At 37.9% G+C, this 115,343-nt stretch carries 113 protein-coding genes, 11 tRNA genes, 7 rRNA genes and 2 other annotated features (1 of these 133 running past the window's edge); of the genes, 129 read left to right on the forward strand and 2 right to left on the reverse strand.

Translation table 11 applies throughout. From position 1 onward, the window contains the following. Nucleotides 1-137: 137 nt before the first annotated feature. Nucleotides 138-253: ribosomal RNA gene (gene rrf, locus LPC09_RS00180) — 5S ribosomal RNA — on the forward strand. A 461-nt stretch (nt 254-714) separates the two neighbouring features. Here rrf (LPC09_RS00180) and LPC09_RS00185 read toward each other — a convergent pair. After that, nucleotides 715-933 (reverse strand): sigma factor G inhibitor Gin, encoded by a 219-nt coding sequence (locus LPC09_RS00185; RefSeq protein WP_373995079.1) that lies wholly within the window; start codon nt 931-933, stop codon nt 715-717. A 210-nt stretch (nt 934-1,143) separates the two neighbouring features. On the opposite strand from LPC09_RS00185, the gene LPC09_RS00190 reads away from it, so the two are divergent. The 10 genes from LPC09_RS00190 to rsmI all read left to right on the forward strand — a co-directional run bounded on the left by LPC09_RS00190 (nt 1,144) and on the right by rsmI (nt 8,389). Then, nucleotides 1,144-2,577 carry an aminotransferase class I/II-fold pyridoxal phosphate-dependent enzyme gene (locus tag LPC09_RS00190; protein ID WP_231308768.1) on the forward strand — a complete coding sequence of 478 codons (1,434 nt, stop codon included), beginning with the start codon at nt 1,144-1,146 and terminating at the stop codon, nt 2,575-2,577. Between the two features lie 5 nt (nt 2,578-2,582). After that, nucleotides 2,583-3,212 carry a dTMP kinase gene (gene tmk / locus LPC09_RS00195; protein WP_231308769.1) on the forward strand — a complete coding sequence of 210 codons (630 nt, stop codon included), beginning with the start codon at nt 2,583-2,585 and terminating at the stop codon, nt 3,210-3,212. An 82-nt stretch (nt 3,213-3,294) separates the two neighbouring features. Beyond that, nucleotides 3,295-3,624: a cyclic-di-AMP receptor gene (locus tag LPC09_RS00200; protein WP_098795120.1), complete on the forward strand. Its 330-nt coding sequence runs from the start codon at nt 3,295-3,297 to the stop codon at nt 3,622-3,624. A 50-nt stretch (nt 3,625-3,674) separates the two neighbouring features. After that, on the forward strand, nt 3,675-4,115 hold the full coding sequence (locus tag LPC09_RS00205) for a YaaR family protein (protein ID WP_098795119.1): 441 nt from the start codon (nt 3,675-3,677) through the stop codon (nt 4,113-4,115). Between the two features lie 15 nt (nt 4,116-4,130). After that, nucleotides 4,131-5,123: a DNA polymerase III subunit delta' gene (gene holB, locus LPC09_RS00210; RefSeq protein ID WP_231308770.1), complete on the forward strand. Its 993-nt coding sequence runs from the start codon at nt 4,131-4,133 to the stop codon at nt 5,121-5,123. A 2-nt stretch (nt 5,124-5,125) separates the two neighbouring features. Continuing rightward, entirely contained in the window at nt 5,126-5,953 is an 828-nt protein-coding gene (locus LPC09_RS00215) for a competence/sporulation regulator complex protein RicT (protein ID WP_098795117.1), read from the forward strand. Nucleotides 5,954-5,966: 13 nt separating this feature from the next. Then, nucleotides 5,967-6,341: a DNA replication initiation control protein YabA gene (gene yabA, locus LPC09_RS00220; protein ID WP_098795116.1), complete on the forward strand. Its 375-nt coding sequence runs from the start codon at nt 5,967-5,969 to the stop codon at nt 6,339-6,341. 147 nt (nt 6,342-6,488) lie between these two features. Further along, nucleotides 6,489-7,238, forward strand: coding sequence for a tRNA1(Val) (adenine(37)-N6)-methyltransferase (locus tag LPC09_RS00225; protein ID WP_098795115.1), 750 nt, complete (start codon nt 6,489-6,491; stop codon nt 7,236-7,238). Between the two features lie 18 nt (nt 7,239-7,256). After that, nucleotides 7,257-7,505: a GIY-YIG nuclease family protein gene (locus tag LPC09_RS00230; protein WP_098795114.1), complete on the forward strand. Its 249-nt coding sequence runs from the start codon at nt 7,257-7,259 to the stop codon at nt 7,503-7,505. Nucleotides 7,506-7,510: 5 nt separating this feature from the next. Next, nucleotides 7,511-8,389 carry a 16S rRNA (cytidine(1402)-2'-O)-methyltransferase gene (rsmI, locus tag LPC09_RS00235; RefSeq protein WP_098795113.1) on the forward strand — a complete coding sequence of 293 codons (879 nt, stop codon included), beginning with the start codon at nt 7,511-7,513 and terminating at the stop codon, nt 8,387-8,389. Nucleotides 8,390-8,495: 106 nt separating this feature from the next. Here rsmI and LPC09_RS00240 read toward each other — a convergent pair whose 3' ends face one another. After that, nucleotides 8,496-8,783 (reverse strand): transition state genes transcriptional regulator AbrB, encoded by a 288-nt coding sequence (locus tag LPC09_RS00240; protein ID WP_098795112.1) that lies wholly within the window; start codon nt 8,781-8,783, stop codon nt 8,496-8,498. A gap of 584 nt (nt 8,784-9,367) precedes the next feature. Here LPC09_RS00240 and metG point away from each other — a divergent pair. The 118 genes from metG to map form a co-directional block, all read left to right on the forward strand. After that, a complete protein-coding gene (metG, locus tag LPC09_RS00245) occupies nt 9,368-11,353 on the forward strand; it encodes a methionine--tRNA ligase (protein WP_098795111.1) in 1,986 nt (661 codons plus the stop codon). Between the two features lie 226 nt (nt 11,354-11,579). Beyond that, nucleotides 11,580-12,350 carry a TatD family hydrolase gene (locus tag LPC09_RS00250; RefSeq protein WP_098795110.1) on the forward strand — a complete coding sequence of 257 codons (771 nt, stop codon included), beginning with the start codon at nt 11,580-11,582 and terminating at the stop codon, nt 12,348-12,350. A 265-nt stretch (nt 12,351-12,615) separates the two neighbouring features. Then, a complete protein-coding gene (locus LPC09_RS00255; RefSeq protein ID WP_231308771.1) occupies nt 12,616-13,779 on the forward strand; it encodes a resuscitation-promoting factor in 1,164 nt (387 codons plus the stop codon). A 194-nt stretch (nt 13,780-13,973) separates the two neighbouring features. Next, a complete protein-coding gene (gene rnmV, locus LPC09_RS00260; RefSeq protein WP_098795108.1) occupies nt 13,974-14,531 on the forward strand; it encodes a ribonuclease M5 in 558 nt (185 codons plus the stop codon). Next, nucleotides 14,531-15,409: a 16S rRNA (adenine(1518)-N(6)/adenine(1519)-N(6))-dimethyltransferase RsmA gene (gene rsmA / locus LPC09_RS00265; protein WP_098795107.1), complete on the forward strand. Its 879-nt coding sequence runs from the start codon at nt 14,531-14,533 to the stop codon at nt 15,407-15,409. The genes rnmV and rsmA overlap by 1 nt, the downstream gene beginning before the upstream one ends. 222 nt (nt 15,410-15,631) lie before the next feature. After that, the gene (gene yabG / locus LPC09_RS00270; RefSeq protein WP_098795106.1) at nt 15,632-16,513 is read left to right on the forward strand and encodes a sporulation peptidase YabG; all 882 of its coding nucleotides are present in this window, start codon (nt 15,632-15,634) and stop codon (nt 16,511-16,513) included. 428 nt (nt 16,514-16,941) lie between these two features. After that, nucleotides 16,942-17,211: a biofilm formation stimulator Veg gene (veg, locus tag LPC09_RS00275; RefSeq protein WP_026562427.1), complete on the forward strand. Its 270-nt coding sequence runs from the start codon at nt 16,942-16,944 to the stop codon at nt 17,209-17,211. Nucleotides 17,212-17,365: 154 nt separating this feature from the next. After that, nucleotides 17,366-17,557, forward strand: a complete 192-nt coding sequence (locus LPC09_RS00280) for a small, acid-soluble spore protein, alpha/beta type (protein WP_098795105.1) — start codon at nt 17,366-17,368, stop codon at nt 17,555-17,557. A 248-nt stretch (nt 17,558-17,805) separates the two neighbouring features. Next, on the forward strand, nt 17,806-18,675 hold the full coding sequence (gene ispE / locus LPC09_RS00285; protein WP_098795104.1) for a 4-(cytidine 5'-diphospho)-2-C-methyl-D-erythritol kinase: 870 nt from the start codon (nt 17,806-17,808) through the stop codon (nt 18,673-18,675). Nucleotides 18,676-18,734: 59 nt separating this feature from the next. Next, nucleotides 18,735-19,595, forward strand: a complete 861-nt coding sequence (gene purR, locus LPC09_RS00290; RefSeq protein ID WP_231308772.1) for a pur operon repressor — start codon at nt 18,735-18,737, stop codon at nt 19,593-19,595. Continuing rightward, nucleotides 19,582-19,956, forward strand: coding sequence for a RidA family protein (locus tag LPC09_RS00295; RefSeq protein WP_098795102.1), 375 nt, complete (start codon nt 19,582-19,584; stop codon nt 19,954-19,956). The genes purR and LPC09_RS00295 overlap by 14 nt, the downstream gene beginning before the upstream one ends. 300 nt (nt 19,957-20,256) lie before the next feature. Further along, complete coding sequence (gene spoVG / locus LPC09_RS00300) at nt 20,257-20,547, forward strand: septation regulator SpoVG (RefSeq protein ID WP_026562422.1); 291 nt, start codon at nt 20,257-20,259, stop codon at nt 20,545-20,547. 298 nt (nt 20,548-20,845) lie between these two features. Continuing rightward, nucleotides 20,846-22,222 (forward strand): bifunctional UDP-N-acetylglucosamine diphosphorylase/glucosamine-1-phosphate N-acetyltransferase GlmU, encoded by a 1,377-nt coding sequence (gene glmU / locus LPC09_RS00305; protein WP_231308773.1) that lies wholly within the window; start codon nt 20,846-20,848, stop codon nt 22,220-22,222. A gap of 19 nt (nt 22,223-22,241) precedes the next feature. Continuing rightward, nucleotides 22,242-23,195 carry a ribose-phosphate diphosphokinase gene (locus LPC09_RS00310; RefSeq protein WP_231308774.1) on the forward strand — a complete coding sequence of 318 codons (954 nt, stop codon included), beginning with the start codon at nt 22,242-22,244 and terminating at the stop codon, nt 23,193-23,195. 211 nt (nt 23,196-23,406) lie between these two features. Continuing rightward, the gene (locus LPC09_RS00315) at nt 23,407-24,033 is read left to right on the forward strand and encodes a 50S ribosomal protein L25/general stress protein Ctc (protein ID WP_231308775.1); all 627 of its coding nucleotides are present in this window, start codon (nt 23,407-23,409) and stop codon (nt 24,031-24,033) included. 206 nt (nt 24,034-24,239) lie between these two features. Further along, nucleotides 24,240-24,797 (forward strand): aminoacyl-tRNA hydrolase, encoded by a 558-nt coding sequence (gene pth / locus LPC09_RS00320; RefSeq protein ID WP_231308776.1) that lies wholly within the window; start codon nt 24,240-24,242, stop codon nt 24,795-24,797. A gap of 101 nt (nt 24,798-24,898) precedes the next feature. Further along, nucleotides 24,899-25,129 (forward strand): anti-sigma-F factor Fin, encoded by a 231-nt coding sequence (locus LPC09_RS00325; RefSeq protein ID WP_098795097.1) that lies wholly within the window; start codon nt 24,899-24,901, stop codon nt 25,127-25,129. 149 nt (nt 25,130-25,278) lie between these two features. Further along, nucleotides 25,279-28,806: a transcription-repair coupling factor gene (gene mfd, locus LPC09_RS00330; RefSeq protein WP_231308777.1), complete on the forward strand. Its 3,528-nt coding sequence runs from the start codon at nt 25,279-25,281 to the stop codon at nt 28,804-28,806. A 238-nt stretch (nt 28,807-29,044) separates the two neighbouring features. After that, on the forward strand, nt 29,045-29,581 hold the full coding sequence (gene spoVT / locus LPC09_RS00335; protein WP_098795095.1) for a stage V sporulation protein T: 537 nt from the start codon (nt 29,045-29,047) through the stop codon (nt 29,579-29,581). Between the two features lie 96 nt (nt 29,582-29,677). Next, the gene (locus tag LPC09_RS00340; RefSeq protein ID WP_231308778.1) at nt 29,678-31,249 is read left to right on the forward strand and encodes a putative polysaccharide biosynthesis protein; all 1,572 of its coding nucleotides are present in this window, start codon (nt 29,678-29,680) and stop codon (nt 31,247-31,249) included. Between the two features lie 12 nt (nt 31,250-31,261). Continuing rightward, entirely contained in the window at nt 31,262-32,740 is a 1,479-nt protein-coding gene (gene mazG / locus LPC09_RS00345; protein ID WP_231308779.1) for a bifunctional methyltransferase/pyrophosphohydrolase YabN, read from the forward strand. Next, nucleotides 32,737-33,012: an RNA-binding S4 domain-containing protein gene (locus LPC09_RS00350; RefSeq protein WP_098795092.1), complete on the forward strand. Its 276-nt coding sequence runs from the start codon at nt 32,737-32,739 to the stop codon at nt 33,010-33,012. The genes mazG and LPC09_RS00350 overlap by 4 nt, the downstream gene beginning before the upstream one ends. A gap of 170 nt (nt 33,013-33,182) precedes the next feature. Next, the gene (gene yabP / locus LPC09_RS00355) at nt 33,183-33,494 is read left to right on the forward strand and encodes a sporulation protein YabP (protein ID WP_098795091.1); all 312 of its coding nucleotides are present in this window, start codon (nt 33,183-33,185) and stop codon (nt 33,492-33,494) included. After that, entirely contained in the window at nt 33,491-34,126 is a 636-nt protein-coding gene (yabQ, locus tag LPC09_RS00360) for a spore cortex biosynthesis protein YabQ (protein WP_098795090.1), read from the forward strand. Before yabP ends, yabQ begins: the two co-directional genes overlap by 4 nt. A gap of 11 nt (nt 34,127-34,137) precedes the next feature. Further along, the gene (locus tag LPC09_RS00365; protein WP_098795089.1) at nt 34,138-34,506 is read left to right on the forward strand and encodes an FtsB family cell division protein; all 369 of its coding nucleotides are present in this window, start codon (nt 34,138-34,140) and stop codon (nt 34,504-34,506) included. 87 nt (nt 34,507-34,593) lie between these two features. Continuing rightward, entirely contained in the window at nt 34,594-35,052 is a 459-nt protein-coding gene (locus tag LPC09_RS00370) for a S1 domain-containing RNA-binding protein (protein ID WP_098795088.1), read from the forward strand. Nucleotides 35,053-35,471: 419 nt separating this feature from the next. Further along, nucleotides 35,472-35,548: transfer RNA gene (locus LPC09_RS00375), tRNA-Met, on the forward strand. A gap of 20 nt (nt 35,549-35,568) precedes the next feature. Continuing rightward, nucleotides 35,569-35,640, forward strand: a tRNA-Glu gene (locus tag LPC09_RS00380). Between the two features lie 429 nt (nt 35,641-36,069). Next, nucleotides 36,070-38,544 (forward strand): stage II sporulation protein E, encoded by a 2,475-nt coding sequence (gene spoIIE / locus LPC09_RS00385; RefSeq protein WP_231308780.1) that lies wholly within the window; start codon nt 36,070-36,072, stop codon nt 38,542-38,544. A 75-nt stretch (nt 38,545-38,619) separates the two neighbouring features. Then, nucleotides 38,620-39,393 (forward strand): vWA domain-containing protein, encoded by a 774-nt coding sequence (locus LPC09_RS00390; RefSeq protein WP_255301517.1) that lies wholly within the window; start codon nt 38,620-38,622, stop codon nt 39,391-39,393. After that, nucleotides 39,377-40,417, forward strand: coding sequence for a protein kinase domain-containing protein (locus tag LPC09_RS00395; protein ID WP_098795085.1), 1,041 nt, complete (start codon nt 39,377-39,379; stop codon nt 40,415-40,417). Before LPC09_RS00390 ends, LPC09_RS00395 begins: the two co-directional genes overlap by 17 nt. 127 nt (nt 40,418-40,544) lie before the next feature. Next, complete coding sequence (gene tilS, locus LPC09_RS00400) at nt 40,545-41,933, forward strand: tRNA lysidine(34) synthetase TilS (protein ID WP_442920008.1); 1,389 nt, start codon at nt 40,545-40,547, stop codon at nt 41,931-41,933. A 21-nt stretch (nt 41,934-41,954) separates the two neighbouring features. Further along, nucleotides 41,955-42,494: a hypoxanthine phosphoribosyltransferase gene (gene hpt / locus LPC09_RS00405; RefSeq protein ID WP_098795083.1), complete on the forward strand. Its 540-nt coding sequence runs from the start codon at nt 41,955-41,957 to the stop codon at nt 42,492-42,494. Between the two features lie 84 nt (nt 42,495-42,578). Next, nucleotides 42,579-44,510: an ATP-dependent zinc metalloprotease FtsH gene (gene ftsH, locus LPC09_RS00410; protein WP_231308782.1), complete on the forward strand. Its 1,932-nt coding sequence runs from the start codon at nt 42,579-42,581 to the stop codon at nt 44,508-44,510. A gap of 203 nt (nt 44,511-44,713) precedes the next feature. Then, nucleotides 44,714-45,484, forward strand: coding sequence for a type III pantothenate kinase (locus LPC09_RS00415; protein WP_231308783.1), 771 nt, complete (start codon nt 44,714-44,716; stop codon nt 45,482-45,484). 51 nt (nt 45,485-45,535) lie between these two features. After that, entirely contained in the window at nt 45,536-46,417 is an 882-nt protein-coding gene (hslO, locus tag LPC09_RS00420; RefSeq protein ID WP_231308784.1) for an Hsp33 family molecular chaperone HslO, read from the forward strand. Between the two features lie 28 nt (nt 46,418-46,445). Continuing rightward, nucleotides 46,446-47,351: a peptidyl-prolyl cis-trans isomerase gene (locus LPC09_RS00425; RefSeq protein WP_231308785.1), complete on the forward strand. Its 906-nt coding sequence runs from the start codon at nt 46,446-46,448 to the stop codon at nt 47,349-47,351. A 95-nt stretch (nt 47,352-47,446) separates the two neighbouring features. Beyond that, the gene (cysK, locus tag LPC09_RS00430) at nt 47,447-48,373 is read left to right on the forward strand and encodes a cysteine synthase A (RefSeq protein WP_098795078.1); all 927 of its coding nucleotides are present in this window, start codon (nt 47,447-47,449) and stop codon (nt 48,371-48,373) included. A 187-nt stretch (nt 48,374-48,560) separates the two neighbouring features. Next, a complete protein-coding gene (locus tag LPC09_RS00435) occupies nt 48,561-49,976 on the forward strand; it encodes an anthranilate synthase component I family protein (RefSeq protein ID WP_231308786.1) in 1,416 nt (471 codons plus the stop codon). Between the two features lie 10 nt (nt 49,977-49,986). Next, entirely contained in the window at nt 49,987-50,571 is a 585-nt protein-coding gene (pabA, locus tag LPC09_RS00440; RefSeq protein ID WP_098795076.1) for an aminodeoxychorismate/anthranilate synthase component II, read from the forward strand. A gap of 5 nt (nt 50,572-50,576) precedes the next feature. Beyond that, nucleotides 50,577-51,437 (forward strand): aminodeoxychorismate lyase, encoded by an 861-nt coding sequence (gene pabC / locus LPC09_RS00445; protein ID WP_098795075.1) that lies wholly within the window; start codon nt 50,577-50,579, stop codon nt 51,435-51,437. Nucleotides 51,438-51,450: 13 nt separating this feature from the next. Next, entirely contained in the window at nt 51,451-52,302 is an 852-nt protein-coding gene (gene folP, locus LPC09_RS00450) for a dihydropteroate synthase (protein WP_098795074.1), read from the forward strand. After that, the gene (gene folB, locus LPC09_RS00455) at nt 52,295-52,657 is read left to right on the forward strand and encodes a dihydroneopterin aldolase (protein WP_231309709.1); all 363 of its coding nucleotides are present in this window, start codon (nt 52,295-52,297) and stop codon (nt 52,655-52,657) included. The genes folP and folB overlap by 8 nt, the downstream gene beginning before the upstream one ends. After that, on the forward strand, nt 52,654-53,181 hold the full coding sequence (gene folK, locus LPC09_RS00460; RefSeq protein WP_231308787.1) for a 2-amino-4-hydroxy-6-hydroxymethyldihydropteridine diphosphokinase: 528 nt from the start codon (nt 52,654-52,656) through the stop codon (nt 53,179-53,181). Before folB ends, folK begins: the two co-directional genes overlap by 4 nt. Next, on the forward strand, nt 53,133-53,336 hold the full coding sequence (locus LPC09_RS00465; protein ID WP_098795071.1) for a helix-turn-helix domain-containing protein: 204 nt from the start codon (nt 53,133-53,135) through the stop codon (nt 53,334-53,336). Before folK ends, LPC09_RS00465 begins: the two co-directional genes overlap by 49 nt. A gap of 26 nt (nt 53,337-53,362) precedes the next feature. Further along, nucleotides 53,363-54,364: a tRNA dihydrouridine synthase DusB gene (gene dusB, locus LPC09_RS00470; RefSeq protein ID WP_231308788.1), complete on the forward strand. Its 1,002-nt coding sequence runs from the start codon at nt 53,363-53,365 to the stop codon at nt 54,362-54,364. A 96-nt stretch (nt 54,365-54,460) separates the two neighbouring features. Beyond that, nucleotides 54,461-55,960, forward strand: a complete 1,500-nt coding sequence (gene lysS / locus LPC09_RS00475) for a lysine--tRNA ligase (RefSeq protein ID WP_231308789.1) — start codon at nt 54,461-54,463, stop codon at nt 55,958-55,960. A 288-nt stretch (nt 55,961-56,248) separates the two neighbouring features. Next, a 16S ribosomal RNA gene (locus LPC09_RS00480) occupies nt 56,249-57,798 on the forward strand. A gap of 178 nt (nt 57,799-57,976) precedes the next feature. After that, nucleotides 57,977-60,907, forward strand: a 23S ribosomal RNA gene (locus LPC09_RS00485). A 262-nt stretch (nt 60,908-61,169) separates the two neighbouring features. Then, nucleotides 61,170-61,285 (forward strand): 5S ribosomal RNA (gene rrf / locus LPC09_RS00490). 5 nt (nt 61,286-61,290) lie between these two features. Next, nucleotides 61,291-61,366 (forward strand) — tRNA-Val (locus LPC09_RS00495). Between the two features lie 36 nt (nt 61,367-61,402). Next, nucleotides 61,403-61,478, forward strand: a tRNA-Thr gene (locus LPC09_RS00500). A 35-nt stretch (nt 61,479-61,513) separates the two neighbouring features. Further along, nucleotides 61,514-61,589 (forward strand) — tRNA-Lys (locus tag LPC09_RS00505). A 13-nt stretch (nt 61,590-61,602) separates the two neighbouring features. Beyond that, a tRNA-Leu gene (locus LPC09_RS00510) sits at nt 61,603-61,688 on the forward strand. Nucleotides 61,689-61,723: 35 nt separating this feature from the next. After that, nucleotides 61,724-61,798 (forward strand) — tRNA-Gly (locus LPC09_RS00515). 9 nt (nt 61,799-61,807) lie between these two features. Then, nucleotides 61,808-61,896 (forward strand) — tRNA-Leu (locus tag LPC09_RS00520). Between the two features lie 29 nt (nt 61,897-61,925). Next, a tRNA-Arg gene (locus LPC09_RS00525) sits at nt 61,926-62,002 on the forward strand. 4 nt (nt 62,003-62,006) lie between these two features. Next, nucleotides 62,007-62,083: transfer RNA gene (locus LPC09_RS00530), tRNA-Pro, on the forward strand. A 13-nt stretch (nt 62,084-62,096) separates the two neighbouring features. Continuing rightward, nucleotides 62,097-62,172, forward strand: a tRNA-Ala gene (locus tag LPC09_RS00535). Nucleotides 62,173-62,342: 170 nt separating this feature from the next. After that, a 16S ribosomal RNA gene (locus tag LPC09_RS00540) occupies nt 62,343-63,892 on the forward strand. 236 nt (nt 63,893-64,128) lie between these two features. Continuing rightward, a 23S ribosomal RNA gene (locus LPC09_RS00545) occupies nt 64,129-67,059 on the forward strand. Nucleotides 67,060-67,142: 83 nt separating this feature from the next. Then, nucleotides 67,143-67,258, forward strand: a 5S ribosomal RNA gene (gene rrf, locus LPC09_RS00550). Together the 16S, 23S and 5S rRNA genes with 9 tRNA genes alongside form the textbook arrangement of a ribosomal RNA operon. An 802-nt stretch (nt 67,259-68,060) precedes the next feature. Then, nucleotides 68,061-68,759 (forward strand): MgtC/SapB family protein, encoded by a 699-nt coding sequence (locus LPC09_RS00555; RefSeq protein ID WP_231308790.1) that lies wholly within the window; start codon nt 68,061-68,063, stop codon nt 68,757-68,759. A 126-nt stretch (nt 68,760-68,885) separates the two neighbouring features. After that, complete coding sequence (locus tag LPC09_RS00560) at nt 68,886-69,347, forward strand: CtsR family transcriptional regulator (RefSeq protein ID WP_121664157.1); 462 nt, start codon at nt 68,886-68,888, stop codon at nt 69,345-69,347. A gap of 15 nt (nt 69,348-69,362) precedes the next feature. Further along, complete coding sequence (locus LPC09_RS00565) at nt 69,363-69,914, forward strand: protein-arginine kinase activator protein McsA (protein ID WP_231308791.1); 552 nt, start codon at nt 69,363-69,365, stop codon at nt 69,912-69,914. Then, nucleotides 69,915-71,012 (forward strand): protein-arginine kinase McsB, encoded by a 1,098-nt coding sequence (locus LPC09_RS00570; protein ID WP_231308792.1) that lies wholly within the window; start codon nt 69,915-69,917, stop codon nt 71,010-71,012. Next, on the forward strand, nt 71,009-73,456 hold the full coding sequence (gene clpC, locus LPC09_RS00575) for an ATP-dependent protease ATP-binding subunit ClpC (protein ID WP_098798351.1): 2,448 nt from the start codon (nt 71,009-71,011) through the stop codon (nt 73,454-73,456). The genes LPC09_RS00570 and clpC overlap by 4 nt, the downstream gene beginning before the upstream one ends. Nucleotides 73,457-73,689: 233 nt before the next feature. Then, on the forward strand, nt 73,690-75,066 hold the full coding sequence (radA, locus tag LPC09_RS00580) for a DNA repair protein RadA (protein ID WP_231308793.1): 1,377 nt from the start codon (nt 73,690-73,692) through the stop codon (nt 75,064-75,066). Then, complete coding sequence (gene disA / locus LPC09_RS00585) at nt 75,067-76,146, forward strand: DNA integrity scanning diadenylate cyclase DisA (protein ID WP_098798349.1); 1,080 nt, start codon at nt 75,067-75,069, stop codon at nt 76,144-76,146. Nucleotides 76,147-76,344: 198 nt separating this feature from the next. Then, the gene (locus LPC09_RS00590; protein ID WP_098798348.1) at nt 76,345-77,442 is read left to right on the forward strand and encodes a PIN/TRAM domain-containing protein; all 1,098 of its coding nucleotides are present in this window, start codon (nt 76,345-76,347) and stop codon (nt 77,440-77,442) included. A 109-nt stretch (nt 77,443-77,551) separates the two neighbouring features. Further along, nucleotides 77,552-78,235: a 2-C-methyl-D-erythritol 4-phosphate cytidylyltransferase gene (ispD, locus tag LPC09_RS00595; protein WP_231308794.1), complete on the forward strand. Its 684-nt coding sequence runs from the start codon at nt 77,552-77,554 to the stop codon at nt 78,233-78,235. Between the two features lie 41 nt (nt 78,236-78,276). Beyond that, a complete protein-coding gene (ispF, locus tag LPC09_RS00600) occupies nt 78,277-78,756 on the forward strand; it encodes a 2-C-methyl-D-erythritol 2,4-cyclodiphosphate synthase (protein WP_231308795.1) in 480 nt (159 codons plus the stop codon). 166 nt (nt 78,757-78,922) lie between these two features. Next, nucleotides 78,923-80,380: a glutamate--tRNA ligase gene (gene gltX, locus LPC09_RS00605; protein ID WP_231308796.1), complete on the forward strand. Its 1,458-nt coding sequence runs from the start codon at nt 78,923-78,925 to the stop codon at nt 80,378-80,380. 187 nt (nt 80,381-80,567) lie between these two features. Beyond that, nucleotides 80,568-80,804, forward strand: a binding site (T-box leader). 69 nt (nt 80,805-80,873) lie between these two features. Beyond that, nucleotides 80,874-81,569, forward strand: coding sequence for a serine O-acetyltransferase (gene cysE, locus LPC09_RS00610; RefSeq protein ID WP_231308797.1), 696 nt, complete (start codon nt 80,874-80,876; stop codon nt 81,567-81,569). Then, complete coding sequence (cysS, locus tag LPC09_RS00615) at nt 81,520-82,917, forward strand: cysteine--tRNA ligase (RefSeq protein WP_231308798.1); 1,398 nt, start codon at nt 81,520-81,522, stop codon at nt 82,915-82,917. Before cysE ends, cysS begins: the two co-directional genes overlap by 50 nt. Nucleotides 82,918-83,054: 137 nt before the next feature. After that, nucleotides 83,055-83,456 (forward strand): Mini-ribonuclease 3, encoded by a 402-nt coding sequence (locus LPC09_RS00620; protein ID WP_231309710.1) that lies wholly within the window; start codon nt 83,055-83,057, stop codon nt 83,454-83,456. Beyond that, a complete protein-coding gene (gene rlmB / locus LPC09_RS00625) occupies nt 83,453-84,196 on the forward strand; it encodes a 23S rRNA (guanosine(2251)-2'-O)-methyltransferase RlmB (RefSeq protein WP_121664170.1) in 744 nt (247 codons plus the stop codon). The genes LPC09_RS00620 and rlmB overlap by 4 nt, the downstream gene beginning before the upstream one ends. Before the next feature lie 6 nt (nt 84,197-84,202). After that, a complete protein-coding gene (locus tag LPC09_RS00630) occupies nt 84,203-84,712 on the forward strand; it encodes an NYN domain-containing protein (protein ID WP_231308799.1) in 510 nt (169 codons plus the stop codon). A gap of 185 nt (nt 84,713-84,897) precedes the next feature. Next, nucleotides 84,898-85,554 carry an RNA polymerase sporulation sigma factor SigH gene (gene sigH, locus LPC09_RS00635; RefSeq protein WP_231308800.1) on the forward strand — a complete coding sequence of 219 codons (657 nt, stop codon included), beginning with the start codon at nt 84,898-84,900 and terminating at the stop codon, nt 85,552-85,554. Nucleotides 85,555-85,643: 89 nt separating this feature from the next. Beyond that, entirely contained in the window at nt 85,644-85,793 is a 150-nt protein-coding gene (gene rpmG / locus LPC09_RS00640; protein WP_098798338.1) for a 50S ribosomal protein L33, read from the forward strand. A gap of 57 nt (nt 85,794-85,850) precedes the next feature. After that, nucleotides 85,851-86,033 carry a preprotein translocase subunit SecE gene (secE, locus tag LPC09_RS00645; RefSeq protein WP_231308801.1) on the forward strand — a complete coding sequence of 61 codons (183 nt, stop codon included), beginning with the start codon at nt 85,851-85,853 and terminating at the stop codon, nt 86,031-86,033. 158 nt (nt 86,034-86,191) lie between these two features. Further along, complete coding sequence (gene nusG / locus LPC09_RS00650) at nt 86,192-86,725, forward strand: transcription termination/antitermination protein NusG (protein WP_231308802.1); 534 nt, start codon at nt 86,192-86,194, stop codon at nt 86,723-86,725. Nucleotides 86,726-86,955: 230 nt separating this feature from the next. Beyond that, entirely contained in the window at nt 86,956-87,381 is a 426-nt protein-coding gene (gene rplK, locus LPC09_RS00655; protein ID WP_141549707.1) for a 50S ribosomal protein L11, read from the forward strand. 109 nt (nt 87,382-87,490) lie between these two features. Beyond that, nucleotides 87,491-88,189 carry a 50S ribosomal protein L1 gene (rplA, locus tag LPC09_RS00660; RefSeq protein ID WP_231308803.1) on the forward strand — a complete coding sequence of 233 codons (699 nt, stop codon included), beginning with the start codon at nt 87,491-87,493 and terminating at the stop codon, nt 88,187-88,189. A 49-nt stretch (nt 88,190-88,238) separates the two neighbouring features. Continuing rightward, nucleotides 88,239-88,380, forward strand: a sequence feature (ribosomal protein L10 leader region). A 46-nt stretch (nt 88,381-88,426) separates the two neighbouring features. Next, nucleotides 88,427-88,927 carry a 50S ribosomal protein L10 gene (gene rplJ / locus LPC09_RS00665; RefSeq protein WP_212138670.1) on the forward strand — a complete coding sequence of 167 codons (501 nt, stop codon included), beginning with the start codon at nt 88,427-88,429 and terminating at the stop codon, nt 88,925-88,927. Nucleotides 88,928-88,994: 67 nt separating this feature from the next. Beyond that, nucleotides 88,995-89,354, forward strand: a complete 360-nt coding sequence (gene rplL, locus LPC09_RS00670) for a 50S ribosomal protein L7/L12 (RefSeq protein WP_121664177.1) — start codon at nt 88,995-88,997, stop codon at nt 89,352-89,354. Between the two features lie 186 nt (nt 89,355-89,540). Beyond that, the gene (locus LPC09_RS00675; protein WP_231308804.1) at nt 89,541-90,143 is read left to right on the forward strand and encodes a class I SAM-dependent methyltransferase; all 603 of its coding nucleotides are present in this window, start codon (nt 89,541-89,543) and stop codon (nt 90,141-90,143) included. Between the two features lie 356 nt (nt 90,144-90,499). Continuing rightward, nucleotides 90,500-94,078: a DNA-directed RNA polymerase subunit beta gene (rpoB, locus tag LPC09_RS00680; RefSeq protein ID WP_231308805.1), complete on the forward strand. Its 3,579-nt coding sequence runs from the start codon at nt 90,500-90,502 to the stop codon at nt 94,076-94,078. Between the two features lie 191 nt (nt 94,079-94,269). Further along, nucleotides 94,270-97,869, forward strand: a complete 3,600-nt coding sequence (gene rpoC / locus LPC09_RS00685) for a DNA-directed RNA polymerase subunit beta' (protein WP_098798330.1) — start codon at nt 94,270-94,272, stop codon at nt 97,867-97,869. A 194-nt stretch (nt 97,870-98,063) separates the two neighbouring features. Then, nucleotides 98,064-98,312, forward strand: a complete 249-nt coding sequence (locus tag LPC09_RS00690) for a 50S ribosomal protein L7ae-like protein (protein WP_098798329.1) — start codon at nt 98,064-98,066, stop codon at nt 98,310-98,312. 102 nt (nt 98,313-98,414) lie between these two features. Continuing rightward, a complete protein-coding gene (gene rpsL, locus LPC09_RS00695; protein WP_066330432.1) occupies nt 98,415-98,837 on the forward strand; it encodes a 30S ribosomal protein S12 in 423 nt (140 codons plus the stop codon). A 49-nt stretch (nt 98,838-98,886) separates the two neighbouring features. Further along, nucleotides 98,887-99,357 carry a 30S ribosomal protein S7 gene (gene rpsG, locus LPC09_RS00700; RefSeq protein WP_098798328.1) on the forward strand — a complete coding sequence of 157 codons (471 nt, stop codon included), beginning with the start codon at nt 98,887-98,889 and terminating at the stop codon, nt 99,355-99,357. 52 nt (nt 99,358-99,409) lie between these two features. After that, a complete protein-coding gene (gene fusA, locus LPC09_RS00705; RefSeq protein WP_098798327.1) occupies nt 99,410-101,488 on the forward strand; it encodes an elongation factor G in 2,079 nt (692 codons plus the stop codon). A 115-nt stretch (nt 101,489-101,603) separates the two neighbouring features. Beyond that, entirely contained in the window at nt 101,604-102,794 is a 1,191-nt protein-coding gene (gene tuf, locus LPC09_RS00710) for an elongation factor Tu (protein WP_098798326.1), read from the forward strand. A gap of 1,266 nt (nt 102,795-104,060) precedes the next feature. Further along, nucleotides 104,061-104,369: a 30S ribosomal protein S10 gene (rpsJ, locus tag LPC09_RS00715; protein ID WP_026561219.1), complete on the forward strand. Its 309-nt coding sequence runs from the start codon at nt 104,061-104,063 to the stop codon at nt 104,367-104,369. A 43-nt stretch (nt 104,370-104,412) separates the two neighbouring features. Further along, nucleotides 104,413-105,042, forward strand: coding sequence for a 50S ribosomal protein L3 (gene rplC / locus LPC09_RS00720; RefSeq protein ID WP_098798325.1), 630 nt, complete (start codon nt 104,413-104,415; stop codon nt 105,040-105,042). A 27-nt stretch (nt 105,043-105,069) separates the two neighbouring features. Beyond that, complete coding sequence (gene rplD / locus LPC09_RS00725; RefSeq protein WP_098798324.1) at nt 105,070-105,693, forward strand: 50S ribosomal protein L4; 624 nt, start codon at nt 105,070-105,072, stop codon at nt 105,691-105,693. Next, a complete protein-coding gene (gene rplW, locus LPC09_RS00730) occupies nt 105,693-105,980 on the forward strand; it encodes a 50S ribosomal protein L23 (RefSeq protein ID WP_098798323.1) in 288 nt (95 codons plus the stop codon). Before rplD ends, rplW begins: the two co-directional genes overlap by 1 nt. 27 nt (nt 105,981-106,007) lie before the next feature. After that, nucleotides 106,008-106,838, forward strand: a complete 831-nt coding sequence (gene rplB / locus LPC09_RS00735) for a 50S ribosomal protein L2 (RefSeq protein WP_098798322.1) — start codon at nt 106,008-106,010, stop codon at nt 106,836-106,838. Nucleotides 106,839-106,895: 57 nt separating this feature from the next. Continuing rightward, nucleotides 106,896-107,174: a 30S ribosomal protein S19 gene (gene rpsS, locus LPC09_RS00740; protein WP_098798321.1), complete on the forward strand. Its 279-nt coding sequence runs from the start codon at nt 106,896-106,898 to the stop codon at nt 107,172-107,174. 17 nt (nt 107,175-107,191) lie between these two features. Next, complete coding sequence (rplV, locus tag LPC09_RS00745) at nt 107,192-107,536, forward strand: 50S ribosomal protein L22 (RefSeq protein WP_098798320.1); 345 nt, start codon at nt 107,192-107,194, stop codon at nt 107,534-107,536. Nucleotides 107,537-107,539: 3 nt separating this feature from the next. Then, nucleotides 107,540-108,196, forward strand: coding sequence for a 30S ribosomal protein S3 (gene rpsC / locus LPC09_RS00750; protein ID WP_098798319.1), 657 nt, complete (start codon nt 107,540-107,542; stop codon nt 108,194-108,196). A gap of 1 nt (nt 108,197) precedes the next feature. Next, complete coding sequence (gene rplP, locus LPC09_RS00755) at nt 108,198-108,632, forward strand: 50S ribosomal protein L16 (RefSeq protein WP_098798318.1); 435 nt, start codon at nt 108,198-108,200, stop codon at nt 108,630-108,632. Then, nucleotides 108,622-108,825 (forward strand): 50S ribosomal protein L29, encoded by a 204-nt coding sequence (rpmC, locus tag LPC09_RS00760; RefSeq protein WP_098798317.1) that lies wholly within the window; start codon nt 108,622-108,624, stop codon nt 108,823-108,825. The genes rplP and rpmC overlap by 11 nt, the downstream gene beginning before the upstream one ends. Before the next feature lie 20 nt (nt 108,826-108,845). Beyond that, the gene (gene rpsQ, locus LPC09_RS00765) at nt 108,846-109,109 is read left to right on the forward strand and encodes a 30S ribosomal protein S17 (protein WP_098798316.1); all 264 of its coding nucleotides are present in this window, start codon (nt 108,846-108,848) and stop codon (nt 109,107-109,109) included. A 39-nt stretch (nt 109,110-109,148) separates the two neighbouring features. After that, a complete protein-coding gene (gene rplN / locus LPC09_RS00770; RefSeq protein ID WP_026561230.1) occupies nt 109,149-109,517 on the forward strand; it encodes a 50S ribosomal protein L14 in 369 nt (122 codons plus the stop codon). Between the two features lie 36 nt (nt 109,518-109,553). Further along, a complete protein-coding gene (gene rplX / locus LPC09_RS00775; RefSeq protein ID WP_098798315.1) occupies nt 109,554-109,865 on the forward strand; it encodes a 50S ribosomal protein L24 in 312 nt (103 codons plus the stop codon). A gap of 24 nt (nt 109,866-109,889) precedes the next feature. Continuing rightward, the gene (rplE, locus tag LPC09_RS00780; protein ID WP_098798314.1) at nt 109,890-110,429 is read left to right on the forward strand and encodes a 50S ribosomal protein L5; all 540 of its coding nucleotides are present in this window, start codon (nt 109,890-109,892) and stop codon (nt 110,427-110,429) included. Between the two features lie 24 nt (nt 110,430-110,453). After that, a complete protein-coding gene (rpsN, locus tag LPC09_RS00785) occupies nt 110,454-110,639 on the forward strand; it encodes a 30S ribosomal protein S14 (protein ID WP_010285078.1) in 186 nt (61 codons plus the stop codon). Between the two features lie 31 nt (nt 110,640-110,670). Further along, complete coding sequence (gene rpsH, locus LPC09_RS00790) at nt 110,671-111,069, forward strand: 30S ribosomal protein S8 (RefSeq protein WP_098798313.1); 399 nt, start codon at nt 110,671-110,673, stop codon at nt 111,067-111,069. 29 nt (nt 111,070-111,098) lie between these two features. After that, nucleotides 111,099-111,638: a 50S ribosomal protein L6 gene (rplF, locus tag LPC09_RS00795; RefSeq protein ID WP_098798312.1), complete on the forward strand. Its 540-nt coding sequence runs from the start codon at nt 111,099-111,101 to the stop codon at nt 111,636-111,638. Between the two features lie 33 nt (nt 111,639-111,671). After that, entirely contained in the window at nt 111,672-112,034 is a 363-nt protein-coding gene (rplR, locus tag LPC09_RS00800; protein ID WP_121664187.1) for a 50S ribosomal protein L18, read from the forward strand. 23 nt (nt 112,035-112,057) lie between these two features. Next, nucleotides 112,058-112,558: a 30S ribosomal protein S5 gene (gene rpsE / locus LPC09_RS00805; protein ID WP_098798310.1), complete on the forward strand. Its 501-nt coding sequence runs from the start codon at nt 112,058-112,060 to the stop codon at nt 112,556-112,558. Between the two features lie 12 nt (nt 112,559-112,570). Then, entirely contained in the window at nt 112,571-112,753 is a 183-nt protein-coding gene (gene rpmD / locus LPC09_RS00810; RefSeq protein WP_026561237.1) for a 50S ribosomal protein L30, read from the forward strand. 31 nt (nt 112,754-112,784) lie between these two features. Further along, on the forward strand, nt 112,785-113,225 hold the full coding sequence (gene rplO / locus LPC09_RS00815) for a 50S ribosomal protein L15 (RefSeq protein WP_026561238.1): 441 nt from the start codon (nt 112,785-112,787) through the stop codon (nt 113,223-113,225). Beyond that, on the forward strand, nt 113,225-114,517 hold the full coding sequence (gene secY, locus LPC09_RS00820; RefSeq protein ID WP_098798309.1) for a preprotein translocase subunit SecY: 1,293 nt from the start codon (nt 113,225-113,227) through the stop codon (nt 114,515-114,517). The genes rplO and secY overlap by 1 nt, the downstream gene beginning before the upstream one ends. A gap of 58 nt (nt 114,518-114,575) precedes the next feature. Beyond that, nucleotides 114,576-115,229, forward strand: coding sequence for an adenylate kinase (locus tag LPC09_RS00825; RefSeq protein WP_098798308.1), 654 nt, complete (start codon nt 114,576-114,578; stop codon nt 115,227-115,229). After that, nucleotides 115,226-115,343, forward strand: the beginning of a protein-coding gene (gene map, locus LPC09_RS00830) for a type I methionyl aminopeptidase (RefSeq protein ID WP_098798307.1). Its footprint extends 629 nt past the window's final position; only the first 118 of its 747 coding nucleotides appear in the window; it begins with the start codon at nt 115,226-115,228; its stop codon lies off the right edge, out of view. The genes LPC09_RS00825 and map overlap by 4 nt, the downstream gene beginning before the upstream one ends.

Consider the following 115,343-nt stretch of genomic DNA (forward strand, 5'->3'; position numbering starts at 1 on the left):
ACTTCTTCGAGAGAGTGAAATTACCGTAGGATTTGGCTTCTGGAGCTGGACAAAGTAAGAGCATAAACTCAGTAGAGTGAAGTTGAATTGTGAATCGTTATCTAGTTTTGAAGGAACATCCTTCAAACTAAATATTATTTGGTGATGATGGCGAAGAGGTCACACCCGTTCCCATGCCGAACACGGAAGTTAAGCTCTTCAGCGCCGATGGTAGTTGGGGGTTTCCCCCTGTGAGAGTAGGACGTCGCCAAGTAAGATGAGAAAAGATCAGTAGAGATACTGGTCTTTTTTTGTGAAGTTATAAAATGAAATGTTGAGGGTTGTAGAAATCTGTAGAATCGAAGATAAAACCTTAATAATCGTAGATAAAGTACCCAGAATCGAAGATAAAACCTTAATAATCGAAGATAAAGTATTCAGAATCGAAGATAAACATATAAACCACATCTAAATTGTCTATGGAAGTGAACCTGTAGCTTTATCCTTAAGCAGAAAACCTGTGTTTACACAGTAATCACAAGCTAAATGAAGCTAAAAATTTCAAAATAACAAAGAAAACTCTGTAAAAACAAAAAAAGAGCATATCACAAAGAATATGCCCTTCATCTATTTACCTTGCTTATCAACTTTATTTCTAACCGACATTATTCTGCAAAATCCGGGAAGTGACAGGCACCACCTCTCACATCTCCAACAGGCACCACCTCTCCACCTCTAAGAATAAAGCGGCGGGTTTTTCACTCTTCTTAATTTTTCTAAGTAGTATTGGTATTTAGGGTCAGATGTTTGTGTGTTTGTTATGTTTTTTTCACATTCTACACATATGAAACTCGTATAGAGATGAATTCCTGTTTCCTTTTCCTTGTCACATATAATGCAAGTTTCCCCATTTAAATGTTGTAAACTAGTAGAATTCATATTCTCCACCTCCATACCTTTTATTTTGACCAAAAGTTTATTATTGTATACACAATTATGAATTTAATTATTTTTGTTATCCGTATAATATGTATTGGGCCCTTATCTGTGATTGTTAATCATTGATTTTTTAAAAAGTATAGCTGTATATATTTTCTTCGGTCGATAAGGAAGTTAAGTATTGTTATAATTAGTTTATAGATAATAAAGGACGATGATTATAATATGAAAATGCCTCTTTATTCGGCTTTGCAGAAGCATGCTGAGAGGAATTCTTTATCATTGCATGTGCCGGGACATAAAAACGGGACAGTCATGTTAAAACAAATGGAGCACGTTTATAAAGATATTTTACGTTATGATGTAACAGAGTTAACGGGTTTAGATGATTTACATGATGCTAAAGGAGTCATAGCTGAGGCACAACAGTTAACTGCAGAGTTATATGGAGTTGAAAGATCTTATTTTTTAGTTAATGGATCAACCGTTGGGAATCTGGCTATGATCATGGGATCTTGTCTAGAAGGTGAAGAAGTTCTAGTCCAACGCAATTCACATAAATCAATTATACATGGCATTCAGCTTGCTGGAGCTACCCCTATTTTTTTATCACCAAAAGTGGATGAAGATTATCAGGTTCCTAGTTATGTTGAATGCGACAGAGTAAAAAAAGCAATTTCCCTCTATCCGAATGCGAAGGCCTTAATCATAACGAATCCTAACTATTATGGATTAACAGTTCATTTAAAAGAAGTTATTGAATTTGCACATAAACATCATATCCCTGTACTAGTGGATGAGGCACATGGCGCCCACTTTATAGCTGGAAATGGATTTCCAGCGTCAGCGATAGAGGCTGGTGCTGATGTTGTTATTCATTCTGCTCATAAAACTTTACCCGCAATGACAATGGGATCGTATTTACACTTTAATAGCAAGCTTATAGATAGGGAAAAGGTAGAATTTTATTTATCAATGCTGCAGAGTAGTAGTCCGTCATATCCTATCATGGCATCATTGGATATGGCTCGGGGTTATCTAGAAAATATCATAAAAGAGGAAACACAATTTGATATTATAAAAACTGTAGAACTAATAAAAAAGCAGATAAAGGCATTGAATTATTTGGAAGTGATTGAAACGAATGATAAACTTATACATTCGGATCCTTTGAAAGTCACAATTCGCTCTACAAATGGATTATCAGGTTACGAGCTACAGGATTTTCTAGAACTTCATGGTCTATATGCAGAGTTAGCTAATCCTAATCATGTCCTATTTATTTTGCCATTTGCAAGTGAATGTTCGTTAGGTGAAAAGTTAGGATCAATCAAACCTCCACCTAACCCTAACACTTCAAAGTCGAACATGAATGAAAAAACTTGGAGAGAGCTTGATGAAATTGGCATACATAGATTAGAAAGATCTTATTCATATTTTAAAAAATGTGAAAAGCAAACAGTTTCGTTAGAGGAAGCAGTTGGACATTTTTCTGCCGAATCAATCACACCATATCCACCAGGTATTCCTTTTATTATGATAGGACAAACCATTACAGCTGATTTGGTGGATCGCTTAAGAGAACTACTCCAATCAGGTGTAAACATTCAAGGAGACAATAATATTAAACAAGGCAAAATAAGTATCTATAAGAGGTGACTTTTTTGAAAGGTAAATTTATTACATTTGAAGGCCCAGAGGGAGCAGGAAAAACTTCTGTTCTTGAGGAATTGATGAAAGACATAAAGGATATGGATATAGAACCTGTTTTTACAAGGGAGCCTGGGGGCATTCATATCGCTGAGAAAATAAGAGAAGTTATTTTACATAAAGATCATACTGAAATGGATCCTCGAACAGAAGCACTGCTTTATGCAGCAGCAAGAAGGCAGCATTTAGTTGAAAAGGTCATTCCTGCTCTAGATTCCGGTAAAGTTGTTTTTTGTGATAGATTTATCGACAGTTCATTGGCATATCAAGGGCATGCAAGGGGACTCGGAATTGATGAAGTTTTTTCAATAAATGAATTTGCGATCAATGGAGTAATGCCTGATCTTACTTTTTACTTTAAAATTGACCCTGAGGTAGGGCTTCAAAGAATAGATAAAAGTTCAGAAAGAGAAAAGAACCGTTTGGATTTAGAAAGTTTATCGTTTCATCAAAAAGTTCAAGAAGGATACCAAAAAGTTTTAGAGAGGTTTCCAGATCGAATGATCGTTATTGATGCAGAAAAATCTATCGAAGAAGTAGTAAATGATGTAAAAACAGCATTAAAAAGGGTGATTTCTTTTTAAGCATAAGCTATCATGAAATTACCATTAAACAAGCAATGATTCACATAGATGGACATGTTACAATAAAGGGAGGCTTCTATATATGAAGTTAATTATTGTTGTTGTACAGGACCAAGATAGTAATAAACTCTTAAATGCACTTACTGAGCATAATTTCCGTGTTACAAAACTATCAAGTTCAGGTGGGTTTCTTAAATCCGGTAATACAACATTTATGATTGGTACTGAGGATATTAGAGTTGATAAAGCATTGCAAATTGTTAAGGATAATTGTAAGTCGAGAGAACAGCTTGTGGCACCAGTTTCACCAATGGGAGGAAATGCAGATTCATTTATTCCATACCCGGTTGAAGTAGAGGTTGGGGGAGCAACTGTTTTTGTTCTACCTGTTGAACAATTTCATCAATTTTAACATTGATTTAGATAATGTCTATATGGCCTTATAAGCCATGGAGGTATATGATGAAGATAAGTCAAGATATAAGATCTACCTTGGATAAAAGAGGAGTGGAGCAAAAAGTTGCTCAAACATCTTCAAAAGGATTCCAAGACTTGATTGTCAAGCAAGGTAATAAGCTGCAAAATGATCAGTTAACGAAATTGCTGGCAAATATAGATGATGCAGGTCGAAGGTTAGGAAAGTCAAGAAACTTCAGTGATTTATCAAAATATAAGCTTTTAGTTAAAAAGTTTATTCATGAAGCTGTTGAATATGGAATGAACATGAAGCAGTCAAGAAGCTGGGATTATAATGGAAACAGCCGTTCTTTAAAAATTATTGAACAGGTAGATGAGCTATTAATTAATCTTACAGATGAAATGATGAATAAAGAAAGTTCATCAATTGATATTCTTGCAAAAATAGGCGAGGTTAAAGGCTTACTTGTTAACCTCTATACGTAGAGAGTGATGAGTAGTATGAACAAAAACTGGCAAGAACTAGTCACATATCAACCACGTGTGATGAAGTTATTAGCAAATAGTATTCAAAAACAACGGTTAGCACATGCCTATTTGTTTGAAGGAAAGAAAGGGACTGGAAAGAAAGATGCGGGAATTCTTTTAGCAAAAAGTTTCTTTTGTGAAAATCTTCAAACCTATGAACCATGTGATAACTGTAAAAACTGTAGAAGAATAGATTCAGGAAATCACCCTGATGTTCATATTGTAGAACCAGATGGATTATCCATAAAAAAGGGGCAAATTCAATCTTTGCAAGAAGAGTTTTCAAAGTCTGGAGTAGAGTCCAATAAAAAGCTTTATATGATTATTCATGCTGATAAAATGACTGTTAATGCAGCTAACAGCTTATTAAAGTTTTTAGAAGAGCCTAACCCAAACACAATTGCCATTCTAATAACTGAACAGTATCATAAAATATTAAATACAATTCTTTCAAGGTGTCAGCTGTTATCCTTTCATCCATTGCAGCCAATTGCAATCCAAGAAACCCTTGAGAAGTCAGGTGTAGCTAAGCATATTGCTGCATTAGTGTCGCAACTAACAAATGATCTTAATGCTGCATTGGACTTAACAAAAGATGATTGGTTTGCGCAGGCTCGATTGAAAGTGATAAAATTGTATGAGGTCCTTATCACTCGAAAAGGACAGGCACCAATATATATACACACGGAGTGGATGAACCACTTTCATGATAAAGATAAGCAAGATACAGGGTTAGACTTGCTATTATATTTATATAAAGATGTCTTATCTATACAAATAGGTAATGAAGAAAACATTATTTATCATGACATCGTTCAGCAAATAAAACAGCATGCCCTTCAAATGACCCAAAGAAGTGTAACAGAGAAGATTACTTCTATATTAGAAGCTAAAAAAAGGCTTCATGCCAATGTGAATCCACAATTACTTATGGAGCAATTGGTTTTAACATTGCAGGAGGGATAAGTTTGTATAATGTTGTAGGTGTTCGCTTTAAAAAGGCGGGCAAAATATATTATTTTGACCCTAATGGTCTTCATATAGATGACGATGATTTTGTCATTGTTGAGACAATTCGAGGAATTGAATATGGTAAAGTTGTTCTAAATAATAAAAAGGTAGAAGAAAATGATGTTGTTTTGCCATTAAAAAAGGTGATTCGCCTTGCTGATGAGAAGGATCGTTTAATGGTTCAGGAAAATCAAGAAGCAGCATCAGAAGCTTATCATGTGTGTCAGAAAAAAGTTTCAGAACATGGACTAGATATGAAGCTAGTTGATGTTGAATATACATTTGACCGCAATAAGGTCATCTTTTACTTTACTGCAGATGGTCGTGTTGACTTTAGAGAATTAGTAAAAGATTTAGCAGCTATTTTCAAAACTAGAATTGAGCTTCGACAAATTGGTGTACGTGACGAAGCAAAAATGCTTGGTGGCATAGGACCTTGCGGACGTATGCTGTGTTGTTCTACTTTTCTAGGGGACTTTGAACCAGTCTCTATTAAAATGGCAAAGGATCAAAATTTATCTTTAAATCCGACGAAAATATCTGGTCTATGTGGTCGTCTTATGTGCTGTTTAAAGTATGAAAACGATGAATATGAATCGGCAAAAGAACAGCTTCCGGATTTAGGAGAAATGATTGAAACACCTAATGGACAAGGCAAGGTCGTTGGTTTGAATATATTAGAGAAAATATTACAGGTAAACCTAGTGGAACAAGAACGCGTGGTTGAATACACTTGGGATGAATTGCAGAAAGAAGGCGTAGTTCCAATGCAATCCACAGATTAATGAGGTGGAACAAGTGGATAAGAAGGAGATATTTGAATCTGTCAGCAGTATGGAAGAGCAAATCGGGTCTCTATATACTCAATTAGGTGAATTAAAGCAGCATCTGGCTGAACTTATTGAGGAAAATCATCATTTACAAATAGAAAATGAGAACTTGCGCCGACGCTTAGATTCAACAATAACAAATACAAAAAGTACGGTAAAAACAAAAAAGACAAAATCAAAAGAAAAACAACAAAAGAAGCAGAATTCAGTTGATATAGGTGAAGGGTATGATAATTTAGCAAGACTGTATCAAGAGGGCTTTCATATTTGTAATTTACATTATGGAAGCATTCGCAAAGATGGTGATTGTTTATTTTGCTTATCATTCTTAAATAAGAAATAATAAACTGACTCATATTGATTATGTGTCAGTCTTTTTTTTACTATTAGAAAGTATAGTAAAGTGAACTTTATCATCATAAGGGCTTGGAGTTAAGCCAACTTTATATAAAGCACAGAATAGAGAGCTTAAAAAGGAGCATTGAGAAAGATGGTTAAGTTAATAGGTGACGAAAGATTGGATTATTTATTAGCTGAAAATTTAAGAATTATCCAAAGTCCAACAGTTTTTTCCTTTTCATTAGATGCTGTATTACTTTCTAGGTTTGCATATATGCCTATTCAAAAAGGAAAGATCATTGATTTATGTACGGGGAATGGGATTGTCCCTCTTATTCTTAGTACAAGAACAAAAGGTAATATTGTAGGTGTTGAGATTCAAGAAAGACTGTATGAAATGGCTATAAGAAGTGTTGAATATAATAAGTTAGAAAACAAAATTAAGTTAATCCATGGTGATTTAAAAGACATGCCAAATGAACTTGGATATGGAAAGTTTGATGTTGTGACATGTAATCCTCCCTATTTTAAAACTCCTGCTAAAGATAAACAAAATCTTAATGAACATCTCGCAATTGCAAGACATGAAATTTTATGCACATTAGAAGATGTGATAAGAGTTTGTAGTCAACTTGTGAAACAAGGCGGAAAAGTTGCAATCGTTCATAGGCCAGGGAGAATGGTTGATATAACAGAATTAATGAGAAAATATGGGATAGAGCCGAAAAGAATACAATTTGTTTATCCAAAACAAGGGAAAGAAGCAAATACACTCTTAATCGAAGGAATAAAAGGTGGACAAGCAGATTTGAAGTTGATGTCCCCGATCTTTGTGTATGATGAGAATCATGAGTATACGCCGGTTATAAAGAAAATATTATATGGATCCGAGAACGGTTAACACTAAGGAGAAGGGTAAATGGCCAACCATTATTTTTATGTGTTAGAGTGCAGTGATGGAAGCTATTATGCTGGATATACAGTTGATTTAGCAAAACGAATTCAAAAACATAATGATGGAAAAGGTGCTAAGTATACGAGAGGAAGAACTCCTGTGAAACTTTTATATTCTGAGGAGTATGACTCTAAAGGTGATGCACTAAGGATGGAGATTCGTTTTAAAAAGTTAACAAAGGAAAAAAAGAAACGATACATAGAGAGCAGGTAATAAATATGATAAAAACTCAAAAAAGCTTTCAACATGAAGAAAGTGAAATCGGAAACTTGTATTTAGTACCGACTCCGATTGGAAATCTTGAGGATATGACACTTCGCGCAATTAAGGTGTTAAAAGAAGTTGATTTAATTGCAGCTGAAGATACGAGACAATCAAAAAAGTTATGTAATCATTTTGAGATCTCTACACCTATCTTTAGCTATCATGAACATAATAAACAAACTAGTGGACTTCGTGTTATTGAGTATTTACAGCAAAGTAAAGATATAGCATTAATTAGTGATGCGGGAATGCCAACTATTTCAGATCCTGGAAGTGAATTAGTGAAACAGGTCCTGGATATAGGAGGAAAGGTGATCCCATTACCGGGTGCGAATGCAGCATTAACAGCTCTTATTGGATCAGGTATTACACCCCAACCATTTTTCTTTTTTGGATTTTTAGATCGACAAAAAAAGGAAAAGCGGAATCAACTAGAGTCACTGCGTATTCGGAAAGAAACAATTATTTTATACGAGTCTCCGCATCGCCTTAAAGAAACATTACAACTTATGCATGAAAGTCTAGGAAATCGTACAATTTGTTTATCAAGAGAATTAACTAAGAAATTTGAAGAATTTATTCGTGGAAGCATAGAGGATGTATTGAAGTGGACAGAGGAAACAGAAATTCGCGGAGAATTTTGTATCATTATTGAAGGCTCTAATGAAGATATACTAGTTGACGAAGACATTTGGTGGGATTCACTGTCAATGAAAGAACATGTTGAACATTATATAAATGAGGGTTTATCATCAAAAGATGCGATTAAAAAGGTTGCAACTGAAAGAAAGATTCAAAAGAGAGACGTTTATCAAGCATTTCATGTAGAATAAAAAAAGGGATCATCATCGATCCCTTTTTTTACTATCAGGATTAAAAACTAAGTGTAATAACCAAGTTACTTATCTGATTATATATATCGTAATTTAAAAATTAGAATTATTTATTAATTAATTGGTTTTTAATTTCCGATAAAATTTGTTCAGCACCTTCACGGCTTAAAACTAATTTTCCATTTGCTAACGCTAAGTTATCATCAGAAACTTCACCAGTAATTTGGCAAGTCATATTAGGTTTGTATTTTTTTAAGATGATTTTATCATCATCAACATAAATTTCTAATGCATCTTTTTCTGCAATTCCTAGTGTGCGGCGAAGCTCGATTGGAATAACTACACGCCCTAATTCGTCAACTTTACGTACAATTCCTGTAGATTTCATTTTAATGATCTCCTCTCAATCTATATATGCTCTATATTTTTGATAAACTTCGTCAATATTCGACAAAAAATGATTTGAATTAAGCATATCAGTGTTTCCAATAAACGTCAATCATTTTTACTATATTTCCATGTAAAAATATAGGGGAATTCTTTTGGGAAACTGATATAACAAGGTTTACTTAGTTACTTACCCGAATGATATGTAAGTAAAACCTAGAAATGGAAGATAATTGATATACATTTTATGACAAAATTTACATTTCCATTAGGTAAGTTTCGACAAAAGCCTAGGTGCTTTCGACAAAATTCAATACGATCATGTCGAATGGCTGAAATAGAAAAACTTTAGGTATATAATCTTGATATTAAGGGCTAAGATGGTATCATAAAGAGTATGAAAAAGTTTGAGGTGGATAGGTTAGTAATGTCAACCTACCTAAGTACATAAAAAGCCTAATGAAATCACAGGACTTGATCAAATGAATATGATGTTGAATAAACCATACTAAATCGCTCTCGTCCTTAGGGGCGAGGGCGTTTTTGCTAGAACACCACATAATAGTTAGTTAGTTTTGAGGAGGTTACATAATGGAAAATAATCAAAAAACATTTTATATTACCACTCCTATTTATTATCCGAGTGGAAAACTTCACATTGGACATGCTTATACAACAGTAGCAGGAGATGCAATGGCCCGTTATAAGCGTATGCGAGGCTTTGATGTTATGTATTTAACAGGAACGGACGAGCATGGTCAAAAGATTCAACGTAAAGCAGAAGAAAGTAATATTACACCTCAAGAATATGTAGATGAGATTGTATCAGGAATTAAAGAACTTTGGAAGAAAATGGACATTTCTTACGACGATTTTATTCGTACTACTGAAGAACGTCATAAAGTGGTTGTTGAAAAAGTATTTTCTAAACTCGTTGAACAAGGTGATATCTATTTGGATGAGTATGAGGGCTGGTACTCTGTTCCGGATGAAACGTTTTATACAGAACTGCAGTTAGTGGACCCAATTAAGGAAAATGGAAAAATTGTTGGTGGTAAAAGTCCGGATAGTGGCCATCCAGTCGAATTAGTTAAAGAGGAATCTTACTTCTTTAGAATGAGCAAGTATGCCGACCGCTTGTTAGCTTACTATGAAGAAAACCCTGAATTCATTCAACCAGAATCAAGGAAGAATGAAATGATTAATAACTTCATTAAACCTGGTCTAGAAGATTTAGCTGTTTCTCGTACAACATTTGATTGGGGGGTAAAGGTGCCTGGCGACCCAAAGCATGTTATATACGTTTGGATAGATGCACTTTCTAATTACATTACAGCTCTTGGTTATGGTACAGAGAATGATGAGAAATATAAAAAATATTGGCCAGCTAACGTTCATATAGTAGGAAAAGAAATTGTACGTTTCCATACAATTTATTGGCCAATTATGTTAATGGCGTTAGATTTACCTCTTCCTAAAAAAGTATTTGCTCATGGTTGGTTGCTAATGAAAGACGGTAAAATGTCAAAATCAAAAGGTAATGTTGTTGATCCTGTTACCTTAATTGATAAGTATGGCTTGGATGCACTTCGTTATTATCTTCTAAGAGAAGTACCTTTTGGATCTGATGGTGTCTTTACTCCGGAAGGATTTATAGATCGTGTTAATTATGATTTAGCGAATGATTTAGGAAACTTACTAAATCGAACAGTAGCAATGATTGATAAATACTTTGAAGGTAAAGTTCCAACATATAATGGTTATCAAACAGAATATGATGAACCTCTAGTAAAAGCATCACAAGATATGCTTAAAAAGTATGAAGATTCAATGGAAAGAATGGAGTTCTCTATTGCCCTTTCTTCTTTATGGCAATTTGTTAGCCGAACAAATAAATATATTGATGAAACGCAACCATGGGTATTGGCCAAAAATGAAGAAGATCGTGAAAAATTAGCTTCTGTCATGGTTCACCTTGCAGAATCATTACGAGTCATTGCTGTGCTATTAAAGCCATTCTTAACTGAAACACCAGTGAAGATTTTTAGTCAGCTTGGTATAGAGGATCAGGATCTTCAAAATTGGGATAGCCTTACTTCATTTGGACAAATAAATGGAACAACAGTGAATAAACAAGCACCGATTTTCCCTCGACTTGAAGTAGAGGAAGAAGTTTCCTATATTAAGGAACAAATGAAAGGTTCTGCACCAGTGGAAGAGAAGAAAGAAGAAATAGTAGCTCCTGAAACGATGGAAGAAATTACAATTGATGACTTTATGAAGGTTGATCTTCGTGTAGCAGAGGTCCTTCATGCTGAACCTGTGAAAAAAGCCGATCGTTTATTAAAAATTCAATTAGATTTGGGCTATGAAAAAAGACAAGTAGTATCTGGAATTGCAAAACACTATAAGCCAGAAGATTTAATTGGTAAAAAGGTGATTTGTGTTGTGAATCTAAAGCCAGTAAAACTGCGTGGTGAGCTTTCTCAAGGTATGATTCTGGCAGGTTCACAAGGTGATATGCTCTCAGTAGCTACAGTTGATGCTGACCTTCCTAATGGTTCAAGGGTAAAATAAAAAGTCAACATTAAAAAGACTTAATAATAAGTAATAGCTGAAATATCCTGTGGATAGCACAAAGGGAGGTATACAGCCCAAATCCTGTTTCCTCCCTAAGGATTTTTCATTCTCGAAAAAAAATGATATTTGTCTAAAAAGCAAAAAAAATGGGTGTTCCACGTGTAACAATTTGTTGAACACCTTTTTGTTTTGTCGAATAGAATGAGGAAGGGAGTTAGTCATAGTGCTTTTTGATACACATGCACATTTAAATGCTGTGCAATTTGAGGAAGATTTAGAAGAGGTTATCGAACGTGCAACAAGTGAGGGTGTTTCACATATCGTTGTTGTAGGTTTTGATCATGAAACGATTAAAAGAGCAATGGAGTTAATAGAACAGTATGATATGATTTATGCTGCAATAGGCTGGCATCCTGTAGATGCAATAGATATGACGGAAGAAGACCTAAATTGGATTAGGGAATTGTCACAACATCCAAAAGTAGTTGCTATTGGAGAAATGGGATTAGACTATTATTGGGATAAATCACCAAAAGAGATACAAAAAGTTGTGTTCCGGAAGCAAATTCAGTTAGCAAAAGAAGTGAATCTGCCAATTATTATTCATAACCGTGATGCAACTGAGGATGTTGTGAAGATATTGCATGAGGAGAACGCTAGTGAAGTTGGAGGGATTATGCACTGTTTCACAGGTAGTTTAGAGGTTGCAAAACAGTGTATGGAGATGAATTTCTATATTTCATTTGGTGGACCAGTAACATTTAAGAATGCAAAGAAACCGAAGGAAGTAGTGAAAGAAATTCCAATGGACCGGTTATTAATCGAAACAGATTGCCCTTATTTAACTCCCCATCCATATAGAGGAAAACGCAATGAACCGAGTTATGTGAGATATGTGGCTGAACAGATTTCTGAGTTAAGAGGAGTAAGTTTTGAAGAAATTGCAGAAAAAACGTCCGACAATGCAATGAAAGTATTCGGCATAACTCGATAACGAACGTTGTCGAGTTATGGAAGAGCTTGTCCACTTAAAGGATAAATCAATAAGTTCTACATGTCTATTTTTCCTCATAGTATATCTTTGTCGATAACTCTTGCTTCACTTTTTCCATAATTTTAAGCATAATTATGAATACGTTGAAAAAATGAGACAACGTCTGAAGGGTTGACAAGAAGAAAGATACTCTATATAATCCACGAGGGAGAAGGAGGCGGTTTTCATTTTAAGCAAAAATGTAAAAAAGCTGTTTTCCGAGAAAGTGTTAAAAAACAAATTTGTCCTATCCGCTACTAGTTTACTAGTATTGGGAACCGGTACTGCATTTGGTACATACGAGATGACGAAAGAAACAGTCTTACTTACCGTAAACGGTAAAGAGGAGAGAGTTCGTACTCATGCAGAAACTGTAAATGATTTGCTAGAAGAAAGAGATATAGATACAAGGAAAGAAGATGACATATTACCTTCAGTCGATCAAAAGATTAAAGATAATATGGAAATCACCTATAAAGCAGCAAAGCCAATTAAAGTTGCAATGGGTGATGAACGAAGGACAATTTGGACAACAGCGGATACAGTAAAAGAACTGATACAGCAAGAAAACCTGGATGTCACAGAGCATGATCAAATTAAACCAGCTTTAGATACAGTAATAGAAAGCGATTTGTCATTAACAATTGATAAAGCATTTCAGATTACACTAAATGTTGGCGGAGAAAAACAACAAGTATGGACGACTTCGACTACTGTCGCTGACTTTTTAAAAAATCAAAACGTTACATTAAATGAATTAGATAAAGTTGAACCGGCTCTGACAGATGAAGTAACTGAAAAGAGAGATATTACGGTTACACGGGTAGAAAAAGTCACCGATGTAGTGGAAGAACCAATAGCCTTTGATGTTGTAACTAAAAAAGATAACAACATAGAAAAAGGAAGTCAGAAAGTGCTTGAGTCCGGTAAAGAAGGAAAGCAAGAGAAACACTTTGAAGTTACTTTGGAAAATGGAAAAGAAATATCCAGGAAACTACTTAAAACAGAGAAAATCCAAGAAAGCGAAGATCGTGTGGTTGCTTTAGGTACAAAGGTAGTGCAACAAACAAGCACTGTATCTCGTGGAAATGATTCTGTTGCAAGGGAATTTTATGTAACTTCAACAGCATATACAGCAAGCTGTAATGGTTGTTCAGGTACAACAGCTACAGGTATTAATTTACGTGCCAATCCTAACGCTAAGGTTATTGCAGTTGATCCTAATGTGATTCCATTGGGAACTAAGGTTTACGTCGAAGGCTATGGATATGCAGTTGCTGGAGATACAGGTTCCGCTATTAAAGGGAATAAAATTGATGTATTCTTCCCTTCAAAATCAGCTGCCTATCGATGGGGTTCGAAGAGAGTAAAAATTAAAATTTTAGAATAGATCATAACAGAGGATGTTTAGTCCTCTGTTTTTTATTTATTTTCCATTACTAAACGGTAAACCTTTTGTTCAAACTCTGAGCATTGTATACTGTTTATATTCTCTTTAGGTAAGAATAGATAATAAGAATGAAGTTCTTCACTACATAAGACGTAATAAAAGTGAAAAAAGTTTCAAGTTTTTTGGAGGAAATAATGAAAATAAAAGAAATTATTGTTGTTGAAGGAAAAGATGATACAACAGCTATTAAGCGGGCAGTTGATGCCGATACAATAGAAACGAATGGCTCATCTATTGGAGATGCTGTCATTGAGCAAATAAAGCTCGCACAACAAACAAGAGGCGTTATTTTATTTACAGATCCAGATTTTCCGGGGGAAAAAATTAGAAAAACGATAGCGGAGCTTGTACCAGGGTGTAAACATGCGTTTTTACCTAAGAGTCAAGCGAGACCAAAGCGAGGAAAGGGCATTGGAGTAGAACACGCTTCCATCGATGCCATTCAACAGGCACTTGAATCTGTGAAGGAAGAGATGACAGAGTTTGTGAGTGAGATTGAGTTTGAGGATTTATTAGATGCAGGCTTAATAGGCGGGAATCAAGCAAAAGATCGAAGAGAAAGACTAGGGATACTATTAAAAATTGGATATACAAATGGAAAGCAACTTCATAAAAGGCTGCAGATGTTTCAAATCAGTAGAGTGGAATTCATTCATGCAGTAAAGAAGATTCTACAGGAGGAAACTAAATAATGATAAAAGATATCGCAACTCCAGTAAGAACAAAAGCCATCTTAGAAAAGTATGGATTTTCTTTTAAAAAAAGCTTAGGTCAAAATTTCTTAATTGAACCAAATGTACTTTCAAGAATTGTAGATCATGCTAATGTTACAGACAAAACAGGGGTTATAGAGATAGGTCCGGGAATTGGTGCATTAACTGAGCAGCTTGCAAGAAGAGCTAAGAAGGTTGTAGCCTTTGAGATAGACAGGCGCCTTCTTCCAATCCTAAATGAAACATTAAGCCCTTATGAAAATATAACAGTTATTCATCAGGATGTATTGGAAGCTGATTTGAAAAAAGCAATTGAAGAAAATTTCAGCGATTGTGAAGAGATTATGGTTGTGGCAAATCTCCCTTACTATGTAACAACTCCAATCATTATGAAATTGCTAGAAGATAAGCTACCTCTTAAGGGAATTGTCGTTATGCTTCAAAAGGAAGTAGCAGACAGAATATCAGCTGCTCCATCAACAAAAGAATATGGATCGCTTTCGATTGCTGTTCAATACTATACAGAGGCTAAAACAGTTATGACAGTGCCTAAGACAGTGTTTGTTCCGCAACCTAATGTAGATTCAGCTATTATCCGGTTATTAGTAAGGGACAAGCCTACTGTAGAAGTGGAAGATGAAGATTTCTTTTTCAAAATTGTAAGAGCGAGTTTTGCACAACGAAGAAAAACTCTTTTAAATAACCTTGTTCATTTTATTCCAAATGGCAAGGAATTAAAAGCAAAGATCGAAGAAACTTTGGAGCACGTTGAGGTTGATGGAAAAAGAAGAGGAGAGTCTCTTTCTATTGAAGAATTCGCCAAATTAAGTGATGCATTAGCAAAGGTTGTAAAATAAATGAAAAGCAGAAGATCCAGGCAACATAAGTCTTGATCTTCTGCTTTTTTCTTTGCTTATATCCCCATGATATAAATCACCAAAAGCAAAAAACTACATAGGCTAGAAAAGGATACATTTTATACATGGTAAAAGATTACTTAAGGTGTATAAGAGATCTTGATGCCTGATTAACGAGTAAGTAAAAGTGTTCAGGTGAATCATTCATTGGAGTGATATAACATGCAAGTAAAAATTGGAGATGTTGTAGTAAGAAAATCTTATAACTTTGATTTGTTATTTAGAGTGATTGATGTCATTTCATCTGCTTCAGGAGAGCAGATTGCAATTTTACATGGTGATGAAGTGAGATTAATAGCTGATGCTGACTGTAGTGATTTAGTTCTTGTAGATGAGACAGAGAGAAATTCCCGAAAGCAGAGAGAAAAAGAACGAATTGATCAATCTTATCATTTATTTAGGCAGGATTATCAGCTTCTGAGGGAAAAGCAGGAATACTATGCAACATCCAGCTATAGCCATAATGAAGAGTTTTTCCATATGCCGGGAAGAGTCCTCCATGTTGATGGAGATCCACTTTACTTACAAAAGTGCTTGGCTTTATACGAGAAGATTGGTGTACCGGTTAATGGTGTTCACCTTAATGAAAAAGAGATGCCGGAAAAAATCACAGATCTCCTATTAAAATACCGACCTGATATATTGGTTGTAACCGGACATGATGCATACTCAAAACATAAGGGAAACATTGACGATATTAATGCCTATAGACATTCTAAGCATTTTGTTCAAACTGTTCGTAATGCAAGAAATAAGGTACCACACCTTGATCAGCTTGTAATCTTTGCCGGGGCATGTCAGTCTCACTTTGAATCTTTGATACGTGCAGGAGCTAATTTTGCAAGCTCTCCTTCAAGAGTAAACATTCATGCACTAGATCCTGTTTATATTGTAGCAAAAATAAGCTTTACGCCTTTTGTTGAAAGAATAAATGTATGGGAAGTTCTTCGTAACACATTAACAAGGGAAAAAGGTCTTGGTGGTGTGGAAACAAGAGGAGTTTTAAGAACAGGAATGCCGTATAGAAAGCCAACAACACAATAAACTTGCGCCGCTTACGTATCATATGTAAGTGGCTTTTTCTATTTCTGTAAAAAATCCTGTTATTTGGCTTCAATGCGGTTTTTAGGGAGATTGAAAGGATGAATACTTAAGAAGTTTTTTGATAAAATTCTATAAGATTTTTAATGGAGGTCATTATTTGATATTCAGTATTTTTCAAGATTTTTATATAAAAATAACCCGTACACAGAGAGAAATGAGATAAAATATGAACGTTTGAAAAGTAATTTATAAAAAACATTCATTTTCATACATAAAAGAGGGAATGTTTGTTCAAACTAACAATAACAAAGTGAGAATTTTGTTGAAAACATTTTATTGACAGTAGTGAAAAATTACTGTTATAATTTTAATTTTATTTGACTTACATAGGCGGAAGGTTGTATAATCATATTAGTGAGGTGGATGCAATGGGAAAAACTCTAACGGATATTAAAAAGTCCTTGGATGGTAATCTTGGCAGACGACTAACTCTTAAAGCTAATGGTGGTCGTAGAAAAACGATAGAACGCTGTGGTGTGCTAGCAGAAACCTATCCATCTGTCTTTGTTATTGAGCTTGATCAAGATGAAAATTCATTTGAACGAGTATCTTACAGCTATGCCGATGTATTAACCGAAACAGTGCAATTAACATTTTTTGAAGATACAACAGGTTCGTTTGCAGTTAGTGGACAGTAGACATCAATGTTTACTGTTTTTTCTTTTGTCTAAAAGTGATCTTATTAACGTCTTCATTACATATATCTTTTGTTTTATGAAAATAATAAATAATGCCGCAGTACTATCTCTTTCTTTTACATTCCAAGCTTATCCTTTGAAAGGTGTGGTCGACATGGGCAGACGTCGTCGTGGAATGATGTCGGAAGACTTTAAATATGAGTTAGCAAAAGACTTAGGTTTTTACGATACAGTAAAAGAAGAAGGCTGGGGAGCTATTCGTTCACGTGATGCTGGTAATATGGTAAAACGTGCTATTGAATTAGCACAACAACAGCTTGCCCAACAAAATAATGTAAATCAGTAATGATAGCGGCGGGGCTGGCTAAAATTACTCACTTATTCAGTTTGATAAGTGAGGTTTTGGTCAGCCCTTTCTTTCTATATGTAAAATTCACTATAAATTCAAGCATTTTTGAATTAGTGACATAATCGTGGTCAATGATAGTGAAAACTGTTTCAATTCAACTGGAATTGTCGAAAAAGGCAATACAATACCTGCTTTTGTGGTACAATGTTGATACAATTTTTAGATCGTTTAAGTAGGTGATGACAATGCGTGTATTAGAAAAAGCACCAGCGAAAATAAATTTGTCACTTGATGTACTAAAGAAACGTGACGATGGCTTCCATGAAGTTAAAATGATTATGACAACAATAGATTTAGCTGATCGGGTTGAACTGATTGACCTACCATACAATGAAATTCGAATTGTATCACATAATCGTTTTGTGCCAGATGATCAAAGGAACTTAGCCTATCAAGCTGCACGACTTTTGAAGGAGCGTTATCAAGTTAATAGAGGAGTTTCTATATCTATAACAAAAACAATTCCTGTTGCAGCAGGGTTAGCTGGTGGAAGCAGTGATGCTGCAGCAACTTTACGTGGCTTAAATAAGCTTTGGAATCTTGGGCTGACTCTTGATGAATTGGCTACACTTGGTGCGGAAATTGGTTCTGATGTATCATTCTGTGTATACGGAGGAACTGCGTTAGCAACAGGTAGAGGAGAAATTATTCATCATATAGATCCACCTCCACATTGCTGGGTGGTGTTAGCGAAACCAACGATAGGGGTTTCAACAGCTGATGTTTATAAGAATTTAAATCTTCAACAACTAAAGCATCCTAATGTTGAGGGAATGATTGAGGCGTTACATAAGAATGACTATAATCAAATTTGTACACTTATGGGAAATGTATTAGAAACTGTTACTTTACGAATGCATCCAGAGGTGGCCAACATAAAAGATCAAATGAAAAGGTTTGGCGCAGATGCAGTATTAATGAGTGGAAGCGGACCAACAGTCTTTGGCTTGGTTCAATATGAATCACGTTTGCCACGAGTTTACAATGGATTAAGGGGTTTTTGTGATCAGGTTTTTGCTGTAAGAATGCTTGGTGAACGAAACATCCTTGATTAAATACGGATATTAAGTTATATTTACAATAATAATATTCGGATTTTGGAGGTTGCCAGTTCATGAAATTTCGTCGTAGTGGTCGACTTGTTGATATGACAAACTACTTGCTTCATCATCCACATTCTTTAGTGCCGTTAACCCATTTTTCTGAAAAGTATCAATCTGCTAAATCCTCTATAAGTGAAGACTTAACCATTATTAAAGAAACTTTTGAGCAGCAGGGAATAGGAACGTTGTTAACAGTTCCTGGTGCAGCAGGTGGAGTCAAATTCATACCAAAGGTTGCGATAAGTGAAGCAAAGCAATTTATTGAAGAACTTTGTGAATTTATTGCAAAACCTGAGAGGCTGCTTCCGGGTGGATACTTATACTTAACTGATTTATTAGGCACTCCTTCAATTGTTAATAAAATAGGCCGGCTTTTTGCAACGGTTTTTAGTAACAGGAAGATCGATGTTGTTATGACTGTTGCAACAAAAGGGATTCCGTTGGCTTATGCAGTAGCAGCACAACTGGATGTACCGGTGGTTATTGTAAGAAAAGACAGTAAGGTAACAGAAGGATCAACTGTAAGTATTAATTATGTTTCAGGCTCATCTAAGCGTATTCAAACTATGCTGCTAGCTAAACGAAGCTTAAAAGAGGGATCTAATGTATTAATTATAGATGACTTCATGAAAGCTGGAGGCACCATAAATGGGATGGTAAGCCTTCTTGAGGAATTTAAGGCAAAGGTAGCAGGGATCGGTGTTTTAGTCGAGACTGAGGGCGTTGAAGAGCGGTTGGTGGATCAATATGTTTCACTGGTAAAATTAGCTGATGTCGACGTTCGTGAACGAAATATCCAAGTAACAGATGGAAGCTACTTCCAAATTGTTAATGAAGAAAAGATTGGAGAGGATTTCAATGAGAACAGTTAGTACAAGCAAAGCACCAGCAGCAATTGGACCATATTCACAAGGAATTATTGTTAATAACGTATTCTACAGCTCAGGTCAAATACCGTTAACAGCTGAAGGAGAAATGGTGACAGGCGATGTTGTTGAACAAACACATCAAGTGTTTCAAAATCTAAAGGCTGTACTTGAAGAAGCAGGAGCTTCTTTAGAAACTGTTATTAAAGCAACAGTCTTTCTTCAGGATATGAATTCATTTGTCCCGTTTAATGAAGTTTACGGTCAATACTTCTCAGAACATAAACCAGCCCGTTCATGTGTCGAAGTAGCAAGACTACCTAAAGATTCTTTAGTTGAAATAGAAGTTATTGCGTTAATTAAATAATGTCTTTTGCCAATCACATACTGTGGTTGGTTTTTTTGTTTTAACAATAGTGAATAGGTTCTATCAACAAAGATGATTGGAGAGGAAATAACAGGGTCAACTACTAAGATGTCGATTAAAATTTCTTTATAAAATTGGTATTTTAATTTCTGTTAAGGAGTAAATTGTTGATTTTCACTATTTTTTGTCAATAAATTTGACCAAAAATAAAAAAAATTTCAAAATAAGGAAGGAATAATAAAAAAAACGTTGAATTAAGTAACTAAAGTTTTTCATATGGGGGAAAAGGTGGTGAACAGAATGGAAGTTACAGACGTAAGATTACGCCGCGTAAATACCGAAGGACGTATGAGAGCAATTGCTTCTATTACGTTAGATCATGAGTTTGTTGTACATGATATTCGCGTAATTGATGGCAATAATGGTCTCTTTGTTGCGATGCCAAGTAAGCGCACTCCTGATGGTGAATTCAGAGATATTGCACACCCTATTAATTCTAGTACACGCGGAAAAATTCAAGATGCTGTATTAGCAGAATATCATCGTTTAGGTGAGCTAGAAGTAGAATTTGAAGAAGCAGGTGCTTCATAAAATAAAGATAAGAACTTTGCCTAATTGGGCAAAGTTCTTTTTATTTTGTCATTATAATAAGTAAAGAACAACCAACCTCTCCATTATCCACTTACCATTTATTTTTCTGACTTTTTAAAAATAATGAACTTTCCTGTCACAAACGTGCGAAAAGGAAAACTTATGCTAAAATTAGAAATATCGTGTACTTTTTTTTGTTGTCTTGAAATAGGACTTATTTTAAGATATATTTTTTATGGATAAAAAGGTGTACTATTATAAACATTCTATAGATTACTTCTAATTGGGGGCCTAAATAATGGATAATCGGTATGCAGTAATTCTAGCTGCAGGTCAAGGCACAAGAATGAAATCTTCTTTATATAAAGTATTACATCCTGTTTGCGGAAAGCCTATGGTTCAGCATGTTTTAGATCAAGTGTCACAACTAACTTTATCTAAAACTGTAACGGTTGTTGGTCACGGAGCAGAAAAGGTACAATCTCAGTTAGGTGACAAAACGGAATATGCTTTACAAAGTGAACAATTAGGAACGGCTCACGCTGTTATGCAAGCTGCTCCATTTTTGGAAAATGAAGAAGGAACAACCATTGTTATTTGTGGTGATACGCCCTTAATAACATCAGAAACAATGTCTGCTCTTCTGTCACATCATCAAGAGTCAGAGGCAAAGGCAACAATTTTGACAGCAAAAGCGGAAGACCCAGCTGGATATGGGCGAATAGTTCGCAACAATAAGGGAACGGTAGAAAAGATAGTTGAGCATAAAGATGCAAGTGAAGCAGAAAGAGAAATAAAAGAAATAAATACCGGTACATATTGCTTTGATAATAAGGAATTATTTGAGGCCTTAAGTCATGTATCAAACGATAATGTTCAAGGAGAATACTATCTTCCAGATGTAATTGAGATTCTACAAAAAGAAGGAAAAATTGTTTCCGCTTATCAAACTTCTTCCTTTGATGAAACATTAGGTGTTAATGACCGAATTGCATTATCACAAGCAGAAAAACTAATGAAGCAACGTATTAATAAAGAACATATGAAAAACGGAGTAACATTGATAGACCCTGATTCAACCTATATTTCTGCTGAGGCATCTATTGGTAAAGATACAGTGATTTATCCAGGAACGATGATTATTGGAGACACGGTCATTGGCGAAGATTGTATCATCGGACCAAATACAGAAATAAAAGACTGCCACATTAACAATGCAACAACAATTAAGCATTCAGTTGCTCATGATAGTGAAATAGGTGCCTCCGTTTCAATTGGTCCTTTCGCTCATATACGTCCACTTTCGACAATATCTGACGAAGTGAAAATTGGTAATTTTGTTGAAGTGAAAAAATCTAAAATGGGCAAAGGCAGCAAAGCATCACATTTAAGCTATATTGGTGATGCTGAGGTAGGTGCAGACGTAAATCTTGGATGTGGTTCAATAACTGTTAACTACGATGGTAAAAATAAATATCTAACGAAAATAGAAGACGGTGCATTCATTGGCTGTAACTCAAACCTAATTGCCCCTGTTACGATTGGAAAAGGTGCATATGTTGCTGCTGGTTCAACAGTAACAAATGATGTACCGGAAAAAGCATTGTCAGTTGCACGGTCAAGACAAGTAAATAAAGAGAATTATGTCGACCGATTAAATAATAAAAATTCCTAATGGAGGTTTTCACTTTACCATGTCAAATCGCTATGGAGATTCTAATTTAAAAATATTTGCACTCAATTCCAACCCGGCCCTCGCAAAAGAAATAGCGGATATTGTTGGTGTTGATTTAGGTAAAAGCTCTGTTACCCGTTTTAGTGACGGAGAAATTCAAATAAATATTGAAGAAAGTATTCGTGGTTGTGACGTATATGTTATTCAATCAACAAGTGATCCTGTAAATGAGCACTTAATGGAATTGTTAATTATGATCGATGCCTTAAAGCGTGCATCAGCAAAAACAATTAACATTGTTATCCCTTACTACGGTTATGCGAGACAAGATCGTAAGGCAAGAGCAAGGGAGCCAATTACAGCTAAGCTTGTAGCGAATCTTTTAGAGACTGCCGGTTCTACTCGTGTTATTACACTGGATCTTCATGCACCACAGATTCAAGGATTCTTTGATATTCCGATTGACCATCTAATGGGGGTACCAATTTTAGGTGAGTATTTCTTAGGAAAGAATTTAGAGGATATTGTCATTGTTTCCCCTGATCATGGCGGTGTGACAAGAACTCGTAAATTAGCTGATAAACTAAAAGCTCCAATTGCGATTATTGACAAAAGACGTCCAAGACCAAATGTGGCAGAAGTTATGAACATTGTAGGTAATATTGAAGGTAAAACAGCAATTTTAATTGACGATATTATCGATACAGCTGGCACTATTACATTAGCTGCTAATGCACTAGAAGAAAACGGTGCAAGAGAAGTTTATGCTTGCTGTACCCACCCTGTTTTATCTGGACCTGCCATTGAGCGTATTGCAAACTCAAAAATAAAAGAATTAGTTGTAACAAACTCAATTCTACTGCCTGAAGAAAAAAGAATTGATAAACTTGTTGAACTTTCAGTAGCACCTTTAATTGGAGAAGCCATTATTCGTGTTCATGAAAAGCAATCAGTAAGTTTACTTTTTGATTAATTGAACTAAAACCTATTCAAGTCATTATGATTTGGGTAGGTTTTTTTATTGCTGTAAATTATAGATAGAATGGATCAACTATAGGTACCGCTTTGACATCCAGCTCCAGTGCTTTTGTATTTATCGACAAGTTTTTGCAAAAAATGTTTATACCTTTCACATTATGGGCAAACAATATATAAGAACGAATTTCGTTAGGAAGGTGTAAACTATGACAACACTACAAGCAATTAAAAGAACTGAATTCACTAACTCTGCAAAAAGAAAGGTACGTGAATCAGGACAAATTCCAGCAATCATTTATGGTAAAAAAGTTGAAAGCAAGCCAGTAGCTTTAGATAGCATTGAACTTATTAAAACATTACGAGAAGAAGGAAAAAATACAGTTATTCATTTAGATGTAGATGGCTCATCACATGCTGTTATGCTATATGATATGCAAACAGATCCTTTAAAGAATGAGATTGTTCATGCTGATTTTCATATAGTGGACATGCAGGCAGACGTAGAGGTAGAAGTACCTCTTCATTTAACTGGTGAAGCTCAAGGAGTAAAGGATGGCGGTGTTCTTCAACAATCCTTACATGAAGTAACAATTAGCGCAAAACCAGGACAAATTCCACAAACAATTGATGTTGATATTGCTAATTTAGCTGTAAATGATGCCCTTTATATAAAGGACTTAACATCAAGCGGTCAATATCAATTTGTTCAGGATGAGGAACAGGTTGTTGCATCAATCTTACCTCCTCAGCAGGAAGAGGAAATTGATAGTGGTGAAGAACAAGAACCTGGAACTCCTACAAATGAAGAAGGCCGAGAGCATAACGAGGAATAAAAACAAGTTTAGCTTAGGTGCAAATAAAGTCTAAAAGTGTCAGTTTTTCATCCTTTATATCGACTTAAAGGAAAATGGAAAGCTGGCACTTTACTTTTGTTCAGAGAATGAATATGCTAAGTAAGATGAATAGTTATAATGTTAGTAAAAACTTATGAACACTAGAAATTGAAATAGATGATTTGATGTGGGTTAGGAGGGTATATATGAAACTCATCGTCGGACTAGGTAATCCGGGTAGGCAGTATGAAAATACAAGACACAATGTAGGATTTAAAGTAATTGACCAACTTTCTGAGGATTTATCGATCCCTCTTGATCGCCAAAAGTATAATGGTATTTATGGAATAGGACATATTTCAGGAGAGAAAGTCATATTATTAAAACCACTCACCTACATGAATTTATCTGGAGAATGTATACGGCCCTTAATGGATTTTTACGATATGGATGTTGAAGATTTAGTTGTGATATATGACGATCTAGATTTACCTGTTGGTAAAATTCGACTGCGAGCCAAAGGAAGTGCTGGTGGTCACAATGGAATAAAATCGATGATCCAACACTTGGGAACCCAAGAATTCAACAGAGTTCGAGTTGGTATTGATCGACCAACAAATGGAATGAAGATTTCAGATTATGTACTTGGTCAATTTACGGAGGCTGATTTGCAAGGCATTAATGAGGCAATCAGTTATTCTGCAAAAGCATGTGAAAGCTGGATTCAACAATCATTTGTTCAAGTGATGAATGAGTATAATTAGTTGAACGTTAACGTGATGGGTGTTTTTAGCCTTTATCATGTATAACCTCCTGAACGAAGGTCCATACTATCAATAAAAACATACCTTTCAGGAGGCTAAACATGGCTTTGCATTATTATTGTAGACACTGTGGTGTGAAGGTTGGAAGCCTTGATAATCAATCACTTTCTAGTCAGCAGCTAGGATTTGATTCTTTAACAAATGACGAACGTCAAGAAATGATTACCTACGAACAAAATGGAGATATGCATGTTAAAACAATTTGCGAGGACTGCCAGGATGCACTACATAGAAACCCTGATCTTCACCAGGTGGATAATTTGATTCAGTAAGGGCTTTGGGTGATACCCAAGGCATTTTTCTGTTTTGATGTGGTGAGTCCTCATTTCAACATGTCATGGCAAAGTACATTACCATTTATGATTAAAATCAAACATACTACAGTTAAACTTAATTGATCAATTGAGAGGGGGGCTCTAGCTTGAATAGTTTGCAGCAATATTTTTATCATAATGATGATTTTAAAACCGTTGTATCTGGTATTGAAGAGGGATTAAAAGAACAGCTTGTTGCGGGCCTATCCGGTTCGGCAAGAACTGTTTTTACAGCATCACTGTATCATGAACTAAATAAGTCGATCTTGATTGTGACACATAACCTTTTCCAAGCTCAAAAAGTCTATGAGGATTTGTTAAACCTAATTAAAGAGGATGTGTACCTATATCCTGTTAATGATTTAATAGCATCAGAGGTAGCTATTGCAAGCCCTGAATTAAAATCACAAAGAATAGAAGTTCTTAACCGACTGTCAGAGGGTAAACAATCTATTGTAGTTGTACCAGTAGCTGGTGTTAGGCGATTGATTCCTCCAAAACAGCTATGGAAGCAAAAGCAATTCAATTTATCATTAGGACAAGATATTGACCTTGACCACTATATTCAAGATTTTATTTCATTAGGATATGAAAGAGTAGACATGGTCAGCTCTCCTGGAGAATTTAGTGTTCGTGGTGGAATTATTGATATTTATCCTTTAACTGAAGAAAATGCAGTTCGAATCGAACTATTTGATACTGAAATTGACTCTATTCGTTCTTTCAATATAGATGACCAAAGATCAGTAGAAATGTTAAAAACGATAACAATTGGGCCTGCTGTTGAAATACTAATAGATGCAGAAGCAAGAAATCGAAGTATAGAAGGTATTGAAGCAGGCTTAGCAAAGAATTTAAAAAAGCTAAAAAATGAGCAACAGAAGGAAATGCTACTTGAGCATATTCAATATGATTTGGAGCGTTTACGAAATAACCAATTTAGTCATGATCTATTTAAGTATTCTTCTCTCCTATATGAGCAGCCTACTAGTTTACTAGATTATTTTCCTACTGATTCAATCGTAATTTTAGATGAGATCAGTAGAATTCACGAAACATATGATCAATTAGAACGGGAAGAGGCAGAGTGGTTTACCGGTTTACTTGAAGAAGGAAAAATTCTACAGGAAATAAAGGTTTCACATTCGTATATGGATGTTATGACAAAAAGTAAACATCCTTCTATCTATCTTTCTCTTTTCTTAAGACATGTACCACATACAAGTCCACAAAATATATTAAATATATCTTGTAAACAAATGCAAAATTTCCATGGTCAGATGCATGTTTTAAAGAATGAACTTGAACGCTTTCAAAAATCTCAATATTCTGTTGTGTTTTTAGGCGTAAATGAGGAAAGAACAAAGAAGCTTGAGGATGTATTAGAGGACTATGAAATTCAGGCAAAAATATTGGGGCAAAACGATCCCTTAATTGCTGGTCAAATTTCAGTTGTTCAAGGAGATTTACAAACAGGATTTGAACTACCAATGCAAAAGCTCGCTGTCATTACGGAGGAAGAGCTTTTTAAGAAACGTGTAAAAAAACAGGTTAGAAGGCAAAAGCTTTCGAATGCAGAGCGAATAAAGAGCTATTCAGAACTAGAAGTTGGCGATTATGTTGTCCATGTTAATCATGGGATTGGTAAATATCTTGGTATTGAAACACTTGAAATAAACGGGATTCACAAAGATTATTTAAATATAAGATATCAGGGCAGTGACCAGCTCTATGTACCGGTTGAACAGATTGATCAAGTGCAAAAATATGTTGGCTCTGAAGGCAAGGAGCCTAAGATTTACAAGCTTGGAGGAAATGACTGGCGCAGGGTTAAGAAGAAGGTTGAGTCTTCGGTCCAAGATATTGCAGATGATTTAATTAAATTATATGCTGAACGTGAAGCAAGTGAGGGATATGCATTCTCACCAGATGGTGAAATGCAGAAAGAATTTGAATTAGCCTTTCCATATCAAGAAACAGAAGATCAAATGCGCTCCATTCAAGAAATTAAGAAGGATATGGAACGTCTTCGTCCAATGGACCGCCTTTTATGTGGAGATGTTGGATATGGAAAAACAGAGGTTGCGATACGTGCAGCTTTTAAAGCTATTGCAGATGGTAAACAAGTTGCATTGTTAGTTCCAACGACTATTTTAGCTCAACAACACTATGAAACCGTTAGAGAACGTTTTCAGGACTATCCTATTAGTGTTGGTCTCTTAAGTCGCTTTAGATCTAGAAAAGAGATTACAGAAACAACAAAAGGATTGGGCAATGGAACTGTTGATATGGTCATTGGGACACATCGCCTTCTATCAAAAGATATAAAATATAAGGACTTAGGATTGCTAATCATTGATGAAGAACAACGTTTTGGTGTTACACATAAGGAAAAGATAAAACAATTAAAGGCGAATGTGGATGTGCTTACGTTAACAGCAACTCCAATTCCAAGAACCTTACATATGTCTATGCTAGGAGTAAGGGATTTATCTGTTATTGAAACGCCACCAGAAAATCGTTTTCCGGTTCAAACATATGTTGTTGAATATAATGGCGCGCTTGTTCGAGAGTCAATTGAAAGAGAAATGTCTCGTGGAGGTCAAGTTTTCTTTCTATATAACCGGGTAGAGGATATTGAAAGAAAAGCAGAGGAAATTTCTATGCTAGTACCAGATGCAAGGGTCACATATGCACACGGGAAAATGACTGAAAATGAGTTAGAATCTGTCATGTTAAGCTTCCTCGAGGGAGAATATGATGTGTTAGTAAGCACAACTATTATTGAAACAGGTGTAGATATTCCTAACGTTAACACGCTTATTGTTAATGATGCAGATAAGATGGGACTATCACAGCTTTATCAGCTGAGAGGACGAGTAGGTCGATCTAACCGAGTAGCTTATGCGTATTTTACGTATCGCAAAGATAAGGTGCTTACAGAAGTTGCTGAAAAAAGGTTACAAGCTATTAAAGAATTTACCGAATTAGGTTCAGGCTTTAAGATTGCAATGAGGGATCTTTCTATCAGGGGAGCAGGGAATCTTTTAGGGGCTCAACAGCATGGCTTCATTGATTCTGTTGGTTTTGATTTATATTCACAAATGCTGAAAGAAGCTATTGAAGAAAGACAAACTGATAAACCAAAACAAAAAGCAATAGATGTTGAAATTGATCTTCAAGTGGATGCATATTTACCTGAATCATATATTACAGATGGTCGTCAAAAAATCGATATGTATAAACGCTTTAGATCAATTACTGAATTACAAGAGCTAGAAGAGTTGCAAGAAGAAATGATTGATCGATTTGGAGAATATCCAGTTGAGGTTGATTATCTTTTCCAAATTGCAAAATTGAAGGTTTTTGCTATTCAAGAACGAGTTGAGTTAATAAAGCAAGATAAAGAAGTCATCACAATTCTCATAGAAGAAGAAGCCAGCAATTTAATTGATGGTCAAAAGCTATTTGACTTAAGTAATAAATATCAACGAATTGTTGGTTTAGGAATGGAAGGCAGTAAATTAAAGCTAACAGTTAATACAAAAGGATTAGCTGTTGAGAAATGGCTTGGCATTACGACCGAACTTTTAAATGGATTATCTCAAGTGAAAAAAGAAGAAATTCTCCAATAAAATAGGTTTAATAAATGCTTCTAAAGGATATTATTAGTAGTTGCTTATCACTTTTATCTTAAAAAATCCGGTAAAGGATGTATATTACTCGAATGGTGAAGGATACTATTTTTAACAAACGATGATTGTTACATAGAAAAAAGCTCCTGTTTAAAAAGGTTTTAATTATTATTTATTTTGTATGCAGGATCAACAATCGTCAATTTCCTATCATCCGATGAAAGTGAGGCAACGTAAGATGAAAGCAACTGGTATAGTTCGTCGCATTGATGATTTAGGTCGCGTAGTAATTCCAAAGGAAATTCGTAGAACATTACGAATTCGTGAAGGAGATCCATTAGAAATATTTGTGGATCGTGATGGTGAGGTAATTTTAAAGAAATATTCACCAATCAGTGAACTTAGCGACTTTTCTAAGGAATATGCAGATGCTATTTATGATAGTTTAGGTCATCCAGTTTTAATCTGTGATAGAGACACATTCATTGCTGTATCCGGTGGTTCAAAAAAGGAATACCTTAATAAGAACATCGGTGAAGTTATCGAGCAGGTTATGGAGGAAAGAAACTCTGTTTTAAAAGCAGATGCTGGAGAAATTCAGGTTGTAGAAGGTTTAAATGAAGATATTAAATCATATACGATTGGACCCATTGTGGCCAATGGTGATCCAATTGGAGCAGTCATTATTCTTTCCAAAGAGCAATCAATTGGTGAGGTTGAGCATAAGGCTGTAGAAACAGCAGCAGGATTTTTAGCTCGCCAAATGGAACAATAAGCTAGAAAAGGGGTGGCATATTGCCACCCCTTTTGCTTTTTAAGAAGGCTATTCAAATATGCTATAATCGGATAGAGGATTTGGAGAGGAGACGGAATGAATAGTCAGAAAAACCATATAAACAAAGCCATGCAAGGTGCAATGATTTTGACTTTAGCGGGCTTGCTTACAAAAATCTTCAGTGCAGCTTACCGAGTCCCTTATCAAAATATCGTCGGGGATATTGGTTTTTATATTTATCAGCAAGTGTATCCCTTTTATGGAATGAGTGTTATTTTAGCAACTTCCGGTTTTCCGGTAATGATTTCAAAGGTAATGAGTGATTATGGATATGGTCATTCTATAAAGGTCCGCTCAAAAATAATGACAATAACTCTCTTGTACCTTATTGCCTTTGGCATGACGTTATCCATTTTCTTATACATATTATCAGCGCCTCTATCCATTTTTATGGGAGACATACATTTAGAACCATTGATTCAATTAGCTGCTGTTTCTTTTTTAATTGTTCCTTTTGTTTCATTGTTACGAGGACAGTTTCAAGCTGATCAAAACATGAATCCAACAGCTACTTCTCAAGTGGTTGAACAAGGTATTAGAGTAACCTTTATCTTATTAAGCTCATACTTTTTAATTAGAGAAGGCTTTGATTTATATATTGTAGGTCAAGGTGCTATCCTTTCTTCCATTATTGGCAGCCTAGCTGGTTTGTTAATACTAATTTATATTTGGGTGAAAAAGGGTTACCGATTTAGTTGGAACCTTACTGCTCCTGTTTCAACCTGGAAAGTCGTAAAAACATTACTTACATACAGCTTAACAATTGGAATAAGTAGTTTATTGCTTATCCTCATTCAGTTAATAGATGCTTTAAATTTGTATTCTCTCTTAGTAAATGGAGGTATGGAGGAAGAAGCTGCGAAGACATTAAAGGGAGTATATGACAGAGGACAGCCTTTAATACAATTAGGAACCGTAGTAGCTACTTCGTTTGCTTTATCTTTAGTACCGGTAATTGCCAATGCTAAGGTTAATAATGATGAAGGATTTATCCGTGAAAAATTAAGGCTATCATTAAAGCTATGCTTTGTTATTGGCGCAGGTGCCTCTGTAGGATTAATCGTCTTAATGAAGTCTATTAATACAATGTTGTTCAGAAATCCATCAGGTACTGAAGTTTTAATGATTCTAAGCGGTTCTGTTTTGTTTACATCCATATGTTTAACTTTATTTGCGATCTTACAAGGATTAGGACATACATTTGTTCCAGCCATAGCTGTTCTTGTTGGAGCTGGAATAAAATTTATTGGTAATGAGCTATTAATACAAATTTTCGGAATTACCGGAGCAGCAATATCTACATTGATAGCTTATATGTTCATATCAATTATTATGATGTTTTATTTAATAAGTAAGGGGTATTCCTTTAGGGGTAATAAAAGCTTATATAAAATAGGTCTATCCTTAATTGTTATGCTTGGAGTATTGTTTCTAACTCTAGAAGTGAATAGTTATATCAATATTCATAGTCGGACTTATTCAACTATAACTGCTTTAATAGGAGTAGTAATTGGTGCCTTTTTTTATGGGATAGCAATTATTAAATTCAATGTCTTTACGAAAGAGGAAATGCAAAGTATCCCGGTTATAAATAAAATTATAAAATAGAGAGGTACATAAATGGCGAAAAAAATTACAATAGTCGGCTTAGGAGCTGGCGATCTTAATCAGTTACCATTTGGTGTATATCAGCTACTAACAAATTCAGAGCACCTTTTTTTGCGAACAAAGGAGCACCCTGTTATTCATGAATTGGATAGCTCGATTAATTATGAGTCTTTTGATTCTATTTATGAAGAAAATGAGGACTTTGACAGAGTGTACCTCAATATTGTTAAGACCCTTTTGGAGCAGGCAGCGAATACAGATATCGTTTATGCAGTACCTGGACATCCTCTTGTTGCAGAAAAAACGGTACAGCTTTTGCTAACAGAAGGTAGAGAAAAAGGGTATATTGTAACGGTTGAAGGTGGACAAAGCTTTCTTGATGCAACCTTTCAAGCTCTGGAAATAGATCCGATTGAAGGATTTCAGTTAGTTGATGCAATGACTTTAAGTAGTGAGCAGTTACAACTACAAGGTCATATTATTATTACACAAGTATATGATCAACTAATAGCCTCAGAAGTAAAGCTAACATTGATGGAACAGTTGCCTGATGATTATAAAGTGATGATCGTTACTGCAGCGGGAAGCAGTCAGCAAGAACTGAAAGAAGTGGAGTTATACGAGTTGGATCGGGAAACGAATGTTCATAATCTAACCAGTGTATATGTTCCACCAATAAAAGAGGAAAAAATGGTTTATCACCAATTTCCAAGGTTCAGAAAGATCATTGCCCAGTTAAGAGGACCAAATGGGTGTCCTTGGGATAAGGAGCAAACACATCAATCTTTAAAGAAATATTTAATTGAAGAGTGTTATGAGTTAATTGAAGCAATTGATAAAGAAGATATTGACCATATTGTCGAAGAGCTTGGTGATGTGCTTTTACAGGTTGTTCTTCATGCTCAAATTGGTGAAGATGAAGGTATGTTTAGTATTGATGACGTTATTTCCGGGATTTCAGAAAAAATGGTCAGAAGGCATCCTCATGTATTTGGAGAAACAGCAGTAAATAGTACAGATGAGGTTTTGGCAAACTGGGATGAAATAAAAAAGAACGAAAAAGGGTCATCAGAAACACAATCGATTTTAGATTCCGTAGCGGGATCATTACCTGCTTTATCTAAGGCATATCATCTGCAGAAAAAGGCTGCAAAAGTTGGCTTTGATTGGCCTTCTATTGACGGCACTTGGGAAAAAGTTAAAGAGGAAATAAAGGAATTTGAAGAAGAAATCTCATTAAAAAGAGATCAGCAACTTATAATGAAGGAATTTGGAGATCTATTATTTGCTTTTATTAACGTAGGAAGACACTATAAAATAGAGCCAGAAGAAGCCCTATCCTCTACAAATGTTAAGTTTACTGATCGTTTTAACTATATTGAGAAACAAGCGAAGCAAAATGGTAAGGAACTAGAGAAGATGACATTAGAAGAAATGGACGAACTCTGGAATGAAGCAAAGACTTTAGATAAAAAGAGGGATGAACAATGAGACTGGATAAATTTCTTAAGGTTTCAAGATTAATAAAAAGAAGAACATTAGCAAAAGAAATTGCTGATCAAGGTCGAATTGCAATTAATGGTACTCCGGGTAAAGCGAGTTCTAATGTTAAAATTGGGGATGAACTTGTTATTCGTTTTGGTCAAAAACTAGTTACAGTTGTTATTGAAGATTTAAAGGAAACGACAAGAAAAGAAGAAGCAACAAATCTTTATCGCGTAGTAAAGGAAGAGAAAATTAATCAAGAATCGTTCGATATGTAACATATTTTAAAGGTTAACTATACTATCGGTGTTAATTCCTAACCAGGTTTATGGTCTTGTTGTTGCTAAGATTTATACACCATTCGCATTTCATATGGCTTGTTCTAAACCGAATTCTAATGACATACACATGTAAAAGAAAATCCTTTATTAGAATTCGGAGGTAGAATATGAGTCAATACTATGAAAATAATGCGTCTGTCCATAAAGGAACAATTCAAGAGCATGATGTAATCATGCGAGGGAGAAAATTATTAGAAATCACAGGAGTAAAACAGGTAGAAAGCTTTGATAATGAGGAATTTTTATTAGACACAGTCATGGGTGCACTAGCAATCCGCGGACAAAACCTTCAAATGAAAAATTTAGATGTTGATAAAGGGATTGTTTCCATTAAAGGAAGCAGAATCTTTGATCTGATTTATCTAGATGAGCAGCATGCGGAGAAAGCTAAAGGACTCTTTAGCAAGTTATTTAAATGAGTTTATCAACACAGTTTTATACAATGATAGCAATGGCAGGAATGGGAAGTTGGATTGGGGCAGCTCTCGATACATATGGTCGCTTTTTAAAGCGGCCATTAAGAGCCAGATGGGTTGTCTTCATAAATGACTTTATGTTTTGGGTCGTTCAAGGACTTATCCTATTTTATCTTTTGTTACTTGTAAATGAAGGTGAACTTAGGATTTATATATTCCTGGCTGTCCTTTGTGGATATGCAGCTTATCAGAGTCTTTTCAAGAAAATATATTTAAGCCTTTTAGAGCGCATAATACAGACAAGCATAAGATTATATAGAATTTTAGTTAATATTGGACGAGCGATGATTGTTAGACCAATAAAGGGACTCATTCAACTAATTATCGTCATTTTATTAGGAACTTTAAATGTTCTTTGGAGTATTATAAAATGGGTCTTTCAATTCCTATATTCATTGGTTAAAATCTTATTAGCACCTCTGAAATGGATTTTTATCCTTTTGTGGAAACTTGTTCCTAGAGGGATAAGGAATTTCCTAATAAGAAATATTGCCAAAATGGCAGGAAATTTCAAAAAAGTCAAGAATACAACTAATAAGATGAAAACCTGGTGGCAACAATTTAGGAAGAAGTAAGGAGGACTAGTATGAGTCTCGAGAGATCGAAGAAAATTACAGAGCTACAATCACAATATGCAATGGAGCAAGAGAGACAACAGCAAATTTCAAACAGACGAAAAAGAGGCTTATTCAGACGATTATTCGTGTTAGGACTATTAGCTATTATCACTTCCTCCATCATTATAACCACCTTATATAAGCAATCAGTTGCAATTGATGAAAAGCTTGAGCAACAGAATAAGCTTGAAGAAGAACTCACAAGTTTACAAAAGGAAGAAAAAATATTAAGAGAAGAAATAGTGAAGCTTAATGATGATGAGTATATTGCTAAGATTGCAAGAAGAGACTATTTCTTGTCAGACGACAATGAGATCATCTTTAATATAAAAGATTAGCCTTGTTGACACTAGTTTTTTTATTTATGTATAATATAATAAAGGTTTGAATGATTTTTTATCTGTTTAAGGAGGAGCATTATTTTTATGTCGATTGAAGTTGGCAGCAAGTTACAGGGAAAGGTAACGGGCATTACGAATTTTGGAGCGTTTGTGGAGTTACCGGGTGGTTCAACAGGACTTGTTCACATCAGTGAAGTAGCCGATAATTATGTGAAAGATATTAACGATCACTTAAAAGTCGGAGATGAAGTAACAGTTAAGGTAATCAATGTAGAAAATGACGGAAAGATTGGCTTATCAATTAAAAAGGCAATCGATCGTCCAGATCGTCCAGAACGCCCAGAGCGTCCACAACGTCAGGAACGTCCAAGAAATTCAGATCGCCCAAGATCAAGAGGAAATGATTTCCGCAACAACAGTAATAATAAAGAAAATTTTGAACAAAAAATGAATCGTTTCTTAAAAGATAGTGAAGATCGTTTAGCTTCATTAAAACGCAATACAGAATCAAAACGTGGTGGTCGTGGAGCTAGAAGAGGATAGCTTGCTGCTTTCATATACATTTTTAAAAAGAGAGAAAACATTGATGATGTTTTCTCTTTTTTCATGTATTGAAGAAGAATGCTAAATTTATTTTTGATATTGACGTATGTGAAATTGAATTGTATTATATTATTTGTGCCTAATAGAGGTCCAATATGGCGGTGTAGCTCAGCTGGCTAGAGCGAGCCGTAAACATCCTGAATCATCTTCCTTTGTAGGCTTGCGAGGAATGTGTCTGACAAGAGACATGACGAGCACGGTTTCCCCCAAGGAGCGTTTGATAACTATGGCGGTGTAGCTCAGCTGGCTAGAGCGAGCCGTAAACATCCTGAATCATCTTCCTTTGTAGGCTTGCGAGGAATGTGTCTGACAAGAGACATGACGAGCACGGTTTTCCCCAAGGAGCGTTTGATAACTATGGCGGTGTAGCTCAGCTGGCTAGAGCGTACGGTTCATACCCGTGAGGTCGTGGGTTCGATTCCCTCCGCCGCTACCATATAAAAACATGATACTTGAGGCCCATTGGTCAAGCGGTTAAGACACCGCCCTTTCACGGCGGTAACACGGGTTCGAATCCCGTATGGGTCATACTTTAAAAACTAGTTGCAGAGATGTAACTAGTTTTTTGTATTTTAAACTAGTTTAGATTATAAACTGAAGGAATTTATATCAATTTAGTTAGTGAACGACAAAACTAACTGGGAACAGGAGCGAAATGTCATTCATAACATATTAGGACTCAAATCACCTCTTTCCCCCCTCAAATAACTCCAAAAAAAGATCTTTACTCTTAAACATGCTCCCCACAATATTCTTTAGACTATTCTTGACCCGATACAACACAATTCACAACAATTTGACGAATAGCATAAGCAAAATACTCTAGAAGAATTAGATATTTGTCGCATACTTCAAAAACAGTCGAACGGTTTTTGGAATAGTTCACCTTCTTTTGACAAATTCCTGAATAGACCTTCGATATAATAGCACCAATATGAATAAGTGGGGGAATGAAAAATGGAAAAAGTAGAAAGAAGGTTAATGGAGCCGATATCTGATTTGGGAATGGACAAAACCCAACAAGTGTTCAATCGAATCTTTCACCGATTTTCATCTAAGCTGCAGCTTTTCCTCTTACATAAAGGAATCATTTATGCCTTGATCGGATTTTTATTGGGACGAGCTATCATTTTGTCGGAGGTATTACCTTTTGCTCTTCCATTCTTCGGCGCTATTTTTCTTATGAAGCGGGATAAAGTAGCATTAGCGGGGCTTTCATTGATTGCTGGGGGTTTAACAGTTTCTTTTGAGGTTGCATTAGTCATCGCAGTATCTATCATTGGTTTTCTTGTTCTGAATCGTTTAACATCCTATCTTTTTAAGGATCAGTTAAGGGTATTACCATTTGTTATCTTTAGTACGGTGGCTCTGACAAGAATTGCCTACTCTTTTGCAATTAAATCATCGCTAACTTTATATGATTATATGATGGCAGGAGTCGAATCAGGCTTATCATTTATATTAACGTTAATTTTTCTTCAGAGTATTCCATTGATATCGGCACGAAAGTATAAGCAATCACTAAAAATTGAAGAAATTATTTGCATTATGATACTTTTAGCCTCGGTGATGACAGGAATGGTAGGAGTTTCTTTCCAAAACCTGCAAGCTGAGCACATTTTCTCGAGATATATTGTTCTCTTGTTTGCATTTATTGGGGGATCTAGCATTGGTTGTACCGTTGGTGTGGTAACGGGGTTAATCTTAAGCTTGGCCAATGTAGGAAACCTTTATCATATGAGTCTTCTCGCCTTTTCCGGATTGTTAGGTGGATTATTACGTGAAGGAAATAAGCTAGGAACTTCAATTGGACTTTTAGTTGGATCAATTCTTATTTCTTTATACGGACAAGGTTCTGCTGACTTAATGACAACATTAATTGAGTCAATGATAGCGATTCTATTATTTTTAATTACTCCAAAAGTAGTAACCGCTCGATTGGCTAAGCATATTCCTGGCACAAATGAACATGCGCATGAGCAACAACAATATGTAAGGAAAATTCGTGATGTAACAGCGCATCGTGTTGAACAATTTTCTCAAGTTTTTAATGCTTTATCAGAGAGTTTTACTACGTTTTATGATAAAGATGAATATGAAGACACAGAACAACGAGAAACTGATTTGTTTTTAAGTAGGATTACAGAAAGTACTTGTCAGCATTGCTTTAAAAAAGAAAAATGCTGGGTGGAAAACTTTGATAAAACATATGAGTTGATGCAAAACATTATGCATGAAAATAAGCAAAATACGTACCAGAATAATATGAAATTAAAGAAAGAGTTTGATCGACATTGTTCTAAGGCAAGTAGAGTAGAAGAAGCAATTGAGCAGGAAATCAACTATTTTCAAGCAAATCAAAAGCTGAAGAAAGAGGTTCAGGAAAGTCGCAGATTAGTTGCTGAACAGCTATTAGGTGTATCGAATGTTATGGGAGATCTGTCAAAGGAAATTAAAAGAGAAAGAGAAAATCATTTTGTTCAGGAAGAACAGATCTTAGATGCATTGCAAAACTTTGGCATTGAAATTGTAAACGTTGATATTTATAGCGTGGAACAAGGAAATGTTGATATAGAGATGAGTATTCCTTTCTGTAATGGACATGGAGAGTGTGAAAAAATTATAGCTCCAATGTTGTCTGATATCTTGGAGGAATCCATTATCGTTAAAAAAGAGGAATGTGCAAATTACCCTAATTGTTATTGTCATGTTTCATTTGGATCAGCTAAAAGATACCGAATTGAAACGGGTGTTGCTCATGCAGCAAAGGGAGGCGGATTAGTATCCGGAGATAGTTATTCCATGATTGATCTTGGAGTTGGTAAGTTTGCTGTTGCAATAAGTGATGGAATGGGAAATGGGGTTAGAGCTCATTTTGAAAGTAATGAAACGATTAAGCTACTTCAGAAAATATTACAATCTGGTATTGAAGAAAAAGTGGCAATTAAAACAATTAACTCTATTTTAAGTTTAAGAACAACAGATGAAATTTTCTCAACGTTAGATTTAGCAATTATCGATTTACAGGATGGTAGCAGTAAATTCTTGAAAATTGGTTCTACACCAAGCTTTATCAAACGTGGAGAAAAGATTATAAAAATCCAGGCTAGTAATCTACCTATGGGCATTATAGAGGATTTTGATGTTGATGTTGTTGGCGAGAAGCTTAAAGCGGGAGATTTATTGATTATGATGAGTGATGGAATTTTTGAAGGTCCTAAACATGTTGAAAATTATGATCTATGGATGAAGCGTAAAATTAGTGAAATGAAAACAACGGATCCTCAGGAAATAGCTGATTTGATTATGGAAGAGGTGATTAGAACAAGATCAGGAAAAATAGAAGATGATATGACAGTTGTTGTTTCATCTATTGAGCATAATACACCTAAATGGGCAAGCATCCCTGTTTCCTCAAAGAAAATAGGATAATAATAGAGTATAAAATAAGCCCCTTCTGGCGAGTATGGTAATAGTCTATTTTTCTGTTAAGCAAAGGGAAAAATTTTGGAGAATGAAAATCATCTCTCTAGGAGGGTAAACATGGAGAAAGGTCATTTAAAACAAATTTTATTAATCACTGATGGTTGCTCAAATCATGGGGAAGATCCAATTGCAATGGCAGCATTAGCTAATGAACAAGGAATCACAGTTAATGTAATTGGTGTATTAGAGGAAAATGTAATCGACCAAGAATCACTCCAAGAAGTTGAAGGGATTGCGATGTCTGGTGGAGGAGTACATCAAATTGTCTATGCACATCAGCTTTCACAAACTGTTCAACATGTAACAAGAAAGGCAATGACTCAAACACTTCAAGGTGTTGTGAATAAAGAACTTCAACAAATTTTAGGTAAGAGTACCTCAATGGAAGAGCTGCCACCTGAAAAGCGTGGTGAAGTTATGGAGGTAGTGGATGAACTTGGTGAGACGGCTAGTTTAGAAATTCTCATTTTAGTTGATACAAGTGCTAGTATGAAACCGAAGTTACCAACTGTAAAGGAAGCATTATTAGATCTGTCAATAAGTCTAAATTCTAGAATAGGTGATAATCGTTATGCTGTGCTGGTATTTCCTGGGAAAAAGGATGAGGTTGAAAAAGTGCTTGATTGGACACCAAAATTAGAATCTTTATCATCTATTTTTCCGAAATTATCTACAGGTGGTATTACGCCGACTGGTCCAGCAATAAGAGAAGCCATTCAGCATTTTAAGAAAAAACGCTCCCTAAAAAGTTTATTAAGAAACGAAGAAGATTACTACGATGAATCAGGCATGTAATCTTTCACCAGGAACAACGATTGTTGGAAAATGGAATGGGGAGAGTTACACCATTATAAAAGCGCTTGGACAAGGTGCAACAGGCAGTGTTTACTTAGGTGATAGTAGACAAGGTAAAGTAGCAATTAAGCTTAGTGAAAATAGCATGGCGATTACTTCTGAGGTAAATGTGCTAAAACATTTTTCTAAGGTCCAAGGTACTTCACTTGGGCCTTCTTTGCTTGATGTAGATGATTGGAAAGATCATTCCCAAAAATTAACTTCATTTTATGTAATGGAATATGTACAAGGAAAAAACTTTCTTGAATTTGTTGAACAAAGAGGAATAGAGTGGTCTACTGTACTCACACTTCAGTTACTTACCAATTTGGAAAAACTTCATCAGGAAGGTTGGGTATTTGGAGACTTAAAACCTGAAAATTTAATTGTGTCAGGTCCACCACCTAAAATAAGATGTATTGATGTTGGAGGCACAACCCAGCAAGGGCGATCTATTAAAGAGTTCACAGAGTTTTTTGATAGAGGCTATTGGGGAATGGGTAACCGTAAAGCAGAGCCAACATATGACTTGTTCTCGGTTGCAATGATTATTATTAATGCTGCCTATCCGAAACGATTTAAGAAAATGAGTGATCGTGATGGACAAGCCCAGTTAATGGATAAAATCAATCAGCATCCTTTTTTAAATCAACATAGAGATGTTTTACAACAAGCATTATTAGGGAAATACACTAATGCGCAGGAAATGAAGTCAGGCTTTATTCAGTTATTATCTAATAAAGCTAGTAAAGATAAACCTCGTTCACAGTCATATCAAACAAGGGTATCCAAGCAACAACAAAGCCCTCCAAAAGGAAGGCAATCAACAAAGAAAAAAACACAGCCTCAACCTCAACATTCTAGAACACAAGTGAAACAGAATAAAAAGAAACAGAAGAAAAGAAGTCATGTTCTTGAGACACTAGTTATTTTAATAGGTGTTTTTGTTGTCTATTCACTTTATGTTTACCATGTTCTAATGTAAAAATGTTAATTTGTAGTAAAAATATGTTGAATATGTGAACGAGGCCTTTCTTTTTTGTTTTTCTTACCAGAAAAGTGGTAGGATTATTATAGGTTAAAACCATAGCAATTCGTTAAAAGAGGGGAAAATGGTGAAAAATTTTGAGGCCATTATTCAAAAACAGCAATTGTTTGAAGATAGATCAACAATTGTAGTAGGTGTTTCTGGTGGTCCTGACTCACTAGCATTGCTTCATTTACTCTATCAAGTTAGAGATAAAATGAACCTTAATATTGTGGCAGCACATGTTGATCATATGTTTAGGGGAGAGCAATCTGAAGATGAGATGCATTTTGTTATCAACTTCTGTAAGGAATATCAAATAACCTGTGAAGCAACACAAATCAATGTTTCTGCTTATGCTAAAACAAGAAAAATAAGTGCTCAAGTTGCTGCAAGGGAATGTCGTTATCAATTTTTTATAGAAGTCTTAGATAAATATCAAGCCGACTATCTAGCGCTTGGTCATCATGGAGATGACCAGGTGGAAACCATATTAATGAGAATGGTAAGAGGTAGTACGGGTGAGGCATTAGCTGGTATGAAAATGAAGCGACCTTATCATAATGGGTTTCTAATAAGACCTCTTTTAGCCTATTCCAAGCAAGAAATTCTTGATTATTGTAAAGAAAATGAGTTAATGCCAAGATTTGATCCAAGTAATGAGAAAACTGATTACACAAGAAATCGATTTAGGAAGCATGTTCTTTCCTTTTTAAAACAAGAAAATCCACTTGTTCATGAAAGATTTCGCTATTTTAGTGAAACCTTATTAGAGGATGAATCGTATTTACAGGTATTAACCGAGGAAAGCATGAATAAAGTAATCAAAAGAAAAGAAAAATCGGCTGTTGAAATGGATATCAAAAGGTTCTTAAGCCTACCTTTGCCTTTACAAAGAAGAGGGATTAAACTAATATTAAACTATCTATATGTAAATATTCCATCTTCCCTTTCTTCTATACATATTGAGAGTTTGCAGGCGCTGCTCTCGCAGAATCACCCTTCAGGTTCACTGGATTACCCAGACGGTTTAAAAGTGATAAAGTCATATCATACGTGTTTGTTTACTTTTGAACATAAAGAAGCAATAGAATATTGCTTAGATCTTACTATCCCTTCTGTTTTGTCAATCCCAAACGGGAATGGCAGCATATCCTGCAGTTTTGTTAGTGAAACTGGGGTTCATGCAAAGGGTAACGACATATTTCTACTTAATAGTCGGGATCTATATGAACCTTTAATCGTACGAACACGAAAACAGGGAGATAAAATGAAATTGAAAGGCATGAACGGTACAAAAAAGGTAAAAGATATATTTATTGATGAGAAAATCCCATTACATAGCCGGCATTCATGGCCAATCGTAGAAGATGGAAAAGGGAACATCCTTTGGATTCCTGGTCTAAAAAAGTCTAGTTATGAGGCTGAGAATATAGAAGGGGATGGATGTATTGTATTACAATTCAGGAGCTAATCTTCTAGGGGGCACACATTAATGAGACAAGACATTGAAGAAATTTTAGTAACATCCGAGCAAATCCAAGAAAAGGTAAAAGAGCTTGGAGCAATCCTAACAGAGGATTATAAGGACTCATTTCCACTTGCAATAGGTGTTCTAAAAGGGGCAATGCCTTTTATGGGCGACCTATTAAAGAACATTGATACATATTTGGAAATGGACTTTATGGATGTTTCGAGTTATGGAACATCAACAGTTTCTTCTGGAGAAGTAAAAATTATCAAGGACTTGGATACTTCAGTGGAGGGAAGAGACATCCTGATCATTGAAGATATCATTGATAGTGGTTTAACACTAAGCTATCTTGTTAAACTATTCCGCTATCGTAAGGCAAAATCAATCAAAATTGTTACACTGCTTGACAAACCAACTGGAAGAAAAGCTGATATTAACGCAGACTATGTAGGCTTTGAAGTACCAGATGCCTTTGTTGTAGGGTATGGATTAGACTATGTGGAAAAGTACCGAAATCTTCCATATATTGGAGTGTTAAAGCCTGAGATTTATCAAAAATAATCTCAATTTCTAATTTGTTGTATTACCATGATTTTCTATGATACTATTTAAAATAGTCGTGTTTACTGTGGGAGGAGGTAAGGAATGAATCGGATCTTCCGTAATACCATATTTTATTTACTAATATTTTTAGTCATCATTGGAGTTGTTAGCTTCTTTACAGGTGCTAATCCTAAAACGGAGCAAATAACGTATAATGAATTCATTTCTGACTTAAATAATGGAAATGTAACAGAAATGACTGTACAGCCGGTTCGAGGTGTATTTGAAGTAAGAGGTAAAATGAAAGGTTATTCAGAAGACGAAACCTTTCTAACGTACATACCAACGGAACAAGGATTGGATCGTGTTGATAAAGCTGCTGAAGCAAACAATGTAAACAAATTGGATGTTGCGCCAGCTGAAGAAACAAGTGGATGGGTTACATTTTTCACATCAATCATTCCATTCGTTATTATCTTTATTTTATTCTTCTTCTTACTTAACCAAGCTCAGGGCGGTGGTAGCCGTGTTATGAACTTCGGTAAAAGTAAAGCCAAGCTTTACAGTGAGGAAAAGAAAAAGGTTAAGTTTAAAGATGTAGCGGGTGCTGATGAAGAGAAGCAAGAACTAGTCGAGGTTGTTGAATTCCTAAAAGATCCTCGTAAATTTGCCGAGCTAGGCGCAAGAATTCCTAAGGGTGTTCTATTAGTAGGACCTCCAGGTACCGGTAAAACATTGCTTGCAAGAGCAGTTGCAGGTGAAGCGGGAGTACCGTTCTTCTCAATCAGTGGTTCTGATTTCGTTGAGATGTTTGTCGGTGTCGGGGCTTCACGTGTTCGTGATTTATTTGAAAATGCGAAGAAAAATGCTCCATGTATTATCTTTATTGATGAAATAGATGCGGTTGGTCGTCAACGTGGTGCTGGTTTAGGTGGAGGACACGATGAGCGTGAACAAACCCTTAACCAATTACTTGTTGAGATGGATGGTTTTGGAGCTAATGAAGGTATTATCATTATTGCTGCAACAAACAGACCTGATATTCTTGATCCTGCGTTATTACGTCCAGGTCGTTTTGACCGTCAAATTACGGTTGACCGCCCAGATGTAAATGGTCGTGAGGCAGTACTTAAAGTTCATGCTCGTAATAAACCGTTAGATGAGTCAGTCGATTTAAAAGCAATTGCTGCTCGTACGCCTGGATTCTCGGGTGCGGATTTAGAGAACCTGTTAAATGAAGCGGCACTTGTTGCAGCAAGGCAGGATAAAAAGAAAATTGACAACACAGATCTTGATGAAGCAACAGACCGAGTAATTGCTGGTCCTGCTAAAAAGACTCGTGTTATTTCCAAGAAAGAACGTAATATTGTTGCTTATCATGAAGCGGGACATACAATTATTGGTGTCGTGTTAGATGAAGCAGATATGGTTCATAAAGTAACCATTGTCCCTCGTGGTCAAGCAGGTGGATATGCAGTTATGTTACCTAAAGAAGATCGTTACTTTATGACAAAACCTGAATTACTTGATAAAATCACTGGTTTACTTGGTGGTCGTGTAGCTGAGGAAATTGTCTTCGGTGAAGTAAGTACAGGAGCACATAATGACTTCCAAAGAGCGACCAACATTGCTCGTAAAATGGTTACTGAATATGGAATGAGTGAGAAACTTGGTCCATTGCAATTTGGTCAATCTCAGGGTGGTCAAGTGTTCTTAGGACGCGATATCCATAATGAGCAAAACTATAGTGATGCTATAGCACATGAAATTGATATGGAAATTCAACGTTTCATCAAGGAAAGCTATGAGCGTGCACGACAAATACTTACTGATAATCGTGAGAAGCTTGAATTAATTGCTCAAACATTATTAGAGGTTGAAACTCTTGATGCAGCTCAAATCTCAAGTCTTGTTGAAAAAGGCAAGCTTCCAGATCGTCCGGTAACAAGTAACCAGGAAAATGGTGAAAGTTCAGATGATGTAAAAGTGAATATTAACAGTAAAAAAGAAGATGAGCAATCTTCTGAGAAATAATAGAAAAAAGATCGATGACATATACTGTTGTCGATCTTTTTTATGTACAAAAAGATGAACAAATAGTGTGATCTGCTAACCTTTATACATTTTTGTTATTCTTACCTATTCACGGTAGTTTCAAAGATGGAAGTAGAGTAACTTTATGATAAAATATAACAGGAATGTCAATATAAAATAGAACAGATAAAGTGGTGATCCTTTTGATTCTTGTATTGGATGTAGGAAATACAAATACTGTTTTGGGTGTATATGAACAGGATGCTTTAAAGCATCATTGGAGAATAGAAACGAGTCGAAACAAAACAGAAGATGAGTTTGGTATGTTGATAAAGAACTTATTTGAACATGTGAATATATCCTTCAAGCAAATTGAAGGTATTATTATTTCATCGGTTGTACCACCGATCATGTTTGCGCTGGAGAGAATGTGTAGTAAATATTTTGACATAAAACCGCTGGTTGTTGGTCCAGGGATTAAAACAGGTTTAAACATAAAATATGAAAATCCCCGCGAGGTTGGAGCTGACAGAATCGTCAATGCAGTTGCAGGCATTCAGGATTATGGAAGCCCCCTTATTATTGTTGATTTTGGCACAGCTACTACGTACTGCTATGTGAATGAAGAAAAGCAGTACATGGGTGGTGCTATTGCCCCGGGAATAAATATTTCTACAGAGGCTCTCTATTCAAGAGCTGCTAAGCTTCCAAGAATAGAAATTACTCGACCTGATCATATCATTGGGAAAAATACAGTAAGTGCGATGCAAGCAGGTATTTTATATGGATATGTTGGTCAAGTTGAAGGTATTGTTAAACGGATGAAAGAACAATCTAATAAAGTACCTAAAGTTATTGCGACTGGAGGACTTGCTTCCTTGATTGCTAAGGAATCTGATTGTATTGATATTGTTGATCCATTTCTAACATTAAGAGGTTTACAACTAATTTATGAACGTAATGTTCATGCATAAGTATTTTTTCTAAGGTGCCGGTTACAGGGTACAATAAGAAGGGAGTTAACTATGAACGACTATTTAATAAAAGCCATGGGATATAACAATCAAGTAAGGGCATATGCAACAAGAACGACAGAAACAGTTGCCGAAGCTCAAAGAAGACATCAAACATGGCCTACAGCATCTGCAGCTTTAGGACGTGCTATGACAGCGGGAGTTATGATGGGTTCTATGTTAAAAGGTAACGCAAAGCTGACCATTAAGGTTGAAGGAAAAGGTCCGATTGGCGTTATCCTTGTTGATAGCAATTCAAAAGGTGAAGTAAGAGGATATGTGACAAACCCTCAAACTCATTTTGATTTAAATGCTCAGGGTAAGCTTGATGTGGCAAGAGCTGTTGGAACGGATGGAATGCTGACAGTTGTGAAGGATCTTGGATTAAAGGATAACTTTTCTGGACAAGTACCAATTGTTTCTGGTGAATTAGGAGAAGACTTTACATATTATCTTGTTACATCTGAACAAGTTCCTTCGTCTGTAGGAGTAGGAGTTTTAGTTAATCCTGATAATACAATCCTAGCTTCAGGTGGATTTATTATTCAGTTGCTCCCAGGAACGGATGATGAAACAATTACTGAAATAGAAAATAGATTAAACAGTATTGAGCCTATCTCTAAGTTAATCCAAAGAGGTTTAACACCTGAAGAGATTTTAGATGAAGTGCTTGGTAAAGGAAATGTAAAGATTCTCGAAAAACAACCTGTTTCATTCCGTTGTCAGTGTTCAAAAGAACGAATTGAAAATGCCATCGTTAGTTTGGGAGTAGACGAGATTCAGTCAATGATTGATGATGAAGGTCAAGCTGAAGCGCAGTGTCATTTTTGTAATGAAACCTACTTGCTTACTAGAGAGGACTTAGAGGAATTAAAGAAAGCCGCAAGTCAATAACGATAAGTTTTACCGGGAGTTGGAAAGAGTGAGCGGGAAAACATTATGGAGTGTTATTTTCGGCTTAGTTATTCTAAATTGCTTAACTATTGCATATTTTATTAATCCTTATGGAGTTCTTCCTGTTAATGGGGATGAACAGGAAGATGAAGTCATTGCAACGATTGGTGAAACAACCATCACAAGAGAACAATGGATGGCCGAGCTGGAAACACACTATGGCAAAGACACATTAAGAGAATTAGTGAACTTGAAGGTTGTTGAGGAACTTGCTGAAAAATACGATCTATCAGTATCTGATGAGGTTATTGAACGGGAACTAACTTTTTATAAATCAATGTATACATCTCTAGATGAAGAACAGTTTTCCGAAGAGCAGAATTGGGAAGAGCAAATCCGATATAGTATTTTATTAGAGGAGCTTTTAACAAAAGATGTTGAGGTTCCTGAAGAAGATCTTCGCTCATTTTATGAAAATAATAAAGAACTCTATGATATAAAAGATATCTATCACTTGTCACATATTGTTGTCAAAACAGAAGAAGAAGCAAAAGCTATTATCAAAGAACTTGCCGGCGGTTCTAGCTTTGAAGCTTTAGCACTCGAGGTATCAATTGATGAATTTACAGCAAATCAGGGTGGAGATATCGGCTTTATCTCTACAGACAATGATTATGTCTCGAAGGAATACTTGGAGATTGCTCCTGAGCTTTCTGCAGGAGACTGGAGTCACCCGATAAAGGTGAATATGGGTTATGCTGTTCTGCTCCTAAAGGAAAAATTGGCTGGTAAAACGTATTCGTATGATGAGGTAAAGGACCAGATCCGTAGACAAATAGCACTTGAGCAAATGGAAGGGTCTGTGACTGCAGAGCCATTGTGGCAAGAGATTGGTGTATCTTGGTTTTATGAAAATGAAATAGGGAAAAATTAGTACAAATAGCATAAAAGGTTTTGACAATTTTGAATTAAATTGATATATTACTCTTATAAATCCAATAAATTTACTCGGGATAGAGGAGGAATAGTATGGCACGTGTAGCAAATTCTATACATGAATTAATTGGTGAAACACCGGTTGTAAAGTTAAACAGACTTGTTGATGATAATAGTGCAGATGTATACCTAAAACTAGAGTTTATGAACCCTGGAAGTAGTGTTAAAGATCGTATTGGACTTGCTATGATCGAAGCTGCAGAAAAGAAGGGTGATTTAAAACCTGGCGACACAATCATTGAGCCTACTAGTGGTAACACTGGAATCGGTTTAGCGATGGTAGCAGCAGCTAAGGGGATTAATGCGATTTTAGTTATGCCTGATACAATGAGCTTAGAGCGTAGAAACCTGCTACGTGCATATGGAGCAGAATTAGTGCTAACTCCTGGAGCTGAAGGTATGGGAGGAGCAATCCGTAAAGCTGAAGAGCTTGCAAAAGAGCATGGTTACTTTATGCCTCAACAATTTAAAAATGAAGCAAACCCTGAAGTACACCGTTTAACTACTGGTAAAGAGATTGTTGAACAAATGGGCGATCAACTAGATGCGTTTATCGCAGGTATTGGTACAGGTGGGACAATCACAGGTGCTGGTTCTGTTTTAAAAGAAAACTATTCATCTATTAAAATTTATGCAGTTGAGCCTACAGATTCTCCGGTTCTTTCAGGCGGAAAACCAGGTCCACATAAAATCCAAGGTATTGGTGCTGGATTCGTACCAGATATCTTAAATACAAATGTTTATGACGAAATCATCACTGTTAAAAACGAGGAAGCATTTGAAACAGCTAGAAGAGCAGCTAAAGAAGAAGGTATTCTTGGCGGTATCTCTTCAGGTGCAGCAATTTTTGCAGCTTTAAAAGTAGCTAAGGAATTAGGAAAAGGTAAAAAAGTATTAGCTGTTATCCCAAGTAACGGTGAGCGTTACTTAAGTACACCTTTATATCAATTTGATTTATAAATTAAACTTTTAGAAGGGGCTGACTTTGTCAGCTCCTTTTTATTTTAATGATTCCTATACTTGTTGTGTTTTTATATTTCCTCTAGGTAAGCAGCATACTAATTTTATAAGAAAAAGCTAAAATACTATGTTTTCTTTCACACAATTATGTAAAATGGATATAAGAGTTTTAAAGGAGAGATTAGTCATGCAACACAGACGGGCATCGTTAAGTATACATTTTGATTATGAACAAGATTTCTTTAATCAATATAAGTACCTTACACAAGATGAAGAACAGCATGCCATCTTAGAAAGTGGTCGTGGTGGAAGATATAGTATCGCGGGTATTAAGCCTATAGCCTCGGTAATGGGAAAAAATGAGCAGCTGATGATAACAAATGAACAAGGAACCATTGTAAAAGAGGGAAAGCCTCTTGATCTTTTTAAAGATTGGTTCCAACAGTACTATACTGAATCAGATCCTAATCTCCCGGATTTTCAAGGTGGTGCCATTGGTTTTATTAGCTATGATTGTGTGCGACATTTTGAAAAATTACCTGCTGTAGCTGTAGATGATTTAGAAACACCTGATATATATTTTCTTCTTTTTGATGATGTAGCTGTTTATGATCATCAGACGTCCAAGCTATGGTTAATCACTCACTATTATCATGAACAAGAAAAACAGCAGGCTGAGAATAAACTGCAGAAAATGAAGGATAGTTGGACCTCTGAAGTAAAGAACGTTAAACAACCAGAGTTAATATTAAATGGACCATCATCTAACCCAATAACATTTTCTGAAAAGGGATTTAAAAAAGCTGTTGAAGCAATTAAAACCTATATTAGTCAAGGAGATGTTTTCCAAGTTAATTTGTCTGTAAGACAGCATTTTGCATTGGAAAACAATCCATTTAAAATTTATGAGACATTGCGTAAAGTCAATCCGTCTCCATATATGGCTTATTTACATTTTCCTGAATTTCAAATAATAAGTGGCTCCCCGGAATTACTTGTTAAAAGACAAGGTGATGTTGTAAGTACACGACCAATTGCAGGTACTCGTTCAAGAGGGAAAGATGAGCAAGAAGATTTAAAACTTGCAAATGAGTTGGTTGAAAATGAAAAAGAAAGAGCCGAACATGTGATGCTTGTTGATTTGGAGCGCAATGACCTCGGAAGAGTTTGTGAATATGGCTCTGTTCATGTAAATGAATTTATGGTCATTGAAAAATATTCACATGTGATGCATATTGTTTCAAATGTGAAAGGGACATTAAAAAGAGAAGCAAATTATACAGATGTTATCAAAGCGACCTTCCCAGGTGGTACAATTACAGGAGCACCTAAAGTAAGAACAATGGAAATTATTGAAGAGCTTGAACCAACCCGAAGAGGAATTTATACAGGTTCAATAGGTTGGATCGGCTTTGATGAAAATATGGAATTAAATATTGTCATTCGTACAATGATCACAAAAGATGGATTTGGGTATGTTCAATCTGGGGCAGGGATTGTTATTGATTCTAATCCGGATTATGAATATAAAGAAGCTTTAAAGAAGGCAAGAGCGTTAGTTCAAGCTATTGAGTTGAGCAAAGAAGAGAAAATATTAGGTTGAGGTGAGTATAGTGATTTTAATGATTGATAATTATGATTCATTTACATTTAATTTAGTTCAGTATTTAGGTGAATTAGGTGAAGAATTGATTGTTAAGAGAAATGACGAGATAACAATCGCGGAAATTGAAGAGTTAAATCCACAATTTTTAATGATTTCCCCTGGACCATGCAGTCCTAATGAAGCAGGTATTAGCATGGAAGCTATCGAATATTTCGCTGGGAAAATTCCTATCTTTGGAGTATGTCTTGGTCATCAGTCAATTGCTCAAGTATTCGGTGGAGATGTAGTACGTGCAGAGCGTTTGATGCATGGTAAAACATCAGAGATGCATCACAACGGTGAGACGATCTTTAATGGAATGGAGAATCCATTTACTGCCACTCGTTATCATTCTTTAATTGTAAAAAATGAAACGTTACCGGACTGCTTAGAAGTAACGGCATGGACGGATGAAAATGAAATTATGGCCCTCCGCCATAAAACATTACCCATTGAAGGGGTGCAATTTCATCCTGAGTCGATAATGACTACATTCGGTAAAGACCTACTTAGAAATTTTATTACTCAATATAAACCTTTAGAAAAGAGCTAATAAGCGTGTATATATACAGTAATTCACAGTTTATAAAAGATTCAGAAGCCACGATTTCTCCATTTGATCATGGCTTTCTTTATGGCTTAGGGGTTTTTGAAACATTTAGAATTTATAAGGGTTTTCCTTTTTTGCTATATGATCATTTAGCCAGGCTACAACAGGCAGTGGATGAATTAGGAATCTTATATAGAATTGATTATGAAGAAATGTATGAGATGATTCAGGAGCTTTTAAAGATAAATAATTGTCAAAATGAAGATGTTACAGTGCGTTTAAACATCTCAGCTGGTATTGGAGAGGTTGGAAAACTCCTTCAGGATTATCATAAGCCGACAATCATGTGTTTTATTAGAAAAGCTCCACAAGTTAATATGATCGAAAAGGAAGCTGCTATTCTTAACTTAAGAAGAAACACACCTGAAGGAAAGGAACGTTTAAAATCCCATCACTACTTAAACAATATTTTAGGAAAGCGGGAACTTCAAGCAACTCCAAATTTGGAAGGTATCTTTCTTACTGAAAAAGGGTATGTGGCAGAAGGTATTGTTTCTAATATCTTTTGGGTGAAGGAAGGCATTGTGTACACACCATCACTAGAGACTGGAATTTTGAATGGAATTACAAGACAGTTTATCACCAAGTGTTTGGAGAGATTAGAAATTCCATTATGTGAAGGTTTTTACGATAAAGAACATTTGTTCGGTTCTACTGAGGTGATTTTAACAAATTCGTCTCAAGAGATTGTTCCAGTTAAAAAAATACATGAGCAATATTTCCAAGGGAATGACGGGGAGTACAGTAAGAAGTTAACTGAGTTGTATCTTCACTATAAGACCAAACTATTAAGTATACATGAGTTATAAAGGATTGAGGATAATGGAAATTTTAACAAAGCAACAGATTATAGAGTGTGGAGATTATACTCTTAATTATCATGATAAAACGTTAATCATGGGGATCTTAAATATAACACCTGATTCATTTTCCGATGGAGGAAAATTTAGCAGCATAGACCTTGCGATTGATCGTGCGGAGGAAATGCTTAAACAGGGTGCAGACATAATTGATATTGGTGGAGAATCAACTAGACCTGGAGCTAGTACAGTCACACAGGAAGAAGAGTTAGATCGTGTTATTCCTGTTATAAAAAATCTTTCCCATGTTATTAAAGCTCCGATATCAATTGATACTTATAAAGCAGAAGTAGCTAAACAAGCAATAGAAGCAGGAGCATCAATCATAAATGATGTTTGGGGAGCGAAGGCTGATCCAAATATGGCAAAGGTTGCAGCAGAATACGATGTACCGATTATTTTAATGCATAATCGAACAAATAAAGATTATGAACAGCTAATACCTGATATGATTGTAGACTTAATGGAATCTGTGACAATTGCCAAAGAAGCAGGAGTAAAGGATGAGAAAATCATTCTTGATCCAGGGATCGGATTTGCAAAAACAATGGATGACAACCTTGAGGTTATGAGAAATCTCGATGCTTTTGTCCAGCTAGGATATCCTGTGTTGTTAGGTACTTCGAGAAAAACATTTATAGGACATATTCTTGATGTTCCTCCAACGGAACGTATGGAGGGAACAGGTGCAACGGTTTGTTTAGGAATACAAAAGGGATGCCAAATTATAAGAATACATGATGTGTTAGAGATGTCCAGAATGGCTAAAATGATGGATGTTATGTTAGGTAAAGGAGGAATAAACAATCGATAAAATATATGTAGATAGTATGGAGTTTTACGGATACCATGGTGTATTTCAAGAGGAAAATAAGCTTGGTCAACGTTTTAGAGTAGACCTAGTTGTTGAGTTGGATTTAAAAAAGGCTGGAGAAACTGATGAATTAGAGTATAGTGTTAACTATGCATCTTTATATAAATGCTGCAAGGATATAGTTGAAGGCAAGCCTTATAAGCTAGTAGAATCTGTAGCAGAACAGATTGCAAAGAAACTACTAACAGAATTCCCGCTTATTCATTTTTGTGAAGTGAAAGTGATTAAGCCAGACCCTCCAATACCTGGACATTATAAGGAAGTAGCTGTTGAAATTAAAAGGGGAAGAACATGAAAAATGATGTTTATATAGCACTAGGTTCAAATATGGGGAATCGGGAAAGATATCTTCTCGATGCTATAAAGAAAATCAATCAACATCCTTCTATTAGTGTGGTAAATATTTCCTCCATCTATGAAACAGATCCGATCGGCTTCACAGAACAAGAGCAATTTTTAAATATGGTTATTCATGCTAATACTGATTTAACAGCATCTCAGCTTCTTCTTTGTCTCCAAGAAATTGAAAAATTACTTGACCGAAAAAGGGAAGTGAAATGGGGACCACGAACTTTAGACCTTGACATTTTGTTGTATAATCATGAAAATATTGAAGCAGAACAATTAATTGTTCCTCATCCTAGAATGCATGAACGAGCGTTTGTTCTTATCCCTTTGTATGAATTAAACAAAGACATAAGCATTCCTACTTTAGATAAACCAATTTCAACTATCATAGATCAATTACAAGATAAAGAAGGAGTACGAATATGGAAGCAGAAAAATGGGGTAGACGTATTCGCGCTTTTAGAAAATTAAAAGGATATACCCAAGAGAGTTTTGCCAAGGATCTTGGTGTTTCTGTTTCTGTATTAGGCGAAATAGAAAGAGGAAATCGCGAACCCAGTAAAGAGTTTATAGAGGATGTAGCAAAATCCCTTAATGTAACAGTAGAGGAATTAACCCCAAACTAAACTACTAGCAAAAGGAGGTATGCGGAATGTTTAAGGTTGGCGATATTGAATTAAAGAACAGAGTCGTTTTAGCCCCAATGGCAGGAGTATGTAATGCAGCTTTTAGACTAACAGTTAAAGAGTTTGGCGCTGGATTAGTATGTGCTGAAATGGTAAGTGATAAAGCTATCCTTTTAAAAAATGCAAGAACAATGGGAATGCTTTATATAGATGAACGTGAAAAACCACTAAGCTTACAAATATTCGGTGGTGAAAAGGATACACTTGTTGAAGCGGCTAAATTTGTTGATAAAAATACAACAGCTGATATTATTGATATAAACATGGGATGTCCAGTTCCGAAAATCACAAAATGTGATGCAGGGGCAAAATGGCTTTTAGATCCAAACAAAATTTATGACATGGTATCGGCAGTTGTAGAAGTGGTAGATAAGCCAGTTACAGTTAAAATGCGCATGGGCTGGGATGATGATCATATTTATGCCGTTCAAAATGCCCAAGCGATAGAGCGTGCAGGTGGAAAAGCAGTAGCTCTTCATGGTCGTACTAGAGTACAAATGTATGAAGGTACAGCAAATTGGGATATCATTAAAGAAGTAAAAGAATCTGTTAACATTCCTGTAATAGGAAATGGTGATGTTGCAACACCTCAAGATGCAAAGCGCATGCTAGATGAAACGGGTGTTGACGGTGTTATGATCGGTCGCGCAGCACTAGGAAATCCATGGATGATTTATCGTACGGTTAAATTTTTAGAAACTGGCGAATTGATGGATGAACCTGGTGTGCGTGAGAAGATGGAAGTTTGCAAGCTTCATCTAGATCGTCTAATAGCGTTAAAAAATGAAAATGTAGCAGTTCGTGAAATGAGAAAGCATGCTGCCTGGTACCTAAAGGGTATTAGAGGTAATGCAAAGGTCCGTAATGACATCAATTTAATGAACACTAGAGATGAATTTGTTAATCTATTAGATGAGTTTGTTTTAGAGATGGAAGCAAAAGAAGATAGTGCTAGCCAAGCAGGTTAATATTCAGTTTAGTAGTTATCTATTGTTTTGCTGTTTTTACTGCCAGTATTCCTGGCAGTTTTCTGCTTTTCAATTTGTATAGATAGGAGTGTTAGTATGAGTCAGGAAGAAATGAATCAAGAAGAATTGAGTGATCAACTCAAAGTTAGACGTGAGAAATTACATAATTTAAGAGAAAAAGGGTTAGATCCATTCGGTAAGCGGTTTGAAAGAACACATCAAACTGAAGACATCATTGCTACATACGAAGGAATAGAAAAAGAAGAATTAGATGAAAAAGAAGTAATAGTTACAATAGCGGGAAGAATTATGACCAAACGTGGTAAAGGTAAAGCAGGCTTTGCTCATATCCAAGATTTATCAGGTCAAATTCAAATCTACGTTCGTAAAGATGCAGTAGGTGATGAAGCATATGAGATTTTCAATACTGCTGATCTTGGCGATATCATTGGTGTAACGGGTGTGGTATTTAAAACTAAGGTTGGCGAGCTATCGATAAAAGTGAAATCATTCGAATTGCTGACAAAAGCATTGCGTCCACTACCGGATAAATTCCATGGATTAAAAGATATTGAACAACGTTATCGTCAAAGATACGTAGATTTAATCATGAGTCCTGAAAGTAAGAAAACATTTATTGCGCGTAGTAAAATTATTCAAGCGATGCGACGTTATTTAGATGACCAAGGATATCTAGAAGTTGAAACGCCAACTATGCACTCTATCCCAGGTGGGGCATCTGCACGTCCGTTTATTACACACCATAATGCATTAGATATGCCGTTATACATGCGTATTGCTATAGAATTGCATCTAAAGCGTTTAATCGTAGGTGGATTAGAAAAAGTTTATGAAATTGGTCGTGTATTTAGAAATGAAGGGATTTCTACTCGTCACAATCCTGAATTTACAATGATTGAACTTTACGAAGCATATGCTGATTATCAAGATATCATGACATTAACTGAGAATGTCATTGCTCATTGTGCGAAAGAAGTGTTAGGGACAACAACAGTACAGTACGGAGATTATGAAGTGAATCTTGAGCCGAAGTGGACAAGACTTCATATGGTAGATGCAATTAAAGAACATACAGGTGCTGACTTCTGGAAGGAAATGACGATCGAAGAAGCTAGAACTCTTGCTAAAGAACATAATGTAGAGATTACTGAACATATGCAATATGGCCACATTGTAAATGAGTTCTTTGAACAGAAAGTAGAGGAGAAATTAATTCAACCTACTTTCATCTACGGTCACCCGGTGGAGATTTCTCCTTTAGCTAAGAAAAACGATGAAGATGATCGTTTCACTGACCGTTTTGAGTTGTTTATCGTTGCTCGTGAACACGCAAATGCCTTCACAGAGCTAAACGATCCAATTGACCAAAAGGAAAGATTTGAAGCACAACTTAAAGAACGTGAGCAAGGTAATGATGAAGCTCATATGATGGATGAAGACTTTATTGAAGCTCTAGAATACGGAATGCCTCCAACTGGTGGATTAGGAATTGGAATTGATCGTTTAGTCATGCTTTTAACGAACTCTCCTTCTATTCGTGATGTATTACTATTCCCACAAATGAGACATCGTTAATAAAGAACCCCCCCTGCAAAAATGCAGGGGTTTAATTTTTTTTAAAAAGTACTTGCGTAAGTTTGTTTGCGATGGTATATTAGAATACGTTGCTGCGAAACAGGCAGATAACACACAAATAACGTATAAAAAAACTGTTGACTTTGAGTTTTGGAGTTTGTTATAATATAAAAGTTGTTGTTAAACAATGATCTTTGAAAACTAAACAAAACCAAGCGTGCAAATGTTAATTTCGATTAACAAAAAACGTACTATATAGTACAAACTTTTATGAGCTATATCAACTCTTTATTGGAGAGTTTGATCCTGGCTCAGGACGAACGCTGGCGGCGTGCCTAATACATGCAAGTCGAGCGAACCAATGGGAGCTTGCTCCCTGAGGTTAGCGGCGGACGGGTGAGTAACACGTGGGTAACCTGCCTGTGAGATTGGGATAACTCCGGGAAACCGGAGCTAATACCGGATAATATTTTGAACCGCATGGTTCAAAATTGAAAGACGGCTTCGGCTGTCACTTACAGATGGACCCGCGGCGCATTAGCTAGTTGGTGAGGTAACGGCTCACCAAGGCGACGATGCGTAGCCGACCTGAGAGGGTGATCGGCCACACTGGGACTGAGACACGGCCCAGACTCCTACGGGAGGCAGCAGTAGGGAATCTTCCGCAATGGACGAAAGTCTGACGGAGCAACGCCGCGTGAACGATGAAGGCCTTCGGGTCGTAAAGTTCTGTTGTTAGGGAAGAACAAGTACCAGAGTAACTGCTGGTACCTTGACGGTACCTAACCAGAAAGCCACGGCTAACTACGTGCCAGCAGCCGCGGTAATACGTAGGTGGCAAGCGTTGTCCGGAATTATTGGGCGTAAAGCGCGCGCAGGCGGTTTCTTAAGTCTGATGTGAAAGCCCACGGCTCAACCGTGGAGGGTCATTGGAAACTGGGAAACTTGAGTGCAGAAGAGGAGAGTGGAATTCCACGTGTAGCGGTGAAATGCGTAGAGATGTGGAGGAACACCAGTGGCGAAGGCGACTCTCTGGTCTGTAACTGACGCTGAGGCGCGAAAGCGTGGGGAGCGAACAGGATTAGATACCCTGGTAGTCCACGCCGTAAACGATGAGTGCTAAGTGTTAGAGGGTTTCCGCCCTTTAGTGCTGCAGCAAACGCATTAAGCACTCCGCCTGGGGAGTACGGTCGCAAGACTGAAACTCAAAGGAATTGACGGGGGCCCGCACAAGCGGTGGAGCATGTGGTTTAATTCGAAGCAACGCGAAGAACCTTACCAGGTCTTGACATCCTTCGCTACTTCTAGAGATAGAAGGTTCCCCTTCGGGGGACGAAGTGACAGGTGGTGCATGGTTGTCGTCAGCTCGTGTCGTGAGATGTTGGGTTAAGTCCCGCAACGAGCGCAACCCTTGATCTTAGTTGCCAGCATTCAGTTGGGCACTCTAAGGTGACTGCCGGTGACAAACCGGAGGAAGGTGGGGATGACGTCAAATCATCATGCCCCTTATGACCTGGGCTACACACGTGCTACAATGGATGGTACAAAGGGCTGCAAGACCGCGAGGTCAAGCCAATCCCATAAAACCATTCTCAGTTCGGATTGCAGGCTGCAACTCGCCTGCATGAAGCCGGAATCGCTAGTAATCGCGGATCAGCATGCCGCGGTGAATACGTTCCCGGGCCTTGTACACACCGCCCGTCACACCACGAGAGTTTGTAACACCCGAAGTCGGTGGGGTAACCGTAAGGAGCCAGCCGCCTAAGGTGGGACAGATGATTGGGGTGAAGTCGTAACAAGGTAGCCGTATCGGAAGGTGCGGCTGGATCACCTCCTTTCTAAGGAAAATGAAGCACGCTTGGTATTTTGTTTAGTTTTGAGAGATCATTCTGATCTTTCTTTACTATGTTCCTTGAAAACTAGATAACGAAAACAATTCAAGTAATTCACTGAGTTTAAACGCTTAGTTTAGTGATTCTCTTAATAATTGATTTAAACGACATCTTCGATGTCAAAGGTTAAGTTGTTAAGGGCGCACGGTGGATGCCTTGGCACTAGGAGCCGATGAAGGACGGTACTAACACCGATATGCTTCGGGGAGCTGTAAGTAAGCTTTGATCCGGAGATTTCCGAATGGGGAAACCCACTGCTCGTAATGGAGTAGTATCTTCACCTGAATACATAGGGTGATGATGGCAGACCCGGGGAACTGAAACATCTAAGTACCCGGAGGAAGAGAAAGCAAACGCGATTTCCTGAGTAGCGGCGAGCGAAACGGAAGAAGCCCAAACCAAGAGGCTTGCCTCTTGGGGTTGTAGGACACTCTATACGGAGTTACAAAGGAACGGAGTAAATGAAGAGGTCTGGAAAGGCCCGTCAAAGAAGGTAACAACCCTGTAGTTGAAACTTCGTTCCCTCCAGAGTGGATCCTGAGTACGGCGGGACACGTGAAATCCCGTCGGAAGCAGGGAGGACCATCTCCCAAGGCTAAATACTCCCTAGTGACCGATAGTGAACCAGTACCGTGAGGGAAAGGTGAAAAGCACCCCGGAAGGGGAGTGAAAGAGATCCTGAAACCGTGTGCCTACAAGTAGTCAAAGCCCGTTAATGGGTAATGGCGTGCCTTTTGTAGAATGAACCGGCGAGTTACGATCCCGTGCAAGGTTAAGTTGATAAGACGGAGCCGCAGCGAAAGCGAGTCTGAATAGGGCGAATAAGTACGTGGTCGTAGACCCGAAACCAGGTGATCTACCCATGTCCAGGGTGAAGTTCAGGTAACACTGAATGGAGGCCCGAACCCACGCACGTTGAAAAGTGCGGGGATGAGGTGTGGGTAGCGGAGAAATTCCAATCGAACTTGGAGATAGCTGGTTCTCTCCGAAATAGCTTTAGGGCTAGCCTTGAAATGAGAGTCTTGGAGGTAGAGCACTGATTGGACTAGGGGCCCCCATCGGGTTACCGAATTCAGTCAAACTCCGAATGCCAAAGACTTATGTTCAGGAGTCAGACTGCGAGTGATAAGATCCGTAGTCAAGAGGGAAACAGCCCAGACCACCAGCTAAGGTCCCAAAGTATACGTTAAGTGGAAAAGGATGTGGAGTTGCTTAGACAACCAGGATGTTGGCTTAGAAGCAGCCACCATTTAAAGAGTGCGTAATAGCTCACTGGTCGAGTGACTCTGCGCCGAAAATGTACCGGGGCTAAACGTATCACCGAAGCTGTGGACTGTTCTTTTAGAACAGTGGTAGGAGAGCGTTCTAAGGGCTGTGAAGCCAGACCGTAAGGACTGGTGGAGCGCTTAGAAGTGAGAATGCCGGTATGAGTAGCGAAAGAGGGGTGAGAATCCCCTCCACCGAATGCCTAAGGTTTCCTGAGGAAGGCTCGTCCGCTCAGGGTAAGTCGGGACCTAAGCCGAGGCCGAAAGGCGTAGGCGATGGACAACAGGTTGAAATTCCTGTACCACCTCCTCACCGTTTGAGCAATGGGGGGACGCAGAAGGATAGGGTAAGCGCGCTGTTGGATATGCGCGTCCAAGCAGTTAGGCTGACAACGAGGCAAATCCCGTTGTCACATAAGGCTGAGCTGTGATGGCGAGGGAACTATAGTACCGAAGTTCCTGATTCCACACTGCCAAGAAAAGCCTCTAGCGAGGTGAGAGGTGCCCGTACCGCAAACCGACACAGGTAGGCGAGGAGAGAATCCTAAGGTGAGCGAGAGAACTCTCGTTAAGGAACTCGGCAAAATGACCCCGTAACTTCGGGAGAAGGGGTGCTTTTTAGGGTGAATAGCCCGGAAAAGCCGCAGTGAATAGGCCCAGGCGACTGTTTAGCAAAAACACAGGTCTCTGCGAAGCCGCAAGGCGAAGTATAGGGGCTGACGCCTGCCCGGTGCTGGAAGGTTAAGGGGAGAGGTTAGCGCAAGCGAAGCTTTGAACCGAAGCCCCAGTAAACGGCGGCCGTAACTATAACGGTCCTAAGGTAGCGAAATTCCTTGTCGGGTAAGTTCCGACCCGCACGAAAGGCGTAACGATCTGGGCACTGTCTCAACGAGAGACTCGGTGAAATTATAGTACCTGTGAAGATGCAGGTTACCCGCGACAGGACGGAAAGACCCCGTGGAGCTTTACTGTAGCCTGATATTGAATTTTGGTACAGCTTGTACAGGATAGGTAGGAGCCTGAGAAGCCGGAGCGCTAGCTTCGGTGGAGGCGTCGGTGGGATACTACCCTGGCTGTATTGAAATTCTAACCCACAGCCCTGATCGGGCTGGGAGACAGTGTCAGGTGGGCAGTTTGACTGGGGCGGTCGCCTCCTAAAATGTAACGGAGGCGCCCAAAGGTTCCCTCAGAATGGTTGGAAATCATTCGTAGAGTGTAAAGGCACAAGGGAGCTTGACTGCGAGACCTACAAGTCGAGCAGGGACGAAAGTCGGGCTTAGTGATCCGGTGGTTCCGCATGGAAGGGCCATCGCTCAACGGATAAAAGCTACCCCGGGGATAACAGGCTTATCTCCCCCAAGAGTCCACATCGACGGGGAGGTTTGGCACCTCGATGTCGGCTCATCGCATCCTGGGGCTGTAGTCGGTCCCAAGGGTTGGGCTGTTCGCCCATTAAAGCGGTACGCGAGCTGGGTTCAGAACGTCGTGAGACAGTTCGGTCCCTATCCGTCGTGGGCGTAGGAAATTTGAGAGGAGCTGTCCTTAGTACGAGAGGACCGGGATGGACGCACCGCTGGTGTACCAGTTGTCTTGCCAAAGGCATAGCTGGGTAGCTATGTGCGGAAGGGATAAGTGCTGAAAGCATCTAAGCATGAAGCCCCCCTCAAGATGAGATTTCCCATCACATTAGTGAGTAAGATCCCTGAAAGATGATCAGGTTGATAGGTCAGAGGTGGAAGCGCGGTGACGTGTGGAGCTGACTGATACTAATCGATCGAGGACTTAACCTAAATAGAAAAGCGGAAGAAGCTCGTTCAAATCCATAGGGAATTGGAGCGATCGAGATGAAGTCGTTCTTTGACTTCTTCGAGAGAGTGAAATTACCGTAGGATTTAGCTTCTGGAGCTGGACATGTAAGAACGTTAAACTCAGTCGTGAATTGAATTGTAAATCGTTATCTAGTTTTGAAGGAATATATTTTCTTCAAAAAATATATTGATTTTTCGACAGAATATTATATAATAGTTTTTGTCGCTAAAATTGAATGAGATATCTGGTAATGATGGCGAAGAGGTCACACCCGTTCCCATGCCGAACACGGAAGTTAAGCTCTTCAGCGCCGATGGTAGTTGGGGGTTTCCCCCTGTGAGAGTAGGACGTTGCCAGGTATAATGGAGGATTAGCTCAGCTGGGAGAGCACCTGCCTTACAAGCAGGGGGTCGGCGGTTCGATCCCGTCATCCTCCACCATAGTTTTTTCGCGCCAGCGAAAATAACTTACCATATGCCGGTGTAGCTCAACTGGTAGAGCAACTGACTTGTAATCAGTAGGTTGGGGGTTCAAGTCCTCTCGCCGGCACCATTCATTTTATTAATAATATTACTCATTTCTTAAATGAGCCATTAGCTCAGTTGGTAGAGCATCTGACTTTTAATCAGAGGGTCGAAGGTTCGAGTCCTTCATGGCTCACCATTTAACACACCTTGCGGGTGTGGCGGAATTGGCAGACGCGCTAGACTTAGGATCTAGTGTCTTTATGACGTGGGGGTTCAAGTCCCTTCACCCGCACCAGATTTTTTGCAATGATAAAATTAATTATCTAATATGCGGAAGTAGTTCAGTGGTAGAACACCACCTTGCCAAGGTGGGGGTCGCGGGTTCGAATCCCGTCTTCCGCTCCAATAGTAAGTGCCGGGGTGGCGGAACTGGCAGACGCACAGGACTTAAAATCCTGCGGTAGGTGACTACCGTACCGGTTCGATTCCGGTCCTCGGCACCATAGTTTTTATAATTCAATTTAGATTATTAGCGCCCGTAGCTCAATTGGATAGAGCGTTTGACTACGGATCAAAAGGTTAGGGGTTCGACTCCTCTCGGGCGCGCCATATTCGGGAAGTAGCTCAGCTTGGTAGAGCACTTGGTTTGGGACCAAGGGGTCGCAGGTTCGAATCCTGTCTTCCCGACCATTAACTAAATTACGGGGCCTTAGCTCAGCTGGGAGAGCGCCTGCTTTGCACGCAGGAGGTCAGCGGTTCGATCCCGCTAGGCTCCACCAAAACTTTTTAAAAAAATATCTTGCTTTTCTCAAATGAGAATGATATTATAATAAAGTTGTTGTTAAACAATGATCTTTGAAAACTAAACAAAACCAAGCGTGCAAATGTTAATTTCGATTAACAAAAAACGTACTATATAGTACAAACTTTTATGAGCTATATCAACTCTTTATTGGAGAGTTTGATCCTGGCTCAGGACGAACGCTGGCGGCGTGCCTAATACATGCAAGTCGAGCGAACCAATGGGAGCTTGCTCCCTGAGGTTAGCGGCGGACGGGTGAGTAACACGTGGGTAACCTGCCTGTAAGATTGGGATAACTCCGGGAAACCGGAGCTAATACCGGATAATATTTTGAACCGCATGGTTCAAAATTGAAAGACGGCTTCGGCTGTCACTTACAGATGGACCCGCGGCGCATTAGCTAGTTGGTGAGGTAACGGCTCACCAAGGCGACGATGCGTAGCCGACCTGAGAGGGTGATCGGCCACACTGGGACTGAGACACGGCCCAGACTCCTACGGGAGGCAGCAGTAGGGAATCTTCCGCAATGGACGAAAGTCTGACGGAGCAACGCCGCGTGAACGATGAAGGCCTTCGGGTCGTAAAGTTCTGTTGTTAGGGAAGAACAAGTACCAGAGTAACTGCTGGTACCTTGACGGTACCTAACCAGAAAGCCACGGCTAACTACGTGCCAGCAGCCGCGGTAATACGTAGGTGGCAAGCGTTGTCCGGAATTATTGGGCGTAAAGCGCGCGCAGGCGGTTTCTTAAGTCTGATGTGAAAGCCCACGGCTCAACCGTGGAGGGTCATTGGAAACTGGGGAACTTGAGTGCAGAAGAGGAGAGTGGAATTCCACGTGTAGCGGTGAAATGCGTAGAGATGTGGAGGAACACCAGTGGCGAAGGCGACTCTCTGGTCTGTAACTGACGCTGAGGCGCGAAAGCGTGGGGAGCGAACAGGATTAGATACCCTGGTAGTCCACGCCGTAAACGATGAGTGCTAAGTGTTAGAGGGTTTCCGCCCTTTAGTGCTGCAGCAAACGCATTAAGCACTCCGCCTGGGGAGTACGGTCGCAAGACTGAAACTCAAAGGAATTGACGGGGGCCCGCACAAGCGGTGGAGCATGTGGTTTAATTCGAAGCAACGCGAAGAACCTTACCAGGTCTTGACATCCTTCGCTACTTCTAGAGATAGAAGGTTCCCCTTCGGGGGACGAAGTGACAGGTGGTGCATGGTTGTCGTCAGCTCGTGTCGTGAGATGTTGGGTTAAGTCCCGCAACGAGCGCAACCCTTGATCTTAGTTGCCAGCATTCAGTTGGGCACTCTAAGGTGACTGCCGGTGACAAACCGGAGGAAGGTGGGGATGACGTCAAATCATCATGCCCCTTATGACCTGGGCTACACACGTGCTACAATGGATGGTACAAAGGGCTGCAAGACCGCGAGGTCAAGCCAATCCCATAAAACCATTCTCAGTTCGGATTGCAGGCTGCAACTCGCCTGCATGAAGCCGGAATCGCTAGTAATCGCGGATCAGCATGCCGCGGTGAATACGTTCCCGGGCCTTGTACACACCGCCCGTCACACCACGAGAGTTTGTAACACCCGAAGTCGGTGGGGTAACCGTAAGGAGCCAGCCGCCTAAGGTGGGACAGATGATTGGGGTGAAGTCGTAACAAGGTAGCCGTATCGGAAGGTGCGGCTGGATCACCTCCTTTCTAAGGAAAATGGAGCACGCTTGGTATTTTGTTTAGTTTTGAGAGATCATTCTGATCTTTCTATATGAGTAAGACTCAATACATAGGAGTCTAAATGCAAAGTGCATTTGAACATCCTGTGTTTTATGTTCCTTGAAAACTAGATAACGAAAACAATTCAAGTAATTCACTGAGTTTAAACGCTTAGTTTAGTGATTCTCTTAATAATTGATTTAAACGACATCTTCGATGTCAAAGGTTAAGTTGTTAAGGGCGCACGGTGGATGCCTTGGCACTAGGAGCCGATGAAGGACGGTACTAACACCGATATGCTTCGGGGAGCTGTAAGTAAGCTTTGATCCGGAGATTTCCGAATGGGGAAACCCACTGCTCGTAATGGAGTAGTATCTTCACCTGAATACATAGGGTGATGATGGCAGACCCGGGGAACTGAAACATCTAAGTACCCGGAGGAAGAGAAAGCAAACGCGATTTCCTGAGTAGCGGCGAGCGAAACGGAAGAAGCCCAAACCAAGAGGCTTGCCTCTTGGGGTTGTAGGACACTCTATACGGAGTTACAAAGGAACGGAGTAAATGAAGAGGTCTGGAAAGGCCCGTCAAAGAAGGTAACAACCCTGTAGTTGAAACTTCGTTCCCTCCAGAGTGGATCCTGAGTACGGCGGGACACGTGAAATCCCGTCGGAAGCAGGGAGGACCATCTCCCAAGGCTAAATACTCCCTAGTGACCGATAGTGAACCAGTACCGTGAGGGAAAGGTGAAAAGCACCCCGGAAGGGGAGTGAAAGAGATCCTGAAACCGTGTGCCTACAAGTAGTCAAAGCCCGTTAATGGGTAATGGCGTGCCTTTTGTAGAATGAACCGGCGAGTTACGATCCCGTGCAAGGTTAAGTTGATAAGACGGAGCCGCAGCGAAAGCGAGTCTGAATAGGGCGAATAAGTACGTGGTCGTAGACCCGAAACCAGGTGATCTACCCATGTCCAGGGTGAAGTTCAGGTAACACTGAATGGAGGCCCGAACCCACGCACGTTGAAAAGTGCGGGGATGAGGTGTGGGTAGCGGAGAAATTCCAATCGAACTTGGAGATAGCTGGTTCTCTCCGAAATAGCTTTAGGGCTAGCCTTGAAATGAGAGTCTTGGAGGTAGAGCACTGATTGGACTAGGGGCCCCCATCGGGTTACCGAATTCAGTCAAACTCCGAATGCCAAAGACTTATGTTCAGGAGTCAGACTGCGAGTGATAAGATCCGTAGTCAAGAGGGAAACAGCCCAGACCACCAGCTAAGGTCCCAAAGTATACGTTAAGTGGAAAAGGATGTGGAGTTGCTTAGACAACCAGGATGTTGGCTTAGAAGCAGCCACCATTTAAAGAGTGCGTAATAGCTCACTGGTCGAGTGACTCTGCGCCGAAAATGTACCGGGGCTAAACGTATCACCGAAGCTGTGGACTGTTCTTTTAGAACAGTGGTAGGAGAGCGTTCTAAGGGCTGTGAAGCCAGACCGTAAGGACTGGTGGAGCGCTTAGAAGTGAGAATGCCGGTATGAGTAGCGAAAGAGGGGTGAGAATCCCCTCCACCGAATGCCTAAGGTTTCCTGAGGAAGGCTCGTCCGCTCAGGGTAAGTCGGGACCTAAGCCGAGGCCGAAAGGCGTAGGCGATGGACAACAGGTTGAAATTCCTGTACCACCTCCTCACCGTTTGAGCAATGGGGGGACGCAGAAGGATAGGGTAAGCGCGCTGTTGGATATGCGCGTCCAAGCAGTTAGGCTGACAACGAGGCAAATCCCGTTGTCACATAAGGCTGAGCTGTGATGGCGAGGGAACTATAGTACCGAAGTTCCTGATTCCACACTGCCAAGAAAAGCCTCTAGCGAGGTGAGAGGTGCCCGTACCGCAAACCGACACAGGTAGGCGAGGAGAGAATCCTAAGGTGAGCGAGAGAACTCTCGTTAAGGAACTCGGCAAAATGACCCCGTAACTTCGGGAGAAGGGGTGCTTTTTAGGGTGAATAGCCCGGAAAAGCCGCAGTGAATAGGCCCAGGCGACTGTTTAGCAAAAACACAGGTCTCTGCGAAGCCGCAAGGCGAAGTATAGGGGCTGACGCCTGCCCGGTGCTGGAAGGTTAAGGGGAGAGGTTAGCGCAAGCGAAGCTTTGAACCGAAGCCCCAGTAAACGGCGGCCGTAACTATAACGGTCCTAAGGTAGCGAAATTCCTTGTCGGGTAAGTTCCGACCCGCACGAAAGGCGTAACGATCTGGGCACTGTCTCAACGAGAGACTCGGTGAAATTATAGTACCTGTGAAGATGCAGGTTACCCGCGACAGGACGGAAAGACCCCGTGGAGCTTTACTGTAGCCTGATATTGAATTTTGGTACAGCTTGTACAGGATAGGTAGGAGCCTGAGAAGCCGGAGCGCTAGCTTCGGTGGAGGCGTCGGTGGGATACTACCCTGGCTGTATTGAAATTCTAACCCACAGCCCTGATCGGGCTGGGAGACAGTGTCAGGTGGGCAGTTTGACTGGGGCGGTCGCCTCCTAAAATGTAACGGAGGCGCCCAAAGGTTCCCTCAGAATGGTTGGAAATCATTCGTAGAGTGTAAAGGCACAAGGGAGCTTGACTGCGAGACCTACAAGTCGAGCAGGGACGAAAGTCGGGCTTAGTGATCCGGTGGTTCCGCATGGAAGGGCCATCGCTCAACGGATAAAAGCTACCCCGGGGATAACAGGCTTATCTCCCCCAAGAGTCCACATCGACGGGGAGGTTTGGCACCTCGATGTCGGCTCATCGCATCCTGGGGCTGTAGTCGGTCCCAAGGGTTGGGCTGTTCGCCCATTAAAGCGGTACGCGAGCTGGGTTCAGAACGTCGTGAGACAGTTCGGTCCCTATCCGTCGTGGGCGTAGGAAATTTGAGAGGAGCTGTCCTTAGTACGAGAGGACCGGGATGGACGCACCGCTGGTGTACCAGTTGTCTTGCCAAAGGCATAGCTGGGTAGCTATGTGCGGAAGGGATAAGTGCTGAAAGCATCTAAGCATGAAGCCCCCCTCAAGATGAGATTTCCCATCACATTAGTGAGTAAGATCCCTGAAAGATGATCAGGTTGATAGGTCAGAGGTGGAAGCGCGGTGACGTGTGGAGCTGACTGATACTAATCGATCGAGGACTTAACCTAATTAAAGAGCGTTAGCTTAGTGAATTGAATTGTGATTCGTTATCTAGTTTTGAAGGAATATCCTTCAAACTAAATATTAATTATTTGGTGATGATGGCGAAGAGGTCACACCCGTTCCCATGCCGAACACGGAAGTTAAGCTCTTCAGCGCCGATGGTAGTTGGGGGTTTCCCCCTGTGAGAGTAGGACGTCGCCAAGTAAGAAGAGAAAAAGATCAGTAGATACTGGTCTTTTTTTGTGTGGTTAAAGGTTGTTAAACCGAAGGTTTGAATATAAGAATTAGAGACAAATTAAAACTACTAGCCTGAGGCTTGGGAGAAGCAAGAAGGTAAAGGAAGCGCAGGGAGTGAAGACCGGAGTGTGCGGTCTTGGCACATGAGGATCTGAACGAACAAGCTAACGCGGAGATTCGAAACTTATCGCAAGCTGATAGTCCGAATGCAGAAGTTAAGCTCTTGCGCCGATGGTAGTTGGAGGTTTCCCCTGTGAGAATAGGATGTCGCCAAGTAAGAAGAGGAAAAAGATCAGTAGAAATGCTGGTCTTTTTTGTGTAGTAAAAGGGGGTAATTAAGAACGGAAATTTTTAAGAAGTTTGCGAGAAGTGGAAGTTGTAGAAATATGTAGTATCGAAGATAAAACGGCAAAAATCTTAGATAAATCTTCCATAATCGTAGATAAACTTCTTAGATTGCCAAATAAACTTGAACCTAACAGAAAAGAACATTGAGATTAGCCTACAATTTATGACTATTTTCTATAACATAAAAAGATTGTCTTTATAAAATTAGATGAGAGCGTAAAATCATGCAAAATAGTCCATTGAAGACTTTATTCGACAAATTTTAGCAAATTACGGGAAGTGACAGGCACCCCCACCAGGCACCCCCACCAGACACCCCCACCAGACACCCCCATCAAAAAAATAAGTGTTTGAAAACTATCTTTTGAGTATATATATATTAGAACAACTTATATGTCTTATTAAACTAGGGGAAATGTATATGTTTGAGTTTCTTAGTCAAGAGGATTATACGATGTTTTCTCGTATCCTTATTGCAGCTCTTTTATGTGGAGTTATAGGGTTAGAACGGGAGTTTAAGAATCATCCTGCGGGGTTTCGAACACATTTGTTAGTAGGAATTGGATCATGTCTTATGATGATATTGTCTTTGTATGGTTTTGAGCATTATCTTCAGGATCATAAAGCTGTGCAATTCGATCCGTCACGGATTCCATCTTATGTGATTAGTGGCATAGGTTTTTTAGGTGGAGGAACCATTCTAGTAAAAGGTGCAACGGTTAGAGGATTAACAACAGCTGCTTCTATCTGGATTGTAGCTGGATTAGGTTTAATTATCGGATCAGGAATGTATATTCTGGCATTTTTTACAACGATTATTGTGTTAATGTGTCTCATTTTTTTAAATAGATTAGAGAAGTATATGTATGTAAAAAAGACAAGAAGAAAGATGAAGGTTGTTGTAAATTCAACTAAATCTTCAATTGATGAAGTGATTCAGCGTCTTTCGACATATAGCATTAAGACAAATAGTATTGTGATGACATCAAGTCGAAAGGACCGAGATGGGAATGTAACTTTTTATTATCAGTTAGATATTAATATTAACATTCATTCAATAGGGCATGAAAAGTTGGAGCTTGTACTAAAGGAAATCAAGGAAGTAGAAAAAATCTTTTAAATAAGGTTTCACTTCTTTCTATTTTGGCAATATTTAAAATGAAACAGAAGAGTTGAAAAATTTTTCTGTTCGTTTTATATTTAGATTATAGTCAAATATAGTCAAAGTCAGTGAGGGGGAGGTTGAGTGAGAAATATTTCAGACATTATTGAACAGTATTTAAAAAAAGTGCTGGACAGTAGTGGTAAAGAAATTGTTGAAATTAAACGCAGTGAAATAGCTGATCAATTTCAATGTGTGCCTTCACAGATAAACTATGTTATAAACACAAGATTTACGATTGAAAGAGGTTATCTAGTAGAAAGTAAGCGTGGTGGAGGAGGCTATATTAGAATTATTAAAGTTCATGCTGAAACTCAAGCACACTTACTTGATCAATTACTAGCTTTAATAAACAATCGCCTCTCACAAGCAGCTGCAGAGGATATCATTAGTCGGCTTGTAACTGAAGAGGTCATATCCCCTCGAGAAGCAAAGCTGATGATGAGTGTTATAGATCGTTCAGTCCTATATATCGACCTTCCTCATAGGGATGAATTAAGGGCAAGAATGGTGAAAGCCATGTTAACTTCATTGAAATATAAGTGAAAGTAGGGGAGACGGATGATTTGCCAGGAATGTAATGAAAGACCGGCAACGTTTCACTTTACAAAAGTGATTAATGGTGAGAAAACAGAAGTTCATATATGTGAGCACTGTGCGAAAGAAAATAGTGAATTTTTTATGTTTAATTCAAGTTCAGGATTCTCGTTAAACAGCCTGTTAACAGGTTTACTTAATATGGAGCATGGCTTTGCTAAAGCAGAGGAGCAGAATGTGTTTAAAACAGAAAGTGTTCCTCAATGTGATCGATGTAAAATGACCTTCCAGGATTTTAAGAAATCTGGTAGGTTTGGTTGCTCTAATTGTTACCCAACTTTTAAAAATTATATTACTCCGATTCTAAGACGTGTTCATGGTGGAAACACAGAACATTCCGGGAAAATCCCAAAGAGAATTGGTGGAGATATTCATATAAGGAAAAAAATTGAGGATCTAAAAGAGAAAATACGAAGTCTTATTAGTCAAGAAGAGTTTGAACAAGCTGCACTGGTAAGAGATGAAATCCGCTCACTTGAAAAAAAATTAAGTAGCTTTGATGAGGAGGGATTTTAGATGTCACTCCAGAACTTTATGAATAAGGCGATGAGTGCTTGGATGAGTCAGGAAGGTCCTGATTCAGACATTGTATTAAGCAGCCGAATTCGTTTAGCACGAAATATAGATCAATATAAATTCCCTACTCTCTCTACAAATGAGGAAGCCCAGGAAGTTCTAAATTTCTTTGAAAACACATATGCAAATAAAACATTCAAAAAATTAGGCCAATTAGAGCTTTTAAAAATGAATGATTTGCAAGCAATTCAGAAAAGGGTCCTTGTAGAAAAGCATTTGATAAGCCCTAACTTAGCTGACCACTCAGATTATGGAGGCTGTTTGCTTTCTGAAAATGAAGAGGTAAGCATAATGTTAAATGAAGAGGATCATATCCGTATTCAATGCTTATATCCTGGATTTCAGCTGGAAGAAGCCTTAAGTACTGCGAATCAGTTGGATGATTGGATTGAAGAAGAAGTTGATTATGCCTTCGATGAACAAAGAGGATATCTAACAAGCTGTCCTACCAATGTAGGAACAGGGCTTAGGGCATCAGTGATGATGCATCTCCCAGCGTTAGTTATCACTCAAAAAATTAATCGAATTATCCCGGCAATTAATCAGCTTGGCTTGGTTGTAAGAGGGATATATGGAGAAGGCAGTGAAGCAGTAGGAAATCTGTTTCAAATATCAAACCAAATTACATTAGGTAAGTCAGAGAAGGATATTGTAGAGGATCTTGTTAGTGTTGTACAACAGCTAATTGAGCAGGAAAGATCTACTCGCGAAGCTCTATATCAGTCCTCACAAACTCAGTTAGAAGACAGGGTTTACCGTTCCTTTGGAACTTTGGTATACTGCCGAAGCATAGAATCTAACGAGACTGCAAAATGCTTATCTGATGTTAGATTAGGTATTGATTTAGGAATTATTAAAGATATTTCCCGTACTATTTTAAATGAACTGATGATATTAACACAGCCTGGATTTTTGCAGCAGTATTTTGGAGGACCATTACGTCCAAATGAGAGAGATATTCGTCGTGCTGCACTCATTAGAGAGCGGTTAAACCTGGAAATGGATCGTAATAAACGGATGGAGGATGATGAATTATGATGTTTGGAAGATTTACAGAACGCGCGCAAAAAGTACTGGCTTTAGCACAAGAGGAAGCAGTTCGATTAGGTCATAATAATATTGGAACAGAGCATATTCTTCTAGGTCTTGTTAGTGAAGGCGAAGGCATAGCTGCTAAAGCTTTACTAGCATTAGGTCTAGGTCCAGATAAAATTCAAAAAGAAGTAGAAGGATTGATTGGTAGAGGTCAAGATGCATCACAAACTATTCACTATACACCAAGAGCAAAAAAGGTGATTGAGCTATCAATGGACGAAGCAAGAAAGCTGGGACATTCTTATGTTGGAACAGAACATATTCTCCTAGGACTTATTCGTGAGGGAGAAGGGGTAGCTGCACGAGTACTTAATAATTTAGGTGTAAGTTTAAACAAAGCAAGACAACAGGTTCTTCAATTATTAGGAAGCAACGAATCTTCAGCAAACCATCAAGGTGGAGGCATTACTAATGCTAATACACCTACTTTGGATAGTCTTGCACGTGATTTAACGGCAATTGCTAGAGAAGGAAGCTTAGATCCTGTAATTGGTAGAAGTAAGGAAATTCAACGTGTTATTGAAGTGTTGAGTAGACGTACGAAAAACAACCCTGTATTAATTGGAGAGCCAGGTGTTGGTAAAACGGCCATAGCTGAAGGCTTGGCTCAACAAATTGTCCAAAATGAAGTACCGGAAATTTTACGTGATAAGCGTGTTATGACGTTAGATATGGGAACGGTTGTTGCAGGGACAAAATACCGTGGTGAATTTGAAGATCGCCTGAAAAAGGTAATGGATGAAATTCGTCAAGCGGGTAATATCATTCTCTTTATCGATGAGTTGCACACATTAATTGGTGCTGGTGGTGCAGAAGGAGCTATTGATGCTTCAAATATTCTTAAGCCTTCGTTAGCTCGTGGTGAGCTACAATGTATTGGTGCAACAACACTTGATGAATATAGAAAGTACATTGAAAAAGATGCTGCATTAGAGCGTAGATTCCAGCCAATTCAAGTTGATGAACCATCTGTTGATGAAAGTGTTCAAATATTAAAAGGTTTACGTGATCGTTATGAGGCACATCATAGAGTATCAATTACAGATGAAGCGATTGATGCTGCTGTTAAATTATCAGATCGTTATATCTCTGATCGTTTCCTTCCAGACAAAGCGATTGATTTAATTGATGAAGCAGGTTCAAAAGTTCGCTTACGTTCTTTTACTACACCGCCTAATTTAAAAGAGCTTGAACTAAAGCTTGAGGAAATCCGTAAGGAAAAAGATGCCTCTGTTCAAAGCCAAGAGTTTGAAAAAGCAGCATCTTTACGTGATACAGAGCAACGTTTACGTGAGCAGCTAGAAGAAACGAAAAAAACATGGAAAGAAAAACAAGGTCAAGAAAATACTGAAGTGACAGTTGAAGATATTGCGATGGTTGTTTCTAGTTGGACTGGTGTTCCAGTTTCCAAGTTGGCACAAACAGAAACTGACAAACTGTTAAATATGGAAAGCCTCCTTCATTCAAGGGTAGTCGGTCAAGAAGAAGCGGTAGTTGCTGTTGCAAAAGCAGTACGCCGTGCTCGTGCTGGCTTAAAGGATCCAAAACGTCCAATCGGTTCATTCATCTTCTTAGGACCAACGGGTGTAGGAAAAACTGAGTTAGCTCGTGCTCTAGCAGAATCGATCTTTGGTGATGAAGATGCGATGATTCGTATTGATATGTCTGAGTATATGGAGAAGCACTCAACATCACGTCTTGTTGGTTCACCTCCAGGATATGTAGGATATGATGAAGGTGGTCAGTTAACAGAGAAGGTTAGAAGAAAGCCTTACTCAGTTGTTCTTTTAGATGAGATTGAAAAAGCCCACCCTGATGTGTTTAATATTTTACTTCAAGTATTAGAAGACGGAAGATTAACGGATTCTAAAGGGCGTACTGTAGACTTTAGAAATACGATTTTAATTATGACTTCTAACGTTGGAGCTAGTGAACTAAAACGCAATAAGTATGTTGGCTTTAATATTCAAGATGAAACACAAAATTATAAAGACATGAAAGATAAGGTAATGAATGAGTTAAAACGTGCATTCCGTCCTGAATTCATCAACCGTATTGATGAAATCATTGTCTTCCATTCTTTAGAGAAAAAGCATCTAAAAGAAATCGTTTCGCTTATGTCTGATCAATTAACGAAACGTTTAAAAGAACAAGATCTTTCATTAGAATTAACAGAATCTGCGAAAGAGAAAATTGCAGATGAAGGAATTGACTTAGAATATGGTGCAAGACCATTGCGTCGTTCGATTCAAAAGAATGTGGAAGATCGTCTTTCTGAAGAGCTGTTAAAAGGTACAATTGATAAAGGCCAAAAAATTATTCTTGATGTGGAAAATGGCGAGTTTGTTGTGAAAACAGCTGAAAAAGAAGAAGTGAAATCTAATTAAATAAAGATAGTTTAGAGGCATACGATTTTAATTGTGTGCCTCACTTTCTTTTTTCTCCTATGGATAATACTACGGACATGGGAATAAGATAATCCTCCTTTTACCCGTCTGGAAAGATTAAACGTAATTTCCGAAAAGATTTCCCTTGATAACACCTTCAGTTTTATATAATTAAGGATAAGTATCATAATTAACTTGTCTATTTGGTAATCTAATAAGAGAGGAACAATTTTATGGCAAAAGCAAAGGTAAAGTTTATTTGTCAAACCTGTGGATATGAATCACCGAAGTGGATGGGAAAATGCCCAGGATGTGGTGAATGGAATACAATGACAGAAGAAGTATTAAAGTCTGGGTCACCTCGAAGGGCTGTTTTTGCTCATTCCAATCAAACGGTACAAAAACCCTCGCCGATCACAACAATTGAAACAACCCAAGAACCAAGAATATTTACAAACCTTAAAGAATTTAACCGTGTACTCGGAAGTGGTATTGTGAAGGGATCTTTAGTTTTAATTGGTGGTGACCCTGGTATTGGGAAATCAACACTGTTATTACAAGTATCCTCTCAATTAGCTGATAACGGTCATGATGTTTTATATATATCTGGTGAAGAATCAGTTAAGCAAACGAAATTAAGGGCAGATCGCTTAGGGGTAAAATCTAATAAATTATTAGTTTTATCTGAAACAGATTTAAGCTTTATTTCAAAAGCAATCGACGAAACAAACCCAGCCTTTGTAGTGGTCGATTCGATTCAAACTGTTTATCATAGTGAAATAAGCTCTGCTCCAGGTAGTGTGTCTCAAGTAAGAGAATCAACGGCTGAATTAATGAGAATAGCCAAAACAAAGGGAATTGCGGTATTCATTGTTGGTCATGTAACGAAAGAGGGTTCAATTGCAGGTCCAAGGCTTTTAGAGCATATGGTTGATACTGTCCTCTATTTTGAAGGAGAAAGGCATCATACGTATCGAATATTACGTGCTGTAAAAAACCGTTTTGGATCCACAAATGAAATGGGAATTTTTGAGATGAAAGAAGCTGGTTTAGAAGAGGTGCAAAATCCATCAGAGATTTTTCTAGAAGAGAGGTCTAAGGGTGCAGCAGGTTCAACAGTTGTTGCCTCGATGGAAGGTACCAGATCAGTGCTTGTTGAAATTCAGGCTCTTATCTCTCCGACCAGTTTTGGAAATCCAAGGAGAATGGCAACTGGAATAGATCATAATCGAGTGCCATTGTTAATGGCTGTTTTAGAGAAACGTGTTGGTCTTCTTTTGCAAAACCAGGATGCATATCTAAAGGTTGCCGGAGGCGTAAAGCTTGATGAACCTGCTATTGATTTAGCTGTTGCTGTTAGTATTGCATCTAGTTTTAAGGATGCACCACCAAAACCAACTGACGTTATTATCGGAGAAGTTGGGTTAACAGGTGAGGTTCGTAGAGTGTCGAGAATTGAACAAAGAGTGATTGAGGCTGCAAAGCTAGGTTTTAAGAGGGCGGTCATTCCACATGCAAATATAGGCGGTTGGAATCCACCAGATGATATAGAAATTATAGGAGTAAAAAATGTAGCAGAGGCCCTCCAAAAAACATTAGGGGGATCATAAATGACAGATATAGAGAGTAAGTCAGGCGAAAAGACATTAAATGAAATTTTGCAGTTTGTAGCGCCTGGAACACCTATTAGAGAAGGGATAGAAAATGTACTTCGAGCAAAAACAGGTGGGTTAATTGTTGTTGGTCATAATGACAAGGTAAAGGAAGTGATTGATGGAGGCTTTACAATTGAATGTCCATTTTCATCTGCTCATTTATATGAGCTTGCGAAAATGGATGGAGCTATCATCTTAAGTGATTCAGGAAACAAAATCATGTATGCAAATGCTCAACTGGTTCCTGACCCTACTGTTTACTCCTCTGAAACGGGCATGAGACATCGTACGGCTGAGCGTGTGGCGAAACAAACGGGTAATTTAGTTATTGCTATTTCACAAAGAAGAAATGTAATCACGCTGTATCATGGAGAGCTTAGATATGCATTAAGGGATATAGGTGTTATCTTAACAAAAGCAAATCAAGCCATTCAAACATTAGAAAAATATAAAATTGTATTAGATCAATCAATCATGACGCTAGGTGCACTTGAACTAGAAGAGCTAGTGACATTTAAAGAAGTCCTTCAAGTACTTCACAGGTTTGAGATGGTTCTTAGAATTAAGGATGAAATAAATGATTATGTGAATGAACTTGGAGCTGAAGGACATCTGATTCGCTTGCAGTTAGCGGAACTTTTGACAGGGTTAGAAGAAGAAGCGGCTCTTTTAATTAAGGATTATGCTGTCGATAAGTCAGTTGACCCTTACCCTGTCATTAAACAGCTTCAAGACTTATCGAGCTTTGAGCTTTTGGAAGATTCCGTTCTGTTTAAATTATTAGGTTATTCTTCTTTTACAAATATAGATAGTCCAGTTATTTCACGTGGTTATCGCATTTTAAACAAGATTCCGAGACTGCCTACGATAATTATTGAAAATTTAGTGACAACATATAAAAATTTGAAACTTATTATGAAAGCATCCGTAGAACAGTTAGACGAGGTAGAAGGAATTGGTGAGGTAAGAGCTAAGAAAATAAAAGAAGGATTGAAGAGATTGCAAGACCAACTACTAATTGATCGTCATATATAAGAAGATTTCATGAAATTTTTACGATTACTGTTTTAATTTCTGTAAAATAGGGTATATTAAAATTGTTTTTTAATGTATGTGTTTTTGGGTCATAGCCAAGATTACAGACATGTATCAATCTATTTACATTTTAATTTATCTATTTCACATGTCAGCAAATTAGGATAAAGTAGTAATAATTAAAAAGGAGGTGAAGGTATGTTAATTAAACGCATAATCCAACTATTTTTTCTAAGTGTAGGTGGGATGTTAGGAATCCTATTTATGCCACAACTACTTGAATTAATGAATATGCAGGACATACCTTTTATTAATACACCTTATACGCTAGCAGTACTAGGTGCAATCATATTCTTTGTGGCAACATTTTGGTTGGTCGATTATGTTGTGAATTGGATCAGGGTCTTAGAAGAAGCTGTTGTAAAAGCCCCTGTTACAGATGTTTTATTTGGTAGTCTAGGATTAATATTTGGTCTTATAGTTGCTTTTCTTATTGTTATCCCTTTAAATACGATCCAGTACCAAGTCTTTAACACCATTATTCCAATATTCTTAACGCTACTGCTTGGGTACTTAGGTTTTCAAGTAGGATTTAAGAAACGAGACGAACTAATTAATGTTTTTACAGTTCAAAATAAAATAGGTAAGAAAAAAGGAATCTCTGATGACGAGGTTGAAGTTGAAGATAAAAAGCTAAAAATATTGGACACGAGTGTCATTATAGATGGGCGAATTGCGGATATCTGTCAAACAGGATTCCTAGAAGGAACCATCGTTATCCCTCAATTTGTTCTAGAAGAATTACAGCATATCGCGGATTCTTCTGATGTACTAAAAAGAAATCGTGGAAGAAGAGGTCTTGATATCTTAAACCGTATTCAAAAAGAGCTTTCTATAAATGTAGAAATTTATGAAGGTGATTTTGAGGAAATACAAGAGGTGGATAGTAAACTCGTTAAGCTTGCAAAACTCACATCTGGTGTTGTTGTAACAAATGATTTTAACCTCAATAAAGTATGTGAATTACAAAAGGTTCATGTATTGAATATTAATGATTTGGCGAATGCGGTTAAGCCTGTTGTGTTACCTGGTGAAGAAATGAATGTTCAGGTCATTAAAGACGGGAAAGAGCATAATCAAGGTGTTGCCTATTTAGATGATGGAACAATGATTGTTGTTGAGGATGGCCGAAATTACATTGGAAAGCATATTGATGTGCTTGTAACAAGCGTCCTTCAGACTTCGGCTGGAAGAATGATCTTTGCAAAACCCAAGCTATTAGAAAAAGCATTATAATATACCTCAGCCCATGAAACATTTAACTCTATGTCTCATGGGCTGTTTTACATATAGAGAGGAATCTTTTATTATGATGTTATACTGAATTATTGAAGGAGTAACTCCAATGAATTATCAAGTCATAATACCTGCTGCTGGTCAGGGTAAGCGGATGAATGCAGGTAAGAATAAGCAGTTTATTCAACTAGAACAGATTCCAATTATTATACATACATTAAAGGTTTTTGAAGAACATTCCCATTGTAAGGGTATTATATTAGTAATTAATGACGCGGAAAAAGCTGACTTTCAACAGCTGATAAAAAAATACCGCATATCCAAAATCAAACATTTAGTATCTGGTGGACAAGAGCGCCAATACAGTGTTTATAACGGGCTAAAGGCAGTGGAAGAGGGAGATTTAGTTCTTGTTCATGATGGAGCAAGACCTTTTCTTACTCATGAAAGTATAGAGGCACTTTTGTCAAAAACGATCATAACCGGTGCGGCAACACTTGCTGTACCAGTTAAAGATACAATAAAGAGAGCGAAAGATGGAGTGGTAGTCGAAACAGTTGAACGTTCTTCACTTTGGTCAATCCAAACTCCACAAGCGTTCCATTTATCAATTATTTTAGAAGCACATGAAAAAGCAGTGAGAGAAAACTTTCTAGGAACAGATGATGCGAGTCTTCTAGAAAGAGTAGATCAAGCGGTTTCGATCGTTGCTGGTGAATATACAAATATTAAAATCACAACACCCGAGGATCTGTACATAGCAGAGGCAATTTTGTCGAAGAGAAAGATGTAAAATTCATAGTGTCTATTAGGGTATAGAAAGTGGGAATAATAATGATAAGAGTTGGACAAGGTTTTGATGTACATCAATTAGTGGAAAATCGCCCATTAATAATCGGTGGAATTGAGATTCCATATGAAAAAGGGTTATTAGGCCATTCAGATGCTGATGTATTATTACATACAGTGGCAGATGCTTGCTTAGGTGCAATCGGTGAAGGGGATATTGGGAAACACTTCCCTGATACAGATCCCACTTTCAAAGATGCGGATTCTGCAAAGTTATTAAAACATGTGTGGGAGATCGTAAAAAATAAAGGTTATGAATTAGGTAATATTGATTGTACAATTATTGCGCAAAAGCCTAAAATGGCACCATTTATTGAAGACATGAGAAATAGGATTGCTGAATTATTAGAAGCTGAAGTATCACAAGTCAATGTAAAAGCAACAACAACCGAAAAATTAGGTTTTGCAGGTAGACAAGAGGGAATTGCTTCAATGGCAACAGTCCTTATTCAGCAGCGTACATAACACAGATTAGTTTGTTGATTTATTTTGTATCTGCTTTATTTTGGTGGTAAAATTAGGTCTGGTCTTATACGTTATTCGTAATTTTACATAAAAATTATTAACTATGGGTTGCTTATATTTTTAAGCAGCTTGGAAACGAAGAGTCAAAAAGACGGAGGTAGCAAAGATGGCAAAAGAAGTTAGAGTTCGTTATGCACCAAGTCCAACTGGACATTTACATATTGGAAATGCAAGAACAGCATTATTTAATTATTTATTCGCTAAAAATCAAGGTGGAAAATTTATTATACGTATTGAAGATACGGATAAGAAACGTAATATTGCTGGCGGAGAAGAAAGTCAATTAAAGTACTTAAAATGGCTAGGAATTGATTGGGATGAAAGTATTGATGTTGGTGGAGAATATGGCCCATATCGCCAATCAGAGAGAAATGATATTTACAAGAAATATTATGATGAGCTTCTAGACAAAGGTTTAGCTTATAAATGTTATTGTACAGAAGAAGAGCTGGAAAAAGAACGCGAAGAACAAATGGCGAGAGGTGAAACACCTCAGTATTCAGGTAAGCATGCTAACTTAACAAAAGAAGAACAAAACGAATTAGAATCACAAGGGCTTCAAGCAAGCATTCGTTTTCGAGTACCTGCTAATAAAGAGTACCGTTTTACTGACATGGTAAAAGGAGATATTTCCTTTGAGTCAGAAGGAATGGGTGACTTTGTTATTGTGAAAAAGGACGGAACACCTACTTATAATTTTGCAGTAGCTGTTGATGACCACTTAATGGGGATTTCACATGTACTAAGAGGAGAAGACCACATTTCTAATACGCCAAAGCAATTGATGATTTATGAAGCGCTTGGCTGGGATATTCCCGTATTCGGTCATATGACATTAATCGTAAATGAAAACCGCAAAAAATTAAGTAAACGTGATGAATCAATCATTCAATTTATTGAGCAATATGAAGAGCTTGGTTATCTACCAGAAGCATTATTTAACTTTATTTCATTACTTGGTTGGTCGCCGGGCGGAGAAGAAGAGGTATTTACAAAGAATCAATTAATTGAAATCTTTGATGCAACCCGTCTTTCTAAATCTCCAGCTGTCTTTGATACACATAAATTAGCTTGGATGAATAATCAATATATTAAGCAACTAGATCTTGAAAAATTAATTCCACTTTGCTTGCCGCATTTAATTAAAGCTGGGAAAGTGTCAGAAAACATGAGCGAGGAAGAACAAGAGAGAACTCATCAATTAATTGCGCTCTATCAAGAGCAATTGAACTTTGGAGCAGAAATTGTTGCTCTAACGGAGCTTTTCTTTAAAGAAGAGATCTCTTATGAAGAGGAAGCAAAGGATGTTCTTGCAGGAGAGCAAGTTCCCGAAGTTTTATCAGCGTTTGTGAGTGAAATCAATCAAAGTGATGATTTTTCAGCTGATACAGTGAAAACAATGATAAAGGCTGTCCAGAAAGCAACCGGACAAAAAGGGAAAAATTTATTTATGCCGATTCGTGTAGCGATAACAGGTCAAACACATGGACCGGACTTACCAAAATCTATTGCGGTTTTAGGAAAATCCACCGTTTTAGCTAGATTACAAAGTGTAATTAGTTGAGTTCATTTCATAATGATCGCTTTTAAATCAAAAAATGAGACTTTTCTTTCATCTAGCTTATTGTTGAATATACGAAGAAATGCAATGAAAAATGAACCTCAAACGTTTTTTGGTAACAAATTGTACATTATGAAGATGATTCAGTTAACATTTGCATAAAAATGTAATATAGTATGGTTAAACTATATTTAAAGCGTTGATAAGGAGAGTAGAGTTTTATTTCCTTTATAGAGAGAACCCTCATCGGCTGAAAGGGGTTTAAGTGAAGTAATTCTTGAAGTGCACCTTAGAGTCCTTTGCTAAACGTCATTTAGACTAGTAAGTAAAGGCGTACCCTCTACGTTACAGAGTTAAAGTTGAGGTTAGAGTGATCGTTGTACTCTTTCCTAAACAGAGTGGAACCGCGCATTCAAGCGTCTCTGTCATGTTGCAGAGGCGCTTTTTTATATTCTCAGGAAAAATCTAATAAAGTTTATGATTGGAGGGGAAATTTATGTTGAAAATGATGAAAGAAGACGTAGAGGTTGTTTTTGAGCAAGATCCCGCAGCAAGAAATTATTTTGAAGTTATTTTAACTTATTCAGGATTACATGCCATTTGGAGTCATCGAATTGCCCATGCTTTTTACAAAAAGAAGCTCTTTTTCTTAGCTAGAGCTATCTCGCAGATAAGCAGGTTTTTTACAGGAGTTGAGATTCATCCTGCTGCAAGAATTGGACGCCGTTTCTTTATTGACCATGGAATGGGCGTTGTTATCGGGGAAACATGTGAGATTGGAGACAATGTGACGGTCTTCCAGGGAGTAACACTTGGTGGAACGGGAAAAGAAAAGGGGAAAAGGCATCCGACCATTAAAGACAATGCGCTAATTGCTACAGGAGCAAAGGTGTTAGGCTCTATTACTGTTGGAGCATACTCAAAGATAGGAGCAGGATCTGTTGTCCTAAAAGATGTCCCAGATCAATCGACTGTTGTTGGAATTCCTGGTAGAGTCGTTATCCAAAATGGAAAGAGAGTTGACCAGGACTTAAACCATTCAGATTTACCAGATCCAGTTTCAGATCGTTTTAAGGAGTTAGAAGCTGAGTTAAAACAATTAAGAGATGAAGTACAACACCTAAGGAAAGGAAAGAATGACTATGACAATAAAGTTGTACAATACGCTAACGAGACAAAAGGAAACGTTTGAGCCTCTAGAACCGGGAAAGGTAAAAATGTATGTTTGTGGCCCAACCGTTTATAATTATATTCATATAGGAAATGCTAGACCCGCAATTGTTTATGATACGGTAAGAAGATACTTAGAGTATAGCGGGTATGAGGTGAACTATATCTCAAACTTCACAGATGTGGATGATAAATTAATTAAAGCGGCTAATGAATTGGGTGAAGATGTTCCTACCATTGCAGATCGGTTTATTGACGCATATTTCGAAGATGTAACAGCACTTGGCTGCAAACGTGCGACCACACATCCACGTGTAACAGAAAACATTGATATTATTATTGATTTTATCCAAGCTTTAATTGATAAAGGCTTTGCTTATGAAGCAGGCGGCGATGTTTATTATAAGACAAGAGAATTTAAAGGGTATGGAAAGCTTTCACATCAATCGGTTGAGGAGCTTCGCTTAGGAAACAGAATTGAAGTAGGGGATAAAAAGCAAGATGCTCTAGACTTTGTTCTTTGGAAATCAGCAAAAGAAGGGGAAATTTCCTGGGAAAGTCCGTGGGGGCATGGTCGACCTGGATGGCATATTGAGTGCTCTGCTATGGCACAAAAATATTTAGGTGACACAATTGACATTCATGCCGGTGGTCAGGACTTAACATTCCCTCATCATGAAAATGAAATTGCTCAATCTGAAGCTGTAACAGGTAAGCAGTTTGCTAAGTATTGGTTACACAACGGATATATTAATATTAATAATGAAAAGATGTCAAAGTCTTTAGGGAACTTTGTTTTAGTTCACGATATTATTAAAGAAATAGATCCACAAATTGTTCGTTTCTTTATGTTGTCTGTTCATTATAGACATCCAATCAACTTCTCTCAGGAGTTATTAGAGAGTACAAAGAACGCGTTTGAACGTTTAACAACATCATATGGAAATTTAAAGCATCGTAAAAACAGCAGCACAAATTTAACAGATAATAACGAAGAATGGCTAACAAAAATTAAAGACTACCAACAGCAATTTAAAGAAGAAATGGATGATGACTTTAATACAGCTAATGCAATTTCTGTTTTATTTGATCTATCAAAACAAGCAAATTACTATTTGCAGGAACAGAATACATCAACTGAAGTGATTCAGGCTTTCTTAGATCAATTTGATCAACTGGGTAAAGTGTTAGGGGTAACATTCGAATCAACAGATCTTTTGGATGAAGAAATTGAAGAAATGATTCAACAGCGTATTCAAGCAAGAAAAGACCGCAATTTTGCTTTAGCTGATGAAATCCGTGATAAATTAAAAGACCTAAATATCATCTTGGAGGATACACCACAAGGTACGAGATGGAAGCGCGGTTGATTACAGTACACATAAATGGGGAATAAAGATAAAAAGAAATATTGTTAAGACTATAGGCAGGGCTCCAGGCTTCAACCTTACTGTAGCTCTGCCTTCAATAGGAAAAGAGGAACACAATGTTTTTAGAATTACTTACAATAAAAGATTCCAAGCTTTTAAATAGCTTGGCTTTGGCTTATATTGGCGATGCTGTTTATGAGATTTATGTAAGACATTATCTTTTAGCTAAAGGCAATATCCGTCCTAATCAACTTCATAATCAAGCAAAAACATTTGTATCTGCAAAGGCACAAGCAAGCACATTACACCATTTCTTCTCGCTTGAGTTTCTTACTGAAGAAGAGCAAGCGGTGTTAAGAAGAGGAAGAAATGCAAAGTCTGGGACAATTCCAAAAAATACAGATGTACAAACTTATCGTTATAGTACAGCGTTTGAAGCACTTATTGGATACCTTTACTTAGAAAAAAGGCACGAACGTCTTGAGGAGCTAATTCAAAAGTCATTTACATTTATTGATGGAAAGGAGGGGATGTCATGAGTGAAGATTTTATTATTGGGCGTAATCCGGTAATCGAAGTATTAAAATCATCGAGAGACATTAATAAAATATGGGTAGCAGAAAACTCTTTAAAAGGACAAGCCCAGCAAATTACGAAGCTTGCTAAAGAAAGAGGTATAACCATCAATTTTGTACCTAAAAAGAAGATTGATCAGATGGTGGAAGGAAACCATCAAGGTGTAGTTGCCCAGGTGGCTGCCTATGAATATGTTCATGTTGACGATTTACTAAAAGTAGCCGAAGAACGAAATGAACCACCATTTTTATTATTGTTAGATGAAATTGAGGATCCACATAACCTTGGGTCCATCATGAGAACAGCTGATGCAGTAGGGGCACATGGTATTGTTATCCCTAAGCGAAGAGCAGTTGGGCTAACAGCGACAGTAGCAAAGTCATCTACTGGGGCAATTGAACATATCCCTGTGGCAAGGGTTACGAATATGGCGAGAACAATCGATGATCTAAAGGAAAAAGGTGTATGGATTGTAGGGACAGATGCAAAAGGAGCAGATGATTACCGCAATCTTGATGGAAAGATGTCACTTGCATTAATTATAGGAAGTGAAGGTAAGGGGATTGGTCGTCTTATAAAAGAAAAATGTGATTTCTTAGTCAAGATGCCAATGGTTGGACATGTTACATCATTAAATGCATCTGTAGCAGCTAGTCTCTTAATGTATGAGGTATATAGAAAGCGATATCCTCTAGGGGAGTAGAGTGAAATGGATATCCTATTGGTTGATGGATATAACATTATCGGTGCGTGGCCGGAATTACAAAACCTTAAGAAAAATGATTTAGCGGGAGCACGAGATCTATTAATTGAAAAAATGGCTGAATATCAAGCATATACAGGATACCGGGTCATTATTGTATTTGATGCTCATATGGTAAAGGGCATTGAGAAAAAGCAGAAAAATTATCGAGTTGAAGTCATTTTTACAAGAGAAAATGAAACAGCTGATGAAAGAATTGAGAAGCTGGCTATTTCATTAAGTAATATTAAAACTCAAGTTCATGTAGCTACCTCAGACTTTACTGAGCAATGGGCAATCTTTGGACAAGGTGCATTAAGGAAATCAGCAAGAGAGTTACTTAATGAAATGACGTCAATTGAAAGCAGGATTCAACACAAAGTGAAGAAGATTGAGGAAAAACGACCTTCTTCAAAGATTGCTATTCCAGAAGATGTTCTAGAAAAATTAGAAAAGTGGCGAAGAGGAGATCTGTAGTTGGTTTTAAAAATAAAATCTTATATCTTTGGCAACGAACGATATCCAGTACTTACACCAGACTCCGGAACAAATAATGTGTAAGTACAGCCAATGCTACTGAACGTTATATTTATGGTTGGTTGACGCTTACAAAACCAATACTGTATAATATTGTTATCTTGCGTGCGGTCGGGGGGATCGACTTGAATTCACCAATCAACAGGGGCAAAGTCAACAAAGAAGATTTAGAGTTATTGGAAGATGAACAAGTAGTTGAACTTGTGCATTTTGGAGAAAGTGAAGCGCTTGATTATTTAATTACAAAATACCGAAATTTTGTCCGGGCGAAAGCAAGATCATATTTTCTAATCGGTGCTGACCGGGAAGATATTATCCAAGAGGGAATGATTGGTTTATACAAAGCCATTCGTGACTTCAAGGAGGACAAGCTCACTTCTTTTAAAGCATTTGCCGAGCTATGTATTACCAGGCAAATCATTACCGCAATAAAAACTGCAACTCGTCAAAAGCATATTCCGCTGAATTCCTATGTTTCTTTAGACAAGCCAATATATGATGAAGAGTCTGATCGAACACTTATGGACGTTATTACAGGTGCAAAAGTGATGGACCCTGAGGAACTCATTATCAATCAAGAAGAATTTGATGATATTGAGGTGAAGATGGGGGAGTTACTAAGTGATCTTGAACGAAAGGTCTTAGCTTTATATTTGGACGGCAGGTCATACCATGAGATCTCCGAAGATCTAAATAGACATGTTAAATCGATTGATAACGCTCTGCAACGAGTGAAGAGAAAGTTAGAACGCTATTTAGAACTACGGGAGATTAGTTTATAATTATATACATTAGGATATGAACGTTTGTTGACGAAAAAATTCTACTGTGATACAGTTTTAAAGAATAAAACGTAGCGGTAGGTGATGACATGCGTAAAAAGATTATCCTTGCATGCACATCGTGTGGAAGTAGAAATTATACAACGATGAAAAATAGTACAAGCACAAATGATCGGTTGGATGTTAATAAATTTTGTAAAGTATGTAATTCGCATACAAACCACCGTGAAACGAAATAGTACAGCACTTATATATTTCATATAATGAAGTTTCCTTATTATCCTGGAGGTAGCACAATGCAACGTTTAATTAGTTTTTTCCGAGATGTTACTCGTGAAATGAAAAAAGTCAGCTGGCCTAAAGGTAAAGAGCTTACAAAGTACACAATAACAGTTGTATCAACTGTTACATTTGTGGCAGTGTTCTTTGCGGTTGTTGACTTAGGTATTTCTTCTTTAATTCGTTTGTTTTTTGAATAACAAATGGAAAATCGTGCTATAATAGAAAATATTAAACTTTGTCTGCAAAACCCGTTAAACGGGTTTTTTCATTGTATAAAAAAGTAATAATATAAGCAGATGCTATCGTTTGTTGATCAACCTATTGTGGGGAGGGAAGGACAAGTAGTCCTGAAACTATGGAAAAGAATTGGTATGTAGTACACACCTATTCAGGTTATGAGAATAAAGTTAAGGCCAACCTTGAAAAACGTGTGGAATCGATGGGAATGGAAGACAAGATCTTCCGCGTGGTTGTACCTGAAGAGGAAGAAACAGATATTAAGGATGGTAAGAAGAAAGTAGTTAAAAAGAAGGTCTTCCCAGGTTATGTGCTAGTTGAGATCGTCATGACGGATGATTCATGGTATGTTGTGCGAAACACACCTGGAGTAACTGGGTTCGTAGGCTCTGCAGGTCATGGGTCTAAACCAACTCCACTATTACCTGATGAAGTGAATTTTATTTTGAAACGCATGGGTATGGATGAGCGTCGTGTTGAAATTGATTATGAATTAAAAGAAACTGTTAAAGTAACAGAAGGTCCTTTTGCTAATTTCACAGGTTCCATCGAAGAAATCGATCAAGATAAAAATAAACTTAAAGTTCTTGTGAATATGTTCGGCCGTGAAACACCAGTAGAACTAGATTTTTCTCAAGTAACGAAATTATAATGTAAAAAAACTTGAAATCAATTTCGAAAAGTGGTAATATTTCATAGGTCAGTATGTCTCGAGACTTGAGATATTATTTTGATCAGAAATTTCTATTTCTGAAAGTATAAGGGTAGGTAAACTCAATTAATGAGTTGCTCTAATTATGACCATTCGAAACGCGAGTGGCTAGATGAGTGGGAGGGTAATAAACCCCATTACCACATCACGGACTTAAGGAGGTGTGTCTCGTGGCTAAAAAAGTAATTAAAATTGTAAAATTGCAAATTCCTGCAGCTAAAGCTAATCCAGCTCCACCAGTTGGTCCTGCATTAGGTCAAGCTGGTGTTAATATCATGGGATTCTGTAAAGAGTTCAACGCTCGTACGGCTGAACAAGCTGGATTAATCATTCCAGTTGAAATCACAGTATTCGAGGATCGTTCATTTACATTTATTACGAAAACTCCTCCTGCTGCTGTATTACTTAAGAAAGCAGCTGGAATTGAGTCTGGTTCTGGTGAACCAAACCGTAATAAAGTAGCGACTGTTAAGCGTGACAAGGTACGTGAAATCGCTGAAACAAAAATGCCTGACTTAAACGCAGCTAGTGTTGAGTCAGCAATGCGTATGGTAGAAGGTACTGCACGTAGCATGGGTATCGTTATCGAAGACTAATTTCTATTAGTCGAGTTGTGTTAGGGGGTTGCGAGTTTGCTTAAAAACAAGTTCGCAACCTTTATTCGTGGGAGGTTATTCCGCTAAAACCACTAAGGAGGAAACAAAAATGGCTAAAAAAGGTAAAAAGTTTTTAGAAGCTGCTAAATTAGTAGATCGTTCAAATTTCTACTCTGTACAAGAAGCAGTAGAACTAGTTAAAAAGACTAGCATCGCAAAATTTGATGCAACTGTAGAAGTTGCTTTCCGTTTAGGCGTAGACCCTAAGAAAGCTGACCAACAAATCCGTGGAGCAGTAGTACTTCCAAATGGTACTGGTAAAACTCAACGTGTATTAGTATTTGCTAAAGGTGAAAAAGCGAAAGAAGCTGAAGCAGCAGGTGCTGATTATGTTGGTGATGCAGACTACATCAACAAAATCCAACAAGGTTGGTTTGAGTTTGACGTAATCGTTGCAACTCCAGACATGATGGGTGAAGTTGGTAAATTAGGACGTGTATTAGGACCAAAAGGTTTAATGCCAAACCCTAAAACTGGAACAGTTACATTTGATGTAACAAAAGCTGTTAATGAAATCAAAGCTGGTAAAGTTGAATACCGTCTTGATAAAGCTGGTATTATCCATGTTCCTATCGGAAAAGTATCATTTGAAGATAGCAAACTTGTAGAGAACTTTACAACAGTTTATGAAACATTATTAAAAGCTAAGCCTTCTGCAGCAAAAGGTACTTATATGAAGAGCGTAAATGCTACTTCTACTATGGGACCTGGTGTGAAGGTAGATTCTTCAAGTTTCGCTGTAAAATAATAGCTATTGACTTCGTATAGAAGTTTATATATAATTATCAATGTTGTTTAAAACAAATATCGCTATACCGTAGACAGTAGGTGCTTTTATAAGCTTAAATATCCTGCCGAGGTGTATTTACGAATAAAGCATGATTTTGCTTATTGTATGTACAAAACCTCCATGTCTTGTGGAGGTTTTTTAATGACCATCACCGAACGGTACTAGTGTTACATGAATCTAACAGGAGGTGTAACAATGAGCGCAATTATCGAACAAAAGAAACAGATCGTAGATGAAATTTCTACTAAGTTCCGTGAAAGTAAATCTACTATCGTTGTTGATTACCGCGGATTAACTGTAAGTGAAGTTACTGAATTACGTAAGCAATTACGTGAAGCAGGAATCGACTTCAAAGTTTACAAAAACACAATGACTCGTCGTGCTGTTGAGCAAGCTGAGCTTACTGGTCTTAATGATGTATTAACAGGACCTAACGCAATTGCATTCAGTAATGATGATGTTGTAGCTCCGGCTAAAATTTTAAATGACTTCGCTAAAAAACACGAAGCTCTTGAAATCAAAGCTGGTGTAATCGAAGGTAATGTTGCTAGTGTTGAAGAAGTTAAAGCTCTTGCTGAACTTCCATCACGCGAAGGTTTACTTTCTATGTTGCTTAGCGTACTTCAAGCTCCTATCCGTAACTTTGCTCTTGCTACTAAAGCAGTTGCAGAACAAAAAGAAGAACAAGGTGCTTAATCGGTACAACAATCTAGTATGTCTTTACTAATAAAATATTAACAGGAAAAACAAGGAGGAAATTATAATGACTCAAGAACAAATCATTGAAGCAGTTAAAAATATGACTGTTTTAGAATTAAACGACTTAGTTAAAGCAATCGAAGAAGAGTTTGGTGTAACTGCTGCGGCTCCTGTAGCTGTTGCTGCTGCTGGTGGCGAAGCTGCTGCTGAGCAAACTGAATTTGACGTAGTACTTGCAAGTGCTGGCGGACAAAAAATCAAGGTTATCAAAGTTGTACGTGAAGCTACTGGCTTAGGCTTAAAAGAAGCTAAAGAATTAGTAGATAACGCTCCAAAACCACTTAAAGAAGGCGTTTCTAAAGAAGAAGCTGAAGAATTAAAAGCTAAACTTGAAGAAGTTGGAGCTTCTGTAGAAGTTAAGTAATAAATGTACTATATAAAAAAGCTCGCCGGTTAAAGGCGGGCTTTTTTGTACTTAAGAATAATTGAAGTAACTAATGCATCTATTCGCATTTTGCAGTAGATGATTTTTTATCATTAAATTTGATTTAATACGTATAAAATGCAAGGTTGATGTAAAACCTATTCTTCTGTAAGAGGAGGAACTTTTATGAGTAATCATTATTATTCTGAGAAGCCAACTGTTGAAAGTGAGCGTAAAACATGGACATTTCAATTAAAGGATTTTCTTTTTACATTTCAAAGTGACCGTGGAGTGTTTTCAAAAAATGAAGTAGATTTTGGTTCCCGCCTTTTAATAGAAACGTTTTTACCACCGGATGTAAGTGGTGATTATCTAGATGTTGGTTGTGGGTATGGGCCTATTGGGTTGTCTCTTGCAAAGAGTTTTAACAAAAAAGTAGACATGATCGATATTAATGAACGGGCAATAGAGTTAGCAAAGGATAATGCTGCTCTTAACAAAGTGGAGAATGTAAATATATTTCAAAGTAATCAATTTGAAAACATTAGTGAAGATCGGAAATATGCCGCTGTTTTAACAAATCCACCAATTCGAGCAGGGAAGCAAGTTGTTCACTCTATTTTTGAAAAAAGCTTCGAACATCTTGAGCATGAGGGTGAGTTGTGGATTGTTATACAAAAAAAACAGGGAGCACCGTCAGCGATGGATAAACTAAATGAAATGTTTAATGAAGTGGAAGTTGTGGAAAAGAAAAAAGGCTATTATATCATAAAAGCAAAAAAGAGTTGACTCCATTTTTTTGTTGTGTTAGTATTATAAAATGCCAATATATAATTTCCATAACTATCTAATTTTTAAGGTAAAAGATGTATAGAAATTAGTTTTATGGGAATACTATTAAAATCAAAAGTACGTTTTAAAAATGTGGTTTTCTTACTAGAAACCCTTTTTATTTTTTGTTTTTTCCTTGCGTCAGTACTTGCATTTTCCTATGTTTTATTGCAGATTTTTTATTGGTAGTATGTAAAGATATTGTTTTTAAAGAGAATGATCATATGTGAGTTCTCTTATTCGTCTGTCTAAAAAAGGTATACATAATAGTACGACGCAAGATCCTATTACGCTTGATTTGAGGGGTGAATGAGTTGACAGGTCAACTAGTTCAGTATGGACGACACCGCCAACGTAGAAGTTATGCACGCATTAGTGAAGTGTTAGAATTACCAAATCTTATTGAGATTCAAACCTCTTCCTATCAGTGGTTTCTTGATGAGGGCTTAAGAGAAATGTTTCAAGATATTTCTCCAATTGAGGATTTCACTGGTAACCTCTCGCTAGAGTTTATTGATTATAGCTTGGGGGATCCTAAGTACCCTGTTGAGGAATCAAAAGAACGCGATGTTACCTATTCGGCGCCATTACGTGTTAAGGTTCGTTTAATTAACAAGGAAACTGGTGAAGTAAAAGATCAGGATGTCTTTATGGGAGATTTTCCTCTCATGACAGAGACAGGTACATTTGTTGTCAACGGAGCAGAGCGTGTTATCGTTTCTCAGCTAGTCCGTTCACCAAGTGTATATTACAGTGCAAAGGTCGACAAAAATGGTAAAAAAGGCTTTACTGCGACTGTTATTCCAAACCGTGGGGCTTGGTTAGAATACGAAACTGACGCCAAAGATGTTGTATATGTGCGTATAGATCGTACTCGTAAATTACCGGTAACGGTTCTCTTACGTGCTCTTGGGTTTGGCTCTGATCAAGAAATCATCGATTTATTAGGTGAAAATGAGTACTTACGTAACACTCTTGATAAAGATAATACGGAAAGTACAGAGAAAGCTTTGCTTGAAATTTACGAGCGACTTCGTCCAGGTGAGCCACCAACTGTTGAAAATGCAAAGAGTTTATTAGACTCTAGATTTTTTGATCCAAAACGCTATGATTTAGCGAATGTTGGTCGCTATAAAATTAATAAAAAGCTTCATATTAAAAATCGTCTTTTTAATCAAAGACTAGCAGAAACTTTAGTAGATCCTGAAACAGGAGAAATCATTGCAGAAAAAGGTACAATGATTGATAGAAGAACGTTAGACCGAATTATACCAATTCTTGAAAGTGGTGTTGGATTTAAAAAAGAACATCCTTCAGGCGGTGTTACTGAGGATGAAGTAACGATTCAATCTATCAAGATATATGCACCTAATGATCCGGAAGGCGAAAAGGTTATTAATGTATTAGGTAACGCTTATGTAGAAGAAGCTGTAAAAAATATTACAGTTGCAGATATTTTATCTTCTATTAGTTACTTCTTTAACCTTCTACATGGTGTTGGTGACACAGATGATATCGATCACCTTGGAAACCGTAGATTACGTTCAGTAGGGGAATTACTGCAAAACCAGTTTAGAATTGGTTTATCAAGAATGGAACGTGTTGTTCGCGAGAGAATGTCTATTCAAGATACGAATACAATTACTCCACAACAACTTATTAATATTCGTCCTGTAATTGCTTCTATTAAAGAGTTCTTCGGTAGCTCCCAGTTATCTCAATTTATGGATCAAACAAATCCACTAGGTGAGTTAACGCATAAACGTCGTTTATCCGCATTAGGACCGGGTGGTTTAACTCGTGAACGTGCCGGCTTCGAGGTTCGTGACGTTCACTATTCTCACTATGGTCGTATGTGTCCAATTGAAACTCCAGAGGGTCCAAATATCGGATTGATTAACTCACTATCTTCTTATGCGAAAGTGAATCGTTTCGGCTTCATTGAAACACCATATCGCCGAGTTGATCCTGAAACTGGTAAAGTAACAGCTAGAATTGACTATTTAACTGCTGATGAAGAGGATAACTATGTAGTTGCCCAAGCAAATGCTAGGTTAGCAGAAGATGGGTCATTTATAGATAATGATATTGTTGCACGTTTCCGTGGTGAAAACACAGTTGTTAATAGAGATCGTATTGACTACATGGATGTATCTCCTAAACAGGTTGTATCTGCTGCAACAGCATGTATTCCGTTCTTGGAGAATGATGACTCAAACCGTGCATTAATGGGTGCGAACATGCAACGTCAAGCTGTACCATTAATGAATCCGGAATCACCTATAGTTGGAACAGGTATGGAGTATGTTTCTGGTAAAGATTCAGGGGCAGCTGTTATCTGTAAACACCCAGGTGTTGTTGAGCGTGTTGAAGCGAAAAATGTTTGGGTACGTCGATATGAAGAAGTTGACGGTCAAAAGGTTAAAGGAAATCTTGATAAATATAGTATGTTAAAGTTTATCCGTTCAAACCAAGGTACTTGCTATAATCAACGTCCAATCGTAAGTGAAGGCGATGAAGTAGTAAAAGGTGAAATCCTTGCTGACGGTCCTTCTATGGAAAAAGGTGAGCTTGCATTAGGTAGAAACGTAATGGTTGCCTTTATGACATGGGATGGTTATAACTATGAGGATGCTATTATCATGAGTGAAAGACTTGTTAAAGATGATGTGTATACATCTATTCATATTGAAGAATATGAATCTGAATCTCGTGATACAAAATTAGGACCTGAAGAAATTACACGTGATATCCCTAACGTTGGGGAAGATGCATTAAGAAACTTAGATGAGCGCGGAATTATCCGAGTTGGTGCAGAAGTAAAAGACGGAGATCTACTAGTTGGTAAAGTAACGCCTAAGGGTGTAACAGAGCTAACAGCAGAGGAAAGACTTTTACATGCAATCTTTGGTGAAAAAGCACGAGAAGTTCGTGATACATCATTACGTGTACCACATGGTGGAGAAGGAATTATTCTTGATGTTAAAGTGTTCAACCGTGAAGACGGTGATGAATTACCACCAGGTGTTAACCAATTAGTTCGTGTTTATATCGTTCAAAAACGTAAAATCTCTGAGGGAGATAAAATGGCTGGACGACATGGTAATAAAGGGGTTATCTCTCGTATCCTTCCGGAAGAAGATATGCCTTATTTACCAGACGGTACTCCTGTTGATATAATGTTAAACCCTCTAGGAGTTCCTTCACGTATGAATATCGGTCAGGTATTAGAGTTGCACTTAGGTATGGCTGCCAGAAAACTTGGTATTCATGTTGCATCACCAGTATTTGATGGTGCGCGTGAGGAAGATGTATGGTCAACATTAGAAGAAGCAGGCATGGCTCGTGATGCTAAAACTGTTTTATATGATGGACGTACGGGTGAACCATTCGATAACCGTGTATCAGTAGGGATTATGTATATGATCAAACTTGCTCACATGGTTGACGATAAGCTGCATGCTCGTTCAACTGGACCATACTCATTAGTTACTCAACAGCCATTAGGTGGTAAAGCTCAATTCGGTGGTCAAAGATTCGGTGAGATGGAGGTATGGGCACTTGAAGCATATGGTGCTGCGTATACACTTCAAGAAATTCTTACTGTTAAATCTGATGATGTCGTTGGTCGTGTGAAAACATATGAAGCAATCGTTAAAGGCGAAAATGTACCTGAACCTGGTGTTCCTGAATCATTTAAAGTATTGATTAAAGAGCTTCAAAGTTTAGGTATGGATGTAAAAATGCTTTCAAGTGACGAGCAAGAAATCGAGATGAGAGATCTTGATGATGAAGATGACTCACAACAAGCTGAAGGTCTTGCTGTAAATGATCAGCCAGAACCAGAGCCTGAAGCTGTTGAATTAGAAAAAGATACAGTAGCGAAAGAATAAATACGAGTTTAAGTTTTTTAAGGAATTCATACACGGGGAGGTTTAACCTCTCCGTGTAATGAACCTTATAAAAGTAGTCTGAATTTGCTTTACATAGCGGTTTAATTTTCTACTAAAAGAACTTTAAATTTGACTCAAATACAGCCATATAAATTGGGTAGAACCTGAAGACGAAAAGGGAGGTAGGCCCCTTGATAGATGTAAATAATTTTGAATATATGAGCATCGGCTTAGCTTCACCTGACAAGATTCGTTCTTGGTCCTTTGGTGAGGTTAAGAAACCAGAAACAATCAATTACCGAACATTAAAGCCAGAAAAAGACGGTCTGTTTTGCGAACGTATCTTTGGACCAACAAAAGATTGGGAATGTCATTGCGGTAAGTATAAAAGAGTTCGCTATAAAGGTGTAGTTTGTGATCGTTGTGGAGTTGAAGTAACTCGTGCAAAAGTACGTCGTGAAAGAATGGGACATATTGAATTAGCTGCTCCTGTTTCACATATTTGGTATTTCAAAGGAATTCCAAGTCGTATGGGGCTTGTTCTAGATATGTCACCACGTGCTTTAGAGGAAGTTATTTATTTTGCTTCCTACGTAACAACAGAAACTGGAGATACTCCTCTTGAGAAAAAACAATTACTTTCTGAAAAAGAATACAGAGCTTACCGTGAAAAATACGGTAATACCTTCCAAGCATCTATGGGTGCAGAAGCTATTAAAAAGCTATTATCAGATATTGATCTAGATAAAGAAGTGGATTCTTTAAAAGAAGAGTTGAAAACAGCTCAAGGACAGCGTCGTACACGTGCAATTAAACGTCTAGAAGTACTTGAAGCGTTCCGTAACTCAGGTAATGACCCATCTTGGATGATTCTTGATGTTCTTCCAGTTATTCCACCTGAATTACGTCCAATGGTACAGCTTGATGGTGGACGTTTTGCTACTTCTGATTTAAATGATTTATATAGACGTGTTATTAACCGTAACAATCGTCTTAAGCGTTTATTAGATCTTGGAGCACCAAGCATTATCGTTCAGAATGAGAAACGTATGCTTCAAGAAGCAGTTGATGCTCTTATTGATAATGGACGTCGTGGACGCCCTGTTACAGGACCAGGTAATCGTCCGTTAAAATCACTTTCACATATGTTAAAAGGTAAACAAGGTCGTTTCCGCCAAAACTTATTAGGTAAGCGTGTTGACTACTCTGGTCGTTCTGTTATCGTTGTAGGTCCAAACCTTAAGATGTATCAATGTGGTTTACCAAAAGAGATGGCACTAGAACTGTTTAAACCATTTGTTATGAAAGAGTTAGTTGAAAAAGGATTAGCTCATAACATTAAGAGTGCAAAACGTAAAATTGAGAGAGTGCAGCCGGAAGTATGGGATGTTTTAGAATCAGTCATTAAAGAACATCCAGTATTACTTAACCGTGCACCAACTCTTCATAGATTAGGAATTCAAGCCTTCGAACCTACTTTAGTAGAAGGTCGTGCAATTCGTCTTCACCCACTGGTATGTACTGCTTATAATGCGGACTTTGATGGTGACCAGATGGCCGTTCACGTACCATTATCAGCTGAGGCACAAGCTGAAGCACGTATTTTAATGCTAGCAGCTCAAAATATCCTTAATCCTAAGGATGGTAAGCCAGTTGTTACTCCTTCTCAGGATATGGTATTAGGTAACTATTACTTAACATTAGAGCGTGCTGGTGCAATTGGTGAAGGTATGATCTTTAAAGATACTAATGAAGCACTACTTGCTTATCAAAACGGATATGTACATTTACATACACGTGTTGCGGTTCAAGCATCTTCATTAAAAAATCAAACATTTACAGAAGAGCAAAACAAAATGTTGCTTGTTACTTCTGTTGGTAAGTTAATCTTCAATGAAATCTTACCTGAATCATTCCCTTACATGAATGAACCAACGAAAGAAAACATTGAAGAAAAAACACCTGATAAATACTTTGTAGCTCCAACGGTTGATGTGAAAGAGCATGTTGCAGCTTTAGAAGAAATCCCGCCATTTAAGAAGGGTATTCTAGGGAAAGTCATTGCAGAAATCTTCAAAAGATTCCATATTACTGAAACATCTAAAATGCTTGACCGCATGAAGAATCTAGGTTTCAGTTACTCTACAAAAGCTGGTATTACGGTTGGTGTATCTGACATCATCGTATTAAAAGAAAAACAAGAAATTATCGGTGAAGCACAAGCTAAGGTAGATAACGTATTAAAACAGTTCAGAAGAGGTTTAATTACTGAAGATGAGCGTTATGAACGTGTTATCTCTATCTGGAGTGCTGCAAAAGATAATATTCAAGGGAAGTTAATGGCGTCCCTAGATAAGCGCAATCCAATCTTCATGATGAGTGACTCTGGTGCCCGTGGTAACGCATCTAACTTTACTCAGCTTGCTGGTATGCGTGGATTAATGGCCAACCCGGCTGGACGTATCATTGAATTACCAATCAAATCAAGTTTCCGTGAAGGTTTAACTGTATTAGAGTACTTCATCTCTACACACGGTGCACGTAAAGGTCTTGCGGATACTGCCTTGAAAACAGCTGACTCAGGTTACTTAACTCGTCGTCTTGTTGACGTTGCCCAAGATGTTATCATCCGTGATGATGATTGTGGTACAGATCGAGGCATTCTGGCTGAGGCAATTAGAGAAGGTACGGAAATTATTGAAAAATTAGATGAACGTCTAATCGGTAGATATTGCCGTAAAGTTGTAAAACACCCTGAAACAGATGAGGTAATTGTTGAGGAAAATGAATTAATTACTGAGGATATTGCAGTAGAAATTATGGAAGCTGGAATTGATAAAGTATGGATTCGCTCTGCATTTACTTGTAACACTAGACATGGTGTATGTAAAAAATGTTACGGACGTAACCTTGCTACAGGAAGTGAAGTAGAAGTTGGTGAAGCAGTTGGTATTATTGCTGCTCAATCAATCGGTGAGCCTGGTACACAATTAACAATGCGTACATTCCATACAGGTGGGGTTGCCGGAGACGATATCACACAAGGTTTACCTCGTATCCAAGAGTTGTTTGAAGCAAGGAATCCTAAAGGTCAAGCGATCATTTCTGAAATTAATGGTGTTGTAGCTGAGATCAATGAAGTACGTGATAAACAGCAAGAAATAGTGATTCAAGGTGACGTAGAATCCCGTTCTTATACAGCTCCATATAATGCAAGACTTAAAGTTACTCAAGGTGATAAAATTGAGAGTGGTCAAGTCTTGACAGAAGGTTCAATAGATCCTAAGGAATTACTAAAAGTAAAAGATCTTCAAGCTGTTCAACAATATTTATTACGTGAAGTTCAAAAAGTTTACCGTATGCAAGGGGTAGAAATTGGAGATAAGCACGTAGAGGTTATGGTAAGACAAATGTTACGCAAAGTCCGTGTCATGGATGCTGGTGATACAGATGTACTACCAGGTACACTCCTTGATGTTCATCAGTTCACTGATGCTAACAAACAAGTGTTGTTAGATGGTAAACGCCCTGCAACTGGACGTCCAGTATTGCTTGGTATTACAAAAGCATCTCTTGAAACTGACTCCTTCTTATCTGCCGCATCATTCCAAGAAACAACTAGAGTTCTTACTGATGCAGCGATTAAAGGAAAACGTGATGAATTACTAGGACTTAAAGAAAATGTAATTATTGGTAAACTTGTTCCTGCTGGTACTGGTATGACAAGATATCGTCAAACGGAACCAATTGCTAAAGTCGAGCAAGTTGAAGAAGTAGTATCAGTAGATTAATGATTATAACTCCATCATTGGGGGGGTAATCCCCCAATGATTTTTAATGGAATTTATTAAATATAATCCTTAAAAGCAGTAAAGAAATGGATGAATAAAGTTTTTTTTGATGATTGTTGACATCCGTCTCGCGCAATGTTACTATATTCAAGGTGTTCCAATCTTAAACCTGTTGCTTTGGAGGATATAAGCTTATGTCTTATGATAAAGTATCACAGGCAAATGAAATCATTGTTGGTACTAAGCAATCAGTCAAAGCTCTTATGAATAATGAAGTTAAAGAGATCATTATAGCAGAAGATGCTGATTATAGAATTATCCAAAAGGTTATTCAAACAGCAGAAACTCAAAAAGTCCCTTTAACAACAGTTTCATCTATGAAAAAGCTTGGAAAAGCTTGTGGAATAGAAGTGGGAGCTGCAGCTGTAGCTATAATCCGGTAAAATAGATGTTTTTGCAGATTAATAATTGCAGAAACTTTGTTTTTGCCTAAATATGAACCACCTGGATGTGTGGTATTAAAAAGTGAAGGGAGGAAAACGAAAATGCCTACTATTAATCAATTAGTGCGTAAAGGTCGCGTAAGCAAAGTAGAGAAATCTAAATCACCTGCATTAAACAAAGGTTACAACAGCTTCAAAAAAGAGCAAACTAACGTATCTTCACCTCAAAAACGTGGTGTATGTACTCGTGTAGGTACGATGACGCCGAAGAAACCTAACTCAGCGCTTCGTAAATATGCTCGTGTTCGTTTAACAAACGGAATTGAAGTAACAGCATACATTCCTGGTATTGGCCACAACTTACAAGAGCACAGTGTTGTTCTTATCCGTGGTGGACGTGTAAAAGATTTACCGGGGGTACGTTATCACATTGTTCGTGGTGCGTTAGATACTGCTGGTGTTGATGGACGTATGCAAGGCCGTTCTAAATACGGTACAAAACGTCCAAAAGCTGCTAAAAAATAATGTTATAAGACATTAAGAATATAAAACTTAGATGAAGGGAGGACATAACATGCCACGTAAAGGTCCTGTAGCAAAAAGAGATGTGTTACCAGATCCAATTTACAATTCAAAGCTTGTTACACGTTTAGTAAACAGAATTATGATCGACGGGAAAAGAGGTAAAGCACAATCTGTACTTTACAATGCTTTCGATTTAATTAAAGAACGTTCAGGTAATGATGCAATGGAAGTGTTTGAACAAGCACTTAAAAACATCATGCCAGTTCTTGAAGTTAAAGCTCGTCGTGTTGGTGGTGCTAACTACCAAGTACCTGTAGAAGTACGTCCAGATCGTCGTACAACTTTAGGTTTACGTTGGTTAGTAAACTACGCACGTCTTCGTGGAGAAAAAACGATGGAAGAGCGTTTAGCTAACGAAATTCTAGATGCTGCTAACAACACTGGTGCAGCAGTTAAGAAACGTGAAGATACTCATAAGATGGCTGAAGCAAATAAAGCATTTGCTCACTATCGTTGGTAATCAATACAATTTAATCAAACTAAATTTCCTATAAGGAAGGAGAAATTACCCAATGGCAAGAGAGTTCTCCTTAAAGAATACTCGTAATATCGGAATCATGGCTCATATTGATGCTGGTAAAACAACGACAACTGAGCGTGTTCTTTATTACACTGGACGTATCCACAAAATCGGTGAAACTCATGAAGGTGCATCTCAGATGGACTGGATGGAGCAAGAACAAGAACGTGGAATCACGATTACTTCTGCGGCGACAACTGCGTCGTGGAAAGGTCATCGTGTAAACATCATCGATACACCAGGACACGTAGACTTCACTGTTGAAGTTGAACGTTCTTTACGTGTACTTGATGGTGCGGTAGCAGTTCTTGATGCTCAATCAGGTGTTGAACCACAAACTGAAACAGTATGGCGTCAAGCAACAACATATGGCGTACCACGTGTTGTGTTCGTTAATAAAATGGACAAAATTGGTGCTGACTTCTTATACTCTGTTTCAACTCTACATGATCGTCTTCAAGCGAATGCTCACCCAATTCAATTACCAATTGGTGCTGAGGATCAATTTGAAGGTATTATCGACCTTGTAGAAATGAAGGCTACATTCTATGGTAATGATTTAGGAACTGATATCGTTGATAAAGAAATTCCTGAGGAATACCAAGAACAAGCTGAAGAATACCGTGAAAAGTTAGTTGAAGCAGTTGCAGAACTTGATGAAGACTTAATGGAGAGATACCTTGGTGGAGAAGAAATCTCTAACGATGAGCTAAAAGCAGCAATTCGTAAAGGTACTTTAAATGTAGAATTCTACCCAGTAATCTGTGGATCTGCATTCAAAAACAAAGGTGTTCAAAAAATGTTAGACGCAGTTATCGACTATCTTCCAGCTCCAATTGATGTAGCTGCAATTAAAGGTATCATTCCTGATACTGAAGAAGAAGTAACTCGCGAATCTAGCGATGAAGGCCCATTCGCTGCATTAGCTTTCAAAGTAATGACAGATCCTTACGTTGGGAAACTTACATTCTTCCGTGTTTACTCTGGTACTCTAAGTTCTGGATCTTATATCCAAAACTCTACTAAAGGTAAACGTGAGCGTGTAGGTCGTATCCTTCAAATGCACGCAAACAGCCGTGAGGAAATCTCTGAGGTTTACTCTGGTGATATTGCTGCAGCTGTAGGTTTAAAAGATACAACAACTGGTGACACTTTATGTGACGAGAAAAACCTTGTTATCTTAGAGTCTATGCAATTCCCTGAGCCAGTTATTCAACTTTCTGTTGAACCAAAATCTAAAGCAGACCAAGATAAAATGACTACTGCTTTACAAAAACTTCAAGAAGAAGATCCAACATTCCGTGCTCATACTGACCCAGAAACTGGTCAAACAATCATTGCGGGTATGGGTGAACTTCACCTAGATATCCTGGTTGATCGTATGAAACGTGAATTCAAAGTAGAAGCTAATGTTGGTGCACCTCAGGTTGCTTATCGTGAAACTTTCCGTCAAGGAGCAAAAGTTGAAGGGAAATTTGCACGTCAATCTGGTGGTCGTGGTCAATTCGGACACGTTTGGATCGAGTTCGAACCAAACGAAGAAGGTAAAGGCTTCGAATTTGAAAACAAAATCGTTGGTGGGGTAGTTCCACGTGAATACGTTCCTGCAGTTCAAGCTGGTCTTGAAGATGCAATGCAGAACGGTGTTCTTGCTGGTTTCCCATTAGTTGATGTAAAAGCTGCTTTAGTAGATGGATCTTACCATGACGTTGACTCAAGTGAGATGGCGTTCAAGATCGCAGCATCTTTAGCACTTAAAAATGCTGTATCAAAATGTAGCCCAGTAATCCTAGAGCCAGTTATGAAGGTAGAAGTTGTAATTCCAGAAGAATACATGGGAGATATCATGGGAGGAGTTACTTCTCGCCGTGGACGTGTAGAAGGTATGGAAGCTCGTGGTAATGCTCAAGTAGTACGTGCTATGGTTCCACTATCTGAAATGTTTGGTTATGCAACTTCATTACGTTCTAACACTCAAGGACGTGGTGTATTCACAATGCACTTTGATCACTATGAAGAAGTTCCAAAATCAATTTCTGAAGAAATTATCAAAAAAAATAAAGGTGAGTAATTGATTTTACCCCCTTTTATGAAGTATAACTACTTATGTGAGAACAGAAAGTGATGTTTCACTTTCTGTTACATATATCCCAAAAAAAAATAGAACTCTAAGGAGGATTTTTAGAATGGCTAAAGAAAAATTCGACCGTTCCAAAACGCATGCTAATATCGGTACAATCGGACACGTTGACCATGGTAAAACAACTTTAACAGCTGCAATCACTACTGTACTTGCTAAGCGCAGTGGTAAAGGTGCAGCGATGGCATATGATATGATCGATGCTGCTCCTGAAGAGCGTGAGCGTGGAATCACTATCTCAACTGCACACGTTGAGTATGAAACTGAAACTCGTCACTATGCACACGTTGACTGCCCAGGACATGCTGACTATGTTAAAAACATGATCACTGGTGCTGCTCAAATGGACGGTGGGATCCTAGTAGTATCTGCTGCTGACGGCCCAATGCCACAAACTCGTGAGCACATCTTATTATCTCGTCAAGTAGGTGTACCTTACCTTGTTGTATTCTTAAACAAATGTGACATGGTTGATGACGAAGAGTTATTAGAACTAGTTGAAATGGAAGTTCGTGACTTACTTTCTGAGTACGATTTCCCAGGTGACGATGTACCTGTAATCAAAGGTTCTGCTCTTAAAGCACTTGAAGGTGAAGCTGAGTGGGAAGAAAAAATCGTTGAACTTATGAACGCTGTTGATGAGTACATCCCAACTCCAGAACGTGACACTGACAAGCCATTCATGATGCCAGTAGAGGACGTATTCTCTATCACTGGTCGTGGAACAGTTGCTACAGGTCGTGTTGAGCGTGGACAAGTTAAAGTTGGTGACGTAATCGACATCATCGGTTTAACTGAAGAGCCAAAATCAACTACTGTAACAGGTGTTGAAATGTTCCGTAAGCTTCTTGATTATGCTGAAGCTGGTGACAACATCGGTGCACTTCTTCGTGGGGTTGCTCGTGATGATGTTCAACGTGGTCAAGTACTTGCTAAACCAGGTACAATCACTCCACACACTAACTTCAAAGCAGAAGTTTATGTATTATCAAAAGAAGAAGGTGGACGTCACACTCCATTCTTCACTAACTACCGTCCTCAGTTCTACTTCCGTACAACTGACGTAACTGGTATCTGCCAACTTCCTGAAGGTATCGAAATGGTTATGCCTGGGGATAACGTTGAAATGACAGTTGAGCTTATTGCTCCAATCGCGATTGAAGAAGGAACTAAATTCTCAATCCGTGAAGGTGGACGTACAGTAGGCGCTGGCGTTGTAGCTTCTATCCAATCTTAATTTGTAATTGATAAAAGGCGAGCATATATTGCTCGTCTTTTTTTGTATATAAATTTAAACACTAATGTGAATGGAGTTTATAAATTCGATGAAACTCCAAATGATGGCTAATTGTAGAAAAATAACTTTCTTAAAGAGAATGATGAACAAAGGAGGTGAAAATGAAGAGAGAATTGGTCTTCATAAGGAGAATGAAGAACAAAGGAGGTGAAGATGAAGAAAGAGATGGTCTTCATAAAGGGAATGAAGACCAAAGATGATAATAATGAAGAGAGAAATGGTCTTCATAAAGAGAATGAAGACCAAAGATGATAATAATGAAGAGAGAAATGGTCTTCATAAAGAGAATGAAGACCAAAGATGATAATAATGAAGAGAGAAATGGTCTTCATAAAGGGAATGAAGACCAAAGATGATAATAATGAAGAGAGAAATGGTCTTCATAAAGGGAATGAAGACCAAAGATGATAATAATGAAGAGAGAAATGGTCTTCATAAGGAGAATGAAGACCAAAGGTGATAATAATGAAGAGAGAAATGCTCTTCATAAGATGGATGAAGAGCAAACATATTGTTAATGAAGAAAGAGATGATCCTTATTACCAATATGAAGCAAGAACGAGGTTATATTTATATGAGAATTGAACTCATAAGAGCACTCACTTCTCTATAAAAATAACACCAAGACAATCAAGCTGCTCAAATCCTATAAAAATATGATAAGATACTTCTCTTGACACCCAGTTCATCAATTTCGATTGCCATAAATAAACCACAATCATAAATCTCGTATTATACCTTTTCAGTAATAAGCACGAGTACCTACAAAAAATGCATACATCTAATATTCCTTGGTACTTCGATAAATGAATTAATTCTATTTCTACTATATAAATAAGTTTTCTCTTAAGTCGTATCTGATTATTGAGACATAAATTAGACTGAATAATGATCATCTTAATAAGATCTTTCTTTTAAAAAAGATTATTTCACTTACATTTCTAATACATGAATAATAAACCAACAATGATATCCTTGATATCTTTATACATTCTATGTATAATATGAAAAGTGCTCAAGAAACTAGGTATTTTAAATAGTTCTTGCATCTAACATAAGTTTTATGTATAATAGACAATGTTGGTCTTTGACTGCGATGAAGCAGGAGGTTGCCGATACACACGGCCGCTTTGCCATGGCGTGTGTAGGGAAAATTCTTGCGGAGAAAATGTCTATTTTAAAAGTAGGCGAAAAGGAGGGAAAATAATGGCAAAACAAAAGATTCGTATCCGTTTAAAAGCTTATGATCACAGAATTCTTGATCAATCTGCAGAGAAAATTGTGGAAACTGCAAAACGTTCTGGTGCAAATGTTTCTGGTCCAATTCCGTTACCAACAGAAAGATCAGTATACACAATCCTACGTGCAGTTCATAAATACAAAGATTCTCGTGAGCAATTCGAAATGCGTACGCATAAGCGTTTAATTGATATCATCAGCCCAACACCACAAACAGTTGATGCTTTAATGCGTCTTGACTTACCGTCAGGTGTTGATATTGAAATCAAATTATAATTTTTTAAAATAAATGATTGATAATTTATAGGAGGTGTGACTCATGACCAAAGGAATCTTAGGAAGAAAAGTCGGTATGACGCAAGTATTTGCTGAAAACGGTGATTTAATTCCGGTAACTGTTATCGAAGCTACTCCAAACGTGGTTCTTCAAAAGAAATCTGTTGATACTGATGGATACAACGCGGTTCAATTAGGATTTGAAGATAAACGTGAAAAGCTTTCTAACAAACCAGAAAAAGGACACGTTGCAAAAGCTAATACTGCACCTAAGCGCTTCGTTAAAGAACTTCGTGAAGCTAGCTTAGAGCAAATCGAAGTAGGTCAAGAAGTCAAAGTTGATATTTTCACAGCAGGTGAAATCGTAGATGTAACAGGAGTTTCTAAAGGGAAAGGTTTCCAAGGCTCTATTAAACGCCACGGACAATCTCGTGGACCAATGTCCCACGGTTCTCGTTACCATCGTCGTCCAGGTTCAATGGGACCTGTAGCACCTAACCGTGTATTCAAAAACAAACTATTACCAGGTCGTATGGGTGGAGAGCGTATTACTGTTCAAAACTTAGAGATCGTTAGAGTAGATGCAGAACGCAATCTATTATTAATCAAAGGTAATGTACCAGGACCTAAAAAAGCACTTATCACTGTGAAAAGCGCAGTTAAATCTAAATAATTTCTTTAAGAAAGGAGGAATTGGGTAATGCCTAAAGTAGCATTATTAAACCAAACTGGATCAAACGTTGGAGAAATCGAACTTAATGATTCTGTATTTGGTATCGAACCTAATCAGCATGTATTATTTGAAGCGGTTATCATGCAAAGAGCTTCCTTACGTCAAGGATCTCACAAAGTAAAAAATCGTTCTGAAGTAGCAGGCGGAGGACGCAAACCTTGGCGTCAAAAGGGTACTGGACGTGCTCGTCAAGGATCTATTCGCTCTCCACAATGGCGCGGTGGTGGTATTGTATTTGGACCAACTCCACGTTCATATGCTTATAAATTACCTAAAAAAGTTCGCCGTTTAGCAATCAAATCAGCTTTATCATCAAAAGTAGTTGACAACGATATCGTTGTTTTAGAGGATTTAGCACTTAACGCACCAAAAACAAAAGAAATGGCTTCTGTTCTTAAAGGTCTTTCTGTTGAAAGAAAAGCGTTAATTGTAACAGCTGACAACAATGAAAACATTGCATTATCAGCTCGTAACATCCCTGGAGTAACAGTTGTTACTGCGAGTGGTGTAAATGTACTTGATGTACTTAACCACGATAAGCTTATTATGACGAAAGCTGCGGTGCAAAAAGTAGAGGAGGTACTTGCATAATGAAAGATCCTCGTGATATTATTAAGCGCCCCGTAATCACTGAACGTTCAACAGATCTTATGACTGAGAAAAAATATACGTTTGAAGTAGATGTTAAGGCTAATAAAACTGAAGTTAAAGATGCGATCGAATCAATCTTTGGCGTAAAAGTTGAAAAAGTAAACATCATGAACTACAAAGGTAAATTAAAGCGTGTTGGTCGTTACAGCGGTTTAACTAACCGTCGTCGTAAAGCGATCATCAAGCTTACTGCAGATAGCAAAGAAATCGAATTATTCGAAGTATAATTTCAATAGAAAAGGAGGGATATCGATATGGCGATTAAAAAATATAAACCAACCTCAAACGGTCGTCGTGGAATGACAGTATCGGATTTTGCTGAAATCACGACAGATCAACCAGAAAAATCGTTACTTGCACCTTTACACAAAAAAGGTGGACGTAATAACCAAGGTAAATTAACAGTTCGTCACCAAGGTGGTGGACACAAACGCCAATATCGTGTGATTGATTTCAAACGCGACAAAGATGGTATACCAGGACGCGTTGCTACAATCGAGTACGATCCAAATCGTTCTGCTAACATCGCACTAATCAACTATGTTGATGGTGAGAAAAGATACATCCTTGCACCTAAGAATTTAAAAGTAGGTCTAGAGATTATGTCTGGTCCTGAAGCAGATATTAAAGTAGGTAATGCACTACCATTACTTAACATTCCTGTAGGTACAGTAGTACACAACATCGAATTAAAACCTGGTAAAGGTGGTCAATTAGTTCGTTCTGCAGGTACCTCTGCTCAAGTATTAGGTAAAGAAGGTAAATACGTACTTGTACGTTTAAACTCTGGTGAAGTTCGTATGATTCTTGCTACTTGCCGTGCAACTGTAGGTCAAGTAGGAAACGAGCAACATGAACTTATCAACATTGGTAAAGCAGGTCGTTCACGTTGGTTAGGCAAACGTCCTACTGTTCGTGGATCTGTAATGAACCCTAACGATCACCCACACGGTGGTGGTGAAGGACGCGCTCCAATCGGACGTAAATCACCAATGTCTCCATGGGGTAAACCAACACTTGGAGCTAAGACTCGTAAGAAGAAGAACAAATCAGATAAATTTATCGTGCGTCGCCGTAAAAAATAACGTGATTGAACTACGGTTCAATCGAACCGTAGCACGATCGCGAAGGGAGGTACAATCATGGGCCGTAGCTTAAAAAAGGGACCATTCGTTGATGATCATTTAATCAACAAAGTTGAGAAATTAAATGAAACTGAGAAAAAGCAAGTTATTAAAACTTGGTCACGTCGTTCTACAATTTTCCCACAATTTATTGGTCACACTATCGCTGTTTATGATGGTCGTAAACATGTTCCTGTATATGTAACTGAGGATATGGTAGGTCATAAACTAGGTGAGTTCGCACCTACACGTACTTACAAAGGTCATGCTAGTGATGACAAAAAAACAAGACGTTAATGAGAGGAGGCATTTAAATGCAACAATCTAAAGCTGTCGCAAGAACAGTTCGTATTGCTCCTCGTAAAGCTCGTTTAGTTTTAGATCTTATTCGAGGTAAGCAAATAGGTGAAGCAGTAGCGATTTTAAACCACACGCCAAAGGCTGCTTCTCCAATCATAGAGAAAGTATTAAAATCGGCAGTGGCTAACGCTGAACATAACTATGAAATGGACATTAATAGCTTAGTTGTAACAGAAGCTTATGCAAACGAAGGTCCAACTCTTAAACGTTTCCGTCCACGTGCTATGGGTCGCGCAAGTGCAATCAACAAACGCACAAGCCACATCACAATCATCTTAACAGAAAAGAAGGAGGGATAATCAGTGGGTCAAAAGGTAAATCCAGTCGGTCTTCGTATCGGAGTTATTCGTGATTGGGAGTCAAAATGGTTCGCAGGAAAAGACTACTCAACTCTTTTACATGAAGATATTAAAATTCGTGAATATGTTACTAAACGTCTTAGCGATGCATCTGTTTCTAAAATTGAGATCGAGCGTGCTGCTAACCGTGTAAACATTACAATCCACACTGCTAAGCCAGGTATGGTAATCGGTAAAGGTGGTACTGAAGTTGAAGCACTTCGTAAAGCACTTAACCAATTAACTGGCAAACGTGTACACATCAACATTCTTGAAATCAAAAAAGCTGATTTAGATGCTAAATTAGTTGCTGAAAATATTGCACGTCAATTAGAAAACCGTATTTCTTTCCGTCGTGCACAAAAACAAACAATTCAACGTGCTATGCGTGCTGGTGCTCAAGGTATCAAAACACAAGTATCTGGTCGTTTAGGTGGAGCAGATATCGCACGTGCTGAACACTATAGCGAAGGAACAGTTCCACTACACACACTTCGTGCTGATATCGATTATGGAACAGCTGAAGCTGATACAACTTACGGTAAATTAGGCGTAAAAGTTTGGATCTATCGTGGAGAGGTTCTTCCTACTAAGAAGAAAACTGAGGAAGGAGGAAAATAATATGTTATTGCCAAAACGCGTAAAATATCGCAGAGAGCACCGTGGAAAAATGCGCGGTCGTGCTAAAGGCGGTACTGAAGTACATTTCGGTGAGTTCGGAATTCAAGCTCTTGAAGCTTCTTGGATCACAAATCGTCAAATCGAAGCTGCTCGTATTGCGATGACACGTTATATGAAACGTGGCGGAAAAGTTTGGATTAAAATCTTCCCTTCTAAGCCTTATACTGCAAAACCTTTAGAGGTACGTATGGGATCTGGTAAAGGTGCTCCAGAAGGTTGGGTAGCTGTTGTAAAACCAGGTAAAGTTATGTTTGAAATCTCAGGTGTAACTGAAGAGGTAGCACGTGAAGCTTTACGTTTAGCTTCTCACAAATTACCGATTAAAACGAAGTTTGTAAAACGTGAAGAAATTGGTGGTGAATCAAATGAAAGCTAATGAAATTCGTGACCTTACCACTGCTGAAATTGAACAAAAAGTAAAGTCTCTTAAAGAAGAGTTATTTAATCTTCGCTTTCAATTAGCGACAGGACAATTAGAAAACACTGCTCGCATCCGTGAAGTTCGTAAATCGATCGCTCGTATGAAAACTGTTATCCGTGAAAGAGAGCTTGCTGCTAATAATCGTTAATAAGAGAGGAGGTTTACTGAATGAGTGAACGTAACCAACGTAAAGTTTATACTGGTCGTGTTGTTTCTGACAAAATGGATAAAACTATCACTGTTCTTGTTGAAACATACAAAACACACCCATTATACGGTAAACGTGTAAAATACTCTAAGAAATACAAAGCTCATGATGAAAACAACCAAGCTAAAACTGGCGATATCGTAAGAATTATGGAAACTCGTCCATTATCTGCGACAAAACGCTTCCGTTTAGTTAGTGTTGTTGAAGAAGCTATTATCATTTAATATTGTTCGGATAGTTAATTCCGAAGGGAGGTAACATAGATGATCCAACAAGAATCTCGTTTGAAAGTTGCTGACAACTCTGGTGCTCGTGAAGTATTAACAATTAAAGTGTTAGGCGGTTCTGGTCGTAAAACTGCTAACATCGGTGATGTAATTGTTTGTACGGTAAAACAAGCAACACCAGGTGGCGTTGTCAAAAAAGGTGATGTTGTTAAAGCTGTAATCGTGCGCACTAAGAGTGGTGCTCGTCGTTCTGATGGCTCTTACATCAAATTTGACGAAAACGCATGTGTTATCATTCGTGATGACAAAGGTCCACGTGGTACACGTATTTTTGGACCAGTTGCACGTGAATTACGTGAAAACAACTTCATGAAAATCGTTTCTTTAGCTCCAGAAGTTCTATAATAAATTGAATTGCCTTACTAAGGAGGTGCAACTAGGATGCATGTTAAAAAAGGTGATAAAGTAATGGTTATCTCTGGTAAGGATAAAGGTAAACAAGGCGTAGTTCTTGCTTCTTATCCTAAAAAAGACCGTATTCTTGTTGAAGGTATTAACATCGTGAAAAAACACGCTAAACCTTCACAAGCAAACCCACAAGGTGGAATCTTAAACCAAGAGGCACCTATCCATGTATCAAATGTTATGCCACTTGATCCTAAATCTGGTGAGCCAACTCGTGTTGGTTATAAAGTGGTAGACGGTAAAAAGGTACGTGTAGCAAAAAAATCTGGTGAAACTTTAGATAAATAGTAAATCAGGAAGGGAGGTATATGTATGAACCGCCTTAAAGAAAAGTATCAAAGTGAAATTACTCCTGCATTAATGAAAAAGTTTTCTTACAAATCAGTAATGCAAACTCCAAAAATCGAAAAAATCGTAATCAACATGGGTGTTGGTGATGCAGTATCTAACTCAAAAGCTCTAGACGTAGCTGTTGAAGAGTTAGGACAAATCACTGGTCAAAAACCAGTTGTAACGAAAGCTAAAAAATCAATCGCGGGCTTCCGTCTACGTGAAGGTATGCCAATCGGTGCAAAAGTTACACTTCGTGGTGAGCGTATGTACCAATTCTTAGATAAATTAATTTCTGTTTCATTACCACGTGTACGTGACTTCCGTGGGGTTTCTAAGAAATCATTTGATGGTCGTGGAAACTACACTTTAGGTGTGAAAGAGCAATTAATCTTCCCTGAGATTGATTATGATAAAGTTAACAAAGTTCGTGGTATGGATATCGTTATCGTAACAACTGCGAATACTGATGAAGAAGCGCGCGAACTATTAACACAGTTCGGTATGCCGTTCCAAAAATAATCGCTAGTAAAGGGAGGCGAAATTGTGGCTAAAAAATCAATGATTGCTAAGCAAAAGCGCACGCAAAAGTTTAAAGTACAAGAGTACACTCGTTGCGAACGTTGCGGACGTCCACACTCAGTACTACGTAAATTTAAGCTTTGCCGTATTTGTTTCCGTGAACTTGCTTACAAAGGTCAAATTCCAGGCGTGAAAAAAGCTAGCTGGTAAAACCGTATAACGGGAAGGAGGTTATTTAGTAATGGTTATGACAGATCCTATTGCAGATATGCTTACTCGCATTCGTAATGCGAATATGGTACGTCACGAAAAACTTGAGTTTCCTGCATCAACAATCAAAAAGGAAATCGCTGAAATCTTAAAACGTGAAGGTTTCGTACGTGACGTAGAGTATGTAGAAGATAATAAACAAGGTATCATTCGTATTTTCTTAAAATACGGTGCTAACAATGAACGTGTAATTACAGGCCTTAAAAGAATCAGTAAACCAGGTCTTCGTGTATATGCTAAAGCTGGCGAAGTACCACGTGTACTTAACGGATTAGGTATTGCGATCGTTTCAACTTCTCAAGGTGTTTTGACTGACAAAGAAGCTCGTGCAAAACAAACTGGTGGAGAAGTATTAGCATACGTTTGGTAATACGTTTAAATAGAATGGAGGTGTAATGAATGTCTCGTATTGGTAAGAAATTACTTGAAATCCCAGCTGGTGTTACTATTAACATCGCTGATGATAATACTGTAACAGTTAAAGGACCTAAAGGTGAATTAACTCGTACATTCAATATTGATATGAAAATCGCTATTGAAGATAACGTGTTAACTGTTACTCGTCCTTCTGATGCTAAGGAGCACCGTGCTTTACACGGTACAACTCGTAGCTTATTAGGAAACATGGTAGAAGGTGTTTCTAAAGGTTTTGAAAGAGGTTTAGAACTTATCGGTGTCGGTTACCGTGCTTCTAAATCTGGTAACAAGTTAGTTCTTAACGTTGGTTACTCTCACCCTGTTGAAATCACACCTGAGTCTGGTATTGAAATTGAAGTACCATCACAAACTAAAGTTCTTGTAAAAGGAACTGATAAAGAGCGTGTAGGTGCTATTGCAGCTAATATTCGTGACGTTCGTCCACCAGAGCCTTACAAAGGTAAAGGTATTCGCTACGAAGGCGAACATGTACGTCGTAAAGAAGGTAAAACTGCGAAGTAATATCGCTTAGTTGATAAGAAAGGAGTGACCTAAATGATTACTAAAGCTGATAAAAATGCTGTACGTAAAAAAAGACACGCACGTGTTCGTGCTAAGTTAACAGGCACAGCTGAACGTCCTCGTTTAAACGTATATCGTTCTAACCAACACATTTATGCTCAAGTAATTGACGATACTAACTCAGTTACTTTAGTAAGTGCGTCTACATTAGATAAAGATCTTAATTTAGATTCTAAAAGCAATGCTGATGCTGCTCAAAAGGTTGGAGAATTAGTAGCAAAACGTGCTATCGAAAAAGGCGTTAAAACAGTTGTATTTGATCGCGGGGGTTATCTATACCATGGTCGTGTAAAGGCTCTAGCTGAAGCTGCTCGCGAGGCTGGACTAGAATTTTAATCGCAAAAGGAGGGACACAAAGAATGCGTCGTATTGATCCAAACAAATTAGAGCTTGAAGAACGCGTAGTTACGGTAAACCGCGTTGCAAAAGTTGTTAAAGGTGGTCGTCGTTTCCGCTTTGCAGCACTAGTTGTTGTAGGTGATAAAAACGGTCATGTAGGTTTCGGTACTGGTAAAGCTCAAGAGGTACCAGAAGCAATCCGTAAAGCAATTGAGGATGCTAAGAAAAATCTAATTGAGGTACCAATGGTAGGTACTACAATTCCTCACCAAGTTATCGGTCAATTTGGTGCAGGTAACATTCTCTTAAAACCAGCATCAGAAGGTACTGGAGTTATCGCAGGAGGACCTGTTCGTGCGGTACTTGAGTTAGCTGGTGTAGCTGATATTCTTTCAAAATCTTTAGGTTCAAACACTCCAATTAATATGATTCGTGCTACAATCTCTGGATTAAATGATCTAAAGAGTGCTGAAGAAGTTGCGAAGTTACGTGGAAAAACGGTAGAAGAACTGTTAGGATAAGGAGGGAAAACAATGGCGAATAAGTTAGAAATTACCCTCACTCGCAGTGTGATTGGTCGTCCTGAAGATCAACGTATTACTGTTAAAACTCTTGGACTTAAAAAGTTACACCAAACTGTTGTTCAAGAAGATAATCCTGCGATTCGCGGTATGATTAATAAAGTTGCTCACTTAGTTACAGTTAAAGAACAATAATAGAAACATAAATATATAAGGAGGTGTCCCGATGAAACTTCATGAGTTGAAACCAGCAGAAGGTTCACGTAAAACACGTAATCGTGTTGGTCGTGGTATCGGTTCTGGTAACGGTAAAACAGCTGGTAAAGGTCATAAAGGACAAAATGCTCGTTCTGGTGGTGGAGTTCGTCCTGGATTCGAAGGTGGTCAAACTCCTTTGTTCCAACGCTTACCTAAACGTGGATTCACAAACATCAACCGCAAGGACTTTGCAATTGTTAACCTTGATGTCCTAAACCGTTTCGAAGACGGTACAGAGGTTACTCCAGAGTTATTACTTGAAACAGGCGTTGTAAGTAATGTGAAATCTGGTGTAAAAATCCTTGGTAACGGCCAGTTAGAGAAAAAACTTACTGTAAAAGCTAACAAATTCTCAGCTTCTGCTAAAGAAGCAATTGAATCTGCTGGCGGTACAGCTGAGGTGATCTAATGTTTAAAACAATCTCCAATTTTATGCGCGTGGGTGATATTAGAAGTAAGATCATATTCACCCTTTTAATGTTAGTAGTATTTCGTATTGGTACGTTCATACCTGTGCCTAATGTTAATGCTGATGTGTTAAAGGCCCAGGATGAACTTAACGTGTTCGGAATTCTAAATACATTCGGTGGTGGAGCATTATATAACTTCTCTATTTTAGCGATGGGAATAATGCCATACATCACAGCTTCAATCATCATTCAACTTTTACAGATGGATGTTGTTCCGAAGTTTACTGAATGGTCTAAACAAGGTGAAGTTGGGCGTCGTAAGTTAGCTCAATTTACAAGATACTTTACGATAATATTAGGTTTCATCCAAGCGTTAGGTATGTCTTACGGGTTTAACACCCAATCAGGAGGATTATTAATTAATAACCCTGGTATAGGAACATACTTGTTAATTGCGATTGTATTAACAGCAGGTACAGCATTCTTAATGTGGTTAGGAGAGCAAATCACTTCTAAAGGTGTAGGAAATGGTATTTCCATTATCATCTTTGCAGGGATTGTAGCAGGGATTCCCTCAACTGTTAACCAAATTTATGCACAACAATTCGAAGATGCCGGTGATCAACTTTTCATTAAAATTGTGACAGTTGTCATCTTAATTTTAGCAATATTAGCTGTTGTAGTAGGAACGATCTTTATTCAACAAGCACTTCGTAAAATACCAATTCAATATGCTAAGGGTGCTGGTAACAAAAACATGGGTGGCGGTCATTCGACACACCTACCGTTAAAAGTTAACCCAGCTGGTGTAATTCCTGTTATCTTCGCGGTATCATTTATTATTACACCTCCTACTATTGCATCTTTCTTTGGTCCTAACGATGTGACAGATTGGATATCGAAAACTTTTGATTACACACAGCCAATAGGTATGGTTATCTATGTTGCGTTAATCTTAGCATTTACGTACTTCTATACATTTGTTCAAGTTAATCCTGAACAAATGGCGGATAATTTGAAGAAACAAGGCGGTTATATCCCTGGTATTAGACCAGGTAAGAGCACGCAGGAATATGTTACAAAGGTATTATATCGTTTAACTTTTGTTGGTTCTCTTTTCTTAGCAGCTATAGCTGTTCTTCCTGTTTTCTTCATTAAATTTGCTGATCTTCCACAATCTGCACAGATTGGTGGAACTAGTTTATTAATTGTTGTCGGTGTAGCACTTGAAACAATGAAACAACTTGAAAGTCAGCTAGTGAAACGTCATTATAAAGGCTTTATTAAATAATGAGGATATGGGAAATCCTTCCCATTCCCTCTAAATAGAGACTGAGGGGGGAATACAAATGAATCTAGTATTAATGGGTCTTCCTGGTGCTGGGAAAGGAACTCAAGCTGAACGTATTGTAGACAAATACGACATCCCTCATATCTCAACAGGAGATATGTTCAGAGCTGCTATGAAAGAAGAAACAGAACTTGGTCTACAAGCTAAGTCTTTCATTGATAAAGGAGAATTAGTTCCCGATGAAGTTACCATTGGTATTGTTCGTGAACGTTTAGGCAAGAATGATTGTCAAAAAGGTTTCCTTTTAGATGGCTTTCCAAGAACAGTAGCTCAAGCAGATGCGCTTGAAGGAATTCTAACAGACCTAAACAAACAGATTGATTATGTCATTAATATACAAGTTAATAAAGATATCCTAATGGAACGATTAACTGGTCGTCGTATCTGCAAACAATGTGGAGCAACTTACCACTTAGTATTTAATCCACCTGCTAACGAAGGTAAGTGTGATAAATGCGGTGGCGAGCTTTACCAACGCGCAGATGATAACGAAGAAACAGTAGCTAATCGTTTAGAAGTGAACCTTCAACAAACACAACCTCTATTAGACTTTTATAATGAAAAAGGTTATTTAAGAAATATAGATGGTGAACAGGATATCGATCTAGTATTTAACGACGTTGATCAACTGGTTGGAGGACTAGGTGCATGATCATTTGTAAGACTCAGCGTGAACTAGAAATTATGCGAGAAGCAGGACGAATTGTCGCTTTAACTCATCAAGAATTAATTAAACACATTAAACCTGGTGTAACGACGAAGGAAC

It is taken from the genome of Metabacillus sp. B2-18 (assembly GCF_021117275.1).
GTDB lineage: Bacteria > Bacillota > Bacilli > Bacillales > Bacillaceae > Metabacillus.

Bases quoted from the DNA above. Each gene is read 5' to 3' on its own strand.
- LPC09_RS00185 (WP_373995079.1), bottom strand. From the start codon at position 933: ATGGAGGTGGAGAATATGAATTCTACTAGTTTACAACATTTAAATGGG.
- LPC09_RS00190 (WP_231308768.1), top strand. From the start codon at position 1,144: ATGAAAATGCCTCTTTATTCGGCTTTGCAGAAGCATGCTGAGAGGAAT.
- LPC09_RS00200 (WP_098795120.1), top strand. From the start codon at position 3,295: ATGAAGTTAATTATTGTTGTTGTACAGGACCAAGATAGTAATAAACTC.
- LPC09_RS00205 (WP_098795119.1), top strand. From the start codon at position 3,675: ATGAAGATAAGTCAAGATATAAGATCTACCTTGGATAAAAGAGGAGTG.
- holB (WP_231308770.1), top strand. From the start codon at position 4,131: ATGAACAAAAACTGGCAAGAACTAGTCACATATCAACCACGTGTGATG.
- LPC09_RS00225 (WP_098795115.1), top strand. From the start codon at position 6,489: ATGGTTAAGTTAATAGGTGACGAAAGATTGGATTATTTATTAGCTGAA.
- LPC09_RS00230 (WP_098795114.1), top strand. From the start codon at position 7,257: ATGGCCAACCATTATTTTTATGTGTTAGAGTGCAGTGATGGAAGCTAT.
- rsmI (WP_098795113.1), top strand. From the start codon at position 7,511: ATGATAAAAACTCAAAAAAGCTTTCAACATGAAGAAAGTGAAATCGGA.
- metG (WP_098795111.1), top strand. From the start codon at position 9,368: ATGGAAAATAATCAAAAAACATTTTATATTACCACTCCTATTTATTAT.
- rnmV (WP_098795108.1), top strand. From the start codon at position 13,974: ATGAAAATAAAAGAAATTATTGTTGTTGAAGGAAAAGATGATACAACA.
- rsmA (WP_098795107.1), top strand. From the start codon at position 14,531: ATGATAAAAGATATCGCAACTCCAGTAAGAACAAAAGCCATCTTAGAA.
- yabG (WP_098795106.1), top strand. From the start codon at position 15,632: ATGCAAGTAAAAATTGGAGATGTTGTAGTAAGAAAATCTTATAACTTT.
- veg (WP_026562427.1), top strand. From the start codon at position 16,942: ATGGGAAAAACTCTAACGGATATTAAAAAGTCCTTGGATGGTAATCTT.
- LPC09_RS00280 (WP_098795105.1), top strand. From the start codon at position 17,366: ATGGGCAGACGTCGTCGTGGAATGATGTCGGAAGACTTTAAATATGAG.
- ispE (WP_098795104.1), top strand. From the start codon at position 17,806: ATGCGTGTATTAGAAAAAGCACCAGCGAAAATAAATTTGTCACTTGAT.
- purR (WP_231308772.1), top strand. From the start codon at position 18,735: ATGAAATTTCGTCGTAGTGGTCGACTTGTTGATATGACAAACTACTTG.
- LPC09_RS00295 (WP_098795102.1), top strand. From the start codon at position 19,582: ATGAGAACAGTTAGTACAAGCAAAGCACCAGCAGCAATTGGACCATAT.
- spoVG (WP_026562422.1), top strand. From the start codon at position 20,257: ATGGAAGTTACAGACGTAAGATTACGCCGCGTAAATACCGAAGGACGT.
- glmU (WP_231308773.1), top strand. From the start codon at position 20,846: ATGGATAATCGGTATGCAGTAATTCTAGCTGCAGGTCAAGGCACAAGA.
- LPC09_RS00310 (WP_231308774.1), top strand. From the start codon at position 22,242: ATGTCAAATCGCTATGGAGATTCTAATTTAAAAATATTTGCACTCAAT.
- LPC09_RS00315 (WP_231308775.1), top strand. From the start codon at position 23,407: ATGACAACACTACAAGCAATTAAAAGAACTGAATTCACTAACTCTGCA.
- pth (WP_231308776.1), top strand. From the start codon at position 24,240: ATGAAACTCATCGTCGGACTAGGTAATCCGGGTAGGCAGTATGAAAAT.
- LPC09_RS00325 (WP_098795097.1), top strand. From the start codon at position 24,899: ATGGCTTTGCATTATTATTGTAGACACTGTGGTGTGAAGGTTGGAAGC.
- spoVT (WP_098795095.1), top strand. From the start codon at position 29,045: ATGAAAGCAACTGGTATAGTTCGTCGCATTGATGATTTAGGTCGCGTA.
- LPC09_RS00340 (WP_231308778.1), top strand. From the start codon at position 29,678: ATGAATAGTCAGAAAAACCATATAAACAAAGCCATGCAAGGTGCAATG.
- mazG (WP_231308779.1), top strand. From the start codon at position 31,262: ATGGCGAAAAAAATTACAATAGTCGGCTTAGGAGCTGGCGATCTTAAT.
- LPC09_RS00350 (WP_098795092.1), top strand. From the start codon at position 32,737: ATGAGACTGGATAAATTTCTTAAGGTTTCAAGATTAATAAAAAGAAGA.
- yabP (WP_098795091.1), top strand. From the start codon at position 33,183: ATGAGTCAATACTATGAAAATAATGCGTCTGTCCATAAAGGAACAATT.
- yabQ (WP_098795090.1), top strand. From the start codon at position 33,491: ATGAGTTTATCAACACAGTTTTATACAATGATAGCAATGGCAGGAATG.
- LPC09_RS00365 (WP_098795089.1), top strand. From the start codon at position 34,138: ATGAGTCTCGAGAGATCGAAGAAAATTACAGAGCTACAATCACAATAT.
- LPC09_RS00370 (WP_098795088.1), top strand. From the start codon at position 34,594: ATGTCGATTGAAGTTGGCAGCAAGTTACAGGGAAAGGTAACGGGCATT.
- spoIIE (WP_231308780.1), top strand. From the start codon at position 36,070: ATGGAAAAAGTAGAAAGAAGGTTAATGGAGCCGATATCTGATTTGGGA.
- LPC09_RS00395 (WP_098795085.1), top strand. From the start codon at position 39,377: ATGAATCAGGCATGTAATCTTTCACCAGGAACAACGATTGTTGGAAAA.
- tilS (WP_442920008.1), top strand. From the start codon at position 40,545: ATGGTGAAAAATTTTGAGGCCATTATTCAAAAACAGCAATTGTTTGAA.
- hpt (WP_098795083.1), top strand. From the start codon at position 41,955: ATGAGACAAGACATTGAAGAAATTTTAGTAACATCCGAGCAAATCCAA.
- ftsH (WP_231308782.1), top strand. From the start codon at position 42,579: ATGAATCGGATCTTCCGTAATACCATATTTTATTTACTAATATTTTTA.
- hslO (WP_231308784.1), top strand. From the start codon at position 45,536: ATGAACGACTATTTAATAAAAGCCATGGGATATAACAATCAAGTAAGG.
- cysK (WP_098795078.1), top strand. From the start codon at position 47,447: ATGGCACGTGTAGCAAATTCTATACATGAATTAATTGGTGAAACACCG.
- LPC09_RS00435 (WP_231308786.1), top strand. From the start codon at position 48,561: ATGCAACACAGACGGGCATCGTTAAGTATACATTTTGATTATGAACAA.
- folP (WP_098795074.1), top strand. From the start codon at position 51,451: ATGGAAATTTTAACAAAGCAACAGATTATAGAGTGTGGAGATTATACT.
- folK (WP_231308787.1), top strand. From the start codon at position 52,654: ATGAAAAATGATGTTTATATAGCACTAGGTTCAAATATGGGGAATCGG.
- LPC09_RS00465 (WP_098795071.1), top strand. From the start codon at position 53,133: ATGGAAGCAGAAAAATGGGGTAGACGTATTCGCGCTTTTAGAAAATTA.
- dusB (WP_231308788.1), top strand. From the start codon at position 53,363: ATGTTTAAGGTTGGCGATATTGAATTAAAGAACAGAGTCGTTTTAGCC.
- lysS (WP_231308789.1), top strand. From the start codon at position 54,461: ATGAGTCAGGAAGAAATGAATCAAGAAGAATTGAGTGATCAACTCAAA.
- LPC09_RS00555 (WP_231308790.1), top strand. From the start codon at position 68,061: ATGTTTGAGTTTCTTAGTCAAGAGGATTATACGATGTTTTCTCGTATC.
- LPC09_RS00565 (WP_231308791.1), top strand. From the start codon at position 69,363: ATGATTTGCCAGGAATGTAATGAAAGACCGGCAACGTTTCACTTTACA.
- LPC09_RS00570 (WP_231308792.1), top strand. From the start codon at position 69,915: ATGTCACTCCAGAACTTTATGAATAAGGCGATGAGTGCTTGGATGAGT.
- clpC (WP_098798351.1), top strand. From the start codon at position 71,009: ATGATGTTTGGAAGATTTACAGAACGCGCGCAAAAAGTACTGGCTTTA.
- radA (WP_231308793.1), top strand. From the start codon at position 73,690: ATGGCAAAAGCAAAGGTAAAGTTTATTTGTCAAACCTGTGGATATGAA.
- disA (WP_098798349.1), top strand. From the start codon at position 75,067: ATGACAGATATAGAGAGTAAGTCAGGCGAAAAGACATTAAATGAAATT.
- LPC09_RS00590 (WP_098798348.1), top strand. From the start codon at position 76,345: ATGTTAATTAAACGCATAATCCAACTATTTTTTCTAAGTGTAGGTGGG.
- ispD (WP_231308794.1), top strand. From the start codon at position 77,552: ATGAATTATCAAGTCATAATACCTGCTGCTGGTCAGGGTAAGCGGATG.
- ispF (WP_231308795.1), top strand. From the start codon at position 78,277: ATGATAAGAGTTGGACAAGGTTTTGATGTACATCAATTAGTGGAAAAT.
- gltX (WP_231308796.1), top strand. From the start codon at position 78,923: ATGGCAAAAGAAGTTAGAGTTCGTTATGCACCAAGTCCAACTGGACAT.
- cysE (WP_231308797.1), top strand. From the start codon at position 80,874: ATGTTGAAAATGATGAAAGAAGACGTAGAGGTTGTTTTTGAGCAAGAT.
- cysS (WP_231308798.1), top strand. From the start codon at position 81,520: ATGACAATAAAGTTGTACAATACGCTAACGAGACAAAAGGAAACGTTT.
- rlmB (WP_121664170.1), top strand. From the start codon at position 83,453: ATGAGTGAAGATTTTATTATTGGGCGTAATCCGGTAATCGAAGTATTA.
- LPC09_RS00630 (WP_231308799.1), top strand. From the start codon at position 84,203: ATGGATATCCTATTGGTTGATGGATATAACATTATCGGTGCGTGGCCG.
- rpmG (WP_098798338.1), top strand. From the start codon at position 85,644: ATGCGTAAAAAGATTATCCTTGCATGCACATCGTGTGGAAGTAGAAAT.
- secE (WP_231308801.1), top strand. From the start codon at position 85,851: ATGCAACGTTTAATTAGTTTTTTCCGAGATGTTACTCGTGAAATGAAA.
- nusG (WP_231308802.1), top strand. From the start codon at position 86,192: ATGGAAAAGAATTGGTATGTAGTACACACCTATTCAGGTTATGAGAAT.
- rplA (WP_231308803.1), top strand. From the start codon at position 87,491: ATGGCTAAAAAAGGTAAAAAGTTTTTAGAAGCTGCTAAATTAGTAGAT.
- rplJ (WP_212138670.1), top strand. From the start codon at position 88,427: ATGAGCGCAATTATCGAACAAAAGAAACAGATCGTAGATGAAATTTCT.
- rplL (WP_121664177.1), top strand. From the start codon at position 88,995: ATGACTCAAGAACAAATCATTGAAGCAGTTAAAAATATGACTGTTTTA.
- LPC09_RS00675 (WP_231308804.1), top strand. From the start codon at position 89,541: ATGAGTAATCATTATTATTCTGAGAAGCCAACTGTTGAAAGTGAGCGT.
- LPC09_RS00690 (WP_098798329.1), top strand. From the start codon at position 98,064: ATGTCTTATGATAAAGTATCACAGGCAAATGAAATCATTGTTGGTACT.
- rpsL (WP_066330432.1), top strand. From the start codon at position 98,415: ATGCCTACTATTAATCAATTAGTGCGTAAAGGTCGCGTAAGCAAAGTA.
- rpsG (WP_098798328.1), top strand. From the start codon at position 98,887: ATGCCACGTAAAGGTCCTGTAGCAAAAAGAGATGTGTTACCAGATCCA.
- fusA (WP_098798327.1), top strand. From the start codon at position 99,410: ATGGCAAGAGAGTTCTCCTTAAAGAATACTCGTAATATCGGAATCATG.
- tuf (WP_098798326.1), top strand. From the start codon at position 101,604: ATGGCTAAAGAAAAATTCGACCGTTCCAAAACGCATGCTAATATCGGT.
- rpsJ (WP_026561219.1), top strand. From the start codon at position 104,061: ATGGCAAAACAAAAGATTCGTATCCGTTTAAAAGCTTATGATCACAGA.
- rplC (WP_098798325.1), top strand. From the start codon at position 104,413: ATGACCAAAGGAATCTTAGGAAGAAAAGTCGGTATGACGCAAGTATTT.
- rplD (WP_098798324.1), top strand. From the start codon at position 105,070: ATGCCTAAAGTAGCATTATTAAACCAAACTGGATCAAACGTTGGAGAA.
- rplW (WP_098798323.1), top strand. From the start codon at position 105,693: ATGAAAGATCCTCGTGATATTATTAAGCGCCCCGTAATCACTGAACGT.
- rplB (WP_098798322.1), top strand. From the start codon at position 106,008: ATGGCGATTAAAAAATATAAACCAACCTCAAACGGTCGTCGTGGAATG.
- rpsS (WP_098798321.1), top strand. From the start codon at position 106,896: ATGGGCCGTAGCTTAAAAAAGGGACCATTCGTTGATGATCATTTAATC.
- rplV (WP_098798320.1), top strand. From the start codon at position 107,192: ATGCAACAATCTAAAGCTGTCGCAAGAACAGTTCGTATTGCTCCTCGT.
- rplP (WP_098798318.1), top strand. From the start codon at position 108,198: ATGTTATTGCCAAAACGCGTAAAATATCGCAGAGAGCACCGTGGAAAA.
- rpmC (WP_098798317.1), top strand. From the start codon at position 108,622: ATGAAAGCTAATGAAATTCGTGACCTTACCACTGCTGAAATTGAACAA.
- rpsQ (WP_098798316.1), top strand. From the start codon at position 108,846: ATGAGTGAACGTAACCAACGTAAAGTTTATACTGGTCGTGTTGTTTCT.
- rplN (WP_026561230.1), top strand. From the start codon at position 109,149: ATGATCCAACAAGAATCTCGTTTGAAAGTTGCTGACAACTCTGGTGCT.
- rplX (WP_098798315.1), top strand. From the start codon at position 109,554: ATGCATGTTAAAAAAGGTGATAAAGTAATGGTTATCTCTGGTAAGGAT.
- rplE (WP_098798314.1), top strand. From the start codon at position 109,890: ATGAACCGCCTTAAAGAAAAGTATCAAAGTGAAATTACTCCTGCATTA.
- rpsH (WP_098798313.1), top strand. From the start codon at position 110,671: ATGGTTATGACAGATCCTATTGCAGATATGCTTACTCGCATTCGTAAT.
- rplF (WP_098798312.1), top strand. From the start codon at position 111,099: ATGTCTCGTATTGGTAAGAAATTACTTGAAATCCCAGCTGGTGTTACT.
- rplR (WP_121664187.1), top strand. From the start codon at position 111,672: ATGATTACTAAAGCTGATAAAAATGCTGTACGTAAAAAAAGACACGCA.
- rpsE (WP_098798310.1), top strand. From the start codon at position 112,058: ATGCGTCGTATTGATCCAAACAAATTAGAGCTTGAAGAACGCGTAGTT.
- rpmD (WP_026561237.1), top strand. From the start codon at position 112,571: ATGGCGAATAAGTTAGAAATTACCCTCACTCGCAGTGTGATTGGTCGT.
- rplO (WP_026561238.1), top strand. From the start codon at position 112,785: ATGAAACTTCATGAGTTGAAACCAGCAGAAGGTTCACGTAAAACACGT.
- secY (WP_098798309.1), top strand. From the start codon at position 113,225: ATGTTTAAAACAATCTCCAATTTTATGCGCGTGGGTGATATTAGAAGT.
- LPC09_RS00825 (WP_098798308.1), top strand. From the start codon at position 114,576: ATGAATCTAGTATTAATGGGTCTTCCTGGTGCTGGGAAAGGAACTCAA.